The organism is Sunxiuqinia sp., assembly GCF_055140945.1.
Map to the genome: position 1 here is coordinate 1 of NZ_JBSQYS010000009.1, position 115,023 is coordinate 115,023.

General features: G+C 40.4%; 119 protein-coding genes, 2 tRNA genes and 2 riboswitches (1 of these 123 only partly in view). Of the genes, 54 read left to right on the top strand and 67 right to left on the bottom strand.

The annotated features are described in order from the left end of the window. The 10 genes from ACTB00_RS05590 to ACTB00_RS05635 all read left to right on the top strand — a co-directional run. A partial coding sequence (locus tag ACTB00_RS05590; protein ID WP_463298952.1) for a gamma carbonic anhydrase family protein occupies positions 1-437 on the top strand: 437 nt, incomplete at its 5' end. Between the two features lie 155 nt (positions 438-592). Continuing rightward, positions 593-1,498, top strand: coding sequence for a nucleotidyltransferase family protein (locus ACTB00_RS05595; RefSeq protein ID WP_463298953.1), 906 nt, complete (start codon positions 593-595; stop codon positions 1,496-1,498). Positions 1,499-2,345: 847 nt separating this feature from the next. Beyond that, positions 2,346-2,822, top strand: coding sequence for a hypothetical protein (locus tag ACTB00_RS05600; protein ID WP_463298954.1), 477 nt, complete (start codon positions 2,346-2,348; stop codon positions 2,820-2,822). 121 nt (positions 2,823-2,943) lie between these two features. Beyond that, positions 2,944-3,174, top strand: coding sequence for a hypothetical protein (locus tag ACTB00_RS05605; RefSeq protein ID WP_463298955.1), 231 nt, complete (start codon positions 2,944-2,946; stop codon positions 3,172-3,174). A 297-nt stretch (positions 3,175-3,471) separates the two neighbouring features. Then, complete coding sequence (locus ACTB00_RS05610; RefSeq protein ID WP_463298956.1) at positions 3,472-3,729, top strand: hypothetical protein; 258 nt, start codon at positions 3,472-3,474, stop codon at positions 3,727-3,729. A 1-nt stretch (position 3,730) separates the two neighbouring features. After that, positions 3,731-4,438 carry a hypothetical protein gene (locus ACTB00_RS05615; RefSeq protein ID WP_463298957.1) on the top strand — a complete coding sequence of 236 codons (708 nt, stop codon included), beginning with the start codon at positions 3,731-3,733 and terminating at the stop codon, positions 4,436-4,438. Between the two features lie 48 nt (positions 4,439-4,486). Continuing rightward, the gene (locus tag ACTB00_RS05620) at positions 4,487-5,194 is read left to right on the top strand and encodes a hypothetical protein (protein ID WP_463298958.1); all 708 of its coding nucleotides are present in this window, start codon (positions 4,487-4,489) and stop codon (positions 5,192-5,194) included. Between the two features lie 9 nt (positions 5,195-5,203). Then, a complete protein-coding gene (locus ACTB00_RS05625; RefSeq protein ID WP_463298959.1) occupies positions 5,204-6,103 on the top strand; it encodes a 5'-methylthioadenosine/S-adenosylhomocysteine nucleosidase family protein in 900 nt (299 codons plus the stop codon). A gap of 226 nt (positions 6,104-6,329) precedes the next feature. After that, on the top strand, positions 6,330-6,893 hold the full coding sequence (locus tag ACTB00_RS05630; RefSeq protein ID WP_463298960.1) for a hypothetical protein: 564 nt from the start codon (positions 6,330-6,332) through the stop codon (positions 6,891-6,893). A gap of 315 nt (positions 6,894-7,208) precedes the next feature. Continuing rightward, the gene (locus ACTB00_RS05635; protein WP_463298961.1) at positions 7,209-8,210 is read left to right on the top strand and encodes a serine hydrolase domain-containing protein; all 1,002 of its coding nucleotides are present in this window, start codon (positions 7,209-7,211) and stop codon (positions 8,208-8,210) included. Positions 8,211-8,425: 215 nt separating this feature from the next. On the opposite strand, the gene ettA is transcribed toward ACTB00_RS05635, so the two are convergent. Further along, positions 8,426-10,111, bottom strand: coding sequence for an energy-dependent translational throttle protein EttA (gene ettA / locus ACTB00_RS05640; RefSeq protein WP_463298962.1), 1,686 nt, complete (start codon positions 10,109-10,111; stop codon positions 8,426-8,428). A gap of 141 nt (positions 10,112-10,252) precedes the next feature. Here ettA and ACTB00_RS05645 point away from each other — a divergent pair, with 141 nt between their 5' ends. Then, on the top strand, positions 10,253-10,615 hold the full coding sequence (locus ACTB00_RS05645; RefSeq protein ID WP_463298963.1) for a response regulator: 363 nt from the start codon (positions 10,253-10,255) through the stop codon (positions 10,613-10,615). Between the two features lie 89 nt (positions 10,616-10,704). Here ACTB00_RS05645 and rplQ read toward each other — a convergent pair whose 3' ends face one another. The 34 genes from rplQ to ACTB00_RS05815 form a co-directional block, all read right to left on the bottom strand. Continuing rightward, complete coding sequence (rplQ, locus tag ACTB00_RS05650) at positions 10,705-11,310, bottom strand: 50S ribosomal protein L17 (protein WP_463298964.1); 606 nt, start codon at positions 11,308-11,310, stop codon at positions 10,705-10,707. 6 nt (positions 11,311-11,316) lie between these two features. Beyond that, positions 11,317-12,309 carry a DNA-directed RNA polymerase subunit alpha gene (locus tag ACTB00_RS05655; protein ID WP_159520763.1) on the bottom strand — a complete coding sequence of 331 codons (993 nt, stop codon included), beginning with the start codon at positions 12,307-12,309 and terminating at the stop codon, positions 11,317-11,319. Positions 12,310-12,328: 19 nt separating this feature from the next. After that, on the bottom strand, positions 12,329-12,937 hold the full coding sequence (gene rpsD / locus ACTB00_RS05660) for a 30S ribosomal protein S4 (protein ID WP_159520768.1): 609 nt from the start codon (positions 12,935-12,937) through the stop codon (positions 12,329-12,331). Positions 12,938-12,955: 18 nt separating this feature from the next. Next, on the bottom strand, positions 12,956-13,345 hold the full coding sequence (gene rpsK, locus ACTB00_RS05665; RefSeq protein ID WP_159520769.1) for a 30S ribosomal protein S11: 390 nt from the start codon (positions 13,343-13,345) through the stop codon (positions 12,956-12,958). Between the two features lie 11 nt (positions 13,346-13,356). Beyond that, on the bottom strand, positions 13,357-13,734 hold the full coding sequence (gene rpsM, locus ACTB00_RS05670; RefSeq protein ID WP_159520770.1) for a 30S ribosomal protein S13: 378 nt from the start codon (positions 13,732-13,734) through the stop codon (positions 13,357-13,359). Positions 13,735-13,761: 27 nt separating this feature from the next. Further along, positions 13,762-13,878 (bottom strand): type B 50S ribosomal protein L36, encoded by a 117-nt coding sequence (gene ykgO / locus ACTB00_RS05675; RefSeq protein WP_081782363.1) that lies wholly within the window; start codon positions 13,876-13,878, stop codon positions 13,762-13,764. An 11-nt stretch (positions 13,879-13,889) separates the two neighbouring features. Further along, the gene (gene infA, locus ACTB00_RS05680) at positions 13,890-14,111 is read right to left on the bottom strand and encodes a translation initiation factor IF-1 (RefSeq protein WP_053187509.1); all 222 of its coding nucleotides are present in this window, start codon (positions 14,109-14,111) and stop codon (positions 13,890-13,892) included. Positions 14,112-14,152: 41 nt separating this feature from the next. Next, positions 14,153-15,496 (bottom strand): preprotein translocase subunit SecY, encoded by a 1,344-nt coding sequence (secY, locus tag ACTB00_RS05685; RefSeq protein ID WP_159520771.1) that lies wholly within the window; start codon positions 15,494-15,496, stop codon positions 14,153-14,155. A gap of 4 nt (positions 15,497-15,500) precedes the next feature. Next, complete coding sequence (gene rplO, locus ACTB00_RS05690; RefSeq protein WP_463298965.1) at positions 15,501-15,947, bottom strand: 50S ribosomal protein L15; 447 nt, start codon at positions 15,945-15,947, stop codon at positions 15,501-15,503. A 20-nt stretch (positions 15,948-15,967) separates the two neighbouring features. After that, entirely contained in the window at positions 15,968-16,147 is a 180-nt protein-coding gene (gene rpmD, locus ACTB00_RS05695) for a 50S ribosomal protein L30 (protein ID WP_321287039.1), read from the bottom strand. 5 nt (positions 16,148-16,152) lie between these two features. Beyond that, entirely contained in the window at positions 16,153-16,668 is a 516-nt protein-coding gene (gene rpsE, locus ACTB00_RS05700) for a 30S ribosomal protein S5 (protein ID WP_159520776.1), read from the bottom strand. Between the two features lie 5 nt (positions 16,669-16,673). Next, the gene (gene rplR, locus ACTB00_RS05705; RefSeq protein WP_159520777.1) at positions 16,674-17,030 is read right to left on the bottom strand and encodes a 50S ribosomal protein L18; all 357 of its coding nucleotides are present in this window, start codon (positions 17,028-17,030) and stop codon (positions 16,674-16,676) included. 14 nt (positions 17,031-17,044) lie between these two features. Continuing rightward, complete coding sequence (gene rplF / locus ACTB00_RS05710; RefSeq protein WP_463298966.1) at positions 17,045-17,602, bottom strand: 50S ribosomal protein L6; 558 nt, start codon at positions 17,600-17,602, stop codon at positions 17,045-17,047. Positions 17,603-17,617: 15 nt separating this feature from the next. Beyond that, positions 17,618-18,025: a 30S ribosomal protein S8 gene (gene rpsH / locus ACTB00_RS05715; RefSeq protein ID WP_159520781.1), complete on the bottom strand. Its 408-nt coding sequence runs from the start codon at positions 18,023-18,025 to the stop codon at positions 17,618-17,620. 18 nt (positions 18,026-18,043) lie between these two features. Beyond that, positions 18,044-18,313, bottom strand: a complete 270-nt coding sequence (gene rpsN, locus ACTB00_RS05720) for a 30S ribosomal protein S14 (protein WP_159520783.1) — start codon at positions 18,311-18,313, stop codon at positions 18,044-18,046. A 3-nt stretch (positions 18,314-18,316) separates the two neighbouring features. Continuing rightward, positions 18,317-18,874: a 50S ribosomal protein L5 gene (gene rplE / locus ACTB00_RS05725; RefSeq protein ID WP_463298967.1), complete on the bottom strand. Its 558-nt coding sequence runs from the start codon at positions 18,872-18,874 to the stop codon at positions 18,317-18,319. Further along, on the bottom strand, positions 18,874-19,197 hold the full coding sequence (rplX, locus tag ACTB00_RS05730; protein WP_463298968.1) for a 50S ribosomal protein L24: 324 nt from the start codon (positions 19,195-19,197) through the stop codon (positions 18,874-18,876). The genes rplE and rplX overlap by 1 nt, the downstream gene beginning before the upstream one ends. A gap of 19 nt (positions 19,198-19,216) precedes the next feature. Continuing rightward, entirely contained in the window at positions 19,217-19,582 is a 366-nt protein-coding gene (gene rplN, locus ACTB00_RS05735) for a 50S ribosomal protein L14 (RefSeq protein WP_159520788.1), read from the bottom strand. A gap of 2 nt (positions 19,583-19,584) precedes the next feature. Continuing rightward, complete coding sequence (rpsQ, locus tag ACTB00_RS05740; RefSeq protein ID WP_159520790.1) at positions 19,585-19,842, bottom strand: 30S ribosomal protein S17; 258 nt, start codon at positions 19,840-19,842, stop codon at positions 19,585-19,587. A 9-nt stretch (positions 19,843-19,851) separates the two neighbouring features. Continuing rightward, positions 19,852-20,058, bottom strand: a complete 207-nt coding sequence (gene rpmC, locus ACTB00_RS05745; RefSeq protein WP_235934341.1) for a 50S ribosomal protein L29 — start codon at positions 20,056-20,058, stop codon at positions 19,852-19,854. Further along, positions 20,058-20,492, bottom strand: a complete 435-nt coding sequence (gene rplP / locus ACTB00_RS05750) for a 50S ribosomal protein L16 (protein ID WP_159520792.1) — start codon at positions 20,490-20,492, stop codon at positions 20,058-20,060. The genes rpmC and rplP overlap by 1 nt, the downstream gene beginning before the upstream one ends. 26 nt (positions 20,493-20,518) lie before the next feature. Next, positions 20,519-21,238: a 30S ribosomal protein S3 gene (gene rpsC, locus ACTB00_RS05755; RefSeq protein ID WP_159520794.1), complete on the bottom strand. Its 720-nt coding sequence runs from the start codon at positions 21,236-21,238 to the stop codon at positions 20,519-20,521. A gap of 10 nt (positions 21,239-21,248) precedes the next feature. Further along, positions 21,249-21,662, bottom strand: coding sequence for a 50S ribosomal protein L22 (gene rplV, locus ACTB00_RS05760; RefSeq protein WP_463298969.1), 414 nt, complete (start codon positions 21,660-21,662; stop codon positions 21,249-21,251). Between the two features lie 37 nt (positions 21,663-21,699). Then, positions 21,700-21,966 (bottom strand): 30S ribosomal protein S19, encoded by a 267-nt coding sequence (gene rpsS, locus ACTB00_RS05765; RefSeq protein ID WP_159520798.1) that lies wholly within the window; start codon positions 21,964-21,966, stop codon positions 21,700-21,702. Positions 21,967-21,981: 15 nt separating this feature from the next. Next, positions 21,982-22,806 carry a 50S ribosomal protein L2 gene (gene rplB, locus ACTB00_RS05770; RefSeq protein WP_159520800.1) on the bottom strand — a complete coding sequence of 275 codons (825 nt, stop codon included), beginning with the start codon at positions 22,804-22,806 and terminating at the stop codon, positions 21,982-21,984. A gap of 9 nt (positions 22,807-22,815) precedes the next feature. Next, positions 22,816-23,106 carry a 50S ribosomal protein L23 gene (gene rplW, locus ACTB00_RS05775; RefSeq protein ID WP_321287052.1) on the bottom strand — a complete coding sequence of 97 codons (291 nt, stop codon included), beginning with the start codon at positions 23,104-23,106 and terminating at the stop codon, positions 22,816-22,818. Between the two features lie 12 nt (positions 23,107-23,118). Further along, the gene (gene rplD / locus ACTB00_RS05780) at positions 23,119-23,748 is read right to left on the bottom strand and encodes a 50S ribosomal protein L4 (protein WP_463298970.1); all 630 of its coding nucleotides are present in this window, start codon (positions 23,746-23,748) and stop codon (positions 23,119-23,121) included. Then, positions 23,748-24,365 (bottom strand): 50S ribosomal protein L3, encoded by a 618-nt coding sequence (gene rplC, locus ACTB00_RS05785; protein WP_159520806.1) that lies wholly within the window; start codon positions 24,363-24,365, stop codon positions 23,748-23,750. The genes rplD and rplC overlap by 1 nt, the downstream gene beginning before the upstream one ends. Positions 24,366-24,388: 23 nt before the next feature. Then, entirely contained in the window at positions 24,389-24,694 is a 306-nt protein-coding gene (gene rpsJ, locus ACTB00_RS05790) for a 30S ribosomal protein S10 (protein ID WP_159520808.1), read from the bottom strand. A gap of 20 nt (positions 24,695-24,714) precedes the next feature. Next, positions 24,715-26,826: an elongation factor G gene (fusA, locus tag ACTB00_RS05795; protein ID WP_463298971.1), complete on the bottom strand. Its 2,112-nt coding sequence runs from the start codon at positions 26,824-26,826 to the stop codon at positions 24,715-24,717. Positions 26,827-26,838: 12 nt separating this feature from the next. Beyond that, complete coding sequence (rpsG, locus tag ACTB00_RS05800; protein WP_159520811.1) at positions 26,839-27,315, bottom strand: 30S ribosomal protein S7; 477 nt, start codon at positions 27,313-27,315, stop codon at positions 26,839-26,841. A 117-nt stretch (positions 27,316-27,432) separates the two neighbouring features. Then, positions 27,433-27,807 carry a 30S ribosomal protein S12 gene (rpsL, locus tag ACTB00_RS05805; protein WP_159520813.1) on the bottom strand — a complete coding sequence of 125 codons (375 nt, stop codon included), beginning with the start codon at positions 27,805-27,807 and terminating at the stop codon, positions 27,433-27,435. A 196-nt stretch (positions 27,808-28,003) separates the two neighbouring features. After that, complete coding sequence (locus tag ACTB00_RS05810; RefSeq protein ID WP_463298972.1) at positions 28,004-29,317, bottom strand: HlyD family secretion protein; 1,314 nt, start codon at positions 29,315-29,317, stop codon at positions 28,004-28,006. A 29-nt stretch (positions 29,318-29,346) separates the two neighbouring features. Next, positions 29,347-31,536 carry a peptidase domain-containing ABC transporter gene (locus ACTB00_RS05815; protein WP_463298973.1) on the bottom strand — a complete coding sequence of 730 codons (2,190 nt, stop codon included), beginning with the start codon at positions 31,534-31,536 and terminating at the stop codon, positions 29,347-29,349. 563 nt (positions 31,537-32,099) lie between these two features. Here ACTB00_RS05815 and ACTB00_RS05820 point away from each other — a divergent pair. Then, positions 32,100-34,256, top strand: coding sequence for an elongation factor G (locus tag ACTB00_RS05820; protein ID WP_463298974.1), 2,157 nt, complete (start codon positions 32,100-32,102; stop codon positions 34,254-34,256). 353 nt (positions 34,257-34,609) lie between these two features. Beyond that, entirely contained in the window at positions 34,610-35,938 is a 1,329-nt protein-coding gene (locus ACTB00_RS05825) for a hypothetical protein (protein ID WP_463298975.1), read from the top strand. Between the two features lie 93 nt (positions 35,939-36,031). On the opposite strand, the gene ACTB00_RS05830 is transcribed toward ACTB00_RS05825, so the two are convergent. Together ACTB00_RS05830 and ACTB00_RS05835 are read right to left on the bottom strand one after the other, a co-directional pair. Next, positions 36,032-36,958 carry a hypothetical protein gene (locus tag ACTB00_RS05830; RefSeq protein WP_463298976.1) on the bottom strand — a complete coding sequence of 309 codons (927 nt, stop codon included), beginning with the start codon at positions 36,956-36,958 and terminating at the stop codon, positions 36,032-36,034. 94 nt (positions 36,959-37,052) lie between these two features. Further along, positions 37,053-38,333 (bottom strand): T9SS type B sorting domain-containing protein, encoded by a 1,281-nt coding sequence (locus ACTB00_RS05835; protein WP_463298977.1) that lies wholly within the window; start codon positions 38,331-38,333, stop codon positions 37,053-37,055. Positions 38,334-38,514: 181 nt separating this feature from the next. Between ACTB00_RS05835 and ACTB00_RS05840 the strand changes: the two genes are divergently transcribed. The 6 genes from ACTB00_RS05840 (at position 38,515) to dnaJ (ending at position 45,550) form a co-directional block, all read left to right on the top strand. Continuing rightward, positions 38,515-40,824, top strand: a complete 2,310-nt coding sequence (locus ACTB00_RS05840) for an ATP-dependent helicase (RefSeq protein ID WP_463298978.1) — start codon at positions 38,515-38,517, stop codon at positions 40,822-40,824. 185 nt (positions 40,825-41,009) lie between these two features. Then, positions 41,010-41,630: a DUF4290 domain-containing protein gene (locus tag ACTB00_RS05845; protein ID WP_463298979.1), complete on the top strand. Its 621-nt coding sequence runs from the start codon at positions 41,010-41,012 to the stop codon at positions 41,628-41,630. Positions 41,631-41,644: 14 nt separating this feature from the next. Beyond that, a complete protein-coding gene (gene murA, locus ACTB00_RS05850) occupies positions 41,645-42,952 on the top strand; it encodes a UDP-N-acetylglucosamine 1-carboxyvinyltransferase (RefSeq protein WP_463298980.1) in 1,308 nt (435 codons plus the stop codon). A gap of 119 nt (positions 42,953-43,071) precedes the next feature. Then, entirely contained in the window at positions 43,072-43,596 is a 525-nt protein-coding gene (locus tag ACTB00_RS05855) for a TlpA family protein disulfide reductase (RefSeq protein ID WP_463298981.1), read from the top strand. Positions 43,597-43,757: 161 nt separating this feature from the next. Then, positions 43,758-44,369 (top strand): nucleotide exchange factor GrpE, encoded by a 612-nt coding sequence (locus tag ACTB00_RS05860; protein ID WP_463298982.1) that lies wholly within the window; start codon positions 43,758-43,760, stop codon positions 44,367-44,369. Between the two features lie 17 nt (positions 44,370-44,386). Then, entirely contained in the window at positions 44,387-45,550 is a 1,164-nt protein-coding gene (dnaJ, locus tag ACTB00_RS05865) for a molecular chaperone DnaJ (protein WP_463298983.1), read from the top strand. An 81-nt stretch (positions 45,551-45,631) separates the two neighbouring features. Here the strand turns inward: dnaJ and ACTB00_RS05870 are convergent, their stop codons facing one another. Beyond that, entirely contained in the window at positions 45,632-46,723 is a 1,092-nt protein-coding gene (locus tag ACTB00_RS05870; RefSeq protein ID WP_463298984.1) for a glycoside hydrolase family 88/105 protein, read from the bottom strand. Between the two features lie 322 nt (positions 46,724-47,045). On the opposite strand from ACTB00_RS05870, the gene hisG reads away from it, so the two are divergent. The 17 genes from hisG (at position 47,046) to typA (ending at position 61,194) form a co-directional block, all read left to right on the top strand. Further along, positions 47,046-47,903, top strand: a complete 858-nt coding sequence (hisG, locus tag ACTB00_RS05875) for an ATP phosphoribosyltransferase (RefSeq protein WP_463298985.1) — start codon at positions 47,046-47,048, stop codon at positions 47,901-47,903. A gap of 51 nt (positions 47,904-47,954) precedes the next feature. Continuing rightward, on the top strand, positions 47,955-49,244 hold the full coding sequence (gene hisD / locus ACTB00_RS05880) for a histidinol dehydrogenase (protein WP_463298986.1): 1,290 nt from the start codon (positions 47,955-47,957) through the stop codon (positions 49,242-49,244). 169 nt (positions 49,245-49,413) lie between these two features. Then, on the top strand, positions 49,414-50,445 hold the full coding sequence (gene hisC, locus ACTB00_RS05885; protein ID WP_463298987.1) for a histidinol-phosphate transaminase: 1,032 nt from the start codon (positions 49,414-49,416) through the stop codon (positions 50,443-50,445). Next, on the top strand, positions 50,442-50,864 hold the full coding sequence (locus ACTB00_RS05890) for a four helix bundle protein (RefSeq protein ID WP_463298988.1): 423 nt from the start codon (positions 50,442-50,444) through the stop codon (positions 50,862-50,864). The genes hisC and ACTB00_RS05890 overlap by 4 nt, the downstream gene beginning before the upstream one ends. A 50-nt stretch (positions 50,865-50,914) precedes the next feature. Then, positions 50,915-52,036 (top strand): bifunctional histidinol-phosphatase/imidazoleglycerol-phosphate dehydratase HisB, encoded by a 1,122-nt coding sequence (hisB, locus tag ACTB00_RS05895; protein WP_463298989.1) that lies wholly within the window; start codon positions 50,915-50,917, stop codon positions 52,034-52,036. A 48-nt stretch (positions 52,037-52,084) separates the two neighbouring features. After that, positions 52,085-52,474 (top strand): GxxExxY protein, encoded by a 390-nt coding sequence (locus ACTB00_RS05900; protein WP_463298990.1) that lies wholly within the window; start codon positions 52,085-52,087, stop codon positions 52,472-52,474. Between the two features lie 53 nt (positions 52,475-52,527). Beyond that, positions 52,528-53,412 carry a formyltetrahydrofolate deformylase gene (gene purU / locus ACTB00_RS05905; protein WP_463298991.1) on the top strand — a complete coding sequence of 295 codons (885 nt, stop codon included), beginning with the start codon at positions 52,528-52,530 and terminating at the stop codon, positions 53,410-53,412. A gap of 6 nt (positions 53,413-53,418) precedes the next feature. Further along, positions 53,419-53,949, top strand: a complete 531-nt coding sequence (locus ACTB00_RS05910) for a TlpA family protein disulfide reductase (RefSeq protein WP_463298992.1) — start codon at positions 53,419-53,421, stop codon at positions 53,947-53,949. Positions 53,950-53,999: 50 nt separating this feature from the next. After that, positions 54,000-54,353, top strand: coding sequence for a four helix bundle protein (locus tag ACTB00_RS05915; protein ID WP_463298993.1), 354 nt, complete (start codon positions 54,000-54,002; stop codon positions 54,351-54,353). Between the two features lie 43 nt (positions 54,354-54,396). Further along, positions 54,397-54,996 (top strand): imidazole glycerol phosphate synthase subunit HisH, encoded by a 600-nt coding sequence (gene hisH / locus ACTB00_RS05920; protein WP_463298994.1) that lies wholly within the window; start codon positions 54,397-54,399, stop codon positions 54,994-54,996. A gap of 87 nt (positions 54,997-55,083) precedes the next feature. Beyond that, positions 55,084-55,824 carry a 1-(5-phosphoribosyl)-5-[(5-phosphoribosylamino)methylideneamino]imidazole-4-carboxamide isomerase gene (gene hisA, locus ACTB00_RS05925; protein ID WP_463298995.1) on the top strand — a complete coding sequence of 247 codons (741 nt, stop codon included), beginning with the start codon at positions 55,084-55,086 and terminating at the stop codon, positions 55,822-55,824. Between the two features lie 64 nt (positions 55,825-55,888). Further along, positions 55,889-56,641 (top strand): imidazole glycerol phosphate synthase subunit HisF, encoded by a 753-nt coding sequence (gene hisF, locus ACTB00_RS05930; protein WP_463298996.1) that lies wholly within the window; start codon positions 55,889-55,891, stop codon positions 56,639-56,641. Positions 56,642-56,691: 50 nt separating this feature from the next. Beyond that, complete coding sequence (locus ACTB00_RS05935) at positions 56,692-56,937, top strand: AbrB/MazE/SpoVT family DNA-binding domain-containing protein (RefSeq protein WP_463298997.1); 246 nt, start codon at positions 56,692-56,694, stop codon at positions 56,935-56,937. Next, complete coding sequence (locus ACTB00_RS05940; protein WP_463298998.1) at positions 56,928-57,251, top strand: type II toxin-antitoxin system PemK/MazF family toxin; 324 nt, start codon at positions 56,928-56,930, stop codon at positions 57,249-57,251. Before ACTB00_RS05935 ends, ACTB00_RS05940 begins: the two co-directional genes overlap by 10 nt. Before the next feature lie 15 nt (positions 57,252-57,266). After that, complete coding sequence (gene hisIE, locus ACTB00_RS05945; RefSeq protein ID WP_463298999.1) at positions 57,267-57,869, top strand: bifunctional phosphoribosyl-AMP cyclohydrolase/phosphoribosyl-ATP diphosphatase HisIE; 603 nt, start codon at positions 57,267-57,269, stop codon at positions 57,867-57,869. 49 nt (positions 57,870-57,918) lie between these two features. Beyond that, positions 57,919-58,803, top strand: a complete 885-nt coding sequence (locus ACTB00_RS05950; protein WP_463299000.1) for a diacylglycerol/lipid kinase family protein — start codon at positions 57,919-57,921, stop codon at positions 58,801-58,803. A 588-nt stretch (positions 58,804-59,391) separates the two neighbouring features. After that, positions 59,392-61,194, top strand: coding sequence for a translational GTPase TypA (typA, locus tag ACTB00_RS05955; RefSeq protein WP_463299001.1), 1,803 nt, complete (start codon positions 59,392-59,394; stop codon positions 61,192-61,194). A 182-nt stretch (positions 61,195-61,376) separates the two neighbouring features. Here typA and ACTB00_RS05960 read toward each other — a convergent pair whose 3' ends face one another. From ACTB00_RS05960 to ACTB00_RS05975, 4 genes are all read right to left on the bottom strand, one after another. After that, positions 61,377-62,006, bottom strand: a complete 630-nt coding sequence (locus ACTB00_RS05960; RefSeq protein ID WP_463299002.1) for a hypothetical protein — start codon at positions 62,004-62,006, stop codon at positions 61,377-61,379. Positions 62,007-62,135: 129 nt separating this feature from the next. Continuing rightward, on the bottom strand, positions 62,136-62,618 hold the full coding sequence (locus ACTB00_RS05965; protein WP_463299003.1) for a hypothetical protein: 483 nt from the start codon (positions 62,616-62,618) through the stop codon (positions 62,136-62,138). A gap of 17 nt (positions 62,619-62,635) precedes the next feature. Continuing rightward, entirely contained in the window at positions 62,636-64,390 is a 1,755-nt protein-coding gene (locus ACTB00_RS05970) for a hypothetical protein (RefSeq protein ID WP_463299004.1), read from the bottom strand. Between the two features lie 333 nt (positions 64,391-64,723). Further along, complete coding sequence (locus tag ACTB00_RS05975; protein WP_463299005.1) at positions 64,724-66,256, bottom strand: peptide MFS transporter; 1,533 nt, start codon at positions 66,254-66,256, stop codon at positions 64,724-64,726. A gap of 163 nt (positions 66,257-66,419) precedes the next feature. Here ACTB00_RS05975 and ACTB00_RS05980 point away from each other — a divergent pair, with 163 nt between their 5' ends. From ACTB00_RS05980 to ACTB00_RS05990, 3 genes are all read left to right on the top strand, one after another. Continuing rightward, a complete protein-coding gene (locus tag ACTB00_RS05980) occupies positions 66,420-67,931 on the top strand; it encodes an NAD(P)H-hydrate dehydratase (RefSeq protein ID WP_463299006.1) in 1,512 nt (503 codons plus the stop codon). A gap of 122 nt (positions 67,932-68,053) precedes the next feature. Further along, positions 68,054-69,157: a DUF4831 family protein gene (locus ACTB00_RS05985; protein ID WP_463299007.1), complete on the top strand. Its 1,104-nt coding sequence runs from the start codon at positions 68,054-68,056 to the stop codon at positions 69,155-69,157. A 140-nt stretch (positions 69,158-69,297) separates the two neighbouring features. Then, on the top strand, positions 69,298-70,764 hold the full coding sequence (locus ACTB00_RS05990; protein WP_463299008.1) for an aminoacyl-histidine dipeptidase: 1,467 nt from the start codon (positions 69,298-69,300) through the stop codon (positions 70,762-70,764). A gap of 412 nt (positions 70,765-71,176) precedes the next feature. Here the strand turns inward: ACTB00_RS05990 and ACTB00_RS05995 are convergent, their stop codons facing one another. Both ACTB00_RS05995 and ACTB00_RS06000 read right to left on the bottom strand, forming a co-directional pair. Continuing rightward, positions 71,177-75,049 (bottom strand): translocation/assembly module TamB domain-containing protein, encoded by a 3,873-nt coding sequence (locus ACTB00_RS05995; protein ID WP_463299009.1) that lies wholly within the window; start codon positions 75,047-75,049, stop codon positions 71,177-71,179. A gap of 6 nt (positions 75,050-75,055) precedes the next feature. Further along, on the bottom strand, positions 75,056-76,891 hold the full coding sequence (locus ACTB00_RS06000; protein ID WP_463299010.1) for a BamA/OMP85 family outer membrane protein: 1,836 nt from the start codon (positions 76,889-76,891) through the stop codon (positions 75,056-75,058). A gap of 377 nt (positions 76,892-77,268) precedes the next feature. On the opposite strand from ACTB00_RS06000, the gene ACTB00_RS06005 reads away from it, so the two are divergent. Further along, positions 77,269-78,372: an AI-2E family transporter gene (locus tag ACTB00_RS06005; RefSeq protein ID WP_463299011.1), complete on the top strand. Its 1,104-nt coding sequence runs from the start codon at positions 77,269-77,271 to the stop codon at positions 78,370-78,372. A 1-nt stretch (position 78,373) separates the two neighbouring features. After that, positions 78,374-79,303 (top strand): YihY/virulence factor BrkB family protein, encoded by a 930-nt coding sequence (locus ACTB00_RS06010; protein WP_463299012.1) that lies wholly within the window; start codon positions 78,374-78,376, stop codon positions 79,301-79,303. Positions 79,304-79,508: 205 nt separating this feature from the next. Here ACTB00_RS06010 and ACTB00_RS06015 read toward each other — a convergent pair whose 3' ends face one another. From ACTB00_RS06015 to ACTB00_RS06030, 4 genes are all read right to left on the bottom strand, one after another. Beyond that, positions 79,509-79,655 carry a lmo0937 family membrane protein gene (locus ACTB00_RS06015; protein WP_463299013.1) on the bottom strand — a complete coding sequence of 49 codons (147 nt, stop codon included), beginning with the start codon at positions 79,653-79,655 and terminating at the stop codon, positions 79,509-79,511. A 1-nt stretch (position 79,656) separates the two neighbouring features. Continuing rightward, the gene (locus ACTB00_RS06020) at positions 79,657-79,845 is read right to left on the bottom strand and encodes a CsbD family protein (protein ID WP_463299014.1); all 189 of its coding nucleotides are present in this window, start codon (positions 79,843-79,845) and stop codon (positions 79,657-79,659) included. A 214-nt stretch (positions 79,846-80,059) separates the two neighbouring features. Further along, a complete protein-coding gene (locus ACTB00_RS06025; protein ID WP_463299015.1) occupies positions 80,060-81,613 on the bottom strand; it encodes an AsmA family protein in 1,554 nt (517 codons plus the stop codon). Positions 81,614-81,668: 55 nt separating this feature from the next. Further along, positions 81,669-81,875 carry a hypothetical protein gene (locus ACTB00_RS06030; RefSeq protein WP_159520902.1) on the bottom strand — a complete coding sequence of 69 codons (207 nt, stop codon included), beginning with the start codon at positions 81,873-81,875 and terminating at the stop codon, positions 81,669-81,671. Between the two features lie 314 nt (positions 81,876-82,189). Between ACTB00_RS06030 and ACTB00_RS06035 the strand changes: the two genes are divergently transcribed. The 4 genes from ACTB00_RS06035 to ACTB00_RS06050 all read left to right on the top strand — a co-directional run bounded on the left by ACTB00_RS06035 (position 82,190) and on the right by ACTB00_RS06050 (position 86,477). After that, positions 82,190-83,731: a GH3 family acyl-acid amido synthetase gene (locus ACTB00_RS06035; protein ID WP_463299016.1), complete on the top strand. Its 1,542-nt coding sequence runs from the start codon at positions 82,190-82,192 to the stop codon at positions 83,729-83,731. Positions 83,732-84,100: 369 nt separating this feature from the next. Then, entirely contained in the window at positions 84,101-84,520 is a 420-nt protein-coding gene (locus tag ACTB00_RS06040) for a hypothetical protein (RefSeq protein ID WP_463299017.1), read from the top strand. Between the two features lie 175 nt (positions 84,521-84,695). Next, positions 84,696-85,238 carry a mechanosensitive ion channel family protein gene (locus ACTB00_RS06045; protein WP_463299018.1) on the top strand — a complete coding sequence of 181 codons (543 nt, stop codon included), beginning with the start codon at positions 84,696-84,698 and terminating at the stop codon, positions 85,236-85,238. Between the two features lie 450 nt (positions 85,239-85,688). Continuing rightward, positions 85,689-86,477, top strand: coding sequence for a M48 family metallopeptidase (locus tag ACTB00_RS06050; RefSeq protein WP_463299019.1), 789 nt, complete (start codon positions 85,689-85,691; stop codon positions 86,475-86,477). A 199-nt stretch (positions 86,478-86,676) separates the two neighbouring features. Here the strand turns inward: ACTB00_RS06050 and ACTB00_RS06055 are convergent, their stop codons facing one another. Continuing rightward, positions 86,677-87,021 carry a translation initiation factor gene (locus ACTB00_RS06055; protein ID WP_463299020.1) on the bottom strand — a complete coding sequence of 115 codons (345 nt, stop codon included), beginning with the start codon at positions 87,019-87,021 and terminating at the stop codon, positions 86,677-86,679. Between the two features lie 142 nt (positions 87,022-87,163). Between ACTB00_RS06055 and ACTB00_RS06060 the strand changes: the two genes are divergently transcribed. After that, positions 87,164-87,706, top strand: a complete 543-nt coding sequence (locus ACTB00_RS06060; protein ID WP_463299021.1) for a carbonic anhydrase — start codon at positions 87,164-87,166, stop codon at positions 87,704-87,706. A gap of 36 nt (positions 87,707-87,742) precedes the next feature. Here ACTB00_RS06060 and ACTB00_RS06065 read toward each other — a convergent pair whose 3' ends face one another. From ACTB00_RS06065 to thiS, 9 genes are all read right to left on the bottom strand, one after another. After that, positions 87,743-90,196: a TonB-dependent receptor gene (locus ACTB00_RS06065; RefSeq protein ID WP_463299022.1), complete on the bottom strand. Its 2,454-nt coding sequence runs from the start codon at positions 90,194-90,196 to the stop codon at positions 87,743-87,745. Between the two features lie 48 nt (positions 90,197-90,244). Further along, positions 90,245-90,342, bottom strand: a riboswitch (TPP riboswitch). Positions 90,343-90,390: 48 nt separating this feature from the next. Then, positions 90,391-91,107 (bottom strand): HesA/MoeB/ThiF family protein, encoded by a 717-nt coding sequence (locus tag ACTB00_RS06070; protein WP_463299023.1) that lies wholly within the window; start codon positions 91,105-91,107, stop codon positions 90,391-90,393. A gap of 17 nt (positions 91,108-91,124) precedes the next feature. Continuing rightward, positions 91,125-92,234, bottom strand: coding sequence for a 2-iminoacetate synthase ThiH (thiH, locus tag ACTB00_RS06075; RefSeq protein ID WP_463299024.1), 1,110 nt, complete (start codon positions 92,232-92,234; stop codon positions 91,125-91,127). Positions 92,235-92,246: 12 nt separating this feature from the next. Next, a complete protein-coding gene (thiG, locus tag ACTB00_RS06080; RefSeq protein ID WP_463299025.1) occupies positions 92,247-93,023 on the bottom strand; it encodes a thiazole synthase in 777 nt (258 codons plus the stop codon). Beyond that, entirely contained in the window at positions 92,992-93,672 is a 681-nt protein-coding gene (locus tag ACTB00_RS06085; RefSeq protein WP_463299026.1) for a thiamine phosphate synthase, read from the bottom strand. The genes thiG and ACTB00_RS06085 overlap by 32 nt, the downstream gene beginning before the upstream one ends. Continuing rightward, positions 93,662-94,411: a hydroxymethylpyrimidine/phosphomethylpyrimidine kinase gene (locus tag ACTB00_RS06090; RefSeq protein ID WP_463299027.1), complete on the bottom strand. Its 750-nt coding sequence runs from the start codon at positions 94,409-94,411 to the stop codon at positions 93,662-93,664. The genes ACTB00_RS06085 and ACTB00_RS06090 overlap by 11 nt, the downstream gene beginning before the upstream one ends. Further along, complete coding sequence (locus tag ACTB00_RS06095; RefSeq protein ID WP_463299028.1) at positions 94,387-95,001, bottom strand: thiamine phosphate synthase; 615 nt, start codon at positions 94,999-95,001, stop codon at positions 94,387-94,389. The genes ACTB00_RS06090 and ACTB00_RS06095 overlap by 25 nt, the downstream gene beginning before the upstream one ends. A gap of 9 nt (positions 95,002-95,010) precedes the next feature. After that, entirely contained in the window at positions 95,011-96,801 is a 1,791-nt protein-coding gene (thiC, locus tag ACTB00_RS06100) for a phosphomethylpyrimidine synthase ThiC (RefSeq protein WP_463299029.1), read from the bottom strand. 69 nt (positions 96,802-96,870) lie between these two features. Then, positions 96,871-97,074, bottom strand: a complete 204-nt coding sequence (gene thiS / locus ACTB00_RS06105) for a sulfur carrier protein ThiS (protein ID WP_463299030.1) — start codon at positions 97,072-97,074, stop codon at positions 96,871-96,873. A 50-nt stretch (positions 97,075-97,124) separates the two neighbouring features. Next, positions 97,125-97,223, bottom strand: a riboswitch (TPP riboswitch). Between the two features lie 280 nt (positions 97,224-97,503). Between thiS and ACTB00_RS06110 the strand changes: the two genes are divergently transcribed. Then, the gene (locus ACTB00_RS06110) at positions 97,504-97,908 is read left to right on the top strand and encodes an Hsp20/alpha crystallin family protein (protein WP_463299031.1); all 405 of its coding nucleotides are present in this window, start codon (positions 97,504-97,506) and stop codon (positions 97,906-97,908) included. Positions 97,909-97,967: 59 nt separating this feature from the next. Here the strand turns inward: ACTB00_RS06110 and ACTB00_RS06115 are convergent, their stop codons facing one another. The 6 genes from ACTB00_RS06115 to ACTB00_RS06140 all read right to left on the bottom strand — a co-directional run bounded on the left by ACTB00_RS06115 (position 97,968) and on the right by ACTB00_RS06140 (position 103,528). Then, positions 97,968-98,639 carry a hypothetical protein gene (locus ACTB00_RS06115; protein ID WP_463299032.1) on the bottom strand — a complete coding sequence of 224 codons (672 nt, stop codon included), beginning with the start codon at positions 98,637-98,639 and terminating at the stop codon, positions 97,968-97,970. 47 nt (positions 98,640-98,686) lie between these two features. Further along, positions 98,687-99,652: a zinc transporter ZntB gene (locus ACTB00_RS06120; protein WP_463299033.1), complete on the bottom strand. Its 966-nt coding sequence runs from the start codon at positions 99,650-99,652 to the stop codon at positions 98,687-98,689. Between the two features lie 72 nt (positions 99,653-99,724). Then, positions 99,725-100,753, bottom strand: coding sequence for a glycosyltransferase family 2 protein (locus ACTB00_RS06125; RefSeq protein ID WP_463299034.1), 1,029 nt, complete (start codon positions 100,751-100,753; stop codon positions 99,725-99,727). Between the two features lie 13 nt (positions 100,754-100,766). Beyond that, positions 100,767-101,237, bottom strand: a complete 471-nt coding sequence (locus ACTB00_RS06130) for a hypothetical protein (RefSeq protein ID WP_463299035.1) — start codon at positions 101,235-101,237, stop codon at positions 100,767-100,769. A 64-nt stretch (positions 101,238-101,301) separates the two neighbouring features. Then, on the bottom strand, positions 101,302-102,093 hold the full coding sequence (locus ACTB00_RS06135; protein WP_463299036.1) for an inositol monophosphatase family protein: 792 nt from the start codon (positions 102,091-102,093) through the stop codon (positions 101,302-101,304). 97 nt (positions 102,094-102,190) lie between these two features. Next, positions 102,191-103,528, bottom strand: a complete 1,338-nt coding sequence (locus ACTB00_RS06140; protein ID WP_463299037.1) for a PhoH family protein — start codon at positions 103,526-103,528, stop codon at positions 102,191-102,193. 124 nt (positions 103,529-103,652) lie between these two features. Between ACTB00_RS06140 and ACTB00_RS06145 the strand changes: the two genes are divergently transcribed. The 3 genes from ACTB00_RS06145 (at position 103,653) to ACTB00_RS06155 (ending at position 105,274) form a co-directional block, all read left to right on the top strand. Further along, the gene (locus ACTB00_RS06145) at positions 103,653-104,954 is read left to right on the top strand and encodes a bifunctional folylpolyglutamate synthase/dihydrofolate synthase (RefSeq protein ID WP_463299038.1); all 1,302 of its coding nucleotides are present in this window, start codon (positions 103,653-103,655) and stop codon (positions 104,952-104,954) included. Positions 104,955-105,043: 89 nt separating this feature from the next. Next, a tRNA-Val gene (locus ACTB00_RS06150) sits at positions 105,044-105,118 on the top strand. 81 nt (positions 105,119-105,199) lie between these two features. Beyond that, positions 105,200-105,274: transfer RNA gene (locus tag ACTB00_RS06155), tRNA-Val, on the top strand. Positions 105,275-105,331: 57 nt separating this feature from the next. On the opposite strand, the gene ACTB00_RS06160 is transcribed toward ACTB00_RS06155, so the two are convergent. The 3 genes from ACTB00_RS06160 to ACTB00_RS06170 all read right to left on the bottom strand — a co-directional run bounded on the left by ACTB00_RS06160 (position 105,332) and on the right by ACTB00_RS06170 (position 109,595). Next, positions 105,332-107,407: a beta-galactosidase gene (locus ACTB00_RS06160; protein ID WP_463299039.1), complete on the bottom strand. Its 2,076-nt coding sequence runs from the start codon at positions 107,405-107,407 to the stop codon at positions 105,332-105,334. 91 nt (positions 107,408-107,498) lie between these two features. Further along, positions 107,499-108,242 carry a rhamnogalacturonan acetylesterase gene (locus ACTB00_RS06165; RefSeq protein ID WP_463299040.1) on the bottom strand — a complete coding sequence of 248 codons (744 nt, stop codon included), beginning with the start codon at positions 108,240-108,242 and terminating at the stop codon, positions 107,499-107,501. Positions 108,243-108,683: 441 nt separating this feature from the next. Continuing rightward, positions 108,684-109,595, bottom strand: a complete 912-nt coding sequence (locus ACTB00_RS06170) for a DMT family transporter (RefSeq protein WP_463299041.1) — start codon at positions 109,593-109,595, stop codon at positions 108,684-108,686. Positions 109,596-109,764: 169 nt separating this feature from the next. Between ACTB00_RS06170 and ACTB00_RS06175 the strand changes: the two genes are divergently transcribed. The 4 genes from ACTB00_RS06175 to ACTB00_RS06190 all read left to right on the top strand — a co-directional run. Further along, positions 109,765-110,943, top strand: coding sequence for a sensor histidine kinase (locus ACTB00_RS06175; protein ID WP_463299042.1), 1,179 nt, complete (start codon positions 109,765-109,767; stop codon positions 110,941-110,943). Between the two features lie 126 nt (positions 110,944-111,069). After that, positions 111,070-111,684, top strand: coding sequence for a PEGA domain-containing protein (locus ACTB00_RS06180; RefSeq protein ID WP_463299043.1), 615 nt, complete (start codon positions 111,070-111,072; stop codon positions 111,682-111,684). A 189-nt stretch (positions 111,685-111,873) separates the two neighbouring features. Then, on the top strand, positions 111,874-114,330 hold the full coding sequence (gene pheT / locus ACTB00_RS06185) for a phenylalanine--tRNA ligase subunit beta (RefSeq protein ID WP_463299044.1): 2,457 nt from the start codon (positions 111,874-111,876) through the stop codon (positions 114,328-114,330). Between the two features lie 72 nt (positions 114,331-114,402). Further along, positions 114,403-115,023 carry the 5' portion of a DMT family transporter gene (locus tag ACTB00_RS06190; protein ID WP_463299045.1) on the top strand. 300 nt of this gene lie beyond the right edge of the window, so the window shows 621 of its 921 coding nt (coding positions 1-621); its start codon is at positions 114,403-114,405; its stop codon lies beyond the right edge, outside the window.

Genomic DNA, 115,023 nt, shown 5'->3' on the forward strand with positions numbered 1-115,023 from the left:
TAGGTGATGTAGAAATTGGTGATAACAGTAGCGTTTGGTACAGTGCAGTTATACGCGGAGATGTTCACTACATAAAAATAGGCAAAAACTCCAACGTGCAAGATTGTGCGGTGATACACGCGACCTACCAAAAATCGCCAACCAACATTGGCAATAACGTCATCATTGCTCATGGGGCAATTATACATGGCTGTACCATAAACGACAATGTGATGATTGGAATGAATGCCGTGGTGCTCGACAACGCTGTGGTAGAAAGCAATACCATTATTGCTGCCGGATCGGTTGTTACCAAAGGAACCATTGTTGAAGCCGGAAGTGTGTATGCCGGTATTCCTGCCAAGAAAGTAAAATCGATAGGTACTGATCTGCTGGAAGGCGAGATTCACCGTATTGCCAACGCTTACGGCATGTATGCCAGTTGGTATAAAGAGTAAAAAAGAATAAATAATTTATAACGCTGCGTTATTCTGATCAGGGAATAACCGGGATTCTTCAATTGCAAAAATAACCAATGAAAACCATTACAGGTTCTTGCTCTTCATTGGTCAACAAAAAATACTCGACAAAAAATTTTAACACCTCATTAAGCATGAATACAAAACCCACACTCTTAATATTAGCAGCCGGAATGGGAAGCCGTTATGGCGGATTGAAACAAGTTGAACCGATTGGTCCTAATGGGGAAACCATTCTGGAATATTCGATATTTGATGCCATTCGTGCCGGATTTGGCAAAGTAGTTTTCGTTATCCGCGAAAGTTTCGCTGATGCTTTTAAAAAACAATTTGCCGGGAAACTGGACGGTAACATTGAAGTGAAATATGTTTACCAGGAGCTGGATCGTTTACCCGATGGATATAGTCTGCCCGAAGGACGGGAAAAGCCGTGGGGAACCGGACATGCCATTCTGATGGCTAAAGATGTGATTCAAGAACCATTTGCTGCGATTAATGCTGATGATTTTTACGGACGTGAATCGTTCCGGGTAGCAGCTGATTTTTTAACAAGCGAAGTTGCAGCGGATAACTACAGCATGGTAGGCTACCAGGTAAAAAATACTTTGTCGGAGTTTGGCACGGTTTCTCGTGGGATTTGCAAAACCGATGAAAGCAGCAATTTAGTGCAGATTACCGAGCGTCACCAAATTGCCCGGGAGAATGGCCGGATTACGTTTACAGATGACAATGATAACAAAGTTGTGGTAGACGACAACACGCTTGCATCGATGAACTTTTGGGGCTTCCACCCCAGCCTGTTCCAACATTTGGAGAATCAGTTTAAGCAGTTTTTAGATGAAAAAATGGAGACTCCAAAATCGGAATTCTACATCCCGAGCGTGGTATTTGAATTGATCAGAACCGGACAAGCACAAGCAAAAGTGCTGGATGCCGACTCGCAATGGTTTGGAGTAACTTACCCGGAGGATAAGCCTTTTGTAGTTGAACAAGTAAAAAAACTAACAGAACAAGGCGACTACCCGAAAAAGCTTTGGTAAAGAGCAAAACCGGGGTTTCACCCCAAACCCCAGTGACTTTTTTGCCTTGTCGTTCCAGACGGGATTTCATTTCTTTTCCTTACCCCGAAAGGGTTATACAATAATAGCCCCAGGCAACGCCTGGGGGAAAATGCATTAGTAGTTGAAATGGCGCAATCAATAGGTGTTGAATTGTGGTGAACGTTTTATGCGCCATAATGGAAAATGGTTTTGAAATGTGTCAATCGGATGTTGTGCTTTTTTACCCCTAAATCCCCTAAAGGGAACCTTGTGGCCTACTGGAATTCAATTGCATGCGACTCTATAGCTATCGAAATTTATGCCAATTGGTTGGGGCGTTGCCCCAAGCCCTAGTTCCTTTTCTCCTTGGATGAGAAAAGGAACCAAAAAAATCAAGTCAAAACCGAACCCTCGTCCGGGCGTTTTGACGGCCATCGCGCTTTTCTCCTATCGGTGAAGTTGAGGAATTGGTACTGAATACTGTGACTGGACACTGCGACTTTCCTTTCCTTGTTTTCTGGTTCAAAACCCTCGCAGGCCGCGCTTTTCTCCTGTTGGTGACGTAGAGGACCCGCTACTGAATACTGTGACCGGACACTGCGACTTTTCACCCCTAAATCTCAAAAAATGACATTTCTTCGGAAACAGAGGCCATCAAACCAATCAAATGTTCATCTAAAAAACGGGTTGAAAAACATTGATTTTGTTCGTTCGTGTGAGAAATGGGCTTGTTTACACCCCAAAACAGCTCATTCATAAAACACTTCGGAAATATTATGTCATTCAGCTTTCAATGTCCTAACTTGTTACCTGTTAATTCATTTTTCTAATTTTTTAATTCATACGCATGGAAAACAAAATCAACAATCAACTTCCGGATGATGTGGCAACCGAAGCCCTAACAAAAGTCACTGAACTATCAACCCTGTTACAACCTTACCTGATCGCGTTAAATGCCGACGAACGAAAGTCGTTACCTAAAATGAGTGATGGTACGGCTCCGTTTGTGGAGAAATGCCTCGACTATTGCCAGTCCGATCCGCAGTTTGCACCACCCTACCTCAATACCGATGGGTTTAATGTGGATATGAATGTTTGGGAAAAGCTGAACACGATTATTCATCCGGTTTTGCAACTGGCCCAAAACCTGGATGACACGACCACCGAAGCCGGATCGGAAAGCTACACCGCTGCACTGACCTATTACAACTCGGTGAAGCAGGCTGCCAAAATGAGTGTTCCGGGTGCAAAACCAATTTACGAGGACCTGAAAAAGCGATTTTCGAGTAATGGTAGCCGAAAACAAGCCGAACAACCTGAATAAGCAGAAACGGTTCAGCGCTAAAACGGGGATCATCACGATCTTCGTTTTTTTATTCTAACTACACGCTCCCACACTTATTTCTGAACCAGTCTACCCGAATAGAACTGCAGTTTAGTTAAACATGACCCGAGTTTGTTTAACAGCGACTGGAGTCACCATTTCCCTGACTCCGGTTTGCTTTTTGGTGACTTCGCCCACCCATTACCCGGGCGAAGTTTACTTTTTACCGACTCAAGTTATCATTTACCCAACTGCAGTCACCATTTTCCTGACTCAAGTTATCATTTACCCGACTGCAGTTACCTTTTTACCGACTCGAGTCGGTTTTGAAGTGGGGGGGGGTGTTAAATAGACCTTATTTTGAATGAAACTAAATTATCGCTATCAAAATTAATTATTCTGTAAACTTAGCTATCTTGTACCGCTGTATAACAATACGGTATGGATTTTCAGAGCACAATCAAACTTAGGCGGGCAACTCATTTATTGGAACAAAGCGCAAACATACGTTACATTCAAACGATACTTGGATATGAATCGAGCAAAAGAACTGAAATAAAATTCGATATAGAAAAAATAACAACACCTTTGAGTACTTGCTCAATCGTTAGGCACAATTTTAAAAAACGACATCATTAATAAAATAACCATGATTTTAAAGGAATTTTTACTAACGAAAAACGTAGATATTGACTCAAATAAATCTGTACTAGCAAATCAGCTAAAAGCAGATTTAAGCTCACAAGATTATCACATTGACTTCAATAAAGACACAGACGACTTGTCTGAAGAAGATATTTATCAAATTGGTCGTAGTTTACTTCTTCCTAATTTTAGTAAAGCGTTCCAAAAATCAGAGTTGATTGAAAGAATGAAAAAAGATATTATTCAGGAAAAATCTAAATAGCATGAATGATAAAACAAATCTTGATAACAATAAAACAGACATTGTTGCAAAAATAGCCAAGTCTGCAGTGGGTGTTGTTCCATTTGCTGGAGGTTTATTGTCTGAGATTGTAGATACTGTAATTCCCAACCAAAGAATTGACAGACTTTCTAAATATATTCAAGAGCTTGATAAAAGACTTACTAAAATTCAATCAGAAAAGATAAGTGAGTTAATATCAGACGAGAGATTTATTGATTTAATTGAAGAAGGTTTTATACAGGCATCAAGAGCAACTTCCGATGAAAGACGTAAATATATTGCTTCAATAATTGCAAACGGAATTAATGATGAAGCAATTGAATTCCAGGATTCAAAATATTTACTTAAGCTTTTATCAGAGTTAAATGACTTGGAAATTATTTGGTTAAGGTTTTATCTCGACCCAACAACAAGTGGGGACATTGCTTTCAGGAGTAAGCATAAAAATATTTTGACACCGATAAGTGCATATAAAGGAGCAGATAAAGAAACATTTAATAAATCTTCACTTCAAGATAGCTATAAAGAACATTTAGAGAGACTTAAATTAATTGAAAGTCGTTTGCAGTTTGACAGAAAGACAGGATTCCCAGATTTTAATAAGACAACCGGAAAACCAAAGACATCCAGTCGTAGAATTACATACTTAGGGAAAATGTTACTTGAGCAAATCGGTTTGACAACTTAAACATAAAAAAACAGTGCCTAACACAATTAAAAACAAAATAAACCAATCATGGCAGAATTAGACTTTAAACTACCCTATTCTTCATTCTCAGAATTGAAGAAACTTCTAATTGCTTTTGCAAAAAGCAAAAGTCCTTCATCATTAGATGATTTGAACAAACTAACTAGTATTCCAAAAACGTCCATTAGTACCAATAATGGATTCTTAGAATCGATAGGAATAATAACTGGAGGTAAAAAGAAGGAAGCAACGGAAGAGGGTAAAAAGCTAGGTCTTTCGCTTGCAAACAACATGGAAGATGAATCTATCAAAATACTACATTCATTTCTAGTTGCAAACCATTTCTTGGAGTCCATGATAACAGCACTCGGAATAAAACCTCGCACGACTGAAGACTTTCAATCACATATTGCCTATTCGCTAAGTAAAGAACTGAAAGGTTACGTTAAAACTGGAACAGGGGCTGTGATTGAAATGATGTTATTTACCAATCTTGTTGAGGAAAAGGATGGATTACTATCACCCACAAAAGCTAGTGCTGCTCCAGTCAAGTCTGTGCCACCAAAAACTAAAAGTGACGAACAACAAATTGATTCGACTTCAACAATAGATACACCATCAGTTACCCGAAAAATAACAAATGAATTGGGGCAAAATGTCACGTTAAACATTAACATTCAATTGACTATACCAGACACAGATGATGAAAAAGTATATGAGAATTTTTTCAAAGCTATGAAAAAACATCTGCTGTAAGAATAATCTATGTCTGACTTCAGGAACATTATACAATCTTGCAAAGAGTTTAAGAAAGAGGCAATTGAGCTCCTTGGAATTGATCAAAGTTTTCATGAATTTGAGGAACATCATGGACTTTTTGAAGCTGTAATAATTACAGCTTCTTCTGATGAGTTTGAATCTGTTAAGTCAATTGTAGATTCAATAAAACCAGTAATATTCAACAAGAATGATTCTACTATTTACTATCAAGGAACAATTCAATCGAAAAAAAAGGCTATTAAGGTATTGATACCGTTTCCCTATAGTATGGGACTTGAGGCTGCATCCTCACTCACAACCAAAGTCATTAGCAACTTTCGACCTCGTTATATTTTTATGGTTGGCATTTGTGCAGGAAACAAAAATCTATGCAAGATAGGAGACGTAATTATTGCAGAAAAGTCGCTCAATTATCATAGTATTGTTGAGATTGAAAGAAAGGATGAAAGCAAGGATAAAAAATTCATGCATAACTTATGCTCCATTAATGGGCATCTAAAAAACCAGCTAGAGCTATATACAAAATCAAAAGCAATCCAAAGCATCAAGGAAAGCTATCCACATAAAAGCAAGATTGAGTCACCTTTAAAAGCACATATAGGACTCCTAGTTACAGGTAGTTCATTACTGAGAAGTAGCGCCATAATGAAAGAAATTAATGATGTTTATATTGGGGTGAAAGGACTAGACATGGAGACATATGGCCTGTATTATTCTGCAACTCAAGTATTTAAGGACTATGCTCCGAACTTCTTGTCAGTGAAAAGTGTAAATGATTATGGCGACAATACTGAACATAAATTAGAAACGAATGAGAGAAGAAACTATAGTCTTTATACTAGTTCAAATACTCTGAAAAGGTTTATTAATGAATATTTAGAATAACTACTGCACACAACAAATAGGGCTTTAAGCGGCACGTAGTGCCCAGCTTTGAGCCCGGGTTGAACTACAATCCGGAGCCTCCTACTCCCGCTCGAATCCTTTCGCGTGGTTTTGTTTCACTGCCACACGATACAATAGTGAGACAGCGTGGTAAATAAAGAACACTCGTCATTGACACAGACGTTAGGCACCGATGACTGAAACAGAACAGACAAATATCGATTAAATGTTAGATTTCAAAGACATAAAAATAGATACTAAAAAATCAATTGAAAAAGATAGAATGGTTTATAAAAGTAAATGGTTTCATCTTTTTCTCGACAAACTATTGTTTTTATTCATCTTTATTTCTTCTTTAATATCCTATTTAATGGTCCTCTCAATTGACAACCCATACTCCTCGACAGAGAATGCTTGGATGTTTTATATTCCTGTTATCGTAATTGCCGGTGGCTTGACAATCTCTGGATTTAATACCGACAGATTGAAAAGAATTAGGGGAACTAAAAAGGAAATAAACCAACAATATATCAATGAGATAATAAGTGAACTAAAATGGGACTCAGAAATTAGTAATCGGGACATGACAATCTTGACTCCATCATCAGAATATCTGTATAATGGTGGTCGACAAGTGACAATTATTTATGATGAATCTGATATTTTGGTTAATAGTGTTGCCTATTCGTTTTTTGCAGGAGTCTCACCTTTTCATTTTTTGAGTAATCGCTCAATAGTTAGAACGATAAAGAAACGATTTGAAGAAAAAATAAATAACAACAGCACATAGTCTGTTAAGCCAGTGGAATTCCCCTCCTAACTTCTCTCAAACAGTACGTGAACCTCTCAATTCATAAGGCTCTTATGATGCAGTCAACTTTTATCAAACTAATTGATAGCCCATAATGATATAATAGGTTTGGATACGATATATACAGACATTATCCTTTAACAAAGGAAATATGTACCTTCATCTCATCAGAATTTCCAATTTTAATGGAATTCGATGGAACTTACGTTTCAACGTTTTCAGAGCTTTCAGTAACGTACCAAAATTAGAATGACTAAAAAGAAATCAAAACAAATCGTTAGAATTTTATTGTTCTTGGGAACAATAATCTCATTGTATTTTGTTCCGTGGCCGATTGTAACAGCTTGGATCATGCCACTACCCAATACCACTCAGGAGCAAGTAGATAAAGCTGCAGATTACGGATTTGATGGTATTGTTGTTTGTGTCAACAGAAAAGGGAATCAATCAGAATTTTACACATCGGGATATAAAAACAGAGAAAACAGAATTCCGGCCGACCCCAATGCCTTATTTAAAATTGCAAGTGTGAGTAAATTGTATAACGCCCTGGCGGTTACAAAGCTGGTGTCTGATGGAAAATTATCTTTAGACAAGACACTCGCAGATTATTTGCCCGAATTAAATGGCAGAATAGAATACGCAGATAACATCACGTTGCGAATGTTGGTTACCCATAGAAGTGGTATTCCGAACTATACGGACACCTATATGTATTGGGTGGCTCCAAAAGAGACAGCAGATGAAAACCTTGCTTTGGTGTTGGATAAACCCGCCAACTTTAAACCCGGCGAAGATTATGAATATTCCAACACCAATTACTTATTACTAGGCCGGATAATGAACCGAGTACTTGGGTATGCTACATTCCAATATATTCAAGAGGAAATTTTAAACCCACTGAATCTCAAGCATACTTTTGGCTCTATTCAGGATGTAAACATTGATGATGTGATGAGTGGCTATTATGTGGGTTATGATACGGATTTAAAAACGAATAATATTGGCTCGATACTGGCAACAGCAGAAGATTTGAGCAAATTTATCCGAGCGTTAAATGATGGCTCTGTTTTTAGAGATAAAAAAGAACAAGAAATTTATTCTTCCATTTATAAGTATGAGCACACAGGCCTGATACCGGGATACCAAACGATTGCCAAATATCATAAGGATATAGATGCGGTCGTCATTCAATTTACAAACACGGTAAACTTTGATGGCTACAATTGGAATATGTCAGAAATAATGTATAACCGGATCGTTAAAATATTGAAAAAGAACGACCAGCCACAGTAGCGATATCGGGCAACTTTTCCGAAGTAGGACAGCATAAGCTTCATAAGCTCGTTTTCGCAAGCGTTCGGGCTAATCGTTGAGTTACTACCCAACCTGAAGAACCAAGACCGGACGCATATCCGAAAGCAGGGCGTTTATACAAAAATCCCCTTATTGCTTAAAGATGCAATAAAGGGATATCTCAGGTTCTGATTTTTTTGGTGAGCTTTAGAAAGCTATTTCACCAGTTTTCGATACTTAATTCGGTGTGGGCCTTCGTCGCCTAAACGTTTCTTTTTGTTCTCTTCGTACTCGGAGTAACTCCCTTCAAAATAATGAACGTGTGAATCTCCCTCGAAAGCCAGGATATGGGTCGCTATACGATCCAGGAACCAACGGTCGTGGGAAATTACCACGGCACAACCGGCAAAGCTTTCCAGTCCTTCTTCCAGTGCCCGTAAGGTGTTGACGTCAATATCGTTGGTTGGCTCATCGAGTAGCAGTACATTGCCTTCCTCTTTTAAAGCCATGGCTAAATGAAGTCGGTTACGCTCACCACCCGAAAGTACGCCACATTTTTTCTCCTGGTCTGCTCCGCCAAAGTTAAACCGCGACACATAGGCACGCGCATTTAGTTGTCGGTTACCCATTTGGATCAGTTCATTTCCACCCGAAATAACCTGATAAACTGTTTTGTCCGGATCGATCGCAGCGTGAGATTGATCGACGTACGAGATTTTCACGGTATCACCAACTTCAAACGTCCCTTTATCGGCTTCAAGCTGTTTCATGATCAACTTAAACAAGGTTGTTTTACCGGCACCGTTAGGCCCAATTACGCCAACAATGCCGTTTGGAGGCAAAACAAAATCAAGGTCATCAAACAACAAGCGGTCGCCAAATCCTTTCGCTACCTGATGCGCTTCAATTACTTTTTCACCTAAGCGAGGTCCGTTCGGGATAAAGATCTCCAGCTTTTCTTCCTTTTGCTTGGTATCTTCACTCATCAATTGGTCGTAGGCATTCAAACGAGCTTTTGCTTTTGCATGTCGCGCCTTTGGAGCCATTTTAATCCACTCAAGCTCGCGTTGCAGGGTCTTCTGTCGTTTCGACGTTTGCTTCTCTTCCTGCGCCAGTCGCTTTGATTTTTGCTCTAACCAGGATGAGTAATTTCCTTTCCAGGGAATGCCCTCTCCCCGATCAAGTTCTAAAATCCATCCGGCCACATTGTCAAGGAAGTACCGGTCGTGCGTAATACAAATTACGGTTCCCTTGTATTGTTGCAGGTGCAGTTCCAACCATTGTACCGATTCGGCATCCAAGTGGTTGGTTGGTTCATCGAGCAATAAGACATCGGGCTCTTTTAGTAGCAAGCGGCACAAAGCCACCCGACGCTGTTCGCCTCCTGAAAGCTCTCCAACCTTTTGTTCTCCGGGAGGACAGCGCAACGCATCCATTGCCCGTTCTAATTTCGTGTCCAGGTTCCAGGCGTCAAATCGGTCAATCTTTTCCTGTAGTTTTTCCTGCTCCGATATTAAGGCTTCCATCTTATCCGGATCTTCCAGCACTTCGGGCTCGGCGAATTTAAGGTTTACGTCTTCGTACGCTTTTAACACATCAACAACTTCCTGAACACCTTCTTCGACGATTTCCTTAACCGTCTTTTCCGGATCGAGATGAGGTTCCTGCTCCAAATAACCAACCGTGTATCCGGGAGAAAAAACGACCTCTCCCTGGTATGATTTTTCGAGCCCTGCAATGATCTTGAGTAAGGTTGATTTACCGGAACCGTTTAACCCAATAATTCCAATCTTCGCTCCAAGGAAAAAAGAAAGCGAGATATCTTTAAGTACTTGTTTCTGCGGAGGGAAAGTTTTACTTACCCGATGCATCGAGAAAATGATTTGTTTATCGTCTGCCATATCTTGATTATTTCATTAGTATTAAATCTAAACCACTTTATCAGCTACCGTAAGCCAATTATCAGTTAGCAAAAATAAGGGAATTTCGTCACTTATATACCTAACTTTATCCATGTACTTAATAGATTAAAACAAATAGGTTTGAAAATCTTAGTTGTTGATGACAATCCAATAAATCTGAAATTTCTGTTCTACTCGTTACGAGGAGATTATGAAGTAGATACGACTGATGAAGGTCCAAAAGCTTTGCGTCTTTCAAAAGTCAACAAATACGATCTAATCCTGATGGATTTATGGATGCCTTTGATTGATGGGGCAGAAATAACCCGGCAAATAAGATCGTTAAATGACAACATCAACAACAAAACTCCGATCATTTTTTGCACCACCAGCACTGCCGATGCTGACAGGCAACGATGTTTTGATTTAGGAGCCACTGATTATCTCGTCAAACCTATTCAAGCAAAAGAGCTGAATGAGAAACTAAAGCATTACTTAGGCTGATAAAGCCTGAGCGTTTGCGTTATTCGTGAAAAAAGAAGAGCTGACCAAATGGTCAGCTCTTCTTTTTTAAGCTATTTTGATAACCGATGTTATTCGGTTTTCTTTTCTTCGTCATCAGCTTTTGGTTCCTCTTTTGCAGGCTCCTTTACTTCTTCAGCGGCAGCTTTTTCTTTCACTTCCTCTGCTTTTGGCTCTTCTACAACAGCTTCAGCTTTTGGTTCGGCAACTTCCTTTTTCTTCGGTTGAGTTGCAGCAGTATCTTCAGAAGATTTTTTAGCACCACCACGGCGTGAGCGACGTTTTTTAGGCTTATCTTCTTTAGCCGATAACAAGTTCTCGTTGTAATCAACTAATTCAATAACACACATTTCAGCATTGTCTCCCAAACGGTTACCGGTTTTCAGAATACGTGTGTATCCTCCCGGGCGTTCGCCTACTTTATCAGCTACATCTCTAAACAACTCTGCAACTGCAGTTTTGCTTTTCAATACGCTGAATACAATACGGCGTGAATGGGTTGTGTCATTTTTTGCTTTTGTAATAAGCGGTTCAACGTACATCTTCAGTGCTTTAGCTTTAGCTACCGTAGTAGTAATTCGCTTACTGAAAATCAGAGAGTTTGCCATATTTGACAACATGGCCTTCCGATGAGCAGTCTTCCTTCCAAGATGGTTGAATTTTTTATTATGTCTCATTTCTGCTTATTCCTTGTCAAGTTTATACTTACTAATGTCCATTCCGAACGTTAGATTCAAGTTGTTAAGAAGGTCATCCAACTCCGTCAACGACTTTTTACCGAAGTTTCTAAACTTCAATAAGTCATTACGATTGTAGGTAACCAGCTCACCTAAAGTTTCAACATCAGCAGCTTTCAAACAGTTAAGAGCACGAACCGAAAGGTCCATATCAACCAACTTGGTTTTCAATAACTGACGCATATGAAGCACTTCTTCGTCAAACTCTTCGTTTGCGAATTTCTCATCAGAGTCTAATGTAATTTTCTCATCAGAGAAGAGCATGAAGTGATAAATCAGAATTTTAGCAGCTTCTTTTAAAGCATCTTTAGGATGAATTGAGCCATCAGTCTGGATGTCTAAGATTAACTTTTCATAGTCAGTCTTTTGCTCCACACGATAGTTCTCAACAGCATACTTCACATTTTTAATTGGTGTGAAGATTGAATCGATCGGAATTAAACCAAACTCAGCATCTACAGGCTTATTTTCAGCGCTGGGCACATAGCCTCGGCCTTTGTTGATTGTTAATTCCACCTGCAATTTAACATCAGCTTCCATCCGGCAAATAACCAATTCAGGATTTAACACCCTAAAGCCAGTCATAAACTTGTTGATGTCGCCAGCAGTAAATTCTTCTTGACCGCTAATCGAAATAGAAACTTTCTCGCTGTCAAAATCTTCAACTTCGCGCTTGAAACGAATTTGCTTCAGGTTAAGAATGATTTCAGTAACATCTTCCATCACCCCTTTAACAGTTGCAAATTCATGATCAACGCCTTCGATTTTGAGCGTTGTAATTGCATAACCTTCTAAAGACGACAATAGGATCCGACGAAGAGCATTACCGATTGTGATACCATAACCGGGCTCCAATGGACGAAATTCGAATTTACCGAATTTCTCATCAGATTCGACCATTATTACTTTGTCAGGTTTTTGGAACGCTAATATTGCCATAATAATACTGAGTAATTTATTATTTAGAATACAACTCTACAATAAGTTGTTCTTTGATATTTTCAGGAATTTCTTCCCGCTCTGGGCGATTTAAAAACTTACCGCTCATTTGAGCGCCATCCCATTCCAACCAGGCGTATTTATTGTAACGGTGCGAAGTCAGCGCATCAGAAATTACTTCCAATGATTTTGATTTTTCGCGCACGCTAATAATATCGCCCGGACGAAGTTGAAATGAAGGAATATTAACTAATTCTCCATTTACCATGATGTGTTTATGAGTCACTAACTGACGGGCACCTGCACGAGAAGCAGCTAATCCAAGACGGAAAACAACGTTATCCAATCTTGCTTCCAGCAGTTGAAGCAATACCTCACCGGTAACACCTTTTGCTGCTGATGCTTTCTTAAACAAGTTCGAGAATTGCTTCTCTAAAACACCGTAAGTATATTTCGCCTTTTGCTTTTCTTTTAACTGAACACCATATTCAGACTTTTTACGTCTGCGACCAGTTTGCCCATGCATACCTGGTGGGTAGTTCTTCTTTTCAAGTACTTTATCGGGTCCGAAAATTGGTTCACCAAATTTTCTTGCGATTTTCGTTTTTGGTCCTGTATATCTAGCCATTACTTTTTCGTTAAAATATTAAACACGTCTTCTTTTCGATGGGCGGCAACCATTGTGTGGCAATGGTGTAACATCAACGATTTCACTCACTTGAATGCCCACGCTATTAATAGCTCGAATAGCTGATTCACGACCATTTCCTGGTCCTTTCACAAATACTTTAACCTTTCTTAGGCCTAGATCATATGCAGTTTTTGCACATTCTTCAGAGGCTACCTGAGCAGCATAAGGTGTATTCTTCTTCGATCCTCTAAAACCTTTTTTACCAGCTGATGACCAAGAGATAACTTCTCCGTTACTATTAGTCAATGAGATAATGATATTATTGAATGAAGAATGAATATGCGCCTGACCGGTAGCTTCCACATTAACAACTCTTTTCCTACTGGAACTTGTCTTTTTTGCCATAATTCAATTAATTATTTAGTGGCTTTTTTCTTATTAGCTACAGTTTTCTTTCTTCCTTTACGGGTACGGGCATTGTTTTTTGTACTTTGTCCGCGTACAGGAAGACCGATACGGTGGCGAATACCACGATAACAACCGATATCCATCAGTCGTTTAATGTTCAACTGGTTATCAGAGCGAAGTTCACCTTCTACTTTGAAATTATCATTGATCGCAGAACGAATAGCTGCAAATTGGTCATCAGTCCAATCTTGAACTTTCACATTTGGATCAACTCCAGCAGTGGCAAGGACCATGTTTGCACGACTACTTCCAATTCCGTAGATGTAAGTCAGTGCAACTTCTCCTCTTTTATTATTAGGAATATCAACTCCAACAATACGAGCCATAAATAAATTTTTTACAAAGTTAATTAATTATCCCTGACGCTGTTTGAACTTCGGATTCTTTTTGTTGATCACGTACAAACGGCCTTTTCTGCGTACTATTTTGCAGTCGGCGCTGCGCTTCTTAATGGATACTCTTACTTTCATTATTTCGTACTTTAATTTTTATATCTAAAAGTAATCCTTCCTTTGGTCAAGTCGTATGGAGACATCTCCACTTTCACTTTATCACCTGGAAGAATTTTGATATAATGCATTCGCATTTTACCAGAGATATGTGCTGTTATCACGTGCCCGTTTTCAAGTTCAACTCTAAACATGGCATTTGATAATGCTTCGATAATTGTTCCGTCTTGTTCTATTGAAGGCTGTTTTGCCATAAAAAATTAAGTTTTAATTCTTTTTGCTCTTGTTTTTACAATTACATCATTGAACCCGCTCCACCGGTACGTCCTTTGATTCGGCCTGATTTCATCAACCCATCATAGTGACGCATCAACAAGTGACTTTCAATTTGCTGTAAAGTATCTAAAACAACACCTACCAAAATCAACAGTGAAGTACCGCCATAAAAATAGGCGAACTGTGTATTGATCCCGGCAATCATCGCAAAAGCCGGCAAAATAGTTACAAATCCAAGGAAAATTGACCCTGGCAACGTAATACGAGACATGACCGTATCTAAGAATTCAACTGTTTTCTTTCCGGGTTTAACTCCAGGAATAAAGCCGCCATTCTTCTTCATATCTTCGGCCATCTGCACTGGATTTACTGTAATTGCCGTGTAAAAGTACGTAAACAATATGACCAGTACAAATTGAGTGAAGTTATACCAAAACCCGGTGTTATCAGCGAATGCAGCCGCAAAACCGCTTAAACTTTCCGAATTGGCAAACCCTGCAATACTCATTGGAACGAACATGATTGCTTGCGCGAAGATAATTGGCATAACTCCGGCAGCATTCACTTTCAAAGGTATATACTGACGTACTCCTCCGTATTGTTTGTTTCCTACAATACGTTTTGCATACTGAACTGGTATTCTGCGGGTACCTTGTACCAAAAGAATCGTTAGCATGAAAACAACAAATAGTAAAACAAACTCAACAAGGAACATAACCATACCTCCACCTGCTTGCTCAATACGGGAAACGAATTCCTGCACAATAGCTCCAGGCAAATTGGCAATAATACCAATCATGATAATCAGTGATATACCATTCCCTATCCCATTATCGGTAATGCGCTCTCCCAACCACATAACAAACATAGATCCAGCACACAGAATTATGGTTGATGTTACTGTGAACATCACACCTTGAACTGCAAAAGCCGATTCTGGTAATTGATACGTCAAGTTAGTCAAATACGCAGGTGCCTGGAATAGCAAAATTAACACAGTCAGATAACGGGTTATCTGGTTAATTTTTCTTCTTCCTGATTCACCTTCTTTTTGTAATCGTTGAAAATATGGGACGGCTATTCCCATCAACTGAATCACAATCGAAGCTGAAATGTAAGGCATAATCCCTAAAGCGAAAATAGATGCGTTTGAAAAAGCCCCTCCTGAAAACATATCCAATAACCCCAGCAACCCATCTGAAGTTTGGTTTTTCAATTCTCCCAGCTGTGCCGGGTCTATGCCAGGTAAGGCTACAAACGATCCTAATCGGTATATTAAAAGAAAGAATAGTGTAATTCCCAAACGAGACCTTAAGTCTTCAATCTTATAAATATTCTTTAGGGTTTCGATAAATTTTTTCATCAGGTTAGAGTGTTTCTGTGGTTCCTTCTAGTTTTTCGATAGCTGCTTTTGCTGATTCAGAAAAGGCATGTGCTTTCACATTTAATTTCAACTTCAACTCGCCGTTTCCTAAAATCTTTACCCGGTCGTTTTTAGCAGCCAGACCGGCACCAACCAATACCTCCACATCAATAGCCGTAAGCTTTTTGCTTTCGGCTAATATTTGTATAGAATCCAGGTTAATGGCTTTATATTCTACCCTGTTTATATTCTTGAATCCGAACTTAGGCACACGGCGTTGCAATGGCATTTGACCACCCTCGAAACCGCGTGTACGGCTATATCCTGATCTTGACTGAGCTCCTTTATGACCACGTGTTGAAGTACCACCACGTCCGGAGCCTTGGCCACGACCAATACGCTTATCCTTTTTTACGGATCCTGCTGCAGGTTTAAGATTACTTAAATCCATAATTGTTAGCTTAAACTATTTTAAATTTCTTCAACTTTCAACAAATGGCTCACTTTGCTAACCATCCCCAAAATTTGAGGAGTGGCTTCTTTTTCAACAGAGTGATTCAATTTCTTAATTCCAAGTGCTTCGATTGTTGCTTTCTGCACTTTGTTGGAACCAATTTTACTTTTTACTTGAGTAATTTTTATCTTAGCCATAGTTCCTATCCTTTATATACTTTTCCTAAAGAAACTCCACGGTGTTCGGCAACGGTATAAGCATCTCTCAGTTCGAGTAATGCGTTGAATGTTGCTTTAACCAGGTTGTGAGGGTTTGACGATCCTTTTGACTTTGCTAGGATGTCATGTACTCCAACACTCTCCAATACTGCACGCATCGCACCACCGGCTTTTACTCCGGTACCTGATGATGCAGGTTTTAAGAATACGCGGGCACCACCAAATTTGGCGAGTTGCTCATGTGGGATTGTTCCTTTGTGAATAGGAATTTTTACTAAATTCTTCTTCGCAGCGTCCACACCTTTTGCAATCGCGGTAGTTACTTCACTTGCTTTACCAAGTCCCCATCCAACAATGCCGTCTTCGTTACCTACTACAACAATTGCTGAAAAGCTGAAAGTTCTACCCCCTTTGGTCACTTTGGTTACACGATTAATTGCAACCAAACGGTCCTTAAGTTCAATGTCTGTTGTTTTGACTTTCTTAATACTTCCTGCCATAATCATTAAAATTTAAGGCCACCTTCACGGGCAGCTTCAGCTAATTGTTTTACTCTACCGTGATACAAATATCCATTACGATCGAACACAACATTTTCAATTCCGGCTGTTTTCGCTTTTTCAGCTAATGCTTTTCCAACTAATGCAGCTTGATTTACTTTATTGCCTTCTTGTTCGCTGATTTCTTTATTCAATGAAGAGACCGCAAGCAAAGTGCTTCCGTCCAAATCGTTAACCAATTGGGCGTAGATTTGCTTGTTGCTTCTAAATACACTTAAACGTGGTCTTTCAGAAGTTCCGGTTACGATTTTCCGGATTCTCTTTTTAATTCTATATCTTCTTTTGTGTTTCGTTAAAGCCATGGTTTCAAATTTTACTATTTAGCAGCGGCTGATTTACCAGCTTTACGTCTTAATTCTTCACCGACAAACTTCACACCTTTTCCTTTGTATGGTTCTGGTGCTCTGAATGAACGTATTTTGGCAGCAACTTGACCGATTAACTGTTTGTCACAGCTTTTTAAAGTTACAATTGGATTGTTTCTTTTATCGGTTACAGCTTCAACCTTAACCTCTTCAGGAAGATGCAGGTATGTATGGTGAGAGTACCCAAGTACCAAGTCTAACAGTTGCCCTTGGTTTTCGGCACGATAACCTACACCAACAAGTTCCAATTTAATTTCATAACCTTCGGAAACACCAAGTACCATGTTGCTAACCAATGAACGGTAAAGACCGTGCAATGCACGATGTCTTTTTTGGTCAGTTGGTCGCTTAACTACAACTTGGTTGTCTTCAATGGCTACTTCAATTTCCGGGTCTACCTTTTGCGAAAGCTCGCCAAGTTTTCCTTTAACGCTTACTACATTTTCGTTGGAAACGTTAATGGTTACTCCGGCTGGTATTTCGATTGGTAATTTACCTATCCTTGACATTACTATTCCTCCTTATTAATAAACGTAACATAAAACTTCACCACCTATATTGAGGTCGCGTGCTTCTTTGTCAGAAATCACTCCTCGGGAGGTTGATATGATTGCAACTCCCAAACCATTCAATACACGAGGGATATTATCGCTGTCGCAATATTGTCTCAAACCAGGCTTACTGATTCTTTTGATTGATTTGATGGCTGGCTGCTTTGTTTCAGGATGATATTTCAAGGCAATTTTAATGCTACCTTGGTAATTTACATCATCTTCAAACTTGTAGTTCAAAATATAACCTTTATCCTTCAGGATTTTGGTCATTTCCTTTTTTATATTTGACGCAGGGATATCAACAACACGTTGTTTTGCAGATTGTGCATTACGAACGCGTGTCAAAAAATCTGCTATCGGGTCTGTAATTTTACTCATTACTTTTGTAATTATTATTTACCAACTTGCTTTTTTAACACCTGGAATTAAACCTTCAGAGGCCATTTCGCGGAAATTAATCCGGCTAATTCCAAATTGGCGCATATAGCCTTTTGGACGTCCAGTTAATTTGCAACGATTGTGCATGCGTACCTTTGATGAATTCTTAGGTAGTTTTTGCAAACCTACGTAATCACCTTCTGCTTTAAGCTGAGCCCTTTTATCGGCGTATTTTTCAACAAGCTTCGCCCTTTTTACTTCGCGGGCTTTCATTGATTCTTTAGCCATAACTTAGTTCTTTTTTACGTTTTTAAAAGGTAAACCTAACTCTTTCAATAAAGCAAAACCTTCTTCATCAGAATCTGCAGTGGTAACAAAAGTAATGTTCATACCGTTAATACGGTTAACCTTGTCAATATTGATCTCCGGAAAAATAATTTGCTCAGGAATTCCAAGTGTGTAATTTCCTTGTCCGTCCATTTTACTCTCAATACCTCTAAAGTCACGAATACGTGGCAAAGAAATGTTGATCAGCCTTTCAAGAAATTCGTACATTCTCTCTTTTCTCAGTGTCACACGTACACCGATCGGCATTTTTTTCCTCAATTTAAAGTTAGAGATGTCCTTCTTCGATTTGGTTTGGACTGCTTTTTGACCGGCAATCATTGTCATTTCCTCTGTGGCAACTTCAATGATTTTTTTGTCGGCGATAGCAGCTCCAACTCCTTGGTTTAGAACAATTTTCTCTAATTTCGGAACCTGCATAACAGATTTATAGTCAAATTCCTTCTTTAAAGCAGGAATGACTTCTTCCGAATATTTTTTCTTAAGTGTTGGTGTATAAGCCATTACTTAATCTCCTCTCCAGATTTTTTAGAATAACGTACTAGTTTACCGCTGTCGGTGAGTTTACGACCGATGCGTGTCTTCCCACCTTCTTTGGGGTCAACGTGCATTAGGTTCGAGATGTGGATTGGTGCTTCCTTTTCAACAATACCTCCCTGCGGATTTTCCGCATTAGGTTTTGTGTGTTTTTTCACCATATTAACACCCTCCACAATTGCTCTGCTTTTTTCCCGAAACACTTCGAGAACACTGCCTTGTTTTCCTTTATCGTTTCCGGCAATAGCAACAACGGTGTCACCTTTTTTAATGTGTAATTTTGTCTGCATTTTGTTTTAATATTATGCATTAAAGCACTTCAGGTGCAAGCGAAATAATTTTCATGTTTTGATCACGAAGTTCCCTTGCAACAGGGCCAAAAATACGAGTTCCGCGCATTTCGCCTGTGTTGTTCAATAAAACGACCGCATTATCATCGAAACGGATATAAGATCCATCCTGACGACGTACTTCTTTTTTAGTGCGAACAACAATGGCTTTAGACACAGTTCCTTTTTTCAAATCACTACCGGCAATTGAACTTTTTACAGTCACAACAACCTTATCGCCTAGTGATGCATAGCGCTTTTTCGTACCGCCTAAAACGCGAATACAAAGCACCTCTCTGGCACCACTGTTATCGGCAACTGAACATCTTGATTCCTGTTGTATCATGATTACTTAGCTCTTTCAATAATTTCAACTAATCTCCAACGTTTGCTTTTACTCAAAGGTCGTGTTTCCATGATCTTTACAGTATCACCAACGCTGCAAGTGTTTGTTTCGTCGTGGGCGTACAATTTAGTCGTCTTGTTAACGAATTTCCCGTAAATCGGGTGTTTTTCTTTTCGTTTAACAGCAACAACAATACTTTTCTCCATACTGTCGCTCACGACAACGCCAACACGTTCTTTTCTCAGATTTCTTGCTTCCATTACTACAAATTAATTCTGATTTTGATTCAATTCCCTTTGACGCTTGATGGTCTGAAGGCGTGCAATGTTCTTGCGGGTTTCCGTGATTTTCATCGGGTTATCCAGCGGTGAAACTGCATGATTCATATTTAGACGTGTCAAGGTTTCCTTTTCCAATTGGATTCTTTCCAGAATTTCCTTGTCTGTTAATTCTTTAATTTCTGATGCTTTCATCATTAATCTTCTTTAATAGATTCAACATAGTCACGTCTAACAACAAACTTCGTAGTAACCGGTAGCTTTTGTGCTGCCAAACGTAAAGCTTCTTTCGCCATTTCGAATGGAACACCGTCTGCTTCGATTAAAATACGCCCCGGAGTAACCGGCGCTACGAATGCTTCAGGAGCACCTTTACCTTTACCCATACGTACTTCTGCAGGCTTCTTGGTAATCGGTTTATCTGGGAAAATGCGGATCCAAATTTGACCCTGACGTTGCATGTGACGAGTTACCGCAACCCTGGCTGCCTCAATTTGGCGCCCGGTAAGCCATGAACTTTGCAACGACTTTATACCAAAAGATCCGAATGCTAGTTCTGTACCACGTTGGGCATTCCCTTTCATTCGTCCTTTTTGGACTCTTCTAAATTTTGTCTTTTTCGGCTGTAACATCCTTTTTCAATTAAAAGGTTTTCGAATTATTTTCTTTTCTTTCTGAAACCGCCACTTCTGCCACCACCACGAGGACCACCTTGAGTGTTTTTCTGTCCCAGGTTTGGAGAAAGATCACGCTTTCCATAGACTTCGCCTTTACAAATCCAAACTTTAACACCGACTAAACCGGTTTTTGTTAAAGCTTCGGCAAGAGCATAATCAATATCAGCTCTTAGTGTGTGCAAAGGAGTACGACCGTCTTTATACATTTCAGAGCGCGCCATTTCAGCACCGTTCAAACGACCGGAAACTAAAATTTTAATTCCTTGCGCACCCATTCTCATCGTAGAGGCAATCGCCATCTTTGTAGCACGTCGGTAAGCAATTTTACCTTCAATTTGACGTGCAACATTATTAGCAACGATACGTGCATCAAGCTCAGGTCTTTTAATCTCAAAGATGTTGATCTGAACTTCCTTGCTGGTGATCTTCTTCAACTCCTCTTTCAATTTGTCAACTTCCTGACCACCTTTGCCAATAATAATACCGGGTCTTGACGTGTGAACGGTAATGGTAATCAGCTTCAAGGTTCTTTCGATAATGATCCTTGAAATACTTGCTTTTGCCAAACGGGCATTCAAGTATTCACGGATCTTGGTATCTTCAACCAGCTTATCACCATAGTCGTTTCCACCGAACCAGTTGGAATCCCATCCTCGGATGATCCCTAAACGATTACTGATTGGATTAACTTTCTGTCCCATGTATTACTATTTATTCGTTATCGTTTTCTAGATTCTTACTATCAACGCAAAGTGTAACGTGGTTAGAACGCTTGCGAATTCGGTGTGCACGGCCTTGTGGAGCCGGGCGAAGACGTTTTAACTGACGTCCTGAATCAACAGCGATCGTTTTCACATACAAATTGCTTTCTTCCAAACGAGCTCCCTCGTTTTTAGCCTGCCAGTTTGCAATGGCAGACATCAACAGTTTCTCAACTTTGCGAGAAGCTTCCTTTGAAGAAAACTTCAGTACATCTAGTGCCTTGTTTACTTCCATTCCGCGAACCATATCGGCAACAAGCCTCATTTTTCGTGGTGAAGTAGGGCAATCTTTCAGTACAGCGAAGTATTGTGATTTCCGAGCTTCTTTCAGCTCATTTGCTCTATTTCTTTTTCTAGCACCCATCGTAAATTCTTTTAATAGTTAATGAGAATCTCATGCCTTATCGTTTGTTACCGGCATGTCCCCTAAAAGTTCTTGTAGGTGCAAATTCGCCAAGCTTGTGGCCAACCATGTTTTCAGTTACGTAAACCGGAATAAATTTATTCCCGTTATGAACTGCGATAGTGTGCCCTACAAAGTCGGGAGAGATTACTGATGCTCTGGCCCAAGTCTTGATTACAGACTTTTTTCCTGATTCATTCATTACATCAACTTTTTTCTCAAGCTTATATGCAATAAAAGGGCCTTTTTTTAGTGAACGACTCATATCCTACTCCTTTAATTATTTCTTGCGTTTTTCTACAATGTACCTATTGGAAGACTTTTTCTTAGCACGGGTTTTATAACCTTTAGCTAACAAGCCTTTGCGTGAACGAGGGTGTCCTCCTGATGAACGTCCTTCACCACCACCCATTGGGTGATCGACAGGGTTCATCACAACACCACGTACGCGTGGTCTTCTTCCTAACCAACGAGAGCGACCTGCTTTTCCAGATCTTTCCAGGTTATGCTCTGTGTTTCCAACAGTACCAACTGTAGCTCGGCAAGCGACGAGTACCATTCTAGATTCGCCAGAAGGTAGTTTTACAATTGCATACTTTCCTTCGCGAGAGGTCAACTGTGCATAGGTTCCTGCACTTCGCACCATTACGCCACCTTGTCCAGGTTGAAGCTCAATATTGTGTACAATAGTACCTAGAGGAATTTCTTTAAGTGGAAGTGAGTTTCCTACCTCAGGAGCAACTCCGGTACCGCTCAATACTGTCTGTCCAACTTGCAATCCGTTGGGAGCCAGCATGTATCTTTTTTCACCATCGGCATAAACCAACAGTGCGATACGAGCAGTACGGTTCGGGTCGTACTGAATAGACTCTACACGCGCAGGGATACCGTCTTTTTCGCGTTTGAAATCAATCGCGCGGTATCTCTTCTTGTGCCCTCCACCTATATACCTCATTGTCATGCGTCCCTGGCTATTACGGCCACCGGACTTCTGCATGGGCTTCAACAATGATTTCTCAGGCGTTGATGCAGTAACGGTATCAAAAGCTCCAATAATTTTGTGCCTTTGACCCGGAGTAACTGGTTTTAATTTTCTTACTGCCATTTCCTATTATTATATATTACTGTAAAAATCAATTGCATCTCCATCAACCAATGTAATAACTGCTTTTTTATATGCAGCTGTTCTTCCACTAATAACTCCGGCTTTTGTATAGCGGCTTTTATTTTTGCCACCATAAACCATGGTATTAATCGAAGATACACTCACATTATACAGTTCTTCAACTGCTTGTTTGATTTGTTTCTTATCCGCTTCTCTGCGAACGAGAAATCCATAACGGTTCAGCTTTTCAGCCTGTTCCGTCATCTTTTCTGTCACTATGGGTTTTATCAAAATATCCATTACTTATCCCCTTTAAATCTTAAATTGTTCTTCGATTTTACCAACCGAACTTTCAAAAAAGATTACCTTATTAGCGTTCATTACCTGATAAGTACTTAACTCAGAAGCAGTTATAACAGATACGCCATGTAAATTTCTGGAGGACAAATATATGTTTTTATTTTCTTCTGGTAAAACGAAAAGAGACTTTTTATCGTTAATTTTCAGATTATTACTGATCATTGCCATCTCCTTTGTTCTTGGCGCTTCCAGAGAGAAGTCCTCAAGAATTAAAATATCGCTTGCTTTCGCTTTGTAACTCAATGCTGATTTACGAGCTAAAGCTTTTACTTTCTTGTTCAATTTGAAACCATAATTTCTTGGACGAGGTCCAAAAACACGACCACCACCTCTGAATACAGGTGACTTAATGCTACCTGCACGAGCTGTACCGGTACCTTTTTGTTTCTTGATCTTTTTAGTACTTCCAACAATTTCACCACGTTCAGTAGCTGAATGGGTTCCTTGACGTTTGTTGGCCAAGTATTGTTTTACATCAAGATAGATCGCGTGATCATTAGGTTCAATACCGAAAATTTGGTCTTGCAAATCGACCTTTTTCCCGGTTTCTTTTCCTGTTTTATCTAATACTTGTACTTCCATTACTGATTAATTATTACAAATGATCCTTTTGCTCCAGGAATTGATCCTTTAACAACTAATAGGTTACTTTCAGGAATTACTTTCAAGACCTTGAGGTCTTCGATCGTTTTTTGAGCACCGCCGGTACGACCAGCCATACGCATTCCTTTAAATACTCTGGAAGGGTAAGAAGACGCACCTAGCGAACCAGGAGCTCTTAAACGGTTGTGCTGACCGTGTGTGGCATCGCCAACTCCACGGAAATTGTAACGCTTTACAACCCCTTGAAATCCTTTACCTTTAGTTACGCCGGTTATATCGACCCAACCTTCTTCCTGGATTACATCAACAGTAATGGTATCACCAAGCTTGTAATCTCCTTCAACTTCTGTAAACTCGACAACTTTACGCTTTGGGTCCGTTCCAGCTTTCTGGAAGTGACCGAACTCAGCTTTGGTGGTGTTCTTTTCTTTCTTGTCACCAAACCCCAGCTGAATAGCGTCGTAGCCATCGGTTTCAGCTGTTTTCACTTGTGTTATAACACAAGGACCAGCCTCTATCACAGTGCATGGAATGTTCTTTCCCTCAACACTGAATACGGATGTCATTCCGATTTTTTTACCGATTATTCCTGCCATTTCTTTTTAATTTTTACAGGTTATCAAACTTTAATTTCTACTTCGACACCACTTGGCAATTCAAGCTTCATTAAGGCGTCGATAGTTTTAGCTGTTGAGCTGTAAATGTCGATCAAACGTTTGTATGAAGACACCTGAAATTGCTCACGTGATTTTTTGTTCACGAAAGTTGAACGTAACACTGTAAAAATGCGCTTGTGAGTTGGAAGTGGGATTGGCCCACTTACAACTGCACCTGTTGTTTTTACAGTCTTTACGATCTTTTCAGCTGACTTGTCAACCAAGTTATGATCATACGATTTCAGCTTAATTCTGATCTTTTGACTCATGATGAGATAAAATAATTATTTTATAATAATTCTACTTTTCCTTGCATTTCCTCAAGTACTTTCACAGCCATTTGTTTTGGCACTTCTTCGTAGTGTGAAAACTCCATAGATGAAGTTGCACGACCAGAAGAGAGTGTTCTCAATACAGTCACATAGCCGAAAATTTCTGAAAGAGGAACCGTTGCTTTAATAACTCTTGCACCAGCTTTCTCAGTCATTCCACCTACTTGGCCGCGTCGACGGTTCAAGTCACCAATAATATCACCCATGTATTCTTCAGGAGTAACAATCTCAGTCTTCATAATAGGCTCAAGCAATTTTGGACCTGCTTTTGAAGCTGCACTTTTGAACGCCTGACGGGCACAGATTTCGAATGACAGCTGATCCGAGTCAACGGCGTGGAATGATCCATCAAGTAATTCTACTTTCAGGCTGTCCAATTGGAATCCTGCTAACGGACCATTCAACATAGCTGTTTGAAAACCTTTTTGTACTGATGGAATGAATTCACGAGGAATACGTCCACCTTTTACGCTGTCGATAAATGTTAAACCTTCTTTGCCTTCTTCGGCAGGAGAAACTTTAACAATGATATCTGCGAATTTACCACGACCACCAGACTGTTTCTTGAATACTTCTCGTAATTCAATCTCTTCGCTAATGGCTTCTTTGTATGCAACCTGAGGTTTACCTTGGTTACATTCAACTTTAAATTCGCGTTTCAAACGGTCGATAATGATCTCCAGGTGAAGCTCACCCATACCACGAATAACCGTTTGACCTGATTCTTCATCAGTATTTACTTTGAATGTTGGATCTTCCTCGGCTAGTTTTGCCAATCCCATTCCAAGTTTATCTAAGTCCTTTTGTGTTTTTGGCTCTACAGCAATACCAATTACCGGTTCTGGAAAGTCCATGCTTTCCAATGTTATTTGATTCTTTTCGTCACACAACGTATCACCGGTGCGAATATCTTTAAAGCCTACAGCAGCGCAAATATCTCCGGCCTCGATAACATCTTTCGCATTTTGCTTATTTGAGTGCATTTGGTAAAGACGTGAAATCCGTTCCTTTTTGCCTGTCCTAGTATTGAACACCGTTGAGCCAGCATCAATTTTACCTGAATAAACACGAATAAAGCACAAACGACCAACAAATGGGTCGGTAGCAATTTTAAATGCTAAAGCCGAAAGAGGCTCTTCAACATTAGCGTGACGTACAACTTTGTCACCTGTTGATGGGTCTGAACCTATCAATTCACCTTTATCTAACGGGCTAGGCAAAAACTCAACAACAGCATCCAACAAACGTTGCACACCTTTATTTTTGAAAGCCGAACCACACATCATCGGAACGATTACATGCTTCAGTGTACCCTGGCGGATAACCGATATCAACTCTTCAGAAGTAATTGATTCCGGATCGTCGAAATAACGCTCCATAAGGGCATCATCCAACTCTGCAACCGACTCAACCATTTTTTCGCGGTATTCTTCAGCTAGTTCTTTCAGATTTTCCGGAATTTCTTCCATTTTATAATCCGTTCCAAGAGTAGCATCATCGTACCAACGGATCGCCTTCATTTCGATCAGGTCAATTACCCCTTCGAATTTTTCTTCAGCACCGATTGGAATTTGAATTGGAACCGGATTAGCACCCAATTTCTCTTTAACTTCATTCACTACATTGAAGAAATCTGCTCCAGAACGGTCCATTTTATTAACGAAGCCAATTCGTGGAACACCATATTTTTCGGCTTGACGCCAAACTGTTTCTGATTGGGCTTCAACACCACTTACGGCACAAAACAAAGCAACAGCACCATCCAAAATACGCAATGAACGCTCTACCTCTACGGTAAAGTCAACGTGTCCGGGAGTATCAATGATATTTACTTTATATTGCTGATCGGCGTGCTTCCAGAATGTGGTTGTCGCTGCAGAAGTAATGGTAATACCCCTCTCCTGCTCTTGCTCCATCCAGTCCATGGTAGCTGCACCGTCGTGCACCTCTCCAATACGGTGAGTGATTCCCGTATAATAGAGAATACGCTCTGTAGTGGTCGTTTTACCGGCATCAATGTGAGCCATGATGCCGATATTTCTTGTATATTTTAAATCTTTTGTTGCCATGTTAAACCAATATTAAAATCTGAAATGCGCAAAAGCACGGTTTGCCTCAGCCATACGGTGTGTGTCTTCTTTCTTTTTGAAAGCACCACCTTCATTATTGAACGCAGCCTGAATCTCAGCAGCCAACTTGTCTGCCATTGATTTACCAGAACGCTTGCGAGCATATAAGATTAAACTTTTGATAGAAACTGCCACTTTTCGTTCGGGGCGAATTTCCATAGGAACCTGGAATGTAGCACCACCGACACGGCGGCTTTTTACTTCTACTGCGGGAGTAATATTCTCCAACGCTTTTTTCCAGACATCAAGGGGTGAAAGCTCTTCGTTTTTCATACGTGATCCAACGATATCAAGAGCATCGTAGAATATTTGATATGCAACCGTTTTTTTTCCGTGTTGCATCATATCATTCACAAATCTTGTTACAAGAACGTCATTGAATTTAGGGTCTGGTAAAATGACCCTCTTCTTTGGTTTCGATTTTCTCATTCTTTCTTTTCTTTAGTGTTATTCTAATCGGTTGTTATCGATTTGGAGCTTCAGGTCTCCCGATCAGTATCGGGTTCATTTACTCAACCAAACCACTAAACTCGTCAATTCCAAAAATTATTTCTTGGGTTTTTTGGTACCGTACTTTGAACGTCTTTGAGTACGTCCTTCAACACCTGCTGTATCAAGTGCTCCTCTAACTAAGTGATAACGCACACCTGGTAAATCTTTCACCCTACCACCGCGCACTAATACAATAGAGTGCTCTTGTAGGTTATGACCTTCACCCGGAATGTAAGCATTCACTTCCTTTTGGTTCGTTAACCTTACCCTTGCAACTTTACGCATTGCTGAGTTTGGTTTCTTAGGTGTAGTTGTGTAAACACGTACACAAACACCTCGTTTTTGAGGACAAGCATCCAACGCACGAGACTTACTCTTCTCGACCTGCATGGTGCGTCCTTTTCTTACTAACTGTTGAATCGTTGGCATACAACTATTTAATTAATCATTAATATTTTTGCAAAATGGACTGCAAAGGTATTGAAAACTTCAATAAAATCAATGCATTCCACTTCCGTTTTTGACAGATTTCTCCAAAAACGGCACGCAAAAGTACTAATTTTCAGGAAAGAACAATAGCTTTTAAGGGTGTTTTTTCGATTTTATCCGAAATGAACAGAATAATCTATTTTGACTGGATAACCTTTTCTTTCAGAAGTGACTTGACTGGATTGATAAAACGCTGTATAAAACGTAAATCCTCTGTTATTATCTCAGCGTCTCCTTTCATTTCCTGGCTGAAAGTTAATTGAATGTTATAATTGGTTTCCAAGTCCTGGGGAAGTTCAATTTCTGCAATATAATTATCGTTTGTAGGTACCAAAGAAATGGTTTTAACAGTTCCACGCACCATGCCGTATTCCATGTACGGAAAATTATCAAACTGGATATTTACGCTCTGCCCGGCTTTCACTTTCCCTGCGCCACGAATAGGCAAAGTCACCCTACCAATAATCTTACTCTCTCGCTGAGGCACAACTGTAAATACAATTTCGCCATTTTTAACTTGCTGATTTTTGCTCCAAAAGTTTGTAAAAGTAACCTGTCCGTTAATCGGAGTTTTCAACACGAACGCTTTATTCCAATACTCCAGTCGACTTTTCAATACATTCAACGATTCAATCAACTCAGATTGTAATTTCAGTTTCTGATCTTCATATTCTTTTTCGGCAGCAATAACATCCTGTTGTAACTGAATAATATCTTGTTGAGTTTCTGCCAAATTTGTTCGTGCACCATTAAACGAATACTTCTTTTGAAGCATAGCAGATTCTGATTTTTTGAAATCAATCAACGAAATAACCTCCCGAGCGTACAAGCCTGAATCGCGCTGAAACTGCTCGTAAGCAATTTGATACTCATTTTCCAGAATTTGTCGCTGTGTCCACAAACGATCATAAAAAATCTTCTTCATGTGCTGCTGCTCCCGAAGCGACCGGATTTTTTGCGGATAAAAATTCAATCGTACAAAACTGATGTAATTATTATATAAGCGCAAGAATGATGAAAAATCAGCCTGAATATCACCCAATCGATAATCAGGTGTGAGCTTTTTATAATGTATTGTATCGAAAGTGGTGAAATATGGACTCAGTGCCTCCAGATCATCTTCCAATTTGATGACATTTTTATAATCAGCCGTGTTTTCCAATATTGCAATCAACTGATCTTTCTTTACTGTGTCGTTATCCTGAACAAATAACTGATCAATATTGCCAGCGTTTCGAGCGACAATATGTGCAGGCGGATTTTCAGAAAGAACAATAATTCGCGCCCGAATAATATCAGGATAATGAAACAACCATGATCCCAACAGAAAAAGCAACAGCAACAGCAAAATCATTGTTAGCCCGCTTCGCAACAACCACGAAGGCGATTTCCCAATGATTTCCTGAACTTCATCACTTCTTATTTCTATATTTTGATTGGTGTTTGGCATCAGCCTGTACAATATATTAATACGTTGTTCTAGTTTCCTAACTCGAGCTGGTTTTTTACCAAGTTATAATAAGCACCTTTTTTTGCAGTTAGCTCAGCATGATTTCCAACCTCAACAATCTCACCATGATCCAGCACCACGATTTGGTCAGCATTTTTCACCGTACTCAGCCGGTGCGCGACCACAACGACTGTCTTTCCTTCATAAACCCGGTTAAGGTTTTCCATAATGGCCTTTTCATTATTCGCATCAAGCGCATTGGTCGCTTCATCAAAAAATAAGTAATCAGGATTTTTATAAATCACACGGGCAATTAGAATTCGTTGTTTTTGCCCTTGACTCAAGCCGTGTCCATCTTGTCCAATCTTAGTATTATATCCCAGCGGCAAACCTTCAATAAAATCTTGAATATTGGCTGCCTTCACGGCAAACAAAAGCTTTTCCTTATCAACCGATTCATCACCTACAACAACATTATTGACAATCGTATCTGAAAAGATAAATCCATCTTGCATAACCGCCCCCACCTTTGTTCTCCACCACTGTTGTGAAAAATTTCTCAAATCAGTATCGCCTACTTTTATCGAACCGGAGACTGGCGGATAAAAACCTAAAAGCAGTTTAACCAGTGTCGTCTTTCCACTTCCACTTCCACCTACAATAGCGGTTACTTTTTGCTCTGGCAATTTCAGGTTAATTTGCTTTAAAACTTTCGGAGAATGAGGCCCCTCGTATTGAAAAACTAAATCTGAAATATCAATTGTACGACTTGCCGGCATCGTATTAATCCGCGGATCCTCCTTTCTCTCCTCGTCATCTTTATTGTGAATCTCGCCAAGCCTCTCCAGGCTAATTTTAGCATCCTGAGCCAGATGAAGAAAATTAATCAAATCAGACAAGGGTGCATTCAACTGACCGATAATATACTGAACAGCCAACATCATACCCAGTGTCATATTACCATTCAGAACAGCCATAGCGGCCAAGACTGTAATCACAATATTCTTGGTTTCATTGATAAAAACAGAACCGGCTTGCTGATACTGGTCAACGGACAGGTTTTGCACGTTCACCCTAAACAGCCGTGCCTGAATTCGCTCCCACTCCCACCGCTTTTGCTTTTCGTAATTATTCAATTTAATCTCCGGCATGCCATTGATTAACTGAATCAACATGCTTTGATTTTCACTCAACTGGGTAAATTTCTTATAATCGAGCTGACGACGGCGCTGCATAAACAAATACACCCAAACGACATACAAGACAGAACCGATAACAAAAACCAACAAAATCTTCCAACTATAAATAGCTAACACAATGCCAAACACGAACAAATTAAATAGTGAGAACAACACGCTGAGTGTTTGAGTGGTCAGAAATCGCTCAATCCGTCGATGATCCTGTATGCGCTGCATCAAATCGCCCAACATCTTGGTATCAAAAAAACCGATCGGCAATTTCATCAGCTTAATCAGGAAATCAGAAATAATGGAAATATTAATCCGGGTACTGATGTGAAGTAAAATCCAGGAGCGAACAAAGTCGACTGACATCTTACCAATAAATAACATCATCTGTGCGGCCAGCACTAAATAGATAAAACTGATATCCTGATTATTGATTCCGACATCAACAATGCTCTGGGTTAAGAAAGGAAAAATCAGTTGAATAATACTCGCGGCTAAAAATCCAATCAGTAATTGGTTTACCAATCTGCGATGCGGACGAACATAGCGCCACAAAAACGAAAAGCCGGTGCGGTCAGTAACTTCATCATCTTGCTCATAAAAAGCAGGAGTGGGCTGCAACATCAGACATATTCCTTTCTCCACTCCTTCTTTCATGGTCGCCAACCAATGTTTTTTAAATTCCTGCTCGTTATATTTCACCAAATCAAAAGCAGGATCGGCAACGTACACCTTCCCCTTTTTAACCTTATACACAACAACAAAATGATTCTGATCCCAGTGTATCACACAGGGTTTTGGCACATCTTTTATCAGCTGTTCGTAAGTGACTTTAGTTCCGAGACTGCGCATGCCGATTGACTCAGCAGCATCACTTATCCCCAGCAAAGAAACCCCCTCGCGTGAAATGTGAGATTGCTCGCGCAAGTAATTCAGGTTAAAATTGCGCCCATAGAATTTCGCAATCATTCGTAGGCAAGTCGGCCCACAGTCCATTGCATCAGGCTGCTTATAATGAGGAAAACGAGACATAGCGCATATTTACATCCTAAAAATAAAGGAATTAAGTGCTCGTACGCCAGTATTGTCGATTAGTTATTCACAATCAGAGGTTAATTATTACCTAGCACCCAATAGTAACAACAATAGCTACTTCCAGATAGCTCCCAAGTTTCGATCTCTGCCCGAGTACAATCATTCAAGTTGATTTGCTGACGAAATCAAATTTAAATGGCCCTACCTCTTCACTCTCGTCTATAGCAAATAAAATAAAAGCTTCAAGAATATCGGCGCAATCCATAGACAATCTAAATAAAACTCACAACAACGTTGTTCCTCCTTTCAACACTCATATCATACAGCGTTGATTTAACAGGCCTTTCAACTCGCAAGCGAAACGTATCTTCTTGGTGAATCCCGCCTACGAAAAATATAAAAAACGGCACTTCAACCCGAATCAATTCCACAAAACATTTTTATAACATATTTGCCCAAATTAAGCCCCGTTGTTTGTTAATAAATTATTACTAATTTTGGTAGCCACCATAGGAAAATCAACCTGCAAAAGCTTTTTTTTAACCAATAAAAACGAACAAATGAAAATCTATAAAACAGACGAAATCCGCAACATCGCACTAATCGGAAATGCTGGCAGTGGGAAAACCACCCTCGCAGAAGCCATGCTGTTCGAGGGTGGAGTAATCAATCGCCGTGGCGAGGTAACATCCAAAAACACAACTTCAGACTACCTCCCCATCGAGCACGAGTATGGCAACTCTGTTTTTTCCACCGTCCTTCACTCTTTCAGCAACAACAAAAAAATCAACATCATTGACACTCCGGGGATGGATGACTTCCGTGGAGGTGTTGTTTCTGCTCTCCATGTAGTTGGGTGCTCAATTATCACGGTTAATACTCCGCACGGAATCGAATCAGGCACAGAAACTGCCTTTCGGTACACAGAACAAGCTGGCAAACCAATGATCTTCGTTTTCAACCAACTGGATCATGAGAACGTCAATTTTGAACAAACTATCGACCAAGCCAAATCGATCTTTGGAAACAAAGTAACGATTGTCCAATATCCACTAAATGCGGGTGCTGGATTCGACTCAATCGTCGATGTGCTTAAAATGAAGCTATATAAATACCCGAAAGAAGGAGGAAAACCTGAGATTTCAGACATTCCTGCTGATGAAAAAGATCGTGCTGAAGAACTTCATAACGAGCTGGTTGAAATGGCTGCTGAAAATGACGAGAATTTAATGGAGCTCTATTTTGACAAAGGCACGTTAACAGAAGATGAAATGCGCCAGGGAATCAAACTAGGCATGATTGACCGTAGTTTATTTCCGGTATTCTGCACCGGGGCAAAACTCAACATGGGGGTTGGACGCTTATTGGAATTTATTGCCAATATTACGCCATCTCCAAACGAAGCTGTTGAAGTACCCGAAATCAATGGAAAAGAAGTTAAGAAAGGCGACGGCGCTCCTACCTCACTCATGGTTTTTAAAACAACCATTGAACAACACGTTGGAGAAATCACGTATTTCAAGGTGATGAGTGGAACCGTAAAAGAAGGTCAGGACCTAATCATTGCTAAAAACGGAAACAAAGAACGTATCTCTCAACTATTTGTATCTGCCGGAAGAAACCGAGACAAAGTTGATGCGATGAATGCAGGCGACATTGGAGCCACCGTAAAAATGAAAGATGTTGATGTCAACAACTCTTTAAGTGAAAAATCAGCCGGTTATAAATTTGCCGAAATTAAGTTTCCCACCTCTCGACACACCGTCGCATTAAAAGCAGTTAATGAAGCTGACGATGAAAAAGTAAGTGAAAGCTTCCAGAAACTTCACGATCAGGATCCTACTTACAAAGTTGAGTATTCTAAAGAACTGAAACAGATGCTGGTTCACTGTCAGGGAGAATACCACCTAAACACATTAAAGTGGTTCTATAATAACGAATTCAAATTGGATATTGAATTTGAAAAACCCAGAATCCCATACCGGGAAACCATCACTAAATTATCGCAAGCCGACTATCGGCACAAAAAGCAGTCAGGTGGTGCCGGACAATTTGGCGAAGTACATCTTTTCATCGAACCTTACATTGAAGGAGTAGAGCCTAAAACCATGGTTTCGATGAATGGGAAAGACCAAAAACTATCCCTTCGGGATACTCAGGAGCATCCTCTTGCCTGGGGAGGAAAACTAGTCTTTCACAATTGTATTGTAGGAGGTTCGATTGACGCACGTTTTTTACCTGCCATCATGAAAGGAATCATGGAAAAAATGGAAGAAGGACCACTGACAGGTTCATACGCGCGCGATATTCGTGTTTATGTATACGATGGCAAAATGCATCCGGTTGATTCCAATGAAATATCCTTCAAACTGGCTGGGCGTAACGCATTCTCAACAGCCTTTAAAAATGCGGGGCCAAAAATCCTCGAACCAATTTACAACCTGGAAGTTTTTGTGCAAAGCGATCGCATGGGAGATGTAATGAGCGACCTGCAAAGCCGCCGTGCTTTAATCATGGGAATGGGTAGCGAAAGAGGCTATGAAAAAATAAATGCGAAAGTTCCTTTAAAAGAAATGTACAAATACATCACTGCATTGAGCTCACTCACTCAGGGACGAGGCATGTTCTCGTTAGAATTTGATGGCTACGAAAAAGTTCCTCAAGAAGTACAAGATGAACTATTAAAAGCTTACGAAGCCGAATATGAAGAGGCATAACATCCAGTAGTTTTTAATCGTAAAAAGACAATACAAAAACCCAATAAACAGAAGACGCCGGATCGAACGATCCGGCGTCTTCTGTTTTACCTATTCACAGATACCGAAGCTCTGTACCAACTCCCGAAGTATTCTTCAAAGCCGCCACTGACAACCTATTCTTCTTCCTTACTCCTTTCTTTTTCTTCAACTATAAACCCCAAAAATGCGCATGGGTAAAATTACCTATTGACCCGCTTCCAGATGTTACGTAGATTGAATATGCGAAATTGCTATGCACTAACTCAATACCAATTAAGATTTTAAGATCTACTATTAATCTATTTAAAAATGAACAAATGAAAAAGGGTACAATGAAAATTTACAAAAAAGGTGTCATGTTGATATTATCAATGATGACATTTGGTTTATTATTGCAGAACTGCGACAACCAATCTGTTGTTGACGATGAGCTTTCAAGAGACTTAACATTAAAAAAATACTCAATCATGCTCCCTGAAGGAGTCGTTCCTCCCGCTCCCTGCAAGCAAGTTTGTCTTGTAGCAGGTCAGTATACGTACACCGGAACTGTTGATGTTGCATCTATGGATGGTGATGTTTACGTTACTTACAATATTACTGAGCCAGATATATACTTAATGGAAATTCACTTGGATATTTTCGATAGTGAAGATGATTTTAAAGCTCAGAAAAAAATTAGCAACGGCGGTGCGATCCCTGGAAAATTCACTTTTAAGAAGACTTGGGACGAGGAAGACAAGAAAACAAGCTTTACGGTAATGATACCTGCAGCTTATGTTGATGACCTGGAAAGCGAAGATGACTGCTATTTTATTGCGTCTCACGCAGCGCTATCTAACGGAGAAACTGCTTGGGGAGGACTTTGTGATGAAATTGACGGTGTTTCATTTAATAACGACGTACTTCAATTTCCAGGAAAGAACTGGTCGGTCTATTTTCAATATTGTATGGAAGAGTGTGACAATACCGTCAACTTCACCTATGCATGGGAAGATCTGATGAAAGACGGGGTTGATGGAAACGATGGTGACTACAATGACCTGGTCGTCCAGTCTGGCATTATCAAAACCGACGATCAATTAATGATTTCATTTTATGCTTCAGCCAGGGGTGCTGATTATGATCATGCATTCAAAATTAGAGTTCCAAAACTTGGAATTATAGGAGGCATGAGTGGAATTACTGGAGATGATGGCGTCGTTGAAGATGGAACAGACTATATCATTACGGTGTTCTCAAGCACAAAAGCCGAATTACCTGGCGAAGGAATAGCACCATATGGGTTTGCTGCAAATACCGTCATGACCGATACTGACTGCGATCCGGTTGGAACTGCTGATATAACGATCTCCATTAACAGTGATTTCGTTTATAATCCTGCAGAACCATACGATCCATTTATTACTGTTCATCCGGGAACACTAATTGCCTATGATCTAAACATCTGGGAACTTCACCCTCTGGATGGAGACACATGGCTAGATGCCGGAGGAGTTGAATATCCAAATGGAATCCTAATCCCATACAACTGGGAATGGCCCTATGAAAAAATCAACATCACAGAAGCGTATAATGGATTCAGCGGTGTTACTACATGGAATGCAAGCTGGTCAGAGACACTATCGGATCCCTCCAAAGTATTTGATGTGGATTGTGACTAAAGCCGACATAGACTCTTAAAATAGATAACATTAAAATGCCGAGCGGTGATCGCCCGGCATTTTAATATCCCGAAAATGAAACATTTAGACTCTTTACTTTTTTTTTCGAGTTCTGACTAAAGACTTTAAACGGCCAGTTAGTAATTTCCAAAAGAAATAAGCTCCCAGTCTTTTCCTCAAGTTAAAATCTATATTCTCTAAAGTGGCAATATAAAATTTATCTGCTGGTAAATGAATTAGAAAATTATCTCTGAAGCTCTTCCAACTGTTTTGAAAATGTAAAGTTGGCAGACTCCAAAATCGACTAATTCCCCGAAAGGAATTTACATCTGCAACATAAATACCACTGCGTAACATCCTTTCAATTGCTACTGATAGTAGAACTTCGTCTCCTTGATGATGAAAATTCCGATAGTTACTAAAATACAAATCGATATCAGTCTTAACCCATCCAGAAAGTTGTTTAAAGAATTTTTTATCTCCTCCAATAAATTCACCACCAGCCCAGATTCCAATCGATTTTTCATTCCCTAGAAAAAATTCTTTGTCGGCGATCAGCCTCTCTCTACTGTATGCAGGAAACCTCATATTCGTGACATCATAAAAGGTAGGAACATTTTTCTCTATACAGTTAATTAAATTCAAAGGAACATCTCCAATACACAATACATCATTATCAATTAATATATTGTAGTCTATTCCATCTTCTTTTGATACAAAGTATTTAAACACATCGAATTTGAAATGGGCAGAATAGAAATCAATTTCTTTCGGAACATTTAACGAAAAGCAAATTTCAACAATTTTCAATTCAGAGGAGTATCCTTCAAGAAAGCTTTTATCATTCGTCAGAACAACCAGATCACAGGAAGTAAAGCAAGCTAGAGATTTTTTAAGGGCTTCACAGCACTTGACGTGTATTTCAATTTGGGATTCGAAATTGCCTCTTACTCCATTTTTTGATAACGACCGAAACCTTTTATCAACATATAGCAAAGTGTAAAATCTAATTTTTTTCATAAGCAATTCTAACCACCCACCTAAAATCAATAATCAAAGATACATCAATTCATTAATTTTCAGTGGTTAAACAACTACGCTCAAACCAACTCAATTATTTCCCCCGAAACAAATGCACAAACCCGTGGGCAAAATGTTTCTGTCCATCACGACCTAACGCCTCAATAACATAGTAATACACACCAGGACTTGCATACCGCCCTCCTATTTTGCCGTCCCAGGCTGATTCACTTCTTGTATCGTAAAAACCTTGAATGTTATTATTCTCCCAACTGTGCACTTTCCTTCCCCATCGATTAAAAATCTGGATATTAATTGATTTCAAAGACTCATAGCCAACAATAAACTCATTATTAAACGGGTCACCATTGGGAGTAAACACATTTGGAACTCTTATGAAAGAGGTTGTAACCTCAATATACTCTTCAATATAAAATGTATCTCTACAAGCAACGCCATCCCCATTTTTAGTTGTAACTAACTTTACATTATAATTTCCGGAGTTTTCAAAAATATAGATCGGATTCTGATCAATCGCGGTCTGCATGATACTATCTTCAACAATCCCAACCTGGCTTTCTTCGAGCAAGTCCTCCTGACTGCGATAAAAAGACCACTCATATTGGTCAGCATTAGTTGAACTGCTCGTGAACGCGACCTCCAGAGGTGCTTCTCCTTCCATCGGGTTTGCAGTAAATGATGCGTCTGGAACGATCGACTGATAATTGACAGTTACTTCAACCTGGCAGCCAAAGCGATCAAAAACAGTCAACGTATAGTCTTTATCTTCTGATGGAGGTGAGAAAATTTGCGGGCTCAATACAGCTGCAACCTGATCGCCATCAACAGTCCATTTTACCTTTACATCTTTAACAACGGGCTTTTCTGCTCCGTTCGATAAGTCATAATAATTCAATTCCGCTTCTTCATCAATCGAAGCTGTCAACTGAAAATAATCACAAGTTGATTCGGTAATTTCAGCTGTTGCTGCATACCAGCTGTTCATCACCCAGGCAGTGTAAGTTTCAGTAACAGCTCCTGAGGTAATATTCACCCGATAGCCTCCATCAGCCAGATTCACAATTGTAGAAGTTGAACTTCCTGAATTATCCGTTTGAAAACCATCAAAACTTCCGGTACCCGAATTATATTTCAACCACTCAAACGAGGCCGCACCACTCGAAGAAGTTGCAGTTAGCTCCCCTGCATTTTCATCAGGAGCAACACAAAATACATAAATCTGATCCTGAGCGCCTGAACTATATTCAGTTGAAACGGAAGCATCAGCATCAGAAGAAATCTGCGCTTCTGTAAAAATTGGAAGAAACAACGCAAGCAATAAAAGTAAAAATTGGGTGTTTTGTATCAACTTCATCTTTCAAAAATCGTCTTAATTAATATGACAGTACAATATTAACGTTAAAAATTGATTTATCTTATGAATGACATTTCATTTTTAAGCTCTGAGAGCTTTGTTGAAAACTCACCCATGCCAATGCTGCAAAATAAAAAAATAGGTTATACTTTTGAAGCTGACTTTTGAAAAAACTCAAATTGTGGATTACCTCAACGAATTAAATGAAGCTCAGCGAAGTGCAGTTGAAAACACGGATGGCCCATCTTTGATCATTGCGGGTGCAGGATCCGGGAAAACGCGTGTACTCACCTACCGCATTGCCCATCTGCTAAAACAGGGAGCACGCCCCGGAAGTATCCTGTCCCTTACTTTCACCAACAAAGCAGCTAAGGAAATGAAAGAAAGAATTGCCAAAGTGGTGGGTTACAACACGGCCAAACATCTTTGGATGGGAACTTTTCACTCCATATTCGCTCGCATATTGCGAATGGAATCGGAAGCGCTTGGTTACCCTTCTAATTTCACGATTTACGATGCCGCCGATTCAAAAAGTTTGCTGAAAACGGTCATTAAGGATTTTAAGCTGGATGATAAAACCTACAAGCCCAACGTCGTCTCAAGCCGGATATCAGCTGCTAAAAACAGCTTGATTACTCCAGCGGCATACGCTACAAATGGTCAGGTAAGAGAATACGACATGAGTATTCGCATGCCGCGAATTGCTGAGATATACAAAGAATATGCCCGTCGTTGCTTCTTAGCCGGTGCTATGGATTTTGACGATTTACTACTGAAAACCAATATTTTATTTCGAGACAAAAAGGACATTTTGGCTAAATACCAGGAACGATTCGACTATGTTTTGGTAGATGAGTATCAGGATACAAATTTTGCCCAATACCTGATTGTGAAAAACCTGGCAGCCGCCCACAAAAATCTTTGTGTTGTTGGCGATGATGCTCAAAGCATCTATTCGTTTCGGGGTGCAAGAATCGAAAATATTTTAAATTTTCAGAAGGACTACCCCGAGCACCAAGTTTACAAACTGGAGCAAAACTACCGGTCAACACAAACCATTGTTAATGCGGCGAATAGCATCATTCAAAAGAATAAACGACAACTTCCGAAAAAGGTATTTTCGGAGAATGCTGAGGGAAACTTAATCAAAGTGTTCTCGGCTCTAACCGACAACGAAGAAGGTTATCTGGTGGCAAACGAAATCAGCGAAACCCGGATGCGCGAACACTTTCGATACGAGGACTATGCCATTTTGTATCGTACCAATGCCCAGTCACGTATTTTTGAGGAAGCACTGCGCAAGCGAAACATACCCTATAAAATTTATGGAGGCCTGTCGTTTTACCAGCGCAAGGAAATTAAAGATTTACTTTCTTATTTTCGGCTGGTTATCAACACGAAAGATAATGAGGCACTCAAGCGTATTATAAACTATCCGGCACGCGGAATTGGTGCTACAACGCTTTCCAAATTAGAGCAGGCAGCTATTGCTGTTGGATGCAGTGTCTTTGAGATCATCGTGCAAAGCGGCACTACAAACCACGCCGGACTAAACAAAGGAACCTTAAGCAAGGTGCAACAGTTTGCAGGCATCATCAAGCAGTTTCAGGAAAAAGCTGAAATTAGCGATGCTTACGAAATGGCTAGCGAAATTGCGACACAAACCAGCATATTGAAAGATCTATACAAAGATCAAACTCCTGAAGGGCTAAGTCGGTTTGAAAACATTCAGGAATTATTAAATGGTATTCAGGAATTCTCGATTAATGCCCGGGAGGAGGGCCAGCCCAACCAATTGGCAAACTACATGGAAGATGTGGCTCTGCTCACCGATCAGGACTCGGAAAAAGAAGAAGACCGGGATAAAGTAACAATGATGACCGTTCATTCCGCAAAAGGATTGGAGTTTAAAAATGTATTTATTGTTGGGGTTGAAGAGAACTTATTCCCATCAAGCCAGTTTGGAAATGTAACAGCCGAAGCTTTCGAGGAAGAACGACGTTTGTTTTATGTCGCCTTAACAAGAGCCGAAGAAAACGCTTACATCAGTTTTGCCAAACAACGATATCGCTGGGGAAAACTGGACTATTGCAATCCCAGTCGTTTTATTTCCGAGGTTGATGAAATATTTCTGGACATTCCGGATGAAAGCGACTTCGATTTTGACGAACTGCCATCACCCGATAAAGCAGTGCAAAAGCAATCATTTAGCAAGCCGTCGATCGCAGGTCGACGCCCCTCAACGAGCGATCAGCCCGGCTTGAACCAAAAGTTGGTGCAACTTCGGCAAGCAAAAAAGAAAGCACAGAACTTTGACGGGGATGATCCGCGCGACATTCAAACCGGGATGATGGTTGAACATCAACGTTTTGGAAAAGGAAAAGTACTACAGATTGAAGGAAGTTTTCCAAACCTAAAGGCCAATGTCTTTTTTCAAAATGCGGGGCAAAAGCAATTATTACTCAAATTTGCCAAACTAAAGATTGTATAATTGCAAACCGAAAATAACGGTTTCAAACAAACCTGAAAGTCAAGATTTTCGCAAATTAATTTGTAAGCAAAATAATTTCATTTAGCTTTGCATCTATTAGGGAATCTCCTTCACTTCAGATTATCAACTAAATTACCGAATCTGAACAACCTTGTTTGACACAAAAGTTTATTAGATTTTTTTAAATGGATTATAATTCAAATCGTAAAAAATTACCCCTTCCAGAATATGGGCGTAATATTCAAAATATGGTTGATCATGTGATGACCATTGAAGACAGAGCAGAACGCAACCTGGCGGCTCAAACCATTATCGATATTATGGGTAATCTGTATCCATACCTTCGTGATATTAACGATTTCAAGCACAAACTATGGGATCACTTGGCCATTATGGCTGATTTTAAATTGGACATCGATTATCCGTATGATCCACCGAAACCTGAAACATTTCAGGAACCTCCTAAGAAAGTTGAATACGCCAGCAATAACATTCGATTTCGCTATTACGGTAAAACGTTGGAGCTAATGGTTGAAAAGGCCGTTGAGTTTGAAGATGGAGAGGAAAAGGAAATTCTGATCACCATGCTGGCAAACCACATGAAAAAGAGCTACCTGACATGGAATAAAGATGCCGTTGATGACGATAAAATATACAAAGATTTGGAAATCCTATCAAAAGGACGAATCAAACGTGATGATTTAGATTTGGCAGAAACCCGGGACATTCTACAACGAAACGCTCCACGAAAAAAGCAAAACTCCAATCAAAACAGAGGCCCTAAAAAACACGTTAGAAAGTCATAATACGTTTATTAGAGATGGCAACATTTCAAATTGAAGGTGGAAATAAATTGTCTGGCGAACTAAAGCCACAGGGAGCCAAAAACGAAGCGCTTCAGGTAATTTGTGCTACACTTCTAACGAGCGATAAAATCACCATTACCAATATTCCTGAAATCCGGGATGTTTTGAAATTGATCGAAATCCTAGGCGAATTGGGAGTTAAAATCCAGCGTCTAAAGAAAGGAGAATATCAATTTCAGGCCGATCAGGTGGACATGCAACACCTTCGATCGGAACAATTTGCAAAACAAGCAGCCAGCTTGCGTGGATCGATCATGATTGTAGGCCCACTGCTGGCTCGTTTTGGAGAAGCCTTAATTCCGCAACCCGGAGGCGATAAAATTGGCCGTCGTCGATTAGACACTCATTTTGTCGGACTTCAAAAACTGGGAGCCAAATTCACTTACGATCCCGACAATCACTTCTTCCAGGTTTCAACCGAAAAGCTTAAAGGTCAGTACATGCTGCTTGACGAAGCTTCGGTTACCGGTACTGCCAATATTTTAATGGCTGCCGTGATGGCAGAAGGCACCAGCACAATTTACAATGCCGCCTGCGAACCCTACTTGCAGCAACTTACAAGAATGCTGGTTTCAATGGGAGCAAAGATTGATGGCATTGGCTCAAATCTTCTCCGTATTGAAGGAGTGACAGAGCTTAAAGGCTGCAATCATACAATACTACCCGACATGATTGAAGTGGGTAGTTTTATTGGCTTAGCAGCGATGACCGGTTCCGAAATCACCATTCCCAACGCAGGAGTTGACCACCTTGGAATAATTCCCGATGCATTTAAACGACTTGGGATCAAACTTCAAATAAAAGGAGATAACATTTACATTCCGGCTCAGGACGAATATGAAATTGAGACCTTCATCGACGGTTCGATCATGAATATCTCCGATGCTCCCTGGCCCGGCTTGACTCCTGATTTATTAAGTATCTTTTTAGTTGTTGCCACTCAAGCCAACGGAAGCGTGCTAATTCATCAAAAAATGTTTGAAAGCCGGCTGTTCTTCGTCGATAAACTGATTGATATGGGAGCACAGATTATACTATGTGATCCGCATCGGGCAACAGTAATCGGGCTCAATAAAAAACACATGCTTCGCGGAACAATGATGTCATCGCCCGATATTCGTGCCGGGGTAGCATTGCTGATAGCGGCTTTATCGGCTCAAGGTAAAAGTGAGATTTTCAACATCGAACAAATTGACCGTGGGTACGAAGCAATTGATGAACGACTCAGCGCAATTGGTGCCAATATTAAACGCTCAAACTAATTTCATTCAGAATAATATTTGTTAATATTTTCAAAAAAGTAGTTTTCAACACAACTACACATCTTCATTTTTACTATTATTGAGCTTGATTTAGTTGACATTTAAACATATCCACAAAAATGAAACAAAATATTTTAGCAGCCTTCGTTTTATTATTTGCTTTTGTAACTCAGTCAATTGCACAAGATGAAGCGAAAATTGGCTTGGGAATTGGAAACAAAGCACCTGAGATTGTTGAAAAATCAGTTGACGGCAAAGAATTAAAACTTTCATCATTGGACGGAAAAATGGTGCTGATCGACTTTTGGGCGTCGTGGTGTGGTCCCTGTCGTCGCGAAAACCCAACCGTAGTCTCAGCTTATCAGGAGTTTAAAGACCGAAAATTTAAAAATGGAAATGGCTTTACCGTTTATAGCGTCTCGTTAGATAAAGCGAAAGAACCATGGGTAAAAGCAATTGAAGCTGATAAATTAACCTGGGACTATCATGTTTCAGACTTAAAAGGATGGTATTCTAAATATGCTGCCGTGTACGGAGTTCGAGGTATTCCCGCCAACTTTCTAATCAATGGCGAAGGTATTATTGTTGCTAAAAACTCACGTGGCCCCGTATTAGAAAATACCCTAACCCAATTATTAAAATAAGATTATAAAATCATATAAATTAAAAGGTGGCACATGCGTGCTGCCTTTCTTTTTATAATTTTGTCAGCAATTTACAAGAATGAGGTGTCAAAATGTCCCATATCACGTAATGGCAACATTTTTGTAAACTGTCAATCCGGTAAATTAAATAACAAACAACAATGGCAGAAGAAAAAACTAATAAAGAAAAAGAGCAAGTTGAAGAAACTGAGGTAAAAGAGAACACTGCTCAGGAAAATGATAAAGCTGCTGAAGAAGATAAAAAATCAAAGAAAGCGAAGGGTAAAAAAGAAAATAAGAAGTCGAAGAAAGATAATACAGACGAAAAAATTGAAGCTTTAGGAAACGAACTAATCGACCTAAAGGACAAACACATTCGTCTGCAAGCGGAATTTGACAATTACCGCAAACGCACCATGAAAGAAAAAATGGAGCTGATAAAAACTGGAGGTGAAACGGTATTGGTCAATATTCTTCCGGTAATCGACGACTTTGAACGAGCACTTATTGCTTTCAGTGAAATGAAAGATGATGACCCTTTAAAGCAAGGAATAACTTTGATTTACAGCAAATTTCAGGAGTTTTTAAAGCAAAACAACATCCAGGAAATTGAAGCCAAAGAGAAAGAATTTGATACTGACTTACACGAAGCAGTAACTAAAATTCCGGCTCCAAAGGAAGAACTTAAAGGGAAAGTTGTTGATGTAATTCAGAAAGGTTACGTGATGAACGAGAAAGTCATTCGCTTTTCGAAAGTTGTGATTGGTGAATAGGCAAACAAAAAGCAAGTATGGCAAAAAGAGATTTTTACGAGATTTTAGAAGTTAGTAAAAGCGCTTCGCCCGAAGAAATTAAAAAAGCATATCGGAAGAAAGCGATCCAATATCACCCAGATAAAAATCCGGATAACAAGGAAGCTGAGGATAAATTCAAAGAAGCCGCTGAAGCTTACGAAGTTTTAAGCAATCCTCAGAAAAAACAACGGTATGACCAGTATGGCCATGCTGGAGTCGGTGGAGCCGGAGGTGGTGGCGGATTTAGCCAGCACGACATGTCAATGGATGACATTTTTTCTATGTTTGGCGATGTGTTTGGCGGTCATGGTTTTGGCGGTGGCGGATTTAGTGGATTTGGCGGATCATCGCGTGGCGGAGGTCGTCGGGTTCACCGCGGATCAGATTTGCGCGTAAAAGTCAATCTTTCGCTGAAAGACATCGCCAACGGCGTTGAGAAAAAGCTCAAACTAAAAAAATACAAAAGCTGCGATACTTGTAGTGGAACCGGCGCACAAGGAGGCAATGACTACACAACGTGTTCAACCTGCCGGGGGAGCGGTCATGTAACCCGAGTTACCAACACGCTACTTGGGCAAATGCAAACGACTGCTACCTGTCCAAGCTGTAATGGCGAAGGTCAAATGATCAAGAACAAATGTACTTCGTGTAATGGCGAAGGTGTTGTTCGAGACGAAGAAGTTGTTAACATTAAAATTCCTGCAGGAGTTGCTGAAGGCATGCAATTGAACGTGTCGGGAAAAGGAAATGCCGGCCGCCGTGGAGGAGTTAATGGTGACCTACTGGTTATTATTACAGAGGAGAATCATCCAGACTTGATTCGCGACGGAAACAACCTGATATATAATCTGTTCCTTAGTCTTCCTGATTTTGCATTGGGAACAACATCTGAAATTCCGACCGTTGAAAGTAAAGTAAAAGTCAAAATTGAAGCAGGTACGCAGCCTGAGAAAATTCTTCGTTTACGAGGTAAAGGCTTGCCTGATGTTAACGGATATGGCAAAGGTGATCTACTCGTACGGATTCATGCGTGGGCACCGAAAAAGATCTCACCAGAAGAACGCAAAATGCTTGAAAAACTTCAGGAGTCAGAGAACTTCCAACACACACCTGGTGCAGGCGACAAGAACTTTTTCGAGAAAATGAAAAATATTTTCTAATAAAGCATCACTAAAAATAGTAAAGCCGTTTTCATCGAATGAAAACGGCTTTACTATTTTAAATCTATCTTCAGAAATTACCTACCAATCCATTTTTATAACCTCACTGCCCGCTAATAAGAAAGCTCCTGTGCCATAAACTTCCCAACTATCATTTGAAAAATTTGCCCGAGGATCAGCGCCAATGGGCTGTGTCCAACCAACATGACCATCCGGCTGAATTAATCCGTTCAAGCCAATCCATGCTTTTTCAATCACTGGTTTATATTCGGCTTTGTCGAGCAAGCCATTGTTCACTCCCCAAGCCAACGCATAAGTGTAAAAACCAGAGCCACTGGCTTCGCCTCCCGGATAGGATTTTGGATCGAGCAAACTGGCACGCCACAAACCATCGTCTTGTTGAAGCGACTTGATCGTTTCCGCCATTTTCAGAAGCTGATTTTCGTAAAAAGCACGGTTTTTATAATCCGCCGGCAACTCATCCAGCACACGAACCAGTCCGCCCATCACCCAACCGTTTCCACGCGACCAGAATATTTTCTCACCATTTTTTTCTCTAATTGGCTCCTTCCAATCGGTCTTATATTTCATATCTCGCGCATACAGATTTTCATCCTTGTCAAAGAGTAAATCATAGGTCTCTTTAAATAGTCGATCATTAAATTCCAGGTATTTATCTTCATCCAGTGTCACTCCTAATTTCACAAATGCGGGAGGAGCCATAAATAGTGCATCGCACCACCACCATGTTATCGGCCTAATTTCCCCCGTTTTATAAGGTGTTGACATGATTTGATCAGCCGCTTCCTTGAATGGTTCAATCATTTTTTCATCCTTTTCAATCCGATAAATATCAATATAAGTTTGACAGATTGCGTGATCATCGGCATGTTGTAAGCGCGGACCGGGCTTCCACTCATTCGACTCTCCCATCGCAATCAATGCTTTCCATAATCTTTTGGAGCCAGTCGTTTCATATGCTGCAAAAATACCGGCGTAAAACGCACCATTTGTCCAGTCATACAACTCATGTTTTGGATTTTTCAACTGCCATTTAGCAGCCTTATTCATGGTTTTTTTAATGTATCGCGGCTTAAAAAACTTCTCTGTATTTTGTGCATTCAGTGTGACTGCAAACATGACCAGCATAAAAAAGGAAAGAATTTTTCTCATAACAAATTTGGATTAGGATTAATCAACTTTTCAAAAATAGGAAAATAATACAATCGATTGCTGTTCGCCCAATAGTTTAATAAATGAATAAGTATTCATATAAAAACTATAATTTGTGAATTTTTCGTTTGGTACACTTTTAATTTATCACTATACTTGCAGCACAAAATTAAAACGACATGTACAACAAACTTGGACATTACGGTCATCATCACAACAACCTATTTATTGGTAGGCCGTAATTCTTTTGTTTTGTTTTAAAAAATATTAACCCAAAGAAGGCTTACCATTAGGTAGGCCTTTTTTATTGATTTAAACTATCATGACACAATTGAGAATTGCTATTCAGACAAAAGGAAGATTAAACGAAGATTCAATGCAGCTCATACAAGAGGCTGGAATTAAGATCAATCTGGGAAAACGTAAACTATTGGCTCCTGCTAAAAACTTCCCAATCGAAGTTCTGTTTTTACGTGATGATGATATCCCCCAAGCGGTTGCTGACCAAGTTGCCGACATTGGTATCGTCGGAGAAAATGAAATGTTGGAAAAACAGCAAAACGTTAAAATTGTTAAGCGACTGGGATTCAGCAAATGTCGTTTAAGCCTGGCTATTCCAAAAACTGAAGAATATGCCGGCATCGAGTGGTTCAATGGGAAAAAAATTGCCACCTCATATCCGGTCATTTTGAAAGATTTTCTGGATAAAAATAACGTAAAAGCTGACATTCACGTTATTTCCGGCTCAGTGGAAATTGCCCCTGGGATTGGACTGGCTGATGCCATTTTCGATATCGTTAGTTCCGGTTCAACATTGGTTTCAAACCGCTTAAAAGAGGTTGAAGTAGCTCTTTATTCCGAAGCCGTTTTGGTTGCTCCACAAGAGCTATCAGCTGAGAAACAAGCCATTTTGGAGGAAATGATTTTCCGCATGGAATCGGTAGAACGAGCAAAAGATAAAAAGTACATTTTGCTGAATGCTCCGAACGATAAAATTGAAGAAATTACGGCAATCTTGCCCGGGATGAAAAGTCCGACAGTCACTCCTCTTGCTGAAAAAGGATGGTGTTCATTGCATTCAGTTATTGCAGAAAGCGACTTCTGGGAAATCATCGGTAAACTAAAAGCCGCCGGAGCTCAGGGTATTTTAGTTGTTCCGATTGAAAAAATGATTTTTTAATCCGCCCATATCTATAAAAAAACAATCTGAAATTCAATAATTTTGACAAGCATGAAACGTTACTTGAATCCTGAAAAAAGCAAATGGTCTCAAATCCTTGAACGTCCGCTGTTTAATGCAGCGGATTTGACCGGACGAGTGCAGGCTATTCTGGATGAAATAAAAACAGATGGCATGACTGCTGTTCAAAGGTTCACCAAACAGTTTGACGGGGTGACCATCAGCGACTTTGCTGTAACAGAGGCCGAAATTACAGAGGCTGCTGCGTTGTTAGATGATGAGCTGAAAGCAGCCATTCAGACGGCATCAAGGAACATCGCTGATTTTCATGCCAGCCAAAAGACAGAAGTTAAAAAGATTGAAACATCTCCGGGGGTAGTCTGCTGGCAAAAACCAGTCGCCATTGAAAAAGTAGGCCTGTATATTCCAGGCGGATCTGCTCCCCTATTTTCAAGTGTGCTGATGTTAGCCATTCCTGCAAAAATCGCAGGATGTCAGGAAATTGTATTATGCACTCCTCCAAATAAGGAGGGAAAGATTCACCCAGCTATTTTGTTTGCAGCTCAGTTGGTTGGCGTAACTCAAATTTTTAAACTCGGAGGTGTTCAGGCAATCGGAGCAATGGCATATGGTGCTGGTCCGATTCCTAAAGTGTCCAAGATTTTTGGCCCGGGAAATCAATATGTGATGGCTGCAAAACAGTTGGTCAGCATTGCCGACGTAGCTATTGACATGCCTGCCGGCCCATCGGAAGTTGCTGTAATGGCTGATGACTCAGCCAATCCGGCATTTATTGCCTCTGATTTGCTTTCGCAAGCCGAGCACGGCCCGGACTCTCAGGTGGTTTTGATTACCAACTCGGAGAAATTGGTGAATGAAGTGGAAACTGCACTAGCCAACCAATTGGCAGAATTAAGCCGAATGGAAATTGCCACGAAAGCGTTGGACAACAGTGTTGCGATTATTTTGAATACCAAAGAAGAAATAATCGATATGATTAATGAATATGCACCAGAGCACTTAATCATTTCAATGGACAACTACCTGGAAGTGGCTGAAAAAATAATCAATGCCGGGTCGGTATTTCTTGGCAATTACACGCCTGAAAGTGCAGGAGACTACGCTTCGGGGACAAACCACACCCTACCAACAAACGGGTGGGCACGTTCATTTAGTGGTGTCAATCTCGATAGTTTTATTCGTAAAATAACTTTCCAGGAAATTACCAAAGAAGGTATCCAAAATTTAGGCCCGGTCATTGAAAAAATGGCAGGTGCCGAACACTTGGATGCTCACAAGAATGCTGTTACGTTGAGATTGAAGGCTATAGAAGACAATTGAAAATAAATCAACGAATAGATTGATCAAGATCTGGCAGAAACTTATTTAAAAAGACTGAATAATTTGAAAGTAAAACGTTGGAATGATATCCAAGCTTTGGAAAGACGAATTTAAAACAATTGCTTTCAAAGCTTTCTATCGTCTTCCACTGCCTTCAAAAATAAATAAAATGAACATAGAAAAACTCATCCGGACAAACATCAAAAACCTAAAACCCTATTCATCAGCACGCAATGAGTACACTGGCGAAGCTATGATGTTTTTAGATGCCAACGAAAATCCGTTTAACGAACCATACAACCGCTATCCCGACCCTTTGCAGCGGGAAGTCAAAGAAAAAATTGCAGGAATAAAACGATGTGAGCCGTCGCAAATCTTCCTGGGAAATGGTAGCGACGAACCGATCGACTTACTTTTTAGAGCATTTTGCGAGCCCAAACAAGATAACATCGTTACAATCGATCCAACTTATGGGATGTATCAGGTTGCAGCAGACATCAACGATACTGAAGTTCGCAAAGTAAAATTGGATGGAAGCTATCACTTTTCAGCCGAAGAACTTTTAAATGCCGTTGACGATAACACCAAACTTATTTTTATCTGTTCTCCCAATAACCCAACAGGAAACTTACTGGACAAAAATGAAGTAATAAAACTGATTGAAGGTTTTTCAGGCATTGTAATCATTGATGAAGCATACATTGATTTTGCGCCAGATGCAAGCATGCTTCCGGAATTGAACAAATACGAAAATTTAGTGATTTTGCAGACGTTCTCAAAAGCATGGGGAATGGCCGGAATTCGATTAGGTATGGCCTTTGCCAATTCTGAAATCATTAAAATCCTCAATAAAATAAAATACCCATACAACATTAATATCTTAACTCAGCAAAAAGCATTAGAATTGCTTTTGCAGGAACAAGAAAAAAAAGAATGGGTTGAAGTATTGTTGACGGAAAGGAAAAAGTTAGAAGATACTTTAAAAGATCTGGCATTCGTGCAAAAAGTTTATCCTTCCGATGCTAATTTTGTCTTGGTAAAGATGTACGATGCCCGTGGAATTTACGATTACCTTGTTGAAAATGGAATCATTGTCCGCGATCGCTCAAAAGTCGTTCTATGTGACGACAGTTTGAGAATTACCGTTGGCAAACCGGAAGAGAACGAAATACTGATAGAGAAATTGAAAGAATTGATTTGAGAAAGAAAATATCCAATGAAGAATATTCAATAACAAATATCCAGGAAATGAATGTTGAAAGGCGTAATTATGACTTGGAAGAACGGTTAATTGACTTTGCATTGAAAGTCGATCAAATTGTTGAACAACTACCAAATACGAGACTTGCAAATCATTTGGCAGGTCAAATAATAAGAAGCGGGACTGCTCCTGCTTTGATTTATGGCGAAGCGCAGTCAGCCGAATCTCAACGCGATTTCATTCATAAAATTCAGCTTGTATTAAAAGAACTGCGCGAAACAAGAATTTCGTTAAAAATACTCATCAAAAAATCTTTTATCATAGAGAGTTTATCTCTTCCTATCATGAAAGAAAATGAAGAACTAATAGCAATTTTCGCAAAAAGTGTAAAAACTGCTAAAATGAAATTGAAAATTTAATCACTTGGATATTGAGTATTGTTTATTCATTATTCAAAATTTCTACACTTATGAAAAAGGCATTATTTATTGACCGTGATGGAACTCTGATTACAGAGCCTGCAGATGAACAAATCGATTCGCTGGAAAAACTTGAATATCTTCCAAAGGTATTTCGAAACATGCACTTCATTGCAAAAAATCTGGATTATGATTTAGTCATGGTCACCAATCAAGATGGATTAGGAACAGACTCGTTTCCCGAAGATACGTTTTGGCCGGCACACAATAAAGTAGTCAAATCTTTTGAAAACGAAGGAGTAATTTTTGATGACATCCTGATCGATCGACACTTCCCAAAAGACAATGCACCAACACGCAAACCGGGTACCGGGATGATGGGGAAATATATGGACGGCAGCTATGATTTAGCGAATAGCTTTGTTATTGGCGATCGGTTGACTGATATTGAACTGGCTAAAAACCTGGGAGCAAAAGGGATTCTGATTAATGACGGTTCTTTGGTTGAAGAAATGCAGGATAAAGGTTTGGAAAAACATTGTGCATTAGTAACATCCGACTGGGATGAAATTTATGCCCGGGTTGCGGCACCCGAAAGAACCGCACAAGTACAGCGCAATACCAAAGAGACACAAATCAATATTGAATTAAATCTGGATGGAACAGGCAAAGGAAACATCAGCACCGGATTGGGATTTTTTGACCACATGTTGGATCAAATTGCCCGCCACGCCGGGGTTGACCTAACAATTCAGGTTAGTGGGGACTTACAAGTTGACGAGCACCACACCATTGAAGATACCGGCTTGGCACTGGGAGAAGCTTTTAAACTAGCGCTGGGAGACAAACGAGGCGTTGAACGCTACGGTTATTGCCTGCCGATGGACGATTGTCTGGCGCAGGTAGCTATCGACTTTGGCGGTCGCCCCTGGATCATGTGGGATGCCGAATTCAAACGCGAAAATGTAGGCGACATGCCAACGGAAATGTTCTTTCACTTTTTCAAATCATTCTCCGACACTTCGCTTTCAAACTTAAATATTAAAGCCGAAGGTGATAATGAACACCACAAGATTGAAGGTATTTTCAAAGCACTGGCCCGTGCAATAAAAATGGCTATCAAAAAAGATGTGTTTAACTTTGAACTCCCTTCAACCAAAGGAGCATTATAATTTATTTTACCACAGAGATACCTAAGAATTACTCAGAGTAAACAGAGAATGTATTTTAATGACAATGAAATAACAGAAAAGATAATTGGAGCAGCAATAAAGGTTCACCGCGCACTTGGCCCGGGATTATTGGAGTCCGCCTATCAAGAATGTCTTTTTTTCGAACTCAGAAAAGCTGGACTGAAAGTTGAAAAAGAAAAGCCATTACCTCTAATTTATGAAGAAGTTAAAATGGAATGTGGATACCGGGTGGATCTTTTAGTTGAAAATAGAATTGTAATAGAAATAAAATCAGTTGATGCACTAAATGAAATTCACTTGGCGCAAGTTCTTACCTATCTCAAATTAGCAGATTGCAAGTTGGGGTTATTAATTAATTTCAACGTAGTTCAATTGGTGAAAGGATTAAAAAGAGTAATTAATAAATATAAAAGTTAACTCTGAGTTCTCTGAGTAAATCTCTGTAAGCTCTGTGGTTTAAAAAAATAGATATGAAAAGCATCAAACCCTTACGTGAAAAAAAGAATACAGCAGTTCTTTTAATACACTGCCCTGACAAGCAGGGTATTTTAGCAACAGTGACTGAATTCTTGAATAAGAATAATGGGAATATCATCAACCTCGATCAGCATGTCGACCGAATTGAAAAGATTTTTTACATGCGGGTTGAATGGGAACTGGATGATTTTGCCATCCCTTCAGAAAAAATTGGTGAATACTTTGATACACTAATTGGTTCAAAATTGGAAATGACCTGGAAGGTCTATTTTTCAGAAGATGTTCCCCGAATGGCTATTTTCGTTTCTAAAATGTCGCATTGCTTATTTGATATTTTGGGACGATATACTGCTGGCGAATGGGATGTTGAAATTCCGGTTATCATCAGCAACCACGAAACCATGCGTCCTGTTGCAGAGCGTTTTGGAATTGAATTCGAATACGTTCCCGTGACCTCTGAAAACAAAGCCGAACAGGAAGCAAAAGAAGTTGAATTATTGAAAAAGCACAAAATTGATTTTATTGTGTTGGCACGCTATATGCAAATCCTGTCGAAAGATTTTGTTTCGCACTACCCCAATAAAATCATCAATATCCACCATTCATTTCTACCGGCATTTGCAGGTGCAAAGCCCTACCACGCAGCACATGCCCGTGGGGTAAAACTGATTGGTGCTACCAGTCATTATGTAACTCACGACTTAGATGCAGGTCCCATCATTGAGCAAGGTGTCACGCAATGCAGCCATGTTGATACTATTAAAAGTCTGATTCGGAAAGGGCGTGACTTGGAAAAAATTGTTTTATCGAACGCTGTGTTTAATCACCTGCAACGAAAAGTACTGGTTTACAACAACCGTACGGTTGTATTTAATTAATGAAAAATGAAATCAATAGCGCTTATTATGCTACTCATTACAACTTTTACTCGGGCTGAAACTGTTGAAAAAGAAATTCCGCCCGACTATGGATACGTCGTAGAAATCGGAGAACAAGCGCCTGAATTCACTGCTGTGTCTGCCGATGGAGCAACCATCCGATTTTCTGATTTCAAAGGGAAAGTAGTCATGCTCCAGTTTACAGCCAGCTGGTGTGGCGTTTGCCGCAGGGAAATGCCGCACATCGAAAAGGAAATTTGGCAGCAACACAAAGACAACTCAAACTTTGCCTTGTTTGGAATTGATCTGGATGAACCAAAAGAGAAGGTGCAAAAATTTGCCCAAGATATACCGGTTACCTACCCGCTCCTACTCGATCCAAACGGCAAAATATTTTACAAGTATGCTGAAAAAGGTGCCGGTGTAACCCGAAATGTAATCATCAACAAAACAGGTGAAATTGTTTATATGACCCGTCTATTTAAGCAGGAAGAGTTTGATGAAATGAAAGAGGTCATTGACAAATTGTTGAAATAGTTCATCAGTACATAGTACATCAGTTCATAAGTTAAACTCGAAATTGGAATATGAAAACATATCGAGAATTTATTGCGTGGCAGAAAGCGATGGCTTTTGTTACTAATGTGTACAAACTCACTCATACTTTTCCGAAAGAAGAACAATTTGGGCTAACTTCACAAATTAGAAGGTCTGCTGTCTCAGTACCAAGTAATTTTGCCGAAGGATTTGGAAGAAAAGGGAACAAGGAATTTATCCGTTTTATTCGAATTTCAATTGGATCACTTTACGAATGCCAAACACAACTAGAAATCTCTAAAAATATTGAATATTTAAATTCTGATGATTTTGAGTTACTATTCAATCAATCCAAAGAAATTGAAGCATTAATAAGAGGTTTAGAAAGAAAAATAGAAAAATAAATAGAAGTACTTTTGTACTTCGCACTCATGAACTCATCTATTTATGAACATCGTCATTATCAAATACAACGCCGGAAATATTGAATCAGTCAGTAATGCTCTTTCACGATTAGGCATTGAGGCTGAAATCACGGGCAATCACGAAAAAATTAAGGCCGCCGACAAAGTCATTTTTCCGGGTGTTGGTGAAGCCAGCACAACGATGGCTTATCTGAAGAAAGCAGGATTGGATCAATTAATTCCGTCGCTGAAGCAACCGGTTTTAGGCATTTGCCTCGGACTGCAATTGATGTGCAGCCACTCCGAAGAAGGAGACACGCCCTGTTTGGGCATTTTCGAGGAGAAAGTAAAACGCTTCATCCCTGAACCCGGTATGGAGTTCGTAACGAAAGTGCCTCACATGGGATGGAACACCATTTCAAAATTGAACAGCGATTTGTTTGATGAATCGTTGGACAATCAATTTGTCTACTTTGTGCATTCGTTTTACGCCACAGTTGGCGAACACACTGCCGCTGAAGGAAATTACATCAACCCGTTCAGCGCCGCCTTACACAAAGACAACTTTTACGCGACTCAATTTCACCCAGAGAAAAGTGGTCCGATTGGAGCTAAAATATTAGAAAACTTTTTAAAGATTTAGTACAAAGTGCATGAGTTCATAAGTACATCTGCTATGTACCATTTTTTACTTATGAACTTCGTACTTATGAACCTATGAACTATTAACATGAACTCTGACAACAAAATAACCATCATCCCCGCCATCGACCTCATCGATGCCAAATGCGTGCGTCTTTCGCAAGGTGATTACAACCAAAAAACGGTGTACAACGAAAAGCCGTTGGAAGTAGCCAAAATGTTTGAAGATGCCGGAATCACTCGTTTACACTTGGTGGATCTGGATGGCGCAAAAGCCAAGCACATTGTCAACTATAAAGTTTTGGAAACCATTGCTGCAAAAACGAATCTGATTGTCGATTTTGGTGGTGGACTAAAAAGCGATGAGGATCTTAAAATTGCCTTTGAAAGCGGTGCACAAATGGTTACCGGCGGAAGTATTGCCGTAAAAGATCGCGAAACGTTCCTCAACTGGATTGAAACCTACGGTGCTGAAAAAATAATTTTAGGTGCCGATGCGAAAGATAAAATGATTGCCGTAAGCGGCTGGCAGGAAGTTTCAGAATTATCGATTCTCGAATTTATAGAAAGCTACACCAGCCAAGGAATTCAGAAAGTGATTTCCACAGATATTGCCCGCGATGGCATGCTCACCGGGCCCAGCATCGATTTGTACAAAGAAATTATGGGTCAATTCGAAGGACTGGAACTGATCGCCAGTGGTGGTATCGCCACCATGAAAGACATTCACGAACTGAACGAAATGAATGTTCCCGGCGTAATTACCGGAAAAGCCATTTACGAAAATAGAATCAGCTTAAAAGAAATAAGCGAGTTCATAAGTGCATAAGTACATCACTACGAAACATTACACTTATGAACTCATGTACTCATGAACTTTGAACGATAAAAACATGCTTGCAAAACGAATTATACCATGCCTGGATATTAAAGACGGTCAGACCGTAAAAGGCATAAACTTTGTCAATATACAAGCCGTAGGCGACCCGGTTGAACTGGGAGCAATGTATGCCGAGCAAGGAGCTGACGAACTGGTTTTCCTCGACATTACGGCAACGCACGAAGGACGTAAAACCTTTGTGGAGTTGGTTAAGCGCATTGCCCGCGAATTAAACATTCCATTCACGGTTGGTGGCGGAATTAGCGAAATAAAAGACGCTGAAGCACTTTTGAGTGCCGGAGCCGACAAAGTAAGCATCAATTCATCAGCCGTTCGAAATCCGCAACTAATTAATGATCTGGCACTCAATTTCGGAACGCAGTTCGTGGTGGTTGCCATCGATGCCAAAAACTACGATGGGCATTGGACAGTAACGGTTAATGGAGGACGCATTCCCACTGACAAAGAATTATTCAGCTGGGCAAAAGAAGCAGAAGACCGTGGTGCCGGCGAAATCCTGTTCACCTCTATGGACCACGATGGAACCAAAGGTGGTTTTGCCAACGAAGAACTGGCCAAAATGGCCGACATGCTGAAAATCCCGATCATCGCATCCGGTGGTGCCGGAAACATGGATCACTTTGTAGATGTGTTCACCCAAGGGAAAGCCGATGCCGGACTGGCTGCCAGCATTTTTCACTATAAAGAAATTGGTATTCCTGATTTAAAAAGTTATTTGAAGAGTAAAAACATTCCGATACGCTAGTCCTAACTTTTGTAAAAAGTTATAACTTTGTAATTACAAAAACTAAAATAATGGAAGTTTCGGTTATAAAAATAGGGAACTCAAAAGGCATCCGTCTTAGTAAAACCATGATTGACAAGTACAGCATCAAAGATTCGGTCAATTTGATTCTGGAAGAAGATCAAATCATTATCAAGCCGATGTCTAAATCCAGAAAAGGATGGGAAAAAGCATTCAAGGAAATGGCCGAGAACGGTGATGACCAGTTGTTGATCGATGATGTCTTCAAAGATGAAAATTTGGAGGAATGGAAATAAATCAATACCAAATTCTATTGGTCAATCTGGATCCCACCATTGGCAGTGAAATAAAAAAGACCAGACCTTGTGTGGTTATTTCGCCCGATGAAATGAATAAATATTTGAGAAACGTTGTGATTGCCCCGATGACAACCAGTTCAAAAAAATATCCAACACGAATAGCTGTCAGGCACGACGATAAAAAAGGCTGGGTAGTGCTTGACCAAATCCGAACGATTGATAGGCAAAGAATCATAAAAGTACTAGGCTCCCTGACCAAGTCTGAGATCAGGAAACTGAAATCAATATTACGAGAGACTTACGTCGATTAAAACACAAAAAACAACATGGACAAAAAACTAGATTTTTCAAAACAAAACGGTCTCATCCCGGCCGTCATTCAAGATGATAAAACCGCCAAAGTACTGATGCTTGGTTTTATGAATGAAGAAGCCTTAGCCAAAACCGAAGAAACCGGCAAAGTAACTTTCTTCAGCCGGACAAAAAACCGCCTGTGGACAAAAGGCGAAGAAAGTGGCAACTTTTTAAATGTGGTTTCTATCGCCTCGGATTGCGATAACGACAGCCTGCTGATCAAAGTAAATCCGGTTGGTCCGGTTTGCCATACCGGCAGCGATACGTGCTGGAATGAAATCAATGAGCAGGATGACCTGGCATTTATCAAGCACTTACAGGATTTTATCGACAAACGTAAAGAAGAAATGCCAGAGGGATCGTACACCACATCGTTGTTTACAAAAGGCACCAGAACCATCACCCAAAAAGTGGGTGAAGAAGCCGTGGAAACCATCATTGGAGCGATGGCTAACGACGATGAAAATTTCCTGTACGAAGGAGCCGATCTATTGTACCACCTCATCGTACTGCTGACGCACAAAGGATACCGCATTGAGGATTTAGCCCGCGAGTTGAAGAAACGACACCAATAATATCCATTAAGCCCTGTGTAATACAGGGCTTTCTTACTTCTCAAAAAGTATGGTTACGTCCAGTCGAATTCTATTCATCATTAACCCACGTGCGGGTAAAGGAAAAACCAAACGCCTAATCCGTCAATTGGAGTTGTATAAGGACAAAGTTGCTTTCCGGTTAAGCGAATACCCCAGGCATAGTCTTGAAATTGTCCGCGAAGAGCTCAACAATTACGATGTGTTTGTTGCCGTTGGCGGAGATGGAACCGTTAACGAAGTGGCCTCCGCATTAGTCGACACCAACAAAAAGCTGGCTGTGTATCCTGCCGGATCGGGTAACGGCTTTGCCCGTGAGTTTGGCTACAAAAAAAACCTGAAACAATTGATACAAGCTATTGAGAGTGGCCAAACTCGTCAAACAGATGTCAACCGGGTTAATGGATTGATCAGCGTTCACATTACGGGCATTGGGTATGATGCCGCGGTAGCCCATGATTTCACCAAACTAAAAGGTCGCGGATTTTGGAACTACTTCATCAGCACCGTCCGGGTGTTTTTCAGCTACCACTCAGTGCAGGCAACCATTCATCTGGAAAAAGAAACCATTGCCGGCCATTTTTTCATTATCGACATTGCCAATTCAGCTCAATATGGCTACGGAGCAAGAATGGCTCCGATGGCAGATCCAACCGACGGGCAGTTCGACCTTGTTTTAGTGAAACCACTTTATTGGTTCGAGTTTCCTTATTTTGCCTTCAAACTATTTACCGGACAGCTGAAGAACAACAGAAAAATTCAGTATATCCCCTGCCAATCGCCAATCACCATCATCACAGCCGAAAATAAATTCCACATCGACGGAGAAGCTGTTCAGCTAATCAGTCCGCTACAAATCGAGGTTCAGCGCGGGGTGCTAAATGTGATTAATACTGGAAAGGTTAAAATCAAGTGAGCAGTCAGTTACTTCAGCAAACGCTCCATCATCCTCTCTCGCTTGCTCTGCGTTGTAAAACCGTATTGCTGCATAATGTAGCAATCACTCCACCCCTTCAAAAGACAAAGAATAATCGTGCTGACCGATGGAATTATCTCTATTCCTTATGGAATAGCCTTGCTGCCTGATGGAATCATAGATATTCCCGAATGCAGGATTATTATTCCATAGAGAATATCGATGATTCCAAAGGGAATTGCTTTGCTGCCCTTTGGAATAGGTCTTCAGCAACAGGGAATTGCTTTGCTGCGCTATGGAATAGGCCTTCAGCAACATGGAATAGGAGCTATTCCTAAGTGCCCAAAAGCTTAGCCCCCTCGCCGTACGGGGATTCTGCAAAAACATCGTATTCAATCGCTATTCCGGAGCCCCTGGAGACTTAACAGAAGACGTTTATTGAACCACCCGGCTGAAAAATAACTTGCCGAAATTGTTTTTCTGCAAACTAATTCCACCACAGCTTGTTAAGTTACTGTCAACAAATTAGAAGAATATGCAGGAGCAATTGAAATAAGACTATCTTTGCGCCTCAATTTTGAAGAACATATGCAGAAGATTAGAAACATCGCGATTATTGCGCACGTTGACCACGGCAAGACAACCCTGGTAGATACAATGATCTATCATTGTAATGTGATGAAAAGTCACGAGAAAAAGCAAGAGCTTATTCTTGACAACAATGACCTTGAAAGGGAAAGAGGAATCACTATCCTGGCCAAAAACGTTGCCGTTGAATATCATGATATCAAGATTAACATTATTGATACTCCTGGTCACTCCGACTTTGGTGGTGAAGTAGAACGAGTACTCAACATGGCTGATGGCGTGCTATTGCTGGCCGATGCCTTCGAAGGCACCATGCCTCAAACCCGCTTTGTACTGTCAAAAGCACTGGCGTTGGGACTAAAACCTATTGTTGTTATCAACAAAGTAGATAAACCAAACTGTCGTCCTGAAGAAGTACACGAGCAAGTGTTCGACCTCATGTTTAGTCTGGATGCCACCGAAGAACAGTTGGACTTTCCAACCATTTACGGTTCGGCAAAAGAAGGCTGGATGACCGATGATCTGAAAAATAAAACAGACAATATTGGCCCATTGCTGGATGCCATTATCGAGCATATTCCGGAACGGGAACCAAACCCGGGTACTCCTCAAATGCTGATTACATCGTTGGATTACTCATCATACGTGGGACGTATTGCCATTGGGCGTGTTCATCGTGGCGAATTGAAGGAAGGCATGCAGGTTGCCTTGGCGAAACGCGATGGATCGGTAAAACGAACTAAAATTAAAGAATTACATACCTTCACCGGACTGGGTCGTATTAAAGTTGATCACGTGGTCAATGGTGATATTTGTGCCTTGGTGGGTATCGAAGGATTTGACATTGGCGATTCAATTTGCGACCTGGAGTCTCCGGAACCAATTGACCCTATTGCTATTGACGAGCCAACCATGAGCATGGTGTTTACCAACAACGATTCTCCGTTCTTCGGACGTGAAGGTAAATTTGTAACCTCGCGCCACTTGCACGATCGCTTGTACAAAGAACTGGAAAAAAACCTGGCACTGCGTGTTGAAAAAGGTGAATCAGCAGATGTATTTACCGTCTACGGACGTGGTGTGCTACACTTATCGGTACTGATTGAAACCATGCGTCGTGAAGGTTACGAGTTGCAGGTTGGTCAGCCTCAGGTGCTGTACAAACAAATTGGCGGCATCAAATGCGAACCAATTGAAGAAATGCACGTGGATGTGAGCGATGAGTTTTCGGGAAAAGTAGTGGAATTGGTTACTGCCCGCAAAGGCGAAATGCAAAATATGGAGCGCAAAGGCGACCGGATTCATCTGGAATTCTTAATTCCATCGCGTGGAATCATCGGTTTGCGAACCAACATGCTAACAGCAACTGCCGGCGAAGCGGTGATGACTCACCGTTTTGTAGAATACCAACCGCTAAAAGGCGTAATTGAGGGCCGTAAAAATGGTTCGTTAATCGCCAAAGAACCCGGTACAACCTTTGCCTACGCGCTGAATAAATTACAAGATCGCGGACGCTTCTTTATTCCTCCGGGCGATGAGGTTTACGAAGGAATGGTGATTGGTGAAAATACGCGAGGCGATGACTTGACCATCAATGTCACTCAATCGAAAAAGCTAACCAACATGCGTGCCTCAGGCTCGGATGATAAAACCAAGTTGGCACCACACATTCGTTTTAGCCTGGAAGAAGCGCTGGAATACATTGGCCCTGACGAATACCTGGAAGTAACGCCAAAATCATTCCGCATGCGAAAAATTTTATTGCGCGAAGCAGAACGCAAACGTGGAGTAAAGATCAACTAGTCGATTACAAATTACGATATCTAAAAAGCTCCGATCTCATGATGAGATCGGAGCTTTTTTTATGACTTGTTTTAAATTTATTCAATTGGAATTGCGTTGTTGTAGTCTTCTTCGCTAACCTTTGCTGTAAAATAATAACCAGAAATAATTACAATTTTTATCATACAATTTCTATTTATCTTTTAGTCAAAGTTGACGCCTAATTGAATGCCAAATAGAGCGACGCCCTCCGCGTCAAAACCATCAATGCTTGCGACGGGACCGGCGAAAAACCTGTCTGAGAAATGGTAGTTGTAATAGACTTTCGCAAAGTATGGTTCGATAGTCCAAGCGGATCTCGCCCCTACCTCAGTTAACTGATAATCGGTTCCTGTTTTTTCATAAATCGAGCGAACCGTTGCGTAAGTTTTTACCCCCATGCCTGTGCCAAATGCCAGTTCGTGCCGTGCCAATTTGGGATTATTAAATAGAGCCAATGGTTTAAATAATAGAACTAAACTCATCGACCCCATGATGTCACCAGAAAAATAAGTCTTCTCTCCTGAAATTAATGTTTCGATGGTTGAAAATTCGTTCCAGCTGTTAGCAATTCTTTCGGTGGGAAGTGTCGAAAAGAAATTGAATGTTGGCGACAATTCCAATGATTTTGTTAAAGGTATTCCAATGTCAAACGAATAATAGAAACCATCAACAGCATCTCCTCCGCTGGCGGTTCCGAAACTTGCTCTAATTGACCATTTTTCTTGTGCATTTGAGTTTATAAAGGAAAGTGTTAAAAGCAAAAAAAATAAAGTTGCAACGTTTTTAATCATCGTATTTGATTTTGTCTTCTGGGTTTTTATTAATTGCTAATTTAAATTTTTATATTTAACAAAAGTAGAACTTCTGTTATTTTTAACTATTATAAATAACATAACTCATTTTTTTGCTTTCATTTCAACTCATTCAATTGGAATGGCGTTGTTGTAATCCTGTTCGGTAATAGTATATGTAAAACGATACTCTTTTTCACCTGAACTCCGTCCAATTCTCGTTCGAATATAAGATGATGTTTCATATCCCATTATATTTCTTTCAATCTCACAACTCCTCAACGTTGCTTTATCGCAGAATTGCTTTATTATTTTCTTGTCATTGAAGATAATATTCACAGAATCAATATCAGTAGTATTAAAAACTCCTACGGGTTCTGCATGAAACCCCATTTCCTTGATGACTGAATAATTTGAGTGTGGAGAAACAGTTATAAATTCAGCATTCTCCAAAAAATTATCTATCATTAATCCCTGGATATCAATTCTATCATATCCTTCAATAGTTACATCAAAACCCGTTTCATTCTCTATAACATATTCATATACATACTCTTTTTCACAGCCAACAATAGCTACGACCATTAACATCAATATTAAATATCTCTTCATTTTAATTAAATATTTTTTCATTTTAAATCTTGAAAAAGTTTATCCAAATACAATTCTGTAGGGTTATTGTAATAGTCCTTAATATTATCCCTCCAGGTCCACCACGAACCAAGAGTTCCAGGTAGTGCGTTTTCAAGCTGGGAAATAGTATAACCTGAAACTTGATCATCTGGGTAGTTAGGATCACTCCCATACTGATTCACATTATCGATCATGTCCCAAACAATACTGGTATAGCCATCACTCATGTCCGAGATAGTCTTAGTCTGCTTTGTATTATAGTTTTTCGATTTATAAACATCATTTGTAATAACGGCCTCAACACCAGTTGCCCAGCTTTCTGTTAGTCTTTTATTCAATAACCAATTGATATCGGTATATCCCAATGCCCAATGAGATGCATGCGCTAATTCATGTATTGAAGTACCAAATATTTCACGGCTATCTAATGCTCTTCCATTTTCACTCATTGAATAAACAACAACCGTGGCCGATTGGACAAGTTCATTAAAATCAAAATAATGGGACGTGCCTGCTTTGTCTTTTCCCCCGATATGAAGTCTTTGGTCGAGGAAGCTCAACAAACCATCCCTCCTTGGTGGAGCTTTTATACCCCAATTCGCATGCTTATAGTAATAGGTATACGCTGCCCGGAAAATATGCGCAAACAACTTGGACTTTGGAGTATTTATAATGTCTAGGTTCCATTCTCCTGTCTGCTTTGGCCCATTATAATAGGCTTGCCCATACGAGCCATCCCGAATATCAAAATCCCATTTTTCCCATTTAATGCTATAATTGGCATCCCGTTGAAACGTACCATCGCACGAAAAATCACCATTTGCATCGGTTATTCCTTCGTGGGTAGTGAACCAGCGCCTTGCTCGAACAACGACTCCTTCGATAGGAATAAGATGACTATTTGACGTACTTGTTTCATATCGATATACCGCACGGGTACAATAATCATTCTCAGGAATTTGCGCCTGTTTTAAAATGGGATCGGGTCCAGTTCCCGGATCAGGTATAATAATCTCGCCAGTCTCGCAATCGTAGTATTCGTAATGATCGAATACTTTTCGTGTAGTGGTACTGCTGCTGATCACATCATCATAAACCCGAATTGTGCCGGATGGCCGCCAGTAAGTCGATTTTAAAGTGTTGTTGTCTGCATTCCTTTCATTTAGATTGCCTGTTATACGTAATGCTTCGGTCTCTAATTTCAACCAGTCGAAATGATCAAGCGACGCACTTTTAAGCTCTTGTAATTCATTTCTTTCCTCTGGTAAAAACAATTCGGCCAGTTTTTGATACTGCACATCCGGAAAAACATAGTCAATCGGTACAACGGTGTATTGCCAGGTAATTTCATTAGCCGGAATTGAAGGGTCATGGTAATGAGTCCCTCCCCGCTTTACTTCAACATCCAATGGATAATCATAAACATACAAGGTTGTGTCCCGTGTTATCAGTCCCAACTCTTGCTCACTTTTAGGCCGAAACCGCACATAATAATGGGTCGGCTCAACTTTAGTCGCCGATTTCAATTGTGACTCCACATTTTCTAGCGCTTTTCGCATGTTTTCAACAGAGTAAGGATTTTCCAATTGCTCTCCAAGTTCCATTTGACCTTCAACAAAAACCATTCCTGCTTGCTCTTCATTTTGTTGACTTTCCGGATTCAGATCGTCAGATGTAAATTCTTCTTTTTGGCAAGCATTAAAACAGCTAATTATAACAAATGCCATCACGAATCCAACTAATTTTTTCATACTTTTACTTCGATTTTGAGAAGAGAGTTCCAGCTCACTTCTCGATTAATAAATAAATGGATGAATAGCCTATGATGATATCTTGGGCTATTTTTATGATTGCTAATTTAACCTCTTTTTTTTTAACAAAACTATTTTTATTGCAATTTATAATTGTTTTAAATAAAAAATTATTTTCAATTTCGATTCAATTGGGGTACATGATCAAATAGCCAAAATTCCACCTCACCACTAAAATAGAGTTTCGATTTTGCTCATATAGGTATAAAAAGAAAACCCCGAACCTTAATGGAACGGGGTTTCTTTTTATCTTGATCTGTCTTACGACTCGACTTATTTAATACCTTTCATCATCTTCTTCAGCCATGGTGAAAGAGCCACCAAGATAACTGCGATGATAGCTGACTGAGCTGCGATTAGCCAGAATACTTGCACCTCTTGTCCAAGAGCCGCTTCGAGCTTGATTGAAATCGCCTTCATCTGAGATGCTACAAAGTTTCCTGCAGCAAACGATCCCATCCAAATCCCCATCATAGTAGAAACAAGTTTTGGTGGCGATAATTTTGTAACCATTGAAAGTCCAATAGGGGACAAGCATAACTCACCAAAAGTATGCAGCATAAATACAAATACTAACCACATTGGGCTTACTAGAAGTACAGAACCATCAGCATTAGCTGTTGTTGATTTTGTGTATGCAATGGCCATGATAACGAATCCCAGACTTAGCATGATCATTCCCCACGCAAACTTCATCGGGGTGTTTGGGTTTAATTTTTTCTTGTCGAGTTTTAACCACAGTACGCTAAAAAGCGGTGCAAATAAAACAATGAATATCGCGTTAACACTTTGAAACCAGGTGGCTGGTATTTCCCAACTTCCGATCATCCGTTGCGTGTTGTCGCGAGCAAAAATATTAAAGGTTGTTCCGGCTTGTTCAAATCCACTCCAGAAGAAAATATTAAATACAGCCAACACTAAAATTACGACAACCCGGCTCCACTCGGTTTTCCCATTGGTTCCTTTTACAATGCTCATTACCAAATAAACCAATCCGGAAACAGCTACAATTCGTATGATCCATGTTTGAAGCGTGGGTGCTATTGAGCTCCATACAAGAATAAATCCGAAGATAAAGCCAACCATAGCAACTACAAAAATCAAAATACCCATCCAATCCTTAACAGCGAGTCGGTTTCTTTCTGCTTTTACTTTTGGAGGCATACCAATATTTCCGAGCGTATGGCTGCGGATGAAGAACCAGATTGTACCCAGTAACATACCAGCACCGGCTGACATGAATCCATATTCCCATGCTATTTGCTCTCCCAAATAACCGGCAACCAGAGGAGCTAGAAATGCTCCAAGGTTTATTCCCATATAGAAAATGGTGAAACCACCGTCTTTCCGGGGGTCATTATTGTCATACAATTCACCAACCATGGTGGAAATATTGGGTTTAAAGAATCCATTTCCAAGAATCAGAATACCAAGGCCAGAATAAAATATCGTTTGGCGAAACTCCATACTACTTTCCATAGACATTGAGCTAAATGCCAGCAAAAACTGACCAATCGCCATGGTTAAACCACCAATATATATTGTTTTGCGTTGTCCTAAGACTTTGTCGGCCAAAACCCCTCCAATGATTGGGGTAACATATACCAATCCGGTAAAAATACCGTAAATGGTAAATGCATCAAGTTCGGCCATTTCAAACCCACCATTGGCAAATGTGGCTGTCAGAAATAACACCAACAATGCGCGCATACCATAATAACTGAATCGTTCCCACATTTCGGTGGCAAACAAAGAAGATAACCCAACAGGGTGTCCAAAAAAAGCAGTACTCTTGTCTTTAGCCATATCTTTTTACTGTTTATATTGAAGAAAGCAAATATAAACATCTTTTTGCTCCTATAAATGGTGAAATGTCACCATTTAGAATTTAATTTCAATAAGAACGATTGTAAGTGAACAAGCTTTATTTCCGCAATGTTTTTGTATTTTAGAATGAAAATATCACTTTATGAAACTTTTTGCAACCAAACAAATAGCAACTATCGACCAGTTTACAATTCAAAATGAACCCATTCCCGACATCGACCTCATGGAACGGGCATCTCTGCAAATTGCAAATTGGCTTATTCATCACATTTCAAACGAAAAAAAATTGATTGTTTTTGCCGGCCCCGGAAATAATGGAGGAGATGCGTTGGCTATAGCGCGTTTAATGGCTGAACACAATTACCTATGCGAAGTTTATTTGTTGAATTTTGGAAAAGACTTAACAGGTTCGCCTGCTAAAAACTGGACTCGATTGGAGGATCAAGACAAAGTGAGCTTGAAAGTTATTCAAGAGAAAGATTTGATTCCTGAAATTCCGGCAGACTCCGTTGTTTTGGATGGTTTGTTTGGTTCCGGCTTAAGTCGAAAATTAGAGGGATTGCCACTACAAATCGTTCAAAAAATAAATGCCTCCAAAGCAACCGTTGTTGCCATTGACATTCCCAGCGGTCTGTTTGGCGAAGACAATTCTGAGAACGACTTGAAAAATATTGTGCATGCTGATTATACCTTGACATTTCAGTTTCCAAAACTCAGTTTCTTTTTCCCCGAGCACGAGAAAATACTCGGTGAGTGGGAAGTTTTACCAATTGGCTTGCATCCTGAAGCAATCAGCCAGACCGAAAGTCCATTTCATTATCTGACAAAACAAGAAACTGCCGACAGGCTAATCAATCGAGATAAATTTTCGCACAAGGGAACCTATGGGCACGCTTTGCTGATTGCCGGTTCGTATGGAAAAATAGGAGCAGCGGTACTGGCCTCCAAAGCCTGCTTGCGATCTGGCGTTGGCCTCTTAACCGCTCACATTCCGCATACCGGCTATCAAATTATGCAGACAACCGTGCCCGAGGCCATGTGTTGCATTGACCCATCGGACTTGATGTTTACCGAATTCCCTAAGCTGGATCAGTTTTCAGCAGTTGGAGTGGGCCCCGGATTGGGACTGAAACCAAACTCACAGCGGGGACTCAAACAACTTTTAGAAGCCAAACCGGATAAGTTGGTTTTAGATGCTGATGCCTTGAATATCCTGTCGATGAAACCCGAATGGCTGGATCTTTTACCCGAAAACTCGATACTAACGCCACACCCGAAAGAGTTTGAGCGTTTAGCAGGGGCAACAACCGACTCTTATTCCCGTTTGCAGCTTCAGCTACGTTTTTCAGCAAAACACAAAGTCATCGTTGTTTTAAAAGGTGCTCATACCTGCATAACAACGCCAAGCGGAGAAGTGTACTTTAACACATCGGGTAACCCGGGAATGGCTACCGCCGGAAGTGGAGATACCTTGACCGGTATTTTGCTGGGACTACTGGCACAAAATTATACACCTCTTGAAACAGCTCAGTTGGGAGTATTTATTCATGGTTTGGCAGGAGATTTAGCGGCAAAGGAAATTGGCGAAGTGTCGTTGATTGCCGAAGATTTAATTCAACACCTTGGTAAAGCTTTTTTAACGCTCAAAAAATAAATTGATTGACAGTTCGGTTATTGTATTTAGAAAAGCATTGGCAAACTAAATTTAACTGCCAGCGCTTCGCTTTTGACTTGACTTTACGTATTTTTGACTTCATTTTAAATTTGAAAATTATCATGAGAACATATTTGCTTTTAGCCCTGTTTTTGATTTCCTCGTCTGTTTTTGCCAATCCTAAAGAAGACAGAAAAGATGAGCAAATCGGAGTCGCTCCAAATGAAGGAATCGTTTATAGTTTGCCCAGAACAGGAATCAGAATTCATGTAAAGGCCAAACAGGAAAAGTTCTTTCACGGTCCATATTTCCAGTACGCCGAGGCTTTGTTGGGCATAAAGAATGCACCCACTTCCGATTTCGAAAGCTGGGTGATTACCGATATTCAGATTGAAACATTTAGCGAACCCGATCCGGACCAAGTCTACAAAGCAATGGGAAATGCTGCTTCAATGGTTAGCCTGACCGAGTCAGGAGTTTTGGCAGGAATCAATAAAGAGCAGTCGACTGTTAGTGAACCCATTTCAGTTTCTACTTTTTTAGGAAATACTAAAACGCCTGATTTTCCATTTACTGATTTATCGCTTCATCCATTTTATGAACTTGGTGACTCAACAACCAACAACGCGATTGTAACCAAGTCGATTGAAGAAAAGGCTCAGGAGGCCGCACATACAATTACCAAGTTGCGCAAACGCCGTTTTAAATCGTTGGCCAACGCTTACGAGGTGCAATTACCCGACGGGCAAGCTTACGAACTAATGGTAACTGAACTTGGCAACCTGGAAGATGACTATGTGGCACTTTTTGTTGGCAAGTCGTACAAGAAAACATTCGAATACAGCTTTGACTTTATTCCTGGTGAGAATTCAGTTTCAGGTGAAGTTGCCTTCCGTTTTTCTGAAAACAAAGGGGTATTACCCAAAACCGATCTGAGTGGAAAACCAGTCGTCGTGGATATGAAGAAATTGGATGATTTGGCATCAGCTCAAAATAAGTTAAAAACAGCAGGGTCACCAACAGAAGGAAGAAGCGGTGTTTATTATCGGATGCCAGGGAAAGCTGAAATTAGGGTGATGAACGGACTAAATCTAATGGCCGTTTCGCGGGCAACCGTAGCTCAGTTCGGAACAGTTGCCAGTTTGCCTGTGAGCCTGATGGATGGAAGTTATAAAATATCCTTTCACCCGGGAACAGGAGCTGTTAAAAGTATTTTGAAAGATTAGTATTTTCGTTAGAGAAATAAATAATTGCCCTGTACTTGCTTTGGTATGGGGCTTTTTGCTTTACGGCTGATAAAACTCAGAACAAGCTTACACGATTAATTGTACTTTTATTAAATCAAAAGAACTCTAAAATATACAACATGAGTAATAAAATATTGACATTAGAACCCAATCTGTTATGGGAAAATTTTTATCGGCTGACACGAGTTCCACGACCTTCAAATCATGAAGATAGAATTCAGGAGTTAGTGTATAGCTTTGGAAAAAAGCTGGGTCTTGAAACAATAAAGGATGAAGTCGGCAATATTATTATTCGGAAACCGGCCACTCCTGGGATGGAAAACAAAAAGGGTGTTATTTTACAAAGTCACCTGGATATGGTTCCTCAAAAGAACAGTGATAAAGAACACGACTTTCAGAATGATCCGATTGAAGCTTATGTTGATGGTGACTGGGTAACAGCCAGCGGAACTACGCTTGGTGCAGATAATGGAATTGGTGCGGCGGCGGCAATGGCAGTGCTTGCATCCGATGATTTAAAGCATGGGTCGGTTGAGGCCTTATTTACAGCCACCGAAGAAACCGGCATGGATGGAGCTGAAGGCCTAAAACCAGGCGTATTGCAAGGCGAAATCCTGCTCAACATGGACTCGGAAGATGAAGGCGAACTGTACGTTGGATGCGCCGGTGGTGAAGATGCGAATATTCGTTTTTCATATACCGAAGAAGCTGTACCTGCAAATTCTGTCGCTTTAAAATTGAATATTACCGGATTAAAGGGCGGTCATTCGGGGATGGATATTATTTTACAACGAGGAAATGCCAACAAGGTATTTTTCAGGTTGCTAAATGAAGCGCAGAAAAAATATGGAGCGTGTCTTGCTGAAATAGATGGCGGTAGTCTTCGAAATGCGATTCCGCGCGAAGCATTTGGTGTACTAACTGTTGAAAAACAAAAAGTTGATGAATTAAGAAAAACAATCGAGCTTGAATTTCAGCTTATTAAAAACGAATTGGCAGCTACTGAACCAGAACTCAAATTGAGACTTGAAGAAACCGAAGTTCCACAATCGGTTATTGACTCAACAACTCAGCTGAATTTGACAAAAGGAATTATGGCTTGCCCCAATGGCGTCATCCGAATGAGCGACAGCATGAGCGGACTCACGGAAACTTCGAGCAATTTGGCCAGTGTAAAATTGAATCGTGCGGATAAAACGATTTCAATTGCTTGTTTGATGCGCAGCTCGGTTGATTCGTCGAAGGTTGAGTTGGGCAATCGGATTGAAGCCGTTTTTAGCTTAGCAGGTGCTAAAGTTGAATTTTCCGGCGCCTATCCCGGATGGAAACCCAATATGGAATCGCCCATACTTAAAACCATGCAAGCGGTTTATAACGAGAACTATGGGAAAATACCCGAAATAAAAGCCATTCATGCCGGATTGGAATGTGGAATACTTGGTGGCATCTATCCTCATTGGGATATGATCTCGTTTGGCCCAACCATTCGCTTTCCGCATTCGCCCGACGAAAAAGTAAACATTGCAACAGTCAAGAAATTTTGGGACTTTCTGGTTAAAACACTGGAGAGTATTCCTGAAAAGTAAAACAAAATAGTGAATCTAAAAATAGGGTGTGACTTGAAGTCACACCCTATTTTTGTAATGCAAAGCAAATACCAATATGTTGGTTAACTTTTAAAATCTGATCAATACAATTCTACTTCCTTTCACCGAAACAACGTACAACTCAATCATAGCCAGATTTCTGTATTTATGAATTTCATCTCGTTAAAATTGTTTATCTCATTTGTATTCGATGGAACTCTCGATGAATTTTAATTCCCCTTGCTCGTGAATTTGAAGAATGAAAATTCATGTTCGTTTCATATCCTTATTTCTTGCTTTCAAGTTCAACAGATGACTCGTCCTGAAACAAGTTCAGGAAAACCATAGGTTACAGCGGACATGCTTTTGCGATATCTTGATCAATATCCATACAAAAGCAGCAATGTTCACGCTACTCTGCATCAAACTTAAAAATCAGATCGAAACCACTATCCCTCGACGAGTTGTTGAGTTGAAAGAACAGGAATTTAAAAAGCTCGTATTCCAGTTTCACTTCGTATTTGGCTATGTCTTTTTCGTCGGTTTCGCCAAAGCGCTGCTCATAACTTACAAACAGGTCGTTGGTAATGTATTTGCCTACTGTTACCGTAGCATTATCGAAATTGCCACCACCTTTTACTTCAATATAATCGACATCCAGTTTGTCGCCCAAGAAACTGGTTAACTGCGACGACAGAATAGAAGCCGCTGCCTTACCAGCAATATCGCCGGCTCCACTCACATTCTCCTGCTGATCCATGCTCAGTTCATTCATGCTCTTCCCAAACAAAATGTACGATAGCGCGTCTCCCTCGCTCACGCTGCTCCCATCCAAAGCAAAATTCACAGTCGGATCATCAGGTGTACCAGCTATCTTTACGGTTAACTTTTGTAACATCCGCTGAGCATTCCGAAAATTATAGTTGGCTGTAATGTCCAAGCGGGGAGTCAACTCTTCCCCTCCCTGAAACGAAATTGTTCCTGTTTCAATCATAAAGGTGCGGCCAAACAAGTCGTACTGCCCGCGCACCACTTCAACGCTTCCAAACAACTCGAAAAACTCTTTGTGCTTAATAAATTCCAGGTCACCCGAAATCTCAATATGCATATCCTCATTTTTGATCCAGGTGTTTTTCGGAATGGTAATCTGCAATTCGCCGGTGAGCTTATCGAAATAGTCAAACCCGGCTGTATCCCGGCGGGTAGAATCCAGCATCGAAATGGACAGTGTATCGATGGTGGTGTTTTCAAGCGTCTCCAGCTCACGCAGCAAAATGGGCTTTGGCATCTCGGGAGCGCTCATACGCCCCATCATATTAAAAAGAGCCGGCAAGTAAACCTCCCCTTGCGGAATAGTCAGATGTCCACCAAACTGCACACTGTCTTTCATGCCGCCCAAGTTTGCATCGCCCGATACTTGCATGTTCAGTTGCTTGTGACTAAGCGGGTTAAACTGATCAAAATTAACTGCGATTTTCGAGCCACTAACATTGCCCTTATAAAAGTCAGAGTTAAATTTCACTTCTCCGTCCCCGGTCATTCGGCCATCCTCCGTTATTATCAGAAGCGTATCCAGTTTCATTTGGTCACGCAAAAAATTCAGCTTCATTTGAATTTCACGATAATCAATTCCATACCCCGGCACACGCAGAGAGGCATTTTTCAGTCGAATGCTACCCGAAGGATCAGGAGATTCTACCGTTCCTTTTACATCTACAGCCCCTTGCAAATATCCGGAAATTCCATCGGGGACATCTACCGTTTGCAGCACTGCCAGTGGGAAACGATCGACCACCAGTCGGGCGTCAATCGAGTCTTTGGGATTGAAATTCACCGCCAGGCTATCCATGATCAACTGAAAGGGAATGATACCGGACAGCTCAATCATTCCACTGTCTTGTGGCACGAGGCGGGCAGTTATATCCATTTCTGATCCCGAATAGTTTGCAGTGCCACCAAATTCGGTAAACGCGTAATCGTTCATCGTAGCCTGCTGCAAGCCGAAATCAGCTTTCAGCTGAGGGTTATCCGAGGTACCCGACAGTTGCAAATTTAAATTGAACAGGCCTTCAGCTTTCAAATCCTGTCCGAGCATTTTCAAAAACTGGTTCAAATTAACCCGTGCAACGTTCAACTTAAAATCTTCGTTCCCACGGCGGTTAATGATTCCCTGAGCCATGATGTATTGAGCAGAATCGCTTGTGTTGTCGGCCAACTTAAAATTGTCAATCCGGTAGCTCATCGAGTCAATTTCAACAATGGCTGGGGCATCTTGCAATTCGAAATGCTGATTTTTATAATCCAGTGACCACTGCGAAAGACTCACTCGAAGAAGACCACCCAATCGGATTCCGGCCTGCAATTGGGTTTGCAAGTCGGCGTTGGCGATTTGTCCGTCTACAAATACTGAATCAGGACGGGCATGCACATCAAAGGCCAGTGAATCCAGAGCCAGTCCTGCCCCCACAAATTCATAGGCACTAAGTCGGGCATCAACCATGGTATCTTGTGGTGTAACTAATCCTTCGGCCTTTACCAACAGCTGCTGAATGGTCATATCCTGCAAAGCTGTCATGCCCAAGTCGATGGTCGACTCCAGATGTAACGAATCCGTCGTTCCCCAAAGGTGAGCTTGAAGCTTTCCACTTGTTTTAATATCGTCAATTGGAATGAACGCCTTAAACTCATCAAGATGATCCAGCGAAGCTGTGAGATTGATATCGGAATTGCCACGCAAACTGTAATTCCCATCGGCTTGCAAGTGCAAGCTCTTTGTATTGAGCAGCATGGAGTCGATCAATACGTTTTCGTGCTGATACTGCACATGGGCTACCAGAGTGTCTGCCTGAATACCCATCAGTGATGAGGGCGATAAATACAGATGAGCCTTTGCCTGCAAGGTTTTGGGATCAAACCCCTGCCCTTCAGCCCGCGCTGTCAGGTTAATATCCGAACGAAGACTGTCTTGCCCGGTCAGTTCAGCCAAATTTAGATGGCTCGTATTTAGCTTGAGTTTATAGGCCGGATTGGTTTGCAAATTGCGGATGTACGGCTTCAACTCGAACGAGCCAAAAGCACCTTGTCCCTGCACAATGCCATCCAGAGAACCGGATTCCAGAGCTAAGTCCAAGCTTAACTCCTTTACAGTCTGATCTTGAATTTTGAAATCGTTAAAATCTCCTTTCATTCGAACGTTGGCCGACTTCGGATCAGTTCCCTCTCCATTGACCGACAGCTGACCATTGATCTGATAATTCATTTCGGGATCGCCCAGCCAATGCCGTAAATCAATGTTTTCAAAATTTGCATCAAGTTGATATTGAAGCGGGACCGCCGAAGGCTCAAAAACGAAGCGTGCCAAATTGGCCGACGACAAGTTCAAGCGGATTCGCTGTCTACCATCTGTCAGCTTAATCACTCCCGAAGCAGACTCACCATCCAGAGATCCATCAATTTCTAAAACCGGAGAAGCCGGTAATTTAAATCCCGACAGAAAAAATTCAAACTCGCTGACCTTGAGCGAATCACTCAACAAGTCAGCACTTCCCGAACGATCCGGCTGATCATCAAACTCAGCCTTCCCTTTCAATTGATTTTGTGCTGTTTTCAACTGAAAGTCTGTCAACTGCACGGCATCTTGATTTCGCCGTAATTGAAAAGCCAACTGCTGCAACGTAAAATCAGGCTGAAGCGTTTCAAGCGAAAGACCAGATAATTCCAGCACTTGCTTTTCTGTTGAATACGATAAGCTCAATTCGGTATTCAAATTCTTTATTTGCTGCGGAATAATGGTATCGAGCGCATTGATACGGATGTTCCCGTTTGTCAGGTGAAACTGTGCGACATCAATCTTAAAATTACTTGAAGTTGATGTGGTATCCGGCTCCGAAACCGGCACTAGCTTTTCAAAATTCCAGGTGGAATCGGCCTGTTGCTTCAGGTGAACAAATGGGCGGACAATGCTTGCCGAAGTCACCACCAACTTGTTTTTCAGCAAAGGCCACAGCCTGTATCTCAACTCCAATTCGTCGATGCTTGCCAGCGTGTCCTGCTCCAGACGAAGGAGCACATCAGACAGTTTCAGGCTCGTAAAAAAGTTGCCGTCCAACCGTCCGATCGACAGTTCCCCATTTAAGGCAGAAGCGGCTTGCTTCTCAGCAAAACGTGCAATACGATCCTGCACAGGCTGTGTCTGAATCAGCAAGCCAGCCAATAACAAGATCAGCAATACAAATCCAACCAAACCACCCACCATACGCAAGCTATATTTCAATCCTTTTCTCATGTTTGCTTAAAATGCTTGTCCTACACTAATAAAAAACTGAGGGCTTTTCTTTTCATTCCAAACCGGCACCCCAAGATCCAGCCGGATTGGACCAATGGGCGTATCAATTCGCAAACCACCACCGGCAGCATAAGCCAAATCGTTTAGTTGGTAACGATACGAATCGCTCCAGATATTTCCCCCTTCAATAAAAGCCACACCACTCACCCGCCAAAACAGCGGATAACGTAACTCCAGATTGGCTTCCAAAATACTTTTACCCCCTAATGGTGTGCCGCTGTCGCGCTTGGGTCCAAGATCCGACCGACTCCACCCACGAACAGAGTTGCTACCCCCTGAATAAAACCGATCCTCAACCGGAATAAAACCACTGGTGTCTGCCGAACTAATTCCGCCGGCCATAATGCGCGTTGCCAGCACCCAGTCGCCAATCTCCTGGTAGTGCCTGATATCTCCCCAAAGGCGGGTATAACTAAAATTGCTCCCAAAAAAATGCCCGTTTACTTTAAAACCTACTGAAAAGTTAAACCCTTCGACGGGCGAAAACTGTGGGTTTGAGTTATCGAAAACCGTTGACAGCAACACCCCCGATTTATCATACGGAAACTTGGAGTCTTCGGCACCGGGGAGTTCGCTATCTCCCTGCTCAACCCGTTGCTCAACATCTTCCAGGTAATAGGTCAGGGTGCTGTTTAGCCAGCTATTAAACCTATAATTTATGGGAATGTTAATACCATAAGTGCGGGTTTCATATCCCGGCTCCGAGCTTCGGGTGATAAAGGGATTGAGCGATATTGAACTTTTCTTGCTTAAAAACTGGGGCTGAATCCATTTTAAACTCGCATGATAGGGCATTAAAGCCGAATGTTTTAAATACAAATTGATTCGACGAGCCCCTCCCAAGAAACCACGATAATTCAAATCTAAAAACGTACGAAACTTATCTTCGGTACCATATCCAACTCCAAAGCGGGCTTCTAGTCGAGGGGCTTCCTCTACATAAAGTTGAATCGGAATTGGGTCTTTAAGCGTTTTTTTATCTTTTTGTGGTAAAACAGAAACAATCCGAAAAAGCTGCAAACGGTACAAATTCTCCCGGGTTTCGCTGAGCATTGATTTGTTGTAAAGCTCGTCCTCGGAAAACATTTGTTGTTTTCGGATAAAAGTCGTTGAGACATGCTTATTTCCTTCGATTGACGTTTCACCGAATTGGCAAATTGGCCCCGGATCTACCTCGTAAAAAATTGGCGTTTTCAGCTCATCTAAATTGATATTGAGATCGTAGTTCACCTCAACATAAGCATAGCCCAGATTTCTGAATGCATTTTCAACGACCTGAACATCTTCGATGAGTGCAGCATCGCGAAAACGAGTTCCTTTTGTTAATAGCATATCCCTGAATGCCTTATCTTGAAGGGAGTCCAAATCGATTCCGTTTAAGGCATCAGAGGGCTTTATCGCAACACTGTAGACGGTAATCGGTTCTCCTTCCGTAATCGCTATGCGCAGTTTAACGGTTTTCTTTTTTTCATTAATTTGAAGAGGGCTCAACGAAGCCTCCGCATGCAAAAAACCTTCACTCTGATAAATTCGCTTCAATCGCTCAATATCCAGATCAACCAACCGCTGATTATATAAAAAGGGCACTTCATTGGTAATTAGCTTTTCGATGTACGATACTTCTTTCAAGGCCATTCGTTCGAGCAGAAAATCTTCATCCAGTGTTTTATTTCCATGGAAGGAAATATCTCGGACCTCATAATTTTCCTGAGCCGACAGATTAGAATTTCCCAAAAAGAAAAGCCACAAAAAAAATAACAGTCCCCAAAATGATTTTGTCATATGATGTCGTTTCCTTTACCAAATTTAACTAAATATCCGACTTTAGATTATGCGCACTACATCACCTGTTAATTAACAATACAGATAAGCTGAAGGTTGCGAATATTATACCAGTTAGCCAATCGGCTAACAACCAACCACCCTCACTCAAATTTCGGGGACAATTTTCCACACAATTCCCCATTAAAGTGTCCACTCAAGCCGAAATGCAATACTACAGGGCGCTAAGAAGCTGAATTTTATAGTTGAAGATAATTGGCATAATTCTTTCTATAAAAAAACAGCATACACACACAATGCGACATCCTCGTGGATTTTTAGTGAAAAATAATTCGTCCTTTCTAAAGAGATAAAAAAAATCAAATAATTATAGCAATATGAAAAAACTATCGCTTACATCTTTATCCTTAACCTTATTTGTCATTTCCATTTTCATATTGACTCTCTTGTTGGCACAAGATATCTTGATTCCGTTTGCAGTAAGCGTTTTTTTCACCTACCTACTGTATCCACTTACCGAAGCTATGGAGCGGCGCGGAGTACACCGAATTATTGCCATTTTACTTGTCATTATTCTTGCACTATTAATCCTCGGCGGAGCTGCATTGTTCCTATCACTGGAAATATCCAATACCAATATCAATCTGGCAGATTTAAAACGTCAAGTGAATGGCAAGGCTGATATGTTTCAAGATTTCATGGAACTCCAGTTGGGAGTTGATACAAGTACCATGGATCTTTATTTGGGAAAAATTACTGACAGTTTCTTTTCATCCTGGCAATCGATGGCAGGAAGCGTTTTTACGGCAACAACGACTACTCTTTTTCAACTCGGACTACTTCCTGTTTACATTTTCTTTTTGTTGTTTTATCGTACCAAAACAGCCTATTTCATTTTCAGGCTTGTAGGGCGCAAAAACAAACAAAAAGCACTGGATATCCTGCGTGAAGTATCAACAGTAACCACTCAATACATGGGGGGTTTACTGATTGTAGTTCTGATATTAGCCATTTTAAATTCCACGGGGTTGTTGATTATTGGCATTCCTCATGCGATGGTTTTCGGAGTAATAGCTGCTGTATTGAACCTGATTCCTTACATTGGAACTTTTATTGGCGGCCTAATACCAATTTTATTTGCGCTATTTACCATGCAGGAGCCTCTGGAGCCTATGATAAAGATATTTGCTCTATTCGCCGTCATTCAGTTTCTCGAGAACAACTTGATCACTCCCAATATCGTTGGTTCAAACATCAAAATCAACCCCTTAGCAATTATTATCAGTTTGTTAACGGCTAATTTGATTTGGGGAATTGCCGGAATGTTAATCGCGGTTCCGTGTCTTGCTATCCTGAAAATAATTATGCGTAATATCGACCAGCTCGAACCTTTTGCATACCTGATTAGCGATCGCGGCACATCAAAATACGAAGTATCACTCAAGCGAATTTGGAAAAGAATAAAGAAAAAACACACTTGATATGGAAAAGAAGAATCTCAAAAAAAAGGGTAAAAACACCTTCAAAATATTTAAACGAAGCTTGTTGAATTTTGGAGCTAACAACCCGGTAAATATGGCTGCTACAACAGCCTATTTTGCAATTTTTTCGTTAGCTCCAATGTTGGTTATTATTATTTCGGTATTTGGTTTCTTCACCGGTGATGCAACCATGAGTACCAAGCTATTTAACGAAGTCGACAAACTTATAGGTGAGGAAAGTACGCAAGTTTTAAAAACGGCTATCGATAACTACCAAATCACAGAAAACAGTGGAATCGGAGCAATTATTGGTATTGGATTTTTCCTTATCTCGGCAACTACCTTGTTTGCTATCATGCAAAATTCAATCAACTTTATTTGGCGGATAAAGGTAAAACCAAGCCTAAAGCAAAATCTTCTAAAATTAGCGATCGACCGGCTGTTCTCTTTTGGCGTTATTTTAAGTCTTGGACTGGTACTGCTCATTTCACTCATTATCGATGCTTCCATCGCATTTTTGAAAGACTTTCTATCAACTCATTTTAGCACCGATTTTATTGTGTTCGCACAAGTAATTAATATCGTACTATCGTTAGCCATCATCGCCTCAATATTTGCGCTGATATACCGCTTTTTACCCGACCTTAGCGTTCACTGGAGTGCGAGTTGGTTTGGAGCCACATTTACTGCTATTTTGTTTGCCCTCGGAAAATTTTTGATAGGAATAATTATTGGAAGTAGTAACCTTGGAGCAATTTACGGGGCCGCCAGTTCGTTTGTTGTAATTTTGATGTGGATCTATTTTGTTTCGATAATTTTTTATTTTGGAGTAGAACTAACACATCAATATTCACGTTACTTTAATCACGAAAATAAGCCTGTTAAGTATGCGACTCCTTTCGAGATTTCTTCTGTAGAAAAGAATAAATAATCCTTCATTATTCCCAGAGAGAATGGAATTAATCTCCTCCTAATTAAGAAACACGAATAATTGGATCAGTTTTTATTAATAACACTTATGAGCAAATCTTAGCAATTATACTAAACAGACAGCTGTCACCAAAAATAAAGCACAAAAAAGCCGGATTGAAATTTCAATCCAGCTTTACACTCTGTTTTGCTTCACGTGTGTGCTGTCATCGGCCTCGAATTATCGAGATTAATATTGAAATCAGGGCCAACACCAGCAATACGTGTATCAACGCACCGAGGGAGTAGATAAAAAACCCAAAAATCCATCCAATAACCAAAATGACAGCGATTAAATATAATAATGATCTCATACTATTCTAATTTATTAATTTCTTCTATTAATTCATCCTTGGTTTTTCCGGTTTTTGCCTGAAGACGCCCAAGTAACTCGTCCTCTTTACCTTCAACATAAGTCAGATCATCTTCTGTCAATTCGGCATAGCGCTGTTTAAACTTGCCTTTTAACACGTTCCAATTTCCTTTAATTTCTAGTTTATTCACAATGGTAAATTTTAATTTATATTCTGATTCTTTATTTTCAATCTTTCGAAAAACAGAAATAGTTTCGCAATACTTATTGGTTAACGATAAAGTAAAATTCGTGCCAAAACAAATAACACGCTGACCTGTAGATCAATAATGAAAACAAACTGAAGATATGGCTGTAGAAACGCTGGGGGAATGTGTGAATAATCCTACCCAACATCCTTATGCCTTATAAAATCGATATACTTTTAATTCCACTTAAAACCGATTTCCACCAGTAATTAAAAATCGACTTCTTCTTGTCTCGTTCGAAGGAAATGGTCCCTTTACGAAACGATTTTTCTTCTCTCAGGTTCTTTTTGTGTAACAAGAACGAGTTTGTAATAAACGACTGAATTTCTTTATTGGATTCATCTTCAGTATCCAATATATGAACATTCAGATTGTCATACTCAAAAATCAAATCACCATTTGATTGATTGTTATTATACGTAAAATTGAAGGCTAATTGCTTCAAATGACCATCCTCTACAAACACAGATGCATTTTGCGTTACAATTGGATTGAAAGCCATGATCGACATGGAACTTAACGAACCACTGGCCTGATTCACTTTTGGATACTTTTTATTGGAAAATATAAAACCAGCTTTCAACCTCCCTTGATTCATAACCCGAGCCTCCGCGTGCATCGCTGTTTTCCTGGCAATTAAACGATCAATCGTACTCAAGCAATATATTTTTACACGCAAGCTATCAAAAGTAACAGCTCCTTCATCTTTCGAATTTTTAACCCGCTCAGCATATTTAATCGATCCGTTCTCAATTGAAATCGAATCTCCATGTATTAGAAACGGCAAATCCTGAATCATTCTCATTGGCAACTTAGTATCAGGTTTCTTTGGAAACGGAAGTCGTTTGTCTTTAAATGCATCTACGGAAAGCTCATTAATCTGAACTTCATTAAAGATCAGAGCAGCGTCAGTCAGCAACTTGCTAAACTGAAGCTCACTCACTGTAAAACCGGCCATAACCAAATCTAACCAGTCGGTTTCAACGCCGAGTTGCTTACCTATTTCATACTTCGAATATCTACTCAAAAAATGCAGCTCGTCAATAGTCAGCCGCTGCTTATCCGAGTTAAAATCTAGCGATTGACATTCGAGTGCGTACAACTGATTTGGCAAATTGTATCGCCCATTTTTTAATTTCAGATGCACTCTTTCAAACGAGCTTTGCTTGAATACAAACTGTCCGTCAGAAGATTTTGAACTAATATTGTGAAGATTAAAATCCAATGTTCCTGCAAAAACAGTGTCTAACCGTTCGTCGCTATTTTTCAAAAAAGAGATCTCACCACCCACAATTTCCAACTCGTCCAGCTCAAACTTCTGTTTAGACATTTCCGACCGACTCCCTGAAACTTGATCCGAATCATTCGACATCGTAAGTTGAGCCACGGGGTTTAAAATAAACACCCGACCTGCTGCAATTTCATCTTGGGTCAACCATGGCCATAGTCTAATTCCGCTCACCGACAGTTCGGTAGCAGCTATTTTCCCATTTCCGGTTGAATCTGCCGCTTCAATATTACTGAGCGTAACTTCTCGTCTAAATAAATTAACTGACACGTCCACCTCTTTTATTAGAAATGATGAAATGGGAGCTTCCTGAAGTTTATTCTGAATATACGCAGACAATAAATAATTGCCGATCAGAAAAAAAGAAACGACAGCAATGAAGAGAATCAGAACTGTCGTCAAAAATTTGTTAAGTTTTTTCATATTGGTTCGTTTTTATTGCCTGTGAGTAAAAGCCAATGATCCAAAGGCTGAATTATCAGTCACTTTTACGCTTGGTCATTGGCAATACAATGCCCGCCACCAAAACCAGCGCACTAACAATCAACGGAGTCCAATTTGCTTTACTTACAGCAACTTCTGCCCCTAAAACGTTAAAACTTTCGGAGTCATTAAATGCCTGAATTCCAAAAACAACAACTCCAATAATTCCTAAAATTAATAATACAGTTCCTACAATTTTCATAATATTAATAATTAAATGTTTATAATATTAATAATTAAATGTTTATAATAACAGAAGTATGATAAAACTATGCCACGCCGCCAAATCTCTTATTTAAAAGTCGGCAACGAGCTGGTTTTGTTAAGGATTAAAGGTTTATTACGCTAATTGTAATAAGTAAGAGCCGGCTGACTTTTATTGCATATTGTTTTCTACAATATGAGGTAGACATTCCTCACTAATGACAAGATGTGAAGCTAAAAATCAAACATTTAAACCATTGCTCTATTTTGGCGTTCAAATTGATAATCCAGAAAATATAAATCATAAAAAAAATGGCTATCATAGGTACACTCATCAAAAAAGCGGTGGAGCTGGGACACGCTTTCACTACGAAAACGGAATATCAAAAAGAACAGGAACATGTTCTTCGGGAACTATTGATAAAAGCTGCCAACACCAGCTTTGGCAAACATTATCAGTTTGCAGACTTGCTGCTGGCTCAGGATCTGCGCAAAGCATTTGCCTCACAGATTCCGTTTTCCGACTACCACAGCATGCATCAGGAATGGTGGTACAGACTGTACGAAGGAGAGGAAAACGTAAGTTGGCCCGGAAAACCACTATACTTTGCACTAAGTTCGGGAACTACCGGCAAGCAAAGCAAACGGATTCCAGTAAGCGACGAAATGCTAAATGCTATTCGTATGGCTGGAATCAAGCAGGTTGGTGCAACCGCCAATTTCAATTTGCCGGCTTCATTTTTTGAAAAAGAAATCCTGATGCTGGGTAGTTCAACCAAACTCAACGAAAATAACGGATACCTTGAGGGCGAAATTAGTGGTATTAGTGCTGGAAACATACCCCCTTGGTTTAAAGGATTCTATCGTCCCGGTGAAGAAATTTCGAAAATTAAAGACTGGGATGAACGGGTACTTGAAATTTCCAAGAGGGCTAAAAACTGGGACATTGGAGCCATCAGTGGTATCCCATCGTGGCTGGAGCTTATGTTGAAAAAGGTAATTGAATATCACCATGTTGACAACATTCATGATATCTGGCCTAACCTACAGGTTTATACAACGGGAGGTGTTGCTTTTGAGCCTTTTGAAAAGAATTTTAACGAACTACTAGCCCATCCGATAACCATTATCGACACCTACTTTGCTTCGGAGGGATTTATCGCATTTCAACAGCGCCCCGAAACACGAGCCATGAAGCTGTTGATTGACAATGGTATTTATTACGAGTTTGTACCTTTCAAACAAGAATACCTAAATAATGACGGAACTCTGAAAGCCAACGCGCCAGCATTAAATCTGACCGAAGTGGAAGAAGGAGTGGATTACATATTGGTCATCAGCACAGTTTCGGGCCTTTGGCGCTATATGATTGGTGATACCATTCAGTTTACCGATGTCAATCGTGCAGAAATTAAAATAACAGGCAGAACCAAGTTTTTCCTAAATGTAGTGGGCTCCCAACTTTCCGTCAATAAAATGAACGATGCCATTCTTGAATTGGAGGATGAATTAAATCTGAAGATTTCAGAGTTTACCGTTTCTGCGGTGAAAATTGCTGGCGATTATCATCATATATGGTACCTGGCATGCAACAATGAGATTAATAATAAAGAATTGGCAGAAACACTGGACCAAAAGCTACAGCAAGCCAATAAAAATTATGGCGTCGCCCGATCAAAAGCATTAAAAGGAGTGATTGTAAAAACGGTTCCCGTAGACTGTTTCCTCGACTGGAATACGCAGCAAAAGGAAAAAGGCGGGCAAGTAAAAATGGTGAAAGTGATGAAAGAAGAACAATTCAAAGAATGGGAATCGTTTGCAGAGAAATGGGTTGCGAGGAATACAAAGTCCTAAACTAGTAACAAAAATTCTTAAAGCTAATTTCCCTTATTTCCCCACTTTGTTAGTCTAGAGACTGACATCTCCCCTGAAAATCAAGGACGAAAATATGAATCTCCGAAGCAGAGGCTCTTGAAACTATTTGGTTAAAGCGTCTCACACTGTGATTAAAAAAATTCAAATTGGTGGAAAACTCCACAATTTGCGCAAATTAGTCTACATATCAAATGTAAACTCAAATCTTGTATTAGAATAAAAACCCCAACACAAAATACACATAATCAAACACTTAGCAAGTACACAAAAACACAACCATAGCTTACGGCACAGTTTTCCCTATCCATACAATGACAACAATTATTCAATCCCAAAAAAGTATTAAGTATGAAAACAAAATTGACAATTACATTTATTATGGCATTATTCGTTAGCAGTATTTTTATTGCATGCCAGCCTCAGCCAAAAAAAGACAATCTGGGAGACAAGATAGAAGCAGAGCTCAATCAACTCGAACAAGACTTAGAAGATATGGATTCGAGCGATCCTGATTTTGGTGATAAGCTGGAACAACGACTTGAAAAATTTGATGAGTCGATGGAAGAATTCGGCGAAAAAATTGAAGAGGGCGGCGAAGATGTGAGTGACGAGGTAAAAGAGACCTACAACGATGTCAGGAACAAGAGTCAGTCGCTTCATGAAAAACTGAAAAACTGGACCGACGAAGCTGGTGAAGAATTAGAGGATGCTGGTGATGAAATTAAAGATGAGTTTAACGACCTAAAGAAATCGCTAAAAAACGACTAAGATATAGAATAATTGTAAAGACAATCTCGATTGTTCATTGAGTTTAGTTAGTCTATGAATAGCACGGGCAGGAAAGATTTCCTGCCCGTTTTATACGAAGAAGATGAATTATATAGAGAACGCGTACAATATCATTTCAGATAAAATTGGTAATTAGATTGAGACTGCAATTGCTATGCTTCCCAATTTCATTGTCGCGATTGTTGCTATCGTCCTTTTCTATGCCATTTCGCGTATAGTCGTAGCTGTCTTTTCCAAAACGCTCTTCAAAGTATCGCGTAACATTGCAGTTAACAAACTCATCTCATCATTAACCCGCATCATCATGATGACAGTGGGATTGTTTGTGGCCTTAGGCATCCTTGAACTGGAAAAAACTATCACCTCGCTACTTGCAGGTGTTGGAATTATGGGGCTGGCAGTCGGTTTTGCCTTTAAAGACGCCATTTCAAATTTCCTGTCAGGTATTTATATTACCCTGAAAAGCACCATCAACGTAGGCGATATCATTGAATTTGGAGATCAGTTCGGCACCGTTAAATCAATGGCGCTGCGCGCTGTTAAAATGGCGACCCTGCAAGGTCAGGAAGTAGTTGTTCCGAACCGGTTAATTTTTGAAGATGTATACACCCATTATACAATTAATCAAGAACGACGTATTGATTTGCTTGAAGAAATGGCTGTGAAAATAAAACAGCCAAATAATCCAGATACCTAATTAATCTCAGCTATGACCCAGGCTACAACTAGTGATTAACTTAAATTCAACGCTAAAGAAAAATGCGTCTCTAACATTTCTGCATCTTTCGTGCAATTTATACCAAACTCCTGTTAACTGAAGAAGATCTTACCATCAAGGAAATATCTTGAGCCGTTGGTTATTCCGATAAAAGTGCATTTCCGAAACGATTCAAAGAGAAATCTGGAATTCTTCCCAGTGCATTCATGCATTGCTATAAATCTCAAGAGATAAGGAATTAGTCCCAATTCCACATTCTGGGGAAAGTGGTGGACATGAGTAACCAAGATTCATCGCTCCCAAAAACCACAAATCCATAACTATCAACATATTAACGCAAACATTTTATTTTGAATTGCCTTTGGCACATCATTAGATTATACAAACGTGATAAAGCCCCAAAACAATCATTGTTAAAAACAGCAAACTATGAAACGTTTTATATTCGTAATAACCCTTTTCATCTTCACAGCTTGTAGTACAGTTCCTTTAACCAACCGGAAACAGTTTACAGCAATTCCAACGGCTCAAATGCTCACTCTTAGTAACCAGAGTTACAATCAGGTGCTACAAGAAGAAAATGCCATTCGTAATACCGATGAAAGTCAAGCAATTGCCAGAGTCGGAAAACGCATTGCCAACGCTGTCGAAGTATACCTCGCAAGTATTGATCGAAAAGCCTTGATTGATGGCTATGAATGGGAATTCAACCTGATAAAAAGTGATGCACTCAACGCTTGGTGCATGCCGGGTGGAAAGATCGCATTTTACACAGGTATTCTCCCCATTTGTCAGGACGATAACGGAATAGCCGTTGTGATGGCCCATGAGGTGGCTCATGCTATTGCAAAGCACGGTAATGAGCGTATGTCGCAGCAGCTTGCCCTGCAAATGGGAGGTACTGCACTCTCTGAAGCACTAAAGGAAAGCAAAGAAACGACCATACAAATAGCCATGACTGCCTTTGGCCTTGGCACCCAGCTTGGCGTAACATTACCTTATAGCCGAAAGCATGAAAGTGAAGCTGACGAACTGGGCCTTTATTTTATGGCAATGGCTAATTATGCCCCCAGAGAAGCACCAGAATTTTGGATACGAATGATGGGTCAAAGCGAAGGAAATCCTCCAGAATTTTTATCGACCCACCCGAACCCGCAAAAACGAATAAACAACCTGAAACGACTGATGCCTAAAGCAATGGAATATTATAGAAATTAATCTCTTCTCAACATGAAGCACTCTACCCCCTCAACCTTGTTCAGAAAACGATTGAATAAAGGAAGTCGTCATTTTGCCTTGATTTTTAGAAAATTAAAACCTTGTAAAAAATCGACTTTTTGAAGGGGTTATCGGATTACTGATTGGTTTGTTTGCTTTGCTTCTTGTTTTTGAAAACAATTAACTTAGGAAATACACTTCACCCTCCCGATCGCTTTACTTTGTAACCTTCTTTTTGAAGAATTTGAACGACCTTATCACGTAAATCGCCTTGAATGAGAATTTCCCCTTCTTTAGCTGAACCTCCTACTCCACACTTGGTTTTTAGCAATTTACCCAAGTCTTTTAAATCTTCATCATTGCCTGCAAATCCGGTAACTAATGTTACAGCCTTACCTTTGCGATTTTTCTTGTCCAGGCTAACTCTCAAATCCTGTTGCCGGGCCGGCAACGTTTCCTCACTCTCCTGTTCTTCTTTGTTGTAACCAAAGTCAGGGTTGGTTGAATAAACTACTCCCAGACGCTCTTTCCAATCTTTTGCCATAAAAATATTCCTTTCGTTCTTCAAAAGTAAAAAGAAAAACTTTGTCGGGTAAATAATCTATAATTCTTTTCCCGATGACATTTTTTTGAACTTTTTAGGAGCTCGACTGGTTGCTGTTACAAATTGAACTGGAAAGAATGAAATGGCAGAACTAGTTGAAATTATTTCGAAGAAAGACATATTCCCCGAATACCAAAACACACCAATTGGCTTACTATTGGAATACCATAATTTAAACAAACGGTTTTCCAACTACGAAGCTCCAAAAATGCTGATTGGCATGTGCATGGACAACCGCAAAAACTTATGGATTCCGGAAAATTTCGCCTACATCATTCGCTCGGGAGGAGCCAATCTTTTTTATCACGAATTTCAGGTTTCCTTTGCAATTGGCGTTGGAAATATTCAGCATATCGCGCTGATTGGACATACCAATTGTGAAATGGTTCAGCTGGATTCCAGAAAGGATGAGTTTATTGCAGGGATGGCTAAAAATGCCGGTTGGAAGCTCGAAAATGCTCAGATGCATTTTGAAAACCTATCGCCTTTTTTTGAGATTGGCAACTCAGTTGACTTTCTGCTGGCAGAAGCTGGAAGACTACGCAGGCGATATCCGAAAGTAACGATTGCACCTCTATTTTTTGATGCTGAAAACAGCAAGCTTTATCAAATTGAAAAAAAATAACCCTCAAAACTAAAGTTTCAAGGGTTATCAACTGATCTAAAATTTGAAATCTATTCCGGCAAAGAAATGAGTTCCGGCTTGTGGGAAGTAGCCATCCATTTTGTAGCGGGTACCACCTGTATAATACGAATAAACCCAGGCATTACTTTCGTATTCTTCATCAAACAAGTTGTTCACCATCAAGTGCAGGTTAATTTCATCAAACAAATTTCCTTCCCAGGAATATTCAATTTTCAAATTATTAACAAACCAGGCATCCAGTTTACGATCCTCGCTCGACGTATTATCAATATACTGATCGCCAACATAATTTGATAGTAAACTTAAGCTTAAGGCAGGTGCTGGCTTAAATTTCAACTGGCTATTGACAATTACATTTGGAGAAAATGCTAAATCGGTTTCACCTAAATTAAAAGCTTCTTGCCCTCCTGCATCCCAATTATCAACATACTCCGTGAAATCCTTTATTTTATTTTGGCTGAACGTCACGTTTCCATCCCAGTTCAGGCTACGGGTAATTTTCAGTCCTCCGGTTAATTCAATTCCGGCACGATAGCTATCATCTGCATTGACCATGATTGGAGCCCCAACATCGTTAATTTCACCGGTTGCAATCAACTGATCTTTGTAACTCATATAATACAAATTAGCGCCAACTAAAAAGGTTGATGTTTTGTAAGTGTAACCAGCCTCCAGATCTCGTAGAGTTTCAGAAACCGGTTGTTTTCCGGTCGGATCTGCATCGACAAAATTACTTCGGGTTGGCTCACGGTGAGCTACGGCATAGCTCAAATAAGCTTCCTGAGCATTGTTTGGCCGGTAAAAAACACCAAATTTAGGATTGAAAAAATCGTACTGATGCGACTGTGTCAAATCCCGCAAATCATCATCAATGCCATCAATATCGTAATCAATATGGCGATACTGCATGTCGGCAAATAAATTGAAAGCCTCTGTTAGTTGGTAACTGTATTTCCCAAACACATTGAAGTCTTTTTTCAATCCGGTTCCCCGGTACCATTCATGATCCTTTTCATTTTCGCCCATGTACTGAGCCCAAATCACATTCCCAAAATGGTCGCCATCATATGTACTATGACCTCCGCCGAAAGTGAATGCTGATTTATTTTTCTCGTAATTCAATGAGAAAGTAGCCCCATAGAAATCATTGTCCAACCATTTTCGAGCAACAAGATCTGTCACTTCAATTCCTTCAGGAACTGTCATCTGATAGTCAGTGAAATTTTCATCATATTCATAGTTTTCGTAATAGCCACGGCCATAAGTGTAGTGCAATGCCGCATTGATATTCAGGAAGTCATTCAACTGATGAGAAAAATGCAATTGATAGTGATCTTGCTGATAATGATCTACTTCATTTTCATACGTATAAAAATTATAGGTTCTGGCATCCGAATTCATGATGTGGTCAAACTGTTCTTCGTTCGCCCGAGCCGAATGTGAGTTCCACAACCAATGATCGCGGTAACGCTCCAATCCAGCAACATCATTGTTAAGTTTTACTGAAGGCACGCCATACCACGCCTGGTAAGTCTCTTCAAAACCGGAAAATACGTTCACTTTTATAACCGTGTTCTCCGAATAATATCCGGCAGATGTAAAAAATGACTTCAGATCAGCCGAAGCCCGATCAATAAAACCATCAGAATTGACCTTCGACAAACGAACATCAAAGGTAAAATGGTCATTCAATAAACCTGTTCCGGCACTTACCGAGTTTTTAAATGTATTGAACGAACCAAACGAAGTCCGATACTCGGCATAGGCATCTTTGTTCAACGTTGATGTTTGCAGATTAATCGTGGCACCAAAAGCCGCGGCACCATTAGTCGAGGTTCCAACTCCACGCTGTATCTGGATATTTTCGATCGATCCGGCCAAGTCAGGTATATCAACAAACCAGGTTCCATGCGATTCGGCATCGTTCATGGGAATACCATTTACGGTGACATTGATCCGGTTCAAATCCGTTCCACGTATGCGAAAATTGGTATACCCGACTCCTGCACCTGCATCCGATGTAGCCACATACGAAGGTGTCATGGTCAGCAAATAAGGGATATCCTGTCCCATATTTCGGCTTTCGATGGTTGATTGATTGACTGTGGTTTTCGCTACAGGCGTTTTATCTCCTGCACGAGTTGCCGAAACCAACACTTCTTCGGCCATAATATGACGTGGCTCCAAGCGGATGTCTCGCTCTGTTTCTCCATCCACATTCACCGAAATACTCTTGGGTTCGTAACCAATGTAGGTCACCTTCAAGGTATAAGTACCTGCTTTAAGTTTCTCGAACTCGTACTCACCATTCTCGTTCGTTGAAGTTCCTTTGTAGCTTCCCGACAACATCAGGTTGGCTCCAACCAATTCTTCTCCTGACTCACTCAACACAGTTCCACGAAGTGAATACTCTGCAAATGAATACACGGCAAAACACTGCATCAGCAGTATTAATCCTAATCTTTTCATTTTCTTTTTGATAATCTGGTTAAAAACTAAATTAACCAATGAGGTAGGAATTTTTCCTTATGCCCTCCCTACGCCGGTACTAACCGGATCAGGTTCATTGGGTATGATCTCAGCCCTTAATTATTAAGGCACCCCATTGCTGTAAACTGCTGCAAATTTAGAATAAATCTAAATAACAGGCAAGTATGAGTAAGCTAAATCATGTTGAGTGTATTGAACCGCCCGGTTAATGCGTCGTAGTTCAACAACTTACCCGACAAGGGTTCTCCAACTCCGACAAGTATTTTCAAAACTTCCATGCTCTGCAAACTACCAATAATACCCGGCAAAGCACCAAAAACACCTTTCGGTTCACCATCAATGGGTGTATTTTGAGGCGGCTCCGGAAATAAATCTTCATACACTGGCCCTCCCATGTAATTAAAAACCGAAACCATGCCCGAGAATTCCTCTATTGATCCATGCACCATGGGTTTATTCAATTGTTGGCAAAACTGACTGATCAAATATCGACTTCTGAAATTATCAGTAGCATCAACAATCACGTCGAATTTCTGAAATATCGCTTCGGCATTTTGCGCTGAAATACGCTCTTCAAAAACTTCAGTTTCTACTTCCGGGTTTAATGTTTGTAACACTTCCTGAGCGTGATGAACTTTCAACTTGCCAACTACTTTCGAGTTATAAAGAATTTGCCGTTGCAAATTACTTTCTGCAACAACATCGTCATCTACAAGGCCCAAAACGCCAACACCTGCAGCACACAAATAGGCAGCAACAGGAGATCCCAGTCCTCCCACCCCAACAATTAACACCCGTGCCTTTTTCAATTTCAGCTGGCCTTTTTCGCCAATTCCGGGAAGCATCAATTGTCGTTGGTAACGATCCCGTTCAATATCTTTCAATTGCATCTTATTCAAGTTTTTTGTTATTGCAAATAGCTGTCCCAATCTTTCCAAACTGTCTCATATCCTGCAGCTTGAATTTGGTTTTTCACCTCCTCCGGACTGCGTGCATCATTAATCGAAAACTGCTCCAACGATCTGTTTTTATTTGCATAGCCTCCTGGTTCAGTGCTACTTCCGGCACTCATTGTAGTAATTCCCATATAAACCAACCGATCACGAAACTCAGCACTTTCTCTGGTTGAGAGAGACAGTTCCACGTTTTCATCAAACAAGCGATAAGCGCATATCAATTGCACCAATTCACGGTCGCTGATGATGCTGTTGGGTTGAAAGCTTCCCACATGTGGTCGTAGACGAGGAAACGCGATAGAGTATTTTGTTCGCCAATAATTTCGGCGCAGAAAATCAAGATGAAGAGCTGTAAAAAAAGAATCAGTCCGCCAATCTTCCAGCCCTAACAAACAACCTAAGCCCGTTTTGTAGGCACCCGCCTGCCCAAGTCGTTCCGGAGTTTCTAAACGGTACCTGAAATTTGCCTTTTTACCTTTGGGATGATACACATTATATCGTTTCTCATGGAAGGTTTCCTGATAGATGTAAACGGAGTTCAATCCTAAATCAACCAACTCTTTGTACTGCTCAGTATCCATCGGAGCAACCTCAATCGAAATCAATTTGAAGTGTTCTTTCAGCAAACGAATCGTATCTTTGAGATAAGAAAATCCAGCTTTCACCGGATGTTCGCCGGTTACAAGCAAAAGATGCTCAAAACCGAGCTTTTTAATCGCCTCGACTTCTTCCAAAATCTGCGCAGAATTCAATGTTAATCGACTAACAGAATTCTCATGATTAAAACCACAGTAAATACAGAAGTTGGTACACGCATTGGATAAGTAAAGAGGCACATACATCTGTATGGTTCTCCCAAATCGACGCAAGGTTTTCATGCGGCTCTGCTGTGCCATTTCTTCCAGATAAGGCGAGGCCGCCGGCGAAATCAGCGCTTTAAAATCTTCAACTGTCAGCTGGTTGCTTCCCAAAGCCCGAACAACATCGTTCGAACTTTTTGAATAAATATCATCTTTAGTTTCGTCCCAATCATGTGACTGAAGTAATTCATAAAAACCCATATCCCAATTGTTTTAGTCTAAAAATGATGTTAGCGGACTACTGGCCTCGGCAATCATGCTTTTACGACCAACTTTTGCTTTCCGGGCAATCGTGCCAGCCTCAACAGCTAATTTAAAAGCATGTCCCATAGCTACCGGATCGTCGGAAACAGCAATTGCGGTATTCACCAAAACAGCATCAGCCCCCATCTCAATGGCCTCGGCAGCGTGCGATGGAACACCAATTCCGGCGTCAACAATAACCGGCACATTACTTTGCTCGATAATTATGCGAAGAAAATCACGTGTCTGCAATCCCTGATTACTGCCAATTGGCGATCCCAAAGGCATTACTGCAGCTGTCCCAACATCTTCCAATTTTTTGCACAGAACCGGGTCAGCTTGAATGTATGGCAAAACAATAAAGCCCAATTTAACCAGCTCCCCAGTTGCTTTAAGCGTTTCCTCCGAGTCGGGTAACAAGTAACGTGGATCGGGATGGATCTCGAGTTTCACCCAATTAGTTCCCAGCGCTTCTCTAGCCAGTTGCGCTGCAAACACCGCCTCTTTGGCCGTTCTCACACCAGAAGTATTAGGTAACAATTGGATGTGAGGATGCTTCAGGTGATTTAACAAATCATCTTTTTGATCGTGAATATCAACGCGGCGTAAAGCCACTGTAACCAATTCCGATCCAGATGCAAGAATAGCATCTTCCATCATTTGATTCGAACTAAATTTACCCGTTCCGGTAAACAAGCGAGACTTAAACTCTTTGTCACCTAATTTTAAAGGTTGTTCTTTTATCATTTTGTTGTGTTTTTTGAATTTTTCTGAGAAATAATTTCGTTTTTGAAGTAATTGATTCCGCTTTGGTAATAGCCGACGAAACAGCAAGTCCTTGCAAACCAGTTTGCAGCAATGGATCAACATCGCCAAGCCCAACACCACCAATTCCAACCATTGGAATCGTCAGCTCATTTTGCTTCATCCAATCCATCAGTCGCTGATAGCCTCCCAGCCCAATAACAGGACTTAAATTCTCTTTCGTTGATGTAAAACGGAAAGGTCCCAAACCAATGTAATCGACTCCCTCTCCTACCAGCCGCATAATATCATCCTCGCTATTCGCAGTTCCTCCAATAATAAAGTCGTCACCCAGAATCCGCCGGGCTTTACTTGGTGTCATATCCTGTTTTCCGAGATGCACACCATCCGCCTGAAGTCTCATTGCTACTTTCGGATGATCATTAATAATGAGTTGAAAATCATAAAGCTCCTTCAACATCATAATCTTTCGTCCCTCGGATATAAAGCTTTCCAACTCCTGATTTTTCATGCGTAGCTGAATCCACTTGCAGCCTCCCTGCAATGCCGACTCGGCTTGGTTAAATGGGCTATTCCCTTCAACCGGATGAGTGACTAACTGTAGGCTTGCAATTGTCTTTTTAGGCTTCATAATGATAGGCTAATTGGGTGTGATTACTTGTTAAAATGGATTGCATATATTCTTTGGCTAAGCGACAGGATTCTGCCAGCGAACGACCTAGTGCTAAGTTTGCAGCGATTGCCGATGACAGGATGCATCCTGTTCCATGCTTAGAAAACCCCATCTTTCTCTCATGCCGAAAAAGTTGTTGTTCTCCGTTTGCTATCAATACATCGGTTGCAAAATCGGATTCGGCATGGCCTCCTTTAATCAATACGGCACAACTCACTTTTTCACGAATTACATTGACGTTGCTGGTTCCGAATAAATGCTCGCACTCCGGTAAATTTGGAGTTAATAATGAAATGCGACTTAGCAAATAGTCGAACAAATCACGATCAAACTCTTCATGAAAATTGAATCCGGCAGAAGCATTCAAAATCGGATCCCAAATAATTGGAATATCTGGATTCTGATGCATCAGTTTCTCGATTGCTTTTATTAAAACATTCAAATTTTCAATGATTCCGATTTTTACAGCCATCGGCTGGTAAGCCGCTAGAAGAACATCCAACTGTCGAAGCATATTTTTCTCGCTCACCCATTCCATTCCGTCAAATGACTGATCATTTTGAAAAGTCAGCGCTGTGCAAACTCCCAAACCTTGAACCAGATGCATTTCGAGGGTCTTCATGTCGGCTAAAATGCCCGCACCACCACTCGGATCAAATCCGGACAAACAAATTACATCGGGACGTTTTGTTGACATGTGTTTAATAATTTAATGAAACGATTAAGAATCGATGTTGCATCAAGCTCCTTTTGCCAAATCGCCCCCAGTACAGCCACCGCATCAAAGCCAAATTGAACGCATTGCCTGATTGTTTGATCAGAAACGCCCCCCAATGCAACAACTGAATAGTTCTTCTCGAGCCTCAAAAAAGAGCTTACTTTCGGCAAATCTAAATTTCCTTCGTAGCCGGGCTTTGATAGAGAAGGAAACACAGGACTCAAAAAGCCATAATCCACCTTATTACCAAACACCTGCAATTCTTCAAGCGAATGACAGCTGATGCTTTTGGTTCCGGAAAAGTCCAACCACTGTTCAATCCTCCTTTTTGTCTTTGCTGTAAAATGAATACCACCCAAATGGTATTTCTCTGCTAAATCAAACTGATCGTGCAAAACAATGTTGGGATAATAATCCGCTGGAATTTCTCTCAACAATTGCTCGATTTGCTCCTGTCCCCAGGCTGGCTTTCGCAAATGAAACCGCTGAAGCCCCAGCTGAAAAAACCGGGCAATTAGTTGTTCCTCATTGGGAAATGATTCGGGATGTGAAATAACAATCAGATCCATATTCTCCAATTATGGATTGACATAGATTTCGCTTCCCTTATCTCTGAATTCCTGTTGTTTTTCTTCTAGCTTTTTTGCCATTTCACGGATTTCATGCGTCGATTTCATGGAGCAGAATTTATCTCCGCACATAGAGCAGAAATGCGACTGCTTGCTTCCCTGGTCAGGTAACGTCTGATCATGAAACTGCATCGCAGTTTCAGAATCCAGGGCCAGGCAAAACTGATCTTTCCAGCGAAACTCAAAACGCGCTTTGCTCATTGCATCATCACGCACCTGAGCTCCCGGAAAACCTTTCGCCAAATCGGCGGCATGGGCTGCCAACTTGTAGGTGATAACTGCTTGCTTTACATCGTCTTTGTCCGGCAAACCAAGATGTTCTTTTTGCGTCACATAACACAGCATACTTGCGCCAAAGCTGCCGATCATTGCCCCACCAATGGCTGAGGTAATGTGATCGTATCCCGGAGCAATATCGGTGGTCAGTGGCCCCAACACATAAAAAGGCGCATCGTCGCAGTACTGTTTTTGCAACTCAACATTTTCTTTAATCTTGTGCATGGGTACATGTCCGGGGCCTTCAATTAAAACCTGCACATTTGCTTTTCTTGCTTTATGAGTAAGTTCTCCCAGCACTTTTAACTCAGCAAATTGAGCTTCATCGTTGGCATCATAGATTGAACCGGGTCGCAATCCGTCGCCGAGCGAAATACCAACATCGTATGCAGCCATAATCTCACAAATCTCATCGAAATGCGAGTACAAAAAATTCTCCTGATGATGAGCCAAACACCACTTGGCCATGATCGCTCCTCCGCGGGATACTATTCCAGTCATCCGATCAATGGTTTTCGGAACATGACTCCAAAGTAGCCCCGCGTGAATTGTAAAATAATCCACCCCTTGCTCGGCCTGTTCAATCAAGGTATCACGATAAATCTCCCAGCTTAAGTCTTCGGCATTGCCATCTACTTTCTCCAACGCCTGATAAAGTGGCACCGTACCAATTGGCACCGGTGAATTACGGATAATCCACTCCCGTGTTTCATGAATATGATTTCCTGTCGATAAATCCATCACCGTATCAGCTCCCCAGTAGAAAGCCCAAACCGCCTTGCCAACTTCTTCTTCAATTCCTGACGAAAGCTCGGAGTTTCCGATATTGGCGTTAATTTTCACCAGAAATTTACTGCCGATAATCATTGGCTCACATTCCGGGTGATTAATGTTAGCAGGGATCATCGCTCGTCCTGCTGCAATTTCCTGACGAACAAATTCGGGGGTGATGTACGTCTCTATATTTTGCGACCTTCTTTTATTGAGTTCCTCAATGTTCTGATTTTCGCGAATGGCCACATATTCCATTTCGGGAGTAATAATTCCTTGCCCGGCATAGTAATATTGCGTGGGTGTTTTGCCCGCCTTCGCTTTTAATGGATTACGGTTAATTTTGGGAAACCTTACTTTTTTCATCTCTGGATCAGACAGGCGTTGCTGGCCAAATTCGGAGCTCAGATTTGGCAACTCTTCCACATCGTTGCGTTCCAGAATCCATGATTTTCTCTGATTCGGTAATCCCTCTTCAATATTGATTTGAAATTTGGGATCAGAATAAGGGCCGGAAGTATCGTACACATATATTGGCGGATTCTCTTCCATCTCTTTCCCACTTATCTGTGTTGGAGATAGTTGAATCTCGCGCATGGGAACTTTAATCGGGTACAAATTTCCATCCACGTAAATTTTTCTCGAATTAGGGAATTTATAGGTCTCGCCTAAGTGGCTTTTAACTTGATTCATTTGCATTTGGTTTTTGATTTTTGATCTTTGAAATTGGTTGAATGATGATTGGCATTTTAGCATGAATCATCAGCCTCCCTGGCTTGCTTTGATGATCAATACCTGATCATTCTCTGCTAAAAGATGGTTTCCCCACTGTCCTTTTTTGACAATCTGGTTGTTAACAGCTACGGCAATACCTGTTGCCGAGGGAAGTTTCAACTGACTAATAAGAGTATGCAAGTTGGTTTGATTTTCAATTTCGACACTTCGGTCGTTTACAGATACATTCATGTCATTAAATTCTAGAAGAAAATGAATAAATGCAATGAGGATATAAAAAATCAAGTGTGGAACACAACTCCCTCCGCCGGTACTAACCGAATCAGGTTCATTGGGTATGATCTCAGCCCTTAATTATTAAGGCACCCCATTGCGAAAAATTTCGATTGCAAAGGTATGCGAAAAAAAGTGGAAATTACAATATGCACCTTGCACCTCAAGCTAGCGAACCCTGAAAATATTTCATATTCAAACAATTAACACATGAAAAAATGTCTTCAGAAAAAAGACAAAATGGCAACCAGAAGCTTAATCATGATCGATAATCGCAGCAAAAGCCTGTTGGTATATTGTTTGAAGTTTCTTAGACGTAATCATTGATGTTGAACTAAAAAAAAGGAGGATTTAGTCATGTTACCATTAATCAAACAAAACAGAAACATGCCGAATTTATTCGACGATTTTTTTGGAAGAAATTTCTGGAACGATGTCTTTGAGAAGCCAGAATGGAGCTCAAGCCCGGCTGTAAATGTGTACGAACATAAAGAGGATTTCGAAATTGAAGTGGCTGCACCCGGACTTGATAAAAAAGATTTTCACATCGACTTGAAAGACAATGTTCTCACAGTTTCTTCTCAAAAGAAAGAGCAAAAAGAAGAGAAGGATGGAGAAAAGATTGTGTTCAGCGAATTTAACTATTCTTCATTCAGTCGTTCGTTCAGGTTGCCGGAAGGTGTTGATGCCAACAAAATTAAGGCAAAACACAAAGACGGTATTTTAACAATTTTACTTCCTAAAAGGGAAGAATACAAAGAGCATGCACCACGCATGATAGACATTTCATAGGTAGATGGGTTTTAGTTTAGTTAGTAAGGAGCCTCACCAGTTGGTGGGGCTTTTTCTATTTAGTATGCTGATAAAACCTCAAAACCAACATCGTGCATTACGATTCTCAGATGCTCCAAATTCTCTTTACTTCTAATTCCAATTACCCCATAAACTGGTCTTCCCGGCCAAAGAACCTGTCTTTCGAGCTGAAAATTCACCAGCTCATCTTTCAGTTTTAGGTTCTCATTCTTTCGTCGATTGTCAACTGCTGAAGCAATATCACCAGTTATACTCGGTGTATCTTCTTCGTAAGGAGAACGCTCGTAATAATAGTCGTCATCGTCATCAAGCGAAGAGTAAAAGGCCGCCTCAGCCAACCAAACCGGAGCAAATAAAATCATTAGCGGAGACCTCCTCTGTCTGACCTTTTTTGCTAACCAGACATTGTGTATGCGTTCAACTGGTTCGTCACCGTTATAAAAAGACAACTGCATTCCATGAACAGGCTTTTTCCCATTGTTCATGATTCTTACACTGATTACATGAATATGCTTTCTTTTTGCCCAGCGAGCCGCTTGTTTGTTTCCGGTTTTATCCAACATCCCGTCAACATAACGAAAACTAAACTCTTTGTCATCCTGAAGCAGTGGATACGACCAGTTACTGATCGCTGAAATTGTTTTGTGCTGTGTTGCACACGAAGAAAACAGGCAAACTGAAATTAAAAGAAAAATAGTGATCCGACTCATAACATAACAACATAAAATGAGAATCAAAGATAAAGTTTTACAAGACTCTACAGCCACTTATTTTTCTTAAATAACCAAAACTGAAAGCTAACAATCATTAAAAGGATGATAATAAAAACAGTGAATGCCAATGGACTTTCAGCGCTGGGAATTCCTGCCAGATTAACACCTAAAAGCCCGGTAAAAAACCCGAGAGGTAAGAAAAAAGCTGCCACAATGGTCAGTACATACATGCGTTTATTCATCTCTTCGTTTTGTCTGTTGTATAAAGTTTCCTGGCTCACAGTTCCCATGTCGCGTGCCGCATCCAGCATCTCAAGATAACGAATAAGCTGGTCGGTGATTTCCCGAAAACGAAGTTGTTGTTTTTGAGTAATCCAACTTGTTTTCTCAAGTTGAATTTTCATGAACGCTTCTCGCTGAGGAACCAGGAAACGCTTTAGTTGAATAATTTGTCTGCGGATATTGTGAATGTCATTTCTGTAGTCTTCATCTTCATTGTCTAAAACCAGTTCTTCAATTTCCGCCGAGCGATCTTCAATATCCTCCATAAAATCGGCCATTCTGAAAATCAGACGCTCACAGAGATAAACAAGAAAGTGGGCAGTCGACTTCGGACTGTGTCCTGCTTCAACTTGAGAAACCAGATCATTTACCGACAGGATACTACGCCTTTGGCAGGTAATAATCCGATTTTTGCTAACCAACACCCGAACAGAAACCATGTCTTCCGGATCTGCCCCTTCAGCCAGATTGACCCCTCGTAACATAAACAACATATCATCGTTTGAAATCGACAGTCGTGGTCGTGTTTCTTCTTTCAATAAAGCGTCAACAAACAACTCATCGAGACCATCAAGGGATCGAATCATTTGTGATGTTTCGGGCTTTGTTAAATCAAACTGCAACCACTGATACGCATTATGAGGAATTGGTTGGTGGACTTGATCCTCACTTATCTTTTCAAAAGATTTTGTTGTTGGAAAAATATTGAATCCATTAATGAGTGACATAAAGAGATTGAATTAATTTGATTCAATATACAAAGGTTTTCCGATAATGCGAACAGAACAAGTAGGCAAAAATTACTCGCTTACTTCTCGAAATGTTCTTTTCCTCTCCAAATAAAATTTCCAGATAATGCTCTTCACCAAAATTTCATCATGCCACTGAGGTGTAGCAATTTTCTTGAGTTGGATTCTCTTTTTTTGAAGTTTTTTGTGCGAACGGTAAAAAGCGGCATGTGCCTGGAACACACTAAAAAAACCTTTCGTATTTCCTTCGCTCAGTAGCTTAAATGCAGCAACACCATCTAATAGCATCCGAACAACAATAACTTTATAAAATTTTCGGCGGGGAAGGTTTTTGTACAACAACCACAAACTATTTCGAAAATTCAGGAACAACTTTTTAGGATTGTCATACGACAATGTCCCGCCTCCGAGATGATAGACCTTGCTGGATGGGGTGTATTGAATTTGAAAACCCATATTTTTTAACCGCCAGCAAATGTCAATCTCCTCCATATGGGCCCAGAAATCAGAATCGAAACCACCTGCTTTATGAAAATAACTGGCACGAACCGCCATGCACGCTCCGGTAGCCCAAAAGATATTGCAAACTTGGTCGAACTGCCCTTCGTCCTTCTCCATCACATTAAGAATACGTCCCCGGCAAAACGGAAAACCCAGCTTGTCGATAAAACCGCCGGCAGCTCCTGCATATTCAAACTCATCCTTTTTATTCCAACTAAGCACTTTGGGTTGAACGGCAGCGACGAAATCATCTTCTTCCATTGCTTGGATCAATGGGCTAACCCAGCCGGGCGTAACCTCAACATCTGAATTCAGCAAAATGTAATAATCGGCTTCAATATTTTTTAGCGCCAAATTATAGCCTTTGGCAAAACCATGATTTTCACCCAAATGAATAATTCTCAACTGTGGGTAGTTGCTTTCAAGAAAATTGATCGAGTCATCGTCAGAATTGTTGTCTGCGATAATAATTTCAACGCCTTCATCCTGACTATTTTCAATAACAGAGGGTAAATACTGTTTTAGCAATTTCTTGCCGTTCCAGTTTAAAATAACAATCGCAACCTTGGGTGAATTCATCCGGCAAATATAGTCATGAAATTAGAATTCGGGAAAGGATACTTATTAGGTTTTCTTTCTCCATACCGCCAAGTACTTCCTGAACCTTTCCCAACTTATTCTTTTTTGTCGATTCGACAATGGCTTTCAATGCTTTAAACTGCTTCCCGGTGAGTTCCTCCTCCATCAGTTCCCAGACCTTTTCTGTCGAGGATGCCGGGTCGGGCAAACCTAAACTTTCCAACTCCAAAATAGCCGCTTCCAGTATTTCATCAGCCTGCATTTTTACAGGATCATCCGACTTTTCGTTGCCCGTTGCATCGCGTAAATTCCAGCTCGAATAATCGTATTTAAGTTCCGTGATCATTCGCACAATAGCATGGTCGGCACCAAAAATACGATGTAGGAAAAGTGTGGTTTGTTTTTTCCACGCTTCCAGATCAAAACTTTTATCGGCTAGCTTTTCCCGTTGTTTTTGAAGGAGGGCAATCTCTTTTTCAGCCATAGTTGCTTTTTTATGCAATTTAGTTTATTACCCGACGATGTACAATATTAGCAACGAAAAAAAACTACCCTAAAAATTCGTTTACTTTTGAGAAGAATGCCGGGAAATAGTTCTCATTGGAAGCCACAATCTCTTTACCAAACAAATAATTATCACCTCCTTTAAAATCGCAAACTTTTCCTCCTGCCTCTTGCAGGATAATGATTCCTGCGGCAATATCCCAGGCATGCAAGGCGTGCTCAAAAAAGCCGTCAAAGCGTCCGCAAGCCACATAAGCCATATCAACAGCAGCAGACCCCATTCGGCGCATACCGCGAGTTTCCATCATAAAAAACTCAAGTAGTTTGAGGTATTCGTTCAGCATTTCAAAATTATAATACGGAAATCCGGTGGCAAGCAGCACATCTTCGTGTGTCTTGTTTTTCGATACCGAAATTGGCTTGCCATTTAGCCAGGCACCACCACCCTGCCAGGCGGCAAAAAGTTCATCCTGTCCAACTTCGTATACCACTCCCACGATGGGCTGGTCATTTTTCATTAAAGCAATGGAAACCGAGTGTGGAAATATCCCATGAATAAAATTGGTGGTACCATCCAGCGGGTCGATCACCCACTTCAATGTTTCTCCATCCGAATCAGCTGTTCCTTCTTCGGTGATAAAACCCGCTTCGGGAAGTATTTGGGTAAGTTCGTCGACAATTAACTTTTCCGCATTTTTATCGACATAAGTTACCAAACTGGCTTTACCTTTTAATTCAATATCATCATCGGTAATTTTCAGTCTTTCTTCTCGAATAAACTGACCGGCCTTCTTGGCAACTGTTTCTATTTGCTTACAAATATTTTCTAAATCCATGGGGTTTTATTTTTCTTCGAAATTGCGTTAAAACCCCATGGATTCAAAATTATGGATGTTATTTATTTCTAAAAAAGACAGGATATTCCTTTTCAGATTAAAGAAGGTCGCTCGCTAATTCGGCCAAATAACTACGCTCACCTTTCACCAGGTTAACATGTGAAAAGAGCTCCTGACTACGCATTTTATCAGTCATGTATGCCAAACCATTTGATTTCATATCCAAATACGGTGAATCTATTTGTTGCATATCGCCGGTGAATACCATTTTGGTTCCTTCGCCGGCTCGGGTAATGATCGTTTTTATTTCGTGCGGAGTGAGATTTTGAGCCTCATCAACAATAAAGAAGGCATTTGACAAACTACGCCCGCGAATGTAGGCTAGCGGAGTTATAAGCAAGCGCTCCTCTTTGAGTAATTCTTCAATTTTTTGGTATTCCTGACTACGTGGATTAAAGGCATGCTTAATAACCGACAGATTATCAAACAAAGGCTGCATGTACGGACTAATTTTTTCGGTGGCATCGCCCGGCAGGTAGCCCAAATCACGGTTGCTCAACGCAACGATTGGACGAGCCAACAGAATTTGTTCGTATTGCTTATTTTGCTCCAACGCGGCAGCCAAAGCCAATAAGGTTTTTCCGGTTCCCGCTTTACCTGTTAACGACACCAGTTTAATATCAGGGTTCAGCAAGGAATTCAGGCTAAAGGTTTGCTCTGCGTTTCGTGGCTTTATACCGTAAGCGACTCGCTTCTCAACGCGAATCACTCGCTGAGAAGTTTTATCAAACCGCCCTAAAACACTTGATTTGTTACCTTTCAGAATAAAGTACTCGTTGGGCTTTGGTGCTTCCTTAATTTCCGACTCAGAAATAGCAAAAGAGCCTTCATCGTACAAACGATTAATTAGTTCATCCTTGAAATTATCAACTTCCTTAATGCTCTTTTCAAAAACCTGTGGATCCTTAATTTTGTCATTTTGGTAATCTTCTGAAAGAATCCCCAACGACTTCGCTTTCATCCGAAGATTGATATCCTTTGACACCAAAACGGTTTGGCGCTTAGGATTTTCATTCTTCACGTATTCAGCAACAGCTAAAATCCGATGATCCGGAATATCTTCCTTGAATGATTGCTTCATTGCATCGGTAAATGGCTTACCAGTCGCAATAATCAACTTCCCAAGAGAGTCACCCAGTTTAATGCCTCCGTTGAATAATTTCTCACCAACAATTCCATCCAAGATCCGAACAAATTCACGAGCCTGAAAATTGATTGGATCATTGCCACGTTTAAACTTATCAAGTTCTTCCAACACCGTTAAAGGAATAATGATATCATTATCTTTGAACTGGTAAATACAGGTGTGATCGTGAAGAATTACATTTGTATCGAGTACAAATAATTTTGAGTCAGCCGGCTGTTTTGTTGCCATAGTTTGGAGTTTTGCTTTTGATAAATGTAGGAAAATTTAAGTCATTTGATTTTGAAATTATTTGAAAAAACAAAGGATGTTATTAACACTAATGTCTGATACTTTATTAAAACACTGATTAATAATGACAAGATATAAACACACGCTTGATTTTTTATATAACCGTCTTCCCATGTATCAGCGCACCGGACCGGCTGCTTATAAAAACACATTGGACAACACACTTAAACTAGATGAATTATTTGATTTTCCTCATCATCAATTCAAGAGCATCCATGTAGCTGGAACAAATGGCAAAGGCTCCTGCTCCCATATATTAGCATCGGTTTTGCAAGAGGCGGGTTATAAAGTTGGTTTGTATACATCGCCACACCTGATTGATTTTAGAGAACGGATTCGGGTGAATGGAGCAATGATTTCGGAAAATGCAGTTGTGGAATTTGTTGACCAATTTCGAAAGACGAATAAGTCGGCAAATCTTGAGCCTTCATTTTTTGAAATTACCGTAGCCATGGCTTTCGATTATTTCAGAAAAACCAACGTTGATATTGCTGTTGTTGAAGTTGGCCTGGGTGGCAGACTAGACTCAACAAACGTCATTCAACCAGAGGTGTCACTAATTACCAATATCAGCTTAGATCACACCGCGCTGCTTGGTAATTCGATCGAACAAATTGCCAGAGAAAAAGCCGGAGTGATCAAATCAGGAATCCCTGTTGTTGTTTCTGAAAGCAGTAACTCGTACAACGAAACATTTAAGCAAACTGCAGCACAAAAAAAAGCGCCTATTTATTTTGCTGATCAGGAATTTGATGCCAAGTACTCCATGCTTCTTGCCGAAGGGTTTCAACTTTTTAATTTCAAAAAAAATGACGAATTGATTTTTCCTGAATTAAAGACCGATTTACTCGGCCATTACCAGCGTAAAAATATTGGAGGAGTTTTAAAAACCATTGAACTGCTTAATGAGGCAGGATGGAAGATCAGTCAGAAATCGATCTATACTGGGATGTCAAAGGTTTCAAAAAACACGGGGCTCCGCGGTCGTTGGGAAGTTGTTGGCCATAATCCTCTGATGATTTGCGATACAGCACACAACGAGGCGGGGTTGACGAGTGTTGTTTCTCAACTAAAAAATACACCATGGAAAAATTTATGGATCGTTTTAGGCCTCGTAAATGATAAGAATCTGGATCAGATTTTTGAAATTCTACCTCAAGAAGCAACTTATTTTTTCACCCAGGCAACTATTTCTCGTGCCCTGCCTGCGGGCGAACTAGCCGCCCACGCGAGAACGCATGGATTAAAAGGAGAGGTAATTTCATCTGTACATGAAGCAGTTGCAAAGGCTAAAAGCAAGGCCCAGACAAACGACCTAATATTCATTGGCGGGAGCACCTTTGTTGTCGCCGATTATTTCTCTTGAAAATTTTGATTTTTTCTTTTGGTAGAGAGAAAAAAGGATTTATATTTGCAACGCCTTTCTGAAAAGGGGGTACGTTCAGAAAACATTTAGGGCGATTAGCTCAGTTGGTTCAGAGCACTTGGTTTACACCCAAGGGGTCGGGGGTTCGACTCCCTCATCGCCCACTCAAGAAAAAGGAAGTTTCTGTTGGAACTTCCTTTTTTAATGAAGCTTTTCCAAAAGAAGGTACGTTCAAAAAATATTCAGGGCGATTAGCTCAGTTGGTTCAGAGCACTTGGTTTACACCCAAGGGGTCGGGGGTTCGACTCCCTCATCGCCCACAAAAAAGGAGGAAATTTCATTCGAAATTTCCTCCTTTTTTGTTATTCAATGTACATCTACTTCAATCTCCAAACCAACACACCCGCTGTAGGAATTAATTTATCTCCAATCAATATTTCAACATCATCAGAAAGATCCATTACATAATCCTCATCCGCGTAATTCATTGCAATACCAAACCCATCCCGGTATTCGACAGTAACTCCTTCTGGATAGTTTTCGATATTGATATCCAAACGATTGTACAATTTTCGCAGGACAGCGTCTTCCAAATCCCCGTGATTACTGTCAGCACCAACATAGGTTACGGTGCCTTCACCAAGTTGATTGTAAGTTACGGATGCTTTTCCAGCGTAAAAATCACCTGCGTATTCAGCCCAGGTTTCAGTTTCAATATTCGGATTTAAAACATCTCCCCAACTCGTCCAGGCAAATTTCTCTCTGTCCATAGCAATCGTATCAGGAGCATAAGGTCTTAACAGATCATAAAACTCAATCTTACTTCCAATTAGTTCATAAATTGGCTCGGCGTGTTTTGCTTCCCACAAATGACCCAATTCATCCTGATGACCTGTGCGGCACGACATAATCAAGTTGCCACCACCTTTCACGTAATCCGTTAGTTTTTCAACCAAATCCAAACTCATCTGCTGATAAGCAGGAACAACAATCACCGGATATCCCGAAAGATCCATGGTGTCGCGAATAAAATCAACCGGGGAACCAAATGATTTTAAGGCTTTGTAATACTTCAAAACATGCTGCTCGGTGTCCCAAACAGTAGTCTGTTTATTTTGATTAATTGCAACGGTATTGTCCGGATCATAAAGAATAGCTGTTTTTCGTTTTAGATAATCTGCTGGAGTCTCCCCTAAAGATGATTTTCCTCTTAACTGCTTTACTTCTTCAATAAATTGCTGATATTCCAATCCCCCTCGCGTAGGAGTTACGCCATCGGGACCAACAATGCCATAGTGATACTGTTCGTAACCATAAATAGGAGCGCGAAAGCGATAGGTACAGGTAAACTGACTTCCACCTGCAAAAACATGCCACAACCACAAACGCACAGCTCCCGGAAGCGGCTGAGAATTAATTGTCCCCCAGTTCACCTGCCCGGGCTGTAGCTCCATCACGCCATAAACAGGAGTCAGTGGCCTGAAATAATCATTAGCCATTGCAATTCGAGAATACTCTCCAACGCGATAACCCTTGGAACCAATCCCTTTATGCTCGCCATACACCATGTAGCGAGTATAACTGATGAAGTCCAGTTCCTTGCTAGCACCAATAAAGCGAGCGTCATACATCGGAATGTAGTTCGTGGTGATCCACTGTTCCGGACTGGCATAATCACGAATTGTTTCCGCCTGCTCATCTAAGAATGAAGAAGTCTCATAATCACAAAAACGACTATGATCCAAACGCTGATAAAGGTTCATGCCCCATTGCTTGTGCTGTGGAATATTGATTTCTGAAAAATGACGATAGGTTCCACTCCAAAAATTAGTTCCCCAGGCATCATTTAACGCATCGATGGTTTGATACTTATTTTTCAGCCATTGACGAAAACGTTGCTGAGCATCGTCTCCGTAATCTACATTTGAATGAGGTTCGTTATCCAGTTGCCACCCCATAATTCGATCATCATCGCCATAATGTTTAGCCAGCTCGGCAATCATCTTTTGAGCATACTCGCGATAAAACTCATTCGAGAAGGAAGCGTGCTGGCGTGATCCATGATCGTATTGTGTTCCATCTTCCCGGGTAATTAAAATATCAGGATGTTTGCGAACCAACCAAATTGGTGGTGTCGCGGTCGAAGTACACATGATGACTTTTAGCTTGTGTTTTGCGGCTAAACCGACGGCTTTATCCAACCATTTAAAATCATAAACTCCTTCTTCCGGTTCCAGCTGAGCCCAGGCAAATTCAGCAAAATGAGTAAATTCAAATCCCATTTCTGCCATTTTCTGCAAATCCCTGTCCCATTGTGCTTCATCCCAATGCTCCGGATAATAGTAAGCACCAACCGTTGTTAATTCTTCCGGAGGGAAATACCTCTCCGTTTTCTGGGCAAAACTGCTACATGACCAGAATATCAATAAACCAATAAAGAGTTTCTTTTTCATAGTTGGGAATTGTTCGTTTGATTAATTTGTTGATCGTTTAAGTGTGCTGATGTTTCAGGAAGCACAACTCGTCAATTTAAATACAATACACTTACTTTAAATCAGTGATCAAAATATCCTTTTTCTTGAGTTCTTCGACTACCATTCTTGCAACTACATGTGCTCCAAAATTATTAAAATGAGTATTATCCTTATTTCCATCGGGGTAGTTCGGATATTCCCCTGGTTGAAGGCACATATATAATTCTTGTGACTTTTCAGGCCCCATTTCAATAACCTTCATTTCTGTCAGCAGTTGCAAGTCAATAAAAGGAACGTCTACTGATTCAGACACCATTCGGGTGATTAAAGGATAGAGGCCATGGGTATCGATCAGCGTTCCTTCATCATTAAAATTTCTTCGCACAACTGAGCTTAGCAAGATGGGATGTGCTCCCTTTTCTCTCGTTTCGCGAACATATCTCTCCAGATTGGCACGATAAGTTGTTACGGGATTTGTATAACGATCGGGCTTACGATCTTTTTGATCATTGTGCCCAAATTGGATGAAGACATAATCTCCGGGCTGTAGCTTATTCAACACCTGATCCCAGTGGCCTTCGCCAATAAAACTTTTAGAGCTCCGTCCATTTAACGCATGATTATCGACAACCACCCCATCCTTGAAGAACTCCTGAAACACCATTCCCCATCCGGTTTCCGGATATCTTTTTTCCGATTTATTAGCCATTGTTGAATCGCCAACTAAATACAGGTGGATTTTTCTTTCTTCTGAAGATTTAAAAGCACTTAACCCGACACACATCAAAACAACTAATAAAATCCTTACTTTCATATACTTATAATTTTATATTTTCAACAGTATTCGATAAAACCGCACGTCATAATTCTCCTGCGTGAAAAGATTTTGACCTACTCGTTTCACATCAATCCGATTTTAAAACTTAATAATTAATCAAAAATACGATTGTTGAGAATATAAAAAAATCAGATTCTACGAATGTTTTATCCTGACCATGACATCAAGGCCAGAAAATCGCCTCAATTTCGAGAAAGACCGGAATAGCATTCACCTAAACATAAAAGGAGCAATATGCACCGTTAAATCAACCGTGTCTCAATGGGTGAAGTGACAGGCAAACATGCGATCAATAGCAGGAACAATTGGAACAAAGGTTCATATTGAGCAGCCTAAAAGAACTAAAACAGTTCTTGTTTCATGCAGAGAAAGAGCCAGTCTGATACTATAAAAACGGATTAGTGCGATGAAAGCAAATCACTGCAAATGACCAATCTCCTTTACGATTACGCTCCTCTTATTTAGCATTTTAATAATTAAAGGATAACTAAATACGGCAGCCAAAATAATCAATGTTCCGATGTAGAAGCCCAACGACATGTATTCTGAATCCTTAAAAATGAAAAAGGCCATCAGGATACCATAAATCGGTTCCATATTAATTGTTAATACGACTGAGTATGCCGATAATACTTTCATGACATCAATAGAAACAACGTAAGCATAAGCCGTGCAAACAATACCTAAAACGAGCAACCACATCCAATCTACGGCCGACGGTGCAGGTATTCCAGCGGAGAATCCACCGGTAATGACAAGCAAAAAGGTAATCCCGATAAACCCACTTCCCATTTCGTAAAAACTAATAACAACCGGATTGTACTTGGGTATAAATGTCTTATTGAGTACCGTAAAAAGACCAGCCAAAAATGCTGAAATCAAAGCTGTAACGATACCCCATTTGTATTGAAACTCGAATTGAAAAATCAAATAAAGACCAATAAGGATAATGGTTCCAATAATTACCTCGAACCAAATAAATCGTCGTCGGGTAATTATGGGCTCGAGTATACTTGTAAAAAGAGTTGTAGAAGCCATGCAACCTAAAGTGACAGACACATTTGAAATTTTAACAGCATGAAAAAAAGTAATCCAATGCACAGCAACGATCAGTCCGACACCAAGTATTTGCAATATTGCACGTGACGAATACACAACTGATTGCTTCCGAAAAAACAAAAAAACTCCTAAAGCAACAAAGGCGATCAACATACGATACCAGACCATTTCGACAGCCGGTAAACTAATTAGCTTACCAATAATGGCCGTGAAACCTAAGATAAAAACAATAAAATGAAGCTTGATATGATTTTTTAGCAGATCACTCATTTCGATAAATATCCATTTTTAAAAAATATAAAAGTGTTCCAAAATACAATTTGACAACCACATTAAAAATGATTCTCACAAAATAAAATACTAACTTGTCAATCAAATATCAGCATAGCAATTCAAGTTAAAACGATATTATTATTGGAATACGGTTACAGAGGAACATATGGACTATCAGAAAAAATCGAAAGAGGAACTAATCAAGCTCGTAAAGTCAAAGGATTTATTACTAAAATCGCTTCAAACAGAACAGGAAGACGGGGAGCAATTAAAATTTGCCTGGACCGGAAATTTAGGCCATTGGTATTGGGACGTTCAAAACAACAAGGTCACGTTTAATTCTTTAAAGGCCACTAATTTAGGTTATACGAAAGATGAAATCCCGGAAAACTGTGATTTCCAGTTTTTCACCAACAAACTACATCCTGACGATTATGAGCCCGTCATGGAAAACATGCGAAATCATTTAATCGGGAAAACGAATGTTTATGAAGTTGAATACCGAATAAAAACAAAAAAAGGCGAATGGAAATGGTATTACGACCGGGGAAAAATTACGAAACGCACCGAAACGGGAACCCCAATTCTTTTAGCAGGAATTGTTTTCGATATATCAGAAAGGAAAAATCTGGAAGAAAAACAGTCGATCTTGATCAATTCACTTTCGGAACAGCTACAAATGCAAGAGAACCTTTTTTCAGTGATTTTCCATGATCTTAAAACACCACTTTCTAACGTCATTGGCTTTACTGATCTACTAACTGATTCATTAAAAGAATCCCCTAATCAGAATGATGAGGTTGATGAGTTTACATTGGCTATTGCACAATCAGCCCAAAAGGCTTTTGATATAACGAATGAATTACTTGACTGGATAAAGGCCAAATCATTTAATAGTGGAGTAACCGATAAAATTAATCTAGCCTCTACCATCAATCATCTAATCGATGAATTCGAACAAGAACTAAAGCTCAAAAACGTACAAATCGTTAATCAAATAACTACCGAAACCGAAATTCATACGAATAAAACGTTGCTAAACATCGCCCTTCGAAATTTCCTTTCAAATGCGATAAAGTTCAGTCACAAGGATGCAGAAGTTCATGTCAGCTATTCAAACAAAACGTTATCCGTGAAAGATTTCGGCGTAGGTATGGATCAAGAAAAACTGAATGCAATTTCCGATAGAATAATCGACTCGTCACCCGGCACCGCAGGAGAAAACGGGAATGGTATCGGACTGATTCTTGTCCATAAACTACTGGAAAAGAAAAATATTCAATTCTCAATTGAAAGTTCCCCCAACCAGGGAACTGAAATAAAAATACGTTTTGGGGAAGGATAACCAACCACCCATTAAAAGAATTCTCGATGCACTTAATCGCCTTATCCAACTCCTATTGTACAGAAAATAAGCACAATATATTCTATTCAGGTTGAAAACTTGAAAAAACACTTGTAGCTTTCAAAAATGCTCATTCATGAGCTAAAACACCTTGTTCATCATCAAAAACAGCTAGTTCATAAAATAAATTATAAATTCCTTTCAATAAAAAGAACCATTGTTTATTTTTCAAAAAAAATCAAACAAGTAATTTTCAATCATTTCATTATGAAAAAACTATTATCACTAGCTCTAATTGCACTACTCGCATTTACGTTTTCAAACTGTGCGTCAATTATCCATGGATCAAGACAAAGTGTATCTATTTCAAGCAATCCTACAAAAGCTATGGTTGTTATTGATGGTCGAGATGAGGGGAAAACACCAATCACTGTTGACCTTTCAAGAAAAGATCATCACACCGTTCAGCTGAACCTTGATGGCTATTTACCTTATGAAACTAGATTTACTCGCAAAGTTGACGGCTGGATTGCCGGTAATATTATTTTTGGAGGAGTAATTGGATTGGCAGTAGATGCTATTACCGGAGGAATGTACAAACTAACTCCAGACCAGATTCAAGCGGATATAAAAAGTGGAAATGCTACATCTTTAAAAGGAAATAATGACCTATACTTAACTATCGTTCTGCATCCAGATCCAAGTTGGGAGAAAATAGGCCAACTTCAATGCATGAAGTAATCCTATCAAAATTACTCTAATTATTTGCCCTGTCCGCTATTAATCGGGCGGGGTTTCTTTTGCTATATCAAGATAAAATTTCACATTAACATTCCCCAATTCCCGCTTTGCCCCACTCCAAAAAATGCTTACTTTTGTCGGTCTCAAAAAGACTGACGTTCTCAAATTCAGTTTAAAAGCATTGCAATTATGAAGATTTCCTACAAATGGTTGAAAGACTATATAAATACAGACCTGACTCCTCAACAGCTGGAAGAAGTGCTGACACAAACCGGCCTTGAGGTTGGTGGAATTGAAGAGGTTGAAAGCATCAAAGGCGGGCTTCGCGGATTGGTAATTGGCGAAGTAGTAACTTGCGAAAAGCACCCCAACTCTGATCACCTCAGCAAAACAACGGTTAATGTTGGCTCCAGTGATCTTTTGCCGATTGTTTGCGGTGCACCCAATGTTGCCGCCGGACAAAAAGTTGTGGTAGCTACTGTAGGAGCAACTCTTTATAATGGCGATGACGAATTTGTAATCAAACGTGCTAAAATTCGCGGCGAAGAATCGCAAGGAATGATTTGCGCCGAAGACGAAATTGGCGTTGGTGAAAGCCACGACGGCATTATGGTTCTGCCGCAAGATTCAGTGGCTGGAACTCCGGCCAGCGAGTTTTTTAAGGTGGAATCCGACTATGCCATTGAAATAGACCTGACTCCAAACCGGATTGACGGAGCATCGCATATTGGTGTTGCGCGCGATTTGGCTGCCTACCTGAAACAAGAAAAAGATATTTCGTATACCAAACCTTCAGTTGATGAGTTTAAGGTGGATGATCATTCTCTGGAAATTCCGGTTGAAGTGGCAACTCCTGAAGCTTGCCCACGGTATTCGGGTGTTACAATTTCGGGAGTAAAAATTAAGGAATCGCCCGACTGGTTGCAAAACCGACTGAAAGCAATCGGCCTTTCGCCCATCAATAATGTGGTAGATATTACCAACTACGTTTTATTTGAAACCGGACAACCTTTGCATGCTTTTGATGCTGAAGAAATTGCAGGCAACAAAGTGGTTGTAAAAACCATGCCTGCCGGAACCAAATTTATCACTCTGGATGAAGTTGAGCGTGAGCTGCACGAAGACGACCTGATGATTTGCAATGATGAAGAAGGTATGTGTATTGGCGGTGTTTTTGGTGGTATCAAATCGGGTGTAAAGGAATCAACGACCTCCGTTTTTTTGGAGTCGGCGTGTTTCGATCCTGTTTTCATTCGTAAAACCGCTCGTCGCCATGGACTGAGCACCGATGCGTCATTCCGCTTCGAAAGAGGGACTGACCCAAATGGTGTTATATACGCATTGAAGCGGGCTGCGATGATGATTAAGGAAATTGCAGGAGGAAAAATCTCTTCAGAAATCGTTGATATTTATCCTACTCCAATTGAAGACTTCAAGGTTGAAGTGAGTTATAGCAACATCGAACGGCTGATTGGAAAAGATCTTGGCGCCGAACGAATCAAACTGATTTTGGAAGGCCTGGAAATTAAGATTGATGAGGAAACGGAAACCGGACTATCGCTTTCGGTTCCTCCCTATCGTGTTGATGTGAAACGCGAAGCCGACGTAATTGAAGAAATCCTGCGTATTTATGGCTACAACAATATTGAAATTCCAAGCTTGGTAAATGCTTCGTTGCAATATTCACCCTTACACGATCCGGTAAAAATCCGCCGGGTAATGGCCGAAACGCTTACTGCGCAAGGATTTAATGAGATCTGGTCGAACTCGCTAACGAAAGCTTCGTATTACGAAAATGGCGAAACATTTAACGATGAGCACACCGTTAAGTTGTTCAACCCTCTAAGTAACGACCTTGGCGTAATGCGTCAAACACTGCTGTTTGGCGGACTCGAAGCGATTGCGTACAACGCCAATCGTCAGAATGCTGATTTGCGCTTGTACGAATTTGGCAATTGCTACTTTCTGAATGGATTGGAGCTGAAAGAGGATGTAATGAAAAACTTCCGGGAGGAAGAGCATCTGGCAATTTTCATCAGCGGACAAAAAGAAAAAGAAAGCTGGACTGTTCCGCAAAGCGAAAGCACCTTCTTTCAACTAAAATCTTATGCCGAAGGCCTGTTGACTAAAATGGGACTGAAAGCTGAAAAATTAACGACTGAAGGTTTTAGCAACGAACTAATTTCAGAAGGAATAGTTCTATCAACTAAAAACGGAAATAAAAAGGTGGCCGAAATAGGTATTGTTCATCCAAAGCTGAGGAAGCAATTTGAGATTGAAAATTCGGTTTTCTACGCTGATCTTTCAATGGACAATATCATACTGGAACAGAAAAATAACAAGACGCTATTTAGCGAACTTTCAAAATATCCGGAAGTGCGCCGTGATTTGGCCTTGCTGCTGAACAAAGACGTTCAGTTCGGGCAAATTCGCAATTTAGCATTTAAAGTAGAGAAAAAATTGCTTCGCACGGTTGATTTGTTTGATGTGTACGAAGGCAAAGGAGTACCGGAAGGAAAGAAATCGTATGCCGTTAGTTTTACGCTGCGCGATGACGACAAAACACTCAAGGATAAGCAAATCGATAAGATCATGCAAAAGCTGATCTTCCAGTTCGATAAGGAACTTGATGCCAAACTAAGATAAAAGCAAAGCCATCAGGAACTTCCCGATGGCTTTTTTATTTCAATTGATTTCACATCGAATTATCTTACAGGAATGACCAACAACCAAAAGGGTATTTTGTATGCTATTGTTACCGCGTTTTTCTGGGGCTTTCTTGCCATTTTCCTTAAAATAGCCGTTCAGAAAGTTGCGCCACAAACAGTAGTTTGGTTTCGCTTTGTAGTCGCTTTTGTGATGTTGGCAGCCTGGCAGTTGATCACCAATCCTTCGAGCTTAAAAATATTAATTAAACCACCCAAATTACTTGTGTTTGCAGCCCTCGGCCTTTCGTGGAATTACATGGGTTACATGCTCGGTATTCACTACACCAGTCCAAGTAATGCACAAGTGGTTATCCAAACCGGCCCTGTTATTCTTGCTTTGTCCGGGGTGCTTTTTTTCAAGGAGAAAATACACAAATTACAGTTGATTGGATTTGTTGTTGCCGCCATCGGATTTGCCTTTTTTTACAGTCAGCAAATCAAGCAAATGATTGGGCAGCAGGGACAGTATAACATGGGCGTTTTATTTACATTAAGCGGAGCTGTCGCATGGGCAATTTATGCAATTTTTCAAAAACAGTTGGTTGTATCAAACTCCTCCGCGAGCTTAAATTTATTCCTATTCGGATTACCGGCATTAATTTACATTCCCTTTATCGACTTTGCTCCATTA

What these genes read in the sequence shown, in the direction of transcription:
- ACTB00_RS06045 (WP_463299018.1), top strand. Translation starts at nt 84,696, where the DNA reads ATGCTTCCCAATTTCATTGTCGCGATTGTTGCTATCGTCCTTTTCTAT.
- rplN (WP_159520788.1), bottom strand. Translation starts at nt 19,582, where the DNA reads ATGATACAACAGGAATCAAGATGTTCAGTTGCCGATAACAGTGGTGCC.
- ACTB00_RS06055 (WP_463299020.1), bottom strand. Translation starts at nt 87,021, where the DNA reads ATGGCAAAAGATTGGAAAGAGCGTCTGGGAGTAGTTTATTCAACCAAC.
- rplE (WP_463298967.1), bottom strand. Translation starts at nt 18,874, where the DNA reads ATGGCTTATACACCAACACTTAAGAAAAAATATTCGGAAGAAGTCATT.
- ACTB00_RS06000 (WP_463299010.1), bottom strand. Translation starts at nt 76,891, where the DNA reads ATGACAAAATCATTTTGGGGACTGTTATTTTTTTTGTGGCTTTTCTTT.
- ACTB00_RS05810 (WP_463298972.1), bottom strand. Translation starts at nt 29,317, where the DNA reads ATGCCAAACACCAATCAAAATATAGAAATAAGAAGTGATGAAGTTCAG.
- ACTB00_RS06050 (WP_463299019.1), top strand. Translation starts at nt 85,689, where the DNA reads ATGAAACGTTTTATATTCGTAATAACCCTTTTCATCTTCACAGCTTGT.
- hisG (WP_463298985.1), top strand. Translation starts at nt 47,046, where the DNA reads ATGACACAATTGAGAATTGCTATTCAGACAAAAGGAAGATTAAACGAA.
- thiC (WP_463299029.1), bottom strand. Translation starts at nt 96,801, where the DNA reads ATGAATCAAGTTAAAAGCCACTTAGGCGAGACCTATAAATTCCCTAAT.
- ACTB00_RS06110 (WP_463299031.1), top strand. Translation starts at nt 97,504, where the DNA reads ATGCCGAATTTATTCGACGATTTTTTTGGAAGAAATTTCTGGAACGAT.
- ACTB00_RS06035 (WP_463299016.1), top strand. Translation starts at nt 82,190, where the DNA reads ATGGCTATCATAGGTACACTCATCAAAAAAGCGGTGGAGCTGGGACAC.
- rpsK (WP_159520769.1), bottom strand. Translation starts at nt 13,345, where the DNA reads ATGGCAAAAAAGACAAGTTCCAGTAGGAAAAGAGTTGTTAATGTGGAA.
- ACTB00_RS05990 (WP_463299008.1), top strand. Translation starts at nt 69,298, where the DNA reads ATGAGTAATAAAATATTGACATTAGAACCCAATCTGTTATGGGAAAAT.
- ACTB00_RS05915 (WP_463298993.1), top strand. Translation starts at nt 54,000, where the DNA reads ATGAAAACATATCGAGAATTTATTGCGTGGCAGAAAGCGATGGCTTTT.
- ACTB00_RS05975 (WP_463299005.1), bottom strand. Translation starts at nt 66,256, where the DNA reads ATGGCTAAAGACAAGAGTACTGCTTTTTTTGGACACCCTGTTGGGTTA.
- ACTB00_RS06175 (WP_463299042.1), top strand. Translation starts at nt 109,765, where the DNA reads ATGGACTATCAGAAAAAATCGAAAGAGGAACTAATCAAGCTCGTAAAG.
- ACTB00_RS06005 (WP_463299011.1), top strand. Translation starts at nt 77,269, where the DNA reads ATGAAAAAACTATCGCTTACATCTTTATCCTTAACCTTATTTGTCATT.
- rpsN (WP_159520783.1), bottom strand. Translation starts at nt 18,313, where the DNA reads ATGGCTAAAGAATCAATGAAAGCCCGCGAAGTAAAAAGGGCGAAGCTT.
- infA (WP_053187509.1), bottom strand. Translation starts at nt 14,111, where the DNA reads ATGGCAAAACAGCCTTCAATAGAACAAGACGGAACAATTATCGAAGCA.
- rpsQ (WP_159520790.1), bottom strand. Translation starts at nt 19,842, where the DNA reads ATGGAAGCAAGAAATCTGAGAAAAGAACGTGTTGGCGTTGTCGTGAGC.
- ACTB00_RS05615 (WP_463298957.1), top strand. Translation starts at nt 3,731, where the DNA reads ATGAATGATAAAACAAATCTTGATAACAATAAAACAGACATTGTTGCA.
- pheT (WP_463299044.1), top strand. Translation starts at nt 111,874, where the DNA reads ATGAAGATTTCCTACAAATGGTTGAAAGACTATATAAATACAGACCTG.
- rplQ (WP_463298964.1), bottom strand. Translation starts at nt 11,310, where the DNA reads ATGAGACATAATAAAAAATTCAACCATCTTGGAAGGAAGACTGCTCAT.
- thiS (WP_463299030.1), bottom strand. Translation starts at nt 97,074, where the DNA reads ATGAATGTATCTGTAAACGACCGAAGTGTCGAAATTGAAAATCAAACC.
- ACTB00_RS05860 (WP_463298982.1), top strand. Translation starts at nt 43,758, where the DNA reads ATGGCAGAAGAAAAAACTAATAAAGAAAAAGAGCAAGTTGAAGAAACT.
- rpsH (WP_159520781.1), bottom strand. Translation starts at nt 18,025, where the DNA reads ATGAGTAAAATTACAGACCCGATAGCAGATTTTTTGACACGCGTTCGT.
- hisD (WP_463298986.1), top strand. Translation starts at nt 47,955, where the DNA reads ATGAAACGTTACTTGAATCCTGAAAAAAGCAAATGGTCTCAAATCCTT.
- ACTB00_RS06065 (WP_463299022.1), bottom strand. Translation starts at nt 90,196, where the DNA reads ATGAAAAGATTAGGATTAATACTGCTGATGCAGTGTTTTGCCGTGTAT.
- ACTB00_RS06115 (WP_463299032.1), bottom strand. Translation starts at nt 98,639, where the DNA reads ATGAGTCGGATCACTATTTTTCTTTTAATTTCAGTTTGCCTGTTTTCT.
- thiH (WP_463299024.1), bottom strand. Translation starts at nt 92,234, where the DNA reads ATGGGTTTTTATGAATTACTTCAGTCACATGATTGGGACGAAACTAAA.
- ACTB00_RS06170 (WP_463299041.1), bottom strand. Translation starts at nt 109,595, where the DNA reads ATGAGTGATCTGCTAAAAAATCATATCAAGCTTCATTTTATTGTTTTT.
- rplB (WP_159520800.1), bottom strand. Translation starts at nt 22,806, where the DNA reads ATGGCAGTAAGAAAATTAAAACCAGTTACTCCGGGTCAAAGGCACAAA.
- ACTB00_RS06180 (WP_463299043.1), top strand. Translation starts at nt 111,070, where the DNA reads ATGCTCATTCATGAGCTAAAACACCTTGTTCATCATCAAAAACAGCTA.
- dnaJ (WP_463298983.1), top strand. Translation starts at nt 44,387, where the DNA reads ATGGCAAAAAGAGATTTTTACGAGATTTTAGAAGTTAGTAAAAGCGCT.
- rpmC (WP_235934341.1), bottom strand. Translation starts at nt 20,058, where the DNA reads ATGATGAAAGCATCAGAAATTAAAGAATTAACAGACAAGGAAATTCTG.
- ACTB00_RS06165 (WP_463299040.1), bottom strand. Translation starts at nt 108,242, where the DNA reads ATGAAAGTAAGGATTTTATTAGTTGTTTTGATGTGTGTCGGGTTAAGT.
- ACTB00_RS05600 (WP_463298954.1), top strand. Translation starts at nt 2,346, where the DNA reads ATGGAAAACAAAATCAACAATCAACTTCCGGATGATGTGGCAACCGAA.
- rplF (WP_463298966.1), bottom strand. Translation starts at nt 17,602, where the DNA reads ATGTCAAGGATAGGTAAATTACCAATCGAAATACCAGCCGGAGTAACC.
- ACTB00_RS06010 (WP_463299012.1), top strand. Translation starts at nt 78,374, where the DNA reads ATGGAAAAGAAGAATCTCAAAAAAAAGGGTAAAAACACCTTCAAAATA.
- ACTB00_RS05655 (WP_159520763.1), bottom strand. Translation starts at nt 12,309, where the DNA reads ATGGCAATATTAGCGTTCCAAAAACCTGACAAAGTAATAATGGTCGAA.
- ACTB00_RS05820 (WP_463298974.1), top strand. Translation starts at nt 32,100, where the DNA reads ATGAAAATCTATAAAACAGACGAAATCCGCAACATCGCACTAATCGGA.
- rpsL (WP_159520813.1), bottom strand. Translation starts at nt 27,807, where the DNA reads ATGCCAACGATTCAACAGTTAGTAAGAAAAGGACGCACCATGCAGGTC.
- ACTB00_RS06015 (WP_463299013.1), bottom strand. Translation starts at nt 79,655, where the DNA reads ATGAGATCATTATTATATTTAATCGCTGTCATTTTGGTTATTGGATGG.
- ACTB00_RS06060 (WP_463299021.1), top strand. Translation starts at nt 87,164, where the DNA reads ATGGCAGAACTAGTTGAAATTATTTCGAAGAAAGACATATTCCCCGAA.
- hisA (WP_463298995.1), top strand. Translation starts at nt 55,084, where the DNA reads ATGAACTCTGACAACAAAATAACCATCATCCCCGCCATCGACCTCATC.
- fusA (WP_463298971.1), bottom strand. Translation starts at nt 26,826, where the DNA reads ATGGCAACAAAAGATTTAAAATATACAAGAAATATCGGCATCATGGCT.
- rplV (WP_463298969.1), bottom strand. Translation starts at nt 21,662, where the DNA reads ATGGGTGCTAGAAAAAGAAATAGAGCAAATGAGCTGAAAGAAGCTCGG.
- rplD (WP_463298970.1), bottom strand. Translation starts at nt 23,748, where the DNA reads ATGGAAGTACAAGTATTAGATAAAACAGGAAAAGAAACCGGGAAAAAG.
- ACTB00_RS05815 (WP_463298973.1), bottom strand. Translation starts at nt 31,536, where the DNA reads ATGTCTCGTTTTCCTCATTATAAGCAGCCTGATGCAATGGACTGTGGG.
- ACTB00_RS05595 (WP_463298953.1), top strand. Translation starts at nt 593, where the DNA reads ATGAATACAAAACCCACACTCTTAATATTAGCAGCCGGAATGGGAAGC.
- rpsD (WP_159520768.1), bottom strand. Translation starts at nt 12,937, where the DNA reads ATGGCTAGATATACAGGACCAAAAACGAAAATCGCAAGAAAATTTGGT.
- rplW (WP_321287052.1), bottom strand. Translation starts at nt 23,106, where the DNA reads ATGGATATTTTGATAAAACCCATAGTGACAGAAAAGATGACGGAACAG.
- ACTB00_RS05970 (WP_463299004.1), bottom strand. Translation starts at nt 64,390, where the DNA reads ATGAAAAAATTAGTTGGATTCGTGATGGCATTTGTTATAATTAGCTGT.
- ACTB00_RS05980 (WP_463299006.1), top strand. Translation starts at nt 66,420, where the DNA reads ATGAAACTTTTTGCAACCAAACAAATAGCAACTATCGACCAGTTTACA.
- ACTB00_RS05845 (WP_463298979.1), top strand. Translation starts at nt 41,010, where the DNA reads ATGGATTATAATTCAAATCGTAAAAAATTACCCCTTCCAGAATATGGG.
- hisIE (WP_463298999.1), top strand. Translation starts at nt 57,267, where the DNA reads ATGGACAAAAAACTAGATTTTTCAAAACAAAACGGTCTCATCCCGGCC.
- thiG (WP_463299025.1), bottom strand. Translation starts at nt 93,023, where the DNA reads ATGATAAAAGAACAACCTTTAAAATTAGGTGACAAAGAGTTTAAGTCT.
- ACTB00_RS06095 (WP_463299028.1), bottom strand. Translation starts at nt 95,001, where the DNA reads ATGGATCTGATTGTTATTTCACATCCCGAATCATTTCCCAATGAGGAA.
- ACTB00_RS06085 (WP_463299026.1), bottom strand. Translation starts at nt 93,672, where the DNA reads ATGAAGCCTAAAAAGACAATTGCAAGCCTACAGTTAGTCACTCATCCG.
- ACTB00_RS05830 (WP_463298976.1), bottom strand. Translation starts at nt 36,958, where the DNA reads ATGAAAAAAATTAGATTTTACACTTTGCTATATGTTGATAAAAGGTTT.
- rpsJ (WP_159520808.1), bottom strand. Translation starts at nt 24,694, where the DNA reads ATGAGTCAAAAGATCAGAATTAAGCTGAAATCGTATGATCATAACTTG.
- ettA (WP_463298962.1), bottom strand. Translation starts at nt 10,111, where the DNA reads ATGGCAGACGATAAACAAATCATTTTCTCGATGCATCGGGTAAGTAAA.
- ACTB00_RS05995 (WP_463299009.1), bottom strand. Translation starts at nt 75,049, where the DNA reads ATGAGAAAAGGATTGAAATATAGCTTGCGTATGGTGGGTGGTTTGGTT.
- ACTB00_RS06025 (WP_463299015.1), bottom strand. Translation starts at nt 81,613, where the DNA reads ATGAAAAAACTTAACAAATTTTTGACGACAGTTCTGATTCTCTTCATT.
- rplR (WP_159520777.1), bottom strand. Translation starts at nt 17,030, where the DNA reads ATGGCTTTAACGAAACACAAAAGAAGATATAGAATTAAAAAGAGAATC.
- hisH (WP_463298994.1), top strand. Translation starts at nt 54,397, where the DNA reads ATGAACATCGTCATTATCAAATACAACGCCGGAAATATTGAATCAGTC.
- rpsE (WP_159520776.1), bottom strand. Translation starts at nt 16,668, where the DNA reads ATGGCAGGAAGTATTAAGAAAGTCAAAACAACAGACATTGAACTTAAG.
- murA (WP_463298980.1), top strand. Translation starts at nt 41,645, where the DNA reads ATGGCAACATTTCAAATTGAAGGTGGAAATAAATTGTCTGGCGAACTA.
- ACTB00_RS05625 (WP_463298959.1), top strand. Translation starts at nt 5,204, where the DNA reads ATGTCTGACTTCAGGAACATTATACAATCTTGCAAAGAGTTTAAGAAA.
- ACTB00_RS05985 (WP_463299007.1), top strand. Translation starts at nt 68,054, where the DNA reads ATGAGAACATATTTGCTTTTAGCCCTGTTTTTGATTTCCTCGTCTGTT.
- rpsC (WP_159520794.1), bottom strand. Translation starts at nt 21,238, where the DNA reads ATGGGACAGAAAGTTAATCCAATCAGTAATCGTTTAGGGATCATCCGA.
- ACTB00_RS05835 (WP_463298977.1), bottom strand. Translation starts at nt 38,333, where the DNA reads ATGAAGTTGATACAAAACACCCAATTTTTACTTTTATTGCTTGCGTTG.
- ACTB00_RS05910 (WP_463298992.1), top strand. Translation starts at nt 53,419, where the DNA reads ATGAAATCAATAGCGCTTATTATGCTACTCATTACAACTTTTACTCGG.
- ykgO (WP_081782363.1), bottom strand. Translation starts at nt 13,878, where the DNA reads ATGAAAGTAAGAGTATCCATTAAGAAGCGCAGCGCCGACTGCAAAATA.
- ACTB00_RS05855 (WP_463298981.1), top strand. Translation starts at nt 43,072, where the DNA reads ATGAAACAAAATATTTTAGCAGCCTTCGTTTTATTATTTGCTTTTGTA.
- rpmD (WP_321287039.1), bottom strand. Translation starts at nt 16,147, where the DNA reads ATGGCTAAGATAAAAATTACTCAAGTAAAAAGTAAAATTGGTTCCAAC.
- rplC (WP_159520806.1), bottom strand. Translation starts at nt 24,365, where the DNA reads ATGGCAGGAATAATCGGTAAAAAAATCGGAATGACATCCGTATTCAGT.
- hisC (WP_463298987.1), top strand. Translation starts at nt 49,414, where the DNA reads ATGAACATAGAAAAACTCATCCGGACAAACATCAAAAACCTAAAACCC.
- rpsG (WP_159520811.1), bottom strand. Translation starts at nt 27,315, where the DNA reads ATGAGAAAATCGAAACCAAAGAAGAGGGTCATTTTACCAGACCCTAAA.
- ACTB00_RS05620 (WP_463298958.1), top strand. Translation starts at nt 4,487, where the DNA reads ATGGCAGAATTAGACTTTAAACTACCCTATTCTTCATTCTCAGAATTG.
- hisF (WP_463298996.1), top strand. Translation starts at nt 55,889, where the DNA reads ATGCTTGCAAAACGAATTATACCATGCCTGGATATTAAAGACGGTCAG.
- ACTB00_RS05965 (WP_463299003.1), bottom strand. Translation starts at nt 62,618, where the DNA reads ATGAAGAGATATTTAATATTGATGTTAATGGTCGTAGCTATTGTTGGC.
- typA (WP_463299001.1), top strand. Translation starts at nt 59,392, where the DNA reads ATGCAGAAGATTAGAAACATCGCGATTATTGCGCACGTTGACCACGGC.
- ACTB00_RS06140 (WP_463299037.1), bottom strand. Translation starts at nt 103,528, where the DNA reads ATGGCAACAAAACAGCCGGCTGACTCAAAATTATTTGTACTCGATACA.
- ACTB00_RS06135 (WP_463299036.1), bottom strand. Translation starts at nt 102,093, where the DNA reads ATGGATTTAGAAAATATTTGTAAGCAAATAGAAACAGTTGCCAAGAAG.
- ACTB00_RS05900 (WP_463298990.1), top strand. Translation starts at nt 52,085, where the DNA reads ATGTATTTTAATGACAATGAAATAACAGAAAAGATAATTGGAGCAGCA.
- rpsM (WP_159520770.1), bottom strand. Translation starts at nt 13,734, where the DNA reads ATGGCTCGTATTGTTGGAGTTGATATTCCTAATAATAAAAGAGGAGAA.
- ACTB00_RS06120 (WP_463299033.1), bottom strand. Translation starts at nt 99,652, where the DNA reads ATGTCACTCATTAATGGATTCAATATTTTTCCAACAACAAAATCTTTT.
- ACTB00_RS05825 (WP_463298975.1), top strand. Translation starts at nt 34,610, where the DNA reads ATGAAAATTTACAAAAAAGGTGTCATGTTGATATTATCAATGATGACA.
- ACTB00_RS05935 (WP_463298997.1), top strand. Translation starts at nt 56,692, where the DNA reads ATGGAAGTTTCGGTTATAAAAATAGGGAACTCAAAAGGCATCCGTCTT.
- ACTB00_RS06070 (WP_463299023.1), bottom strand. Translation starts at nt 91,107, where the DNA reads ATGCAATTGAAAGATATTGAACGGGATCGTTACCAACGACAATTGATG.
- ACTB00_RS05605 (WP_463298955.1), top strand. Translation starts at nt 2,944, where the DNA reads ATGACCCGAGTTTGTTTAACAGCGACTGGAGTCACCATTTCCCTGACT.
- ACTB00_RS05630 (WP_463298960.1), top strand. Translation starts at nt 6,330, where the DNA reads ATGTTAGATTTCAAAGACATAAAAATAGATACTAAAAAATCAATTGAA.
- rpsS (WP_159520798.1), bottom strand. Translation starts at nt 21,966, where the DNA reads ATGAGTCGTTCACTAAAAAAAGGCCCTTTTATTGCATATAAGCTTGAG.
- rplP (WP_159520792.1), bottom strand. Translation starts at nt 20,492, where the DNA reads ATGTTACAGCCGAAAAAGACAAAATTTAGAAGAGTCCAAAAAGGACGA.
- secY (WP_159520771.1), bottom strand. Translation starts at nt 15,496, where the DNA reads ATGAAAAAATTTATCGAAACCCTAAAGAATATTTATAAGATTGAAGAC.
- ACTB00_RS06130 (WP_463299035.1), bottom strand. Translation starts at nt 101,237, where the DNA reads ATGGCTGAAAAAGAGATTGCCCTCCTTCAAAAACAACGGGAAAAGCTA.
- purU (WP_463298991.1), top strand. Translation starts at nt 52,528, where the DNA reads ATGAAAAGCATCAAACCCTTACGTGAAAAAAAGAATACAGCAGTTCTT.
- ACTB00_RS05870 (WP_463298984.1), bottom strand. Translation starts at nt 46,723, where the DNA reads ATGAGAAAAATTCTTTCCTTTTTTATGCTGGTCATGTTTGCAGTCACA.
- rplO (WP_463298965.1), bottom strand. Translation starts at nt 15,947, where the DNA reads ATGGATTTAAGTAATCTTAAACCTGCAGCAGGATCCGTAAAAAAGGAT.
- ACTB00_RS05960 (WP_463299002.1), bottom strand. Translation starts at nt 62,006, where the DNA reads ATGATTAAAAACGTTGCAACTTTATTTTTTTTGCTTTTAACACTTTCC.
- ACTB00_RS05950 (WP_463299000.1), top strand. Translation starts at nt 57,919, where the DNA reads ATGGTTACGTCCAGTCGAATTCTATTCATCATTAACCCACGTGCGGGT.
- ACTB00_RS06125 (WP_463299034.1), bottom strand. Translation starts at nt 100,753, where the DNA reads ATGAATTCACCCAAGGTTGCGATTGTTATTTTAAACTGGAACGGCAAG.
- ACTB00_RS06090 (WP_463299027.1), bottom strand. Translation starts at nt 94,411, where the DNA reads ATGTCAACAAAACGTCCCGATGTAATTTGTTTGTCCGGATTTGATCCG.
- rplX (WP_463298968.1), bottom strand. Translation starts at nt 19,197, where the DNA reads ATGCAGACAAAATTACACATTAAAAAAGGTGACACCGTTGTTGCTATT.
- ACTB00_RS05940 (WP_463298998.1), top strand. Translation starts at nt 56,928, where the DNA reads ATGGAAATAAATCAATACCAAATTCTATTGGTCAATCTGGATCCCACC.
- ACTB00_RS05610 (WP_463298956.1), top strand. Translation starts at nt 3,472, where the DNA reads ATGATTTTAAAGGAATTTTTACTAACGAAAAACGTAGATATTGACTCA.
- hisB (WP_463298989.1), top strand. Translation starts at nt 50,915, where the DNA reads ATGAAAAAGGCATTATTTATTGACCGTGATGGAACTCTGATTACAGAG.
- ACTB00_RS06160 (WP_463299039.1), bottom strand. Translation starts at nt 107,407, where the DNA reads ATGAAAAAGAAACTCTTTATTGGTTTATTGATATTCTGGTCATGTAGC.
- ACTB00_RS06030 (WP_159520902.1), bottom strand. Translation starts at nt 81,875, where the DNA reads ATGAAAATTGTAGGAACTGTATTATTAATTTTAGGAATTATTGGAGTT.
- ACTB00_RS06040 (WP_463299017.1), top strand. Translation starts at nt 84,101, where the DNA reads ATGAAAACAAAATTGACAATTACATTTATTATGGCATTATTCGTTAGC.
- ACTB00_RS06145 (WP_463299038.1), top strand. Translation starts at nt 103,653, where the DNA reads ATGACAAGATATAAACACACGCTTGATTTTTTATATAACCGTCTTCCC.